The organism is Streptomyces sp. NPDC086835 (genome assembly GCF_044745705.1).
Taxonomy (GTDB): domain Bacteria; phylum Actinomycetota; class Actinomycetes; order Streptomycetales; family Streptomycetaceae; genus Streptomyces.
Genome location: NZ_JBIVAU010000008.1, coordinates 1 through 110,765 on the forward strand (window position 1 = coordinate 1; position 110,765 = coordinate 110,765).

At 71.6% G+C, this 110,765-nt stretch carries 106 protein-coding genes and 3 pseudogenes (1 of these 109 running past the window's edge); 58 read left to right on the plus strand and 51 right to left on the minus strand.

Features of this window, described 5'->3' with window-relative positions; translation table 11 throughout:
* Positions 1–385: 385 nt before the first annotated feature.
* Positions 386–1,537: a YihY/virulence factor BrkB family protein gene (locus tag ACIPJI_RS24245; protein ID WP_356622065.1), complete on the minus strand. Its 1,152-nt coding sequence runs from the start codon at positions 1,535–1,537 to the stop codon at positions 386–388.
* A gap of 17 nt (positions 1,538–1,554) precedes the next feature.
* On the opposite strand from ACIPJI_RS24245, the gene ACIPJI_RS24250 reads away from it, so the two are divergent.
* The 14 genes from ACIPJI_RS24250 (at position 1,555) to ACIPJI_RS24315 (ending at position 14,897) form a co-directional block, all read left to right on the plus strand.
* On the plus strand, positions 1,555–3,204 hold the full coding sequence (locus tag ACIPJI_RS24250; protein ID WP_402248779.1) for an acyl-CoA dehydrogenase family protein: 1,650 nt from the start codon (positions 1,555–1,557) through the stop codon (positions 3,202–3,204).
* A 296-nt stretch (positions 3,205–3,500) separates the two neighbouring features.
* Entirely contained in the window at positions 3,501–4,781 is a 1,281-nt protein-coding gene (locus ACIPJI_RS24255; protein ID WP_402248781.1) for a GAF domain-containing protein, read from the plus strand.
* A gap of 13 nt (positions 4,782–4,794) precedes the next feature.
* The gene (locus ACIPJI_RS24260; RefSeq protein ID WP_402248783.1) at positions 4,795–5,364 is read left to right on the plus strand and encodes a GNAT family N-acetyltransferase; all 570 of its coding nucleotides are present in this window, start codon (positions 4,795–4,797) and stop codon (positions 5,362–5,364) included.
* A 139-nt stretch (positions 5,365–5,503) separates the two neighbouring features.
* Positions 5,504–5,587 (plus strand): putative leader peptide, encoded by an 84-nt coding sequence (locus ACIPJI_RS24265; RefSeq protein WP_310650533.1) that lies wholly within the window; start codon positions 5,504–5,506, stop codon positions 5,585–5,587.
* A gap of 114 nt (positions 5,588–5,701) precedes the next feature.
* Entirely contained in the window at positions 5,702–7,399 is a 1,698-nt protein-coding gene (locus ACIPJI_RS24270) for a nitrite/sulfite reductase (RefSeq protein ID WP_402248785.1), read from the plus strand.
* The gene (locus tag ACIPJI_RS24275) at positions 7,396–7,575 is read left to right on the plus strand and encodes a hypothetical protein (protein WP_307708988.1); all 180 of its coding nucleotides are present in this window, start codon (positions 7,396–7,398) and stop codon (positions 7,573–7,575) included. Before ACIPJI_RS24270 ends, ACIPJI_RS24275 begins: the two co-directional genes overlap by 4 nt.
* Positions 7,572–8,273, plus strand: coding sequence for a phosphoadenylyl-sulfate reductase (locus ACIPJI_RS24280; protein WP_189475023.1), 702 nt, complete (start codon positions 7,572–7,574; stop codon positions 8,271–8,273). Before ACIPJI_RS24275 ends, ACIPJI_RS24280 begins: the two co-directional genes overlap by 4 nt.
* Complete coding sequence (gene cysC / locus ACIPJI_RS24285) at positions 8,273–8,839, plus strand: adenylyl-sulfate kinase (protein ID WP_402248787.1); 567 nt, start codon at positions 8,273–8,275, stop codon at positions 8,837–8,839. Before ACIPJI_RS24280 ends, cysC begins: the two co-directional genes overlap by 1 nt.
* Positions 8,836–9,771 carry a sulfate adenylyltransferase subunit CysD gene (gene cysD, locus ACIPJI_RS24290; protein WP_356622071.1) on the plus strand — a complete coding sequence of 312 codons (936 nt, stop codon included), beginning with the start codon at positions 8,836–8,838 and terminating at the stop codon, positions 9,769–9,771. Before cysC ends, cysD begins: the two co-directional genes overlap by 4 nt.
* Before the next feature lie 2 nt (positions 9,772–9,773).
* Positions 9,774–11,102 (plus strand): sulfate adenylyltransferase subunit 1, encoded by a 1,329-nt coding sequence (locus ACIPJI_RS24295; protein WP_402248789.1) that lies wholly within the window; start codon positions 9,774–9,776, stop codon positions 11,100–11,102.
* Between the two features lie 218 nt (positions 11,103–11,320).
* Entirely contained in the window at positions 11,321–12,427 is a 1,107-nt protein-coding gene (locus ACIPJI_RS24300) for an aliphatic sulfonate ABC transporter substrate-binding protein (protein ID WP_356622073.1), read from the plus strand.
* Between the two features lie 37 nt (positions 12,428–12,464).
* Positions 12,465–13,259 (plus strand): ABC transporter ATP-binding protein, encoded by a 795-nt coding sequence (locus ACIPJI_RS24305; RefSeq protein ID WP_356622074.1) that lies wholly within the window; start codon positions 12,465–12,467, stop codon positions 13,257–13,259.
* Positions 13,246–14,154: an ABC transporter permease gene (locus tag ACIPJI_RS24310; protein WP_307708981.1), complete on the plus strand. Its 909-nt coding sequence runs from the start codon at positions 13,246–13,248 to the stop codon at positions 14,152–14,154. Before ACIPJI_RS24305 ends, ACIPJI_RS24310 begins: the two co-directional genes overlap by 14 nt.
* Positions 14,155–14,159: 5 nt before the next feature.
* The gene (locus tag ACIPJI_RS24315) at positions 14,160–14,897 is read left to right on the plus strand and encodes a sirohydrochlorin chelatase (protein ID WP_402248792.1); all 738 of its coding nucleotides are present in this window, start codon (positions 14,160–14,162) and stop codon (positions 14,895–14,897) included.
* 177 nt (positions 14,898–15,074) lie between these two features.
* Here the strand turns inward: ACIPJI_RS24315 and ACIPJI_RS24320 are convergent, their stop codons facing one another.
* Positions 15,075–15,623 carry a DUF1697 domain-containing protein gene (locus ACIPJI_RS24320; RefSeq protein ID WP_402248793.1) on the minus strand — a complete coding sequence of 183 codons (549 nt, stop codon included), beginning with the start codon at positions 15,621–15,623 and terminating at the stop codon, positions 15,075–15,077.
* A gap of 77 nt (positions 15,624–15,700) precedes the next feature.
* Positions 15,701–16,900, minus strand: a complete 1,200-nt coding sequence (locus tag ACIPJI_RS24325; RefSeq protein WP_307708978.1) for a S8 family peptidase — start codon at positions 16,898–16,900, stop codon at positions 15,701–15,703.
* A 463-nt stretch (positions 16,901–17,363) separates the two neighbouring features.
* On the opposite strand from ACIPJI_RS24325, the gene ACIPJI_RS24330 reads away from it, so the two are divergent.
* On the plus strand, positions 17,364–19,622 hold the full coding sequence (locus ACIPJI_RS24330; RefSeq protein ID WP_402248795.1) for an MMPL family transporter: 2,259 nt from the start codon (positions 17,364–17,366) through the stop codon (positions 19,620–19,622).
* A 77-nt stretch (positions 19,623–19,699) separates the two neighbouring features.
* On the opposite strand, the gene mgt is transcribed toward ACIPJI_RS24330, so the two are convergent.
* A complete protein-coding gene (gene mgt, locus ACIPJI_RS24335) occupies positions 19,700–20,902 on the minus strand; it encodes a macrolide-inactivating glycosyltransferase (RefSeq protein ID WP_402248797.1) in 1,203 nt (400 codons plus the stop codon).
* A gap of 378 nt (positions 20,903–21,280) precedes the next feature.
* On the opposite strand from mgt, the gene ACIPJI_RS24340 reads away from it, so the two are divergent.
* Positions 21,281–22,639 (plus strand): endo-1,4-beta-xylanase, encoded by a 1,359-nt coding sequence (locus tag ACIPJI_RS24340; RefSeq protein ID WP_402249153.1) that lies wholly within the window; start codon positions 21,281–21,283, stop codon positions 22,637–22,639.
* A 117-nt stretch (positions 22,640–22,756) separates the two neighbouring features.
* On the opposite strand, the gene ACIPJI_RS24345 is transcribed toward ACIPJI_RS24340, so the two are convergent.
* The 3 genes from ACIPJI_RS24345 to ACIPJI_RS24355 are packed head-to-tail and all read right to left on the minus strand — an operon-like array spanning position 22,757 to position 25,829.
* On the minus strand, positions 22,757–24,061 hold the full coding sequence (locus ACIPJI_RS24345; RefSeq protein WP_402248799.1) for an extracellular solute-binding protein: 1,305 nt from the start codon (positions 24,059–24,061) through the stop codon (positions 22,757–22,759).
* Positions 24,061–24,903 carry a carbohydrate ABC transporter permease gene (locus ACIPJI_RS24350; protein ID WP_356622080.1) on the minus strand — a complete coding sequence of 281 codons (843 nt, stop codon included), beginning with the start codon at positions 24,901–24,903 and terminating at the stop codon, positions 24,061–24,063. The genes ACIPJI_RS24345 and ACIPJI_RS24350 overlap by 1 nt, the downstream gene beginning before the upstream one ends.
* Positions 24,900–25,829, minus strand: a complete 930-nt coding sequence (locus tag ACIPJI_RS24355; protein ID WP_402248801.1) for a carbohydrate ABC transporter permease — start codon at positions 25,827–25,829, stop codon at positions 24,900–24,902. The genes ACIPJI_RS24350 and ACIPJI_RS24355 overlap by 4 nt, the downstream gene beginning before the upstream one ends.
* Positions 25,830–25,975: 146 nt before the next feature.
* Here ACIPJI_RS24355 and ACIPJI_RS24360 point away from each other — a divergent pair, with 146 nt between their 5' ends.
* Positions 25,976–26,827 (plus strand): phosphotransferase enzyme family protein, encoded by an 852-nt coding sequence (locus ACIPJI_RS24360; RefSeq protein ID WP_402248802.1) that lies wholly within the window; start codon positions 25,976–25,978, stop codon positions 26,825–26,827.
* On the opposite strand, the gene ACIPJI_RS24365 is transcribed toward ACIPJI_RS24360, so the two are convergent.
* From ACIPJI_RS24365 to ACIPJI_RS24375, 3 genes are all read right to left on the minus strand, one after another.
* Entirely contained in the window at positions 26,824–27,546 is a 723-nt protein-coding gene (locus ACIPJI_RS24365) for a 3'-5' exonuclease (RefSeq protein WP_307708971.1), read from the minus strand. The two genes, ACIPJI_RS24360 and ACIPJI_RS24365, sit on opposite strands and share 4 nt — an antisense overlap.
* A 91-nt stretch (positions 27,547–27,637) precedes the next feature.
* Positions 27,638–28,873, minus strand: coding sequence for an SAV2148 family HEPN domain-containing protein (locus ACIPJI_RS24370; RefSeq protein ID WP_307708970.1), 1,236 nt, complete (start codon positions 28,871–28,873; stop codon positions 27,638–27,640).
* A 190-nt stretch (positions 28,874–29,063) separates the two neighbouring features.
* Complete coding sequence (locus ACIPJI_RS24375; RefSeq protein ID WP_402248804.1) at positions 29,064–29,786, minus strand: transporter substrate-binding domain-containing protein; 723 nt, start codon at positions 29,784–29,786, stop codon at positions 29,064–29,066.
* Positions 29,787–29,972: 186 nt separating this feature from the next.
* On the opposite strand from ACIPJI_RS24375, the gene glgX reads away from it, so the two are divergent.
* Together glgX and treY are read left to right on the plus strand one after the other, a co-directional pair.
* Positions 29,973–32,093 (plus strand): glycogen debranching protein GlgX, encoded by a 2,121-nt coding sequence (gene glgX, locus ACIPJI_RS24380; RefSeq protein ID WP_402248806.1) that lies wholly within the window; start codon positions 29,973–29,975, stop codon positions 32,091–32,093.
* A gap of 217 nt (positions 32,094–32,310) precedes the next feature.
* Positions 32,311–34,668, plus strand: coding sequence for a malto-oligosyltrehalose synthase (treY, locus tag ACIPJI_RS24385; RefSeq protein ID WP_402248808.1), 2,358 nt, complete (start codon positions 32,311–32,313; stop codon positions 34,666–34,668).
* Here treY and ACIPJI_RS24390 read toward each other — a convergent pair.
* The gene (locus ACIPJI_RS24390) at positions 34,619–35,572 is read right to left on the minus strand and encodes a LysR substrate-binding domain-containing protein (protein WP_402248810.1); all 954 of its coding nucleotides are present in this window, start codon (positions 35,570–35,572) and stop codon (positions 34,619–34,621) included. The genes treY and ACIPJI_RS24390 overlap by 50 nt on opposite strands.
* Before the next feature lie 129 nt (positions 35,573–35,701).
* Here ACIPJI_RS24390 and lpdA point away from each other — a divergent pair, with 129 nt between their 5' ends.
* The gene (gene lpdA, locus ACIPJI_RS24395; protein WP_307708965.1) at positions 35,702–37,111 is read left to right on the plus strand and encodes a dihydrolipoyl dehydrogenase; all 1,410 of its coding nucleotides are present in this window, start codon (positions 35,702–35,704) and stop codon (positions 37,109–37,111) included.
* A gap of 10 nt (positions 37,112–37,121) precedes the next feature.
* On the opposite strand, the gene ACIPJI_RS24400 is transcribed toward lpdA, so the two are convergent.
* Entirely contained in the window at positions 37,122–37,670 is a 549-nt protein-coding gene (locus tag ACIPJI_RS24400) for a DUF1707 and FHA domain-containing protein (protein WP_307708964.1), read from the minus strand.
* A 297-nt stretch (positions 37,671–37,967) separates the two neighbouring features.
* Here ACIPJI_RS24400 and ACIPJI_RS24405 point away from each other — a divergent pair, with 297 nt between their 5' ends.
* On the plus strand, positions 37,968–38,864 hold the full coding sequence (locus ACIPJI_RS24405) for a GNAT family N-acetyltransferase (RefSeq protein ID WP_307708963.1): 897 nt from the start codon (positions 37,968–37,970) through the stop codon (positions 38,862–38,864).
* Between the two features lie 48 nt (positions 38,865–38,912).
* Here ACIPJI_RS24405 and ACIPJI_RS24410 read toward each other — a convergent pair whose 3' ends face one another.
* Complete coding sequence (locus tag ACIPJI_RS24410) at positions 38,913–40,283, minus strand: GH1 family beta-glucosidase (RefSeq protein ID WP_402249155.1); 1,371 nt, start codon at positions 40,281–40,283, stop codon at positions 38,913–38,915.
* Positions 40,284–40,397: 114 nt separating this feature from the next.
* Between ACIPJI_RS24410 and treZ the strand changes: the two genes are divergently transcribed.
* Positions 40,398–42,143 carry a malto-oligosyltrehalose trehalohydrolase gene (treZ, locus tag ACIPJI_RS24415; protein WP_356622172.1) on the plus strand — a complete coding sequence of 582 codons (1,746 nt, stop codon included), beginning with the start codon at positions 40,398–40,400 and terminating at the stop codon, positions 42,141–42,143.
* Positions 42,144–42,205: 62 nt separating this feature from the next.
* On the opposite strand, the gene ACIPJI_RS24420 is transcribed toward treZ, so the two are convergent.
* From ACIPJI_RS24420 to ACIPJI_RS24430, 3 genes are all read right to left on the minus strand, one after another.
* Complete coding sequence (locus ACIPJI_RS24420) at positions 42,206–42,718, minus strand: hypothetical protein (RefSeq protein ID WP_402248812.1); 513 nt, start codon at positions 42,716–42,718, stop codon at positions 42,206–42,208.
* A 95-nt stretch (positions 42,719–42,813) separates the two neighbouring features.
* On the minus strand, positions 42,814–43,785 hold the full coding sequence (locus tag ACIPJI_RS24425; RefSeq protein ID WP_356622173.1) for a hypothetical protein: 972 nt from the start codon (positions 43,783–43,785) through the stop codon (positions 42,814–42,816).
* Positions 43,786–43,861: 76 nt separating this feature from the next.
* The gene (locus ACIPJI_RS24430) at positions 43,862–44,494 is read right to left on the minus strand and encodes a nucleoside/nucleotide kinase family protein (protein ID WP_356622174.1); all 633 of its coding nucleotides are present in this window, start codon (positions 44,492–44,494) and stop codon (positions 43,862–43,864) included.
* A 30-nt stretch (positions 44,495–44,524) separates the two neighbouring features.
* On the opposite strand from ACIPJI_RS24430, the gene ACIPJI_RS24435 reads away from it, so the two are divergent.
* On the plus strand, positions 44,525–44,914 hold the full coding sequence (locus tag ACIPJI_RS24435) for a VOC family protein (protein WP_307708960.1): 390 nt from the start codon (positions 44,525–44,527) through the stop codon (positions 44,912–44,914).
* A 65-nt stretch (positions 44,915–44,979) separates the two neighbouring features.
* Here ACIPJI_RS24435 and ACIPJI_RS24440 read toward each other — a convergent pair whose 3' ends face one another.
* Genes ACIPJI_RS24440 through ACIPJI_RS24450 form a run of 3 tightly spaced genes read right to left on the minus strand, consistent with a single transcriptional unit; the run spans position 44,980 to position 48,026 of the window.
* Positions 44,980–46,203 (minus strand): lactonase family protein, encoded by a 1,224-nt coding sequence (locus ACIPJI_RS24440; RefSeq protein ID WP_402248814.1) that lies wholly within the window; start codon positions 46,201–46,203, stop codon positions 44,980–44,982.
* 40 nt (positions 46,204–46,243) lie between these two features.
* On the minus strand, positions 46,244–47,374 hold the full coding sequence (locus ACIPJI_RS24445; protein WP_402248816.1) for an SRPBCC family protein: 1,131 nt from the start codon (positions 47,372–47,374) through the stop codon (positions 46,244–46,246).
* A 4-nt stretch (positions 47,375–47,378) separates the two neighbouring features.
* The gene (locus tag ACIPJI_RS24450) at positions 47,379–48,026 is read right to left on the minus strand and encodes a histone protein (RefSeq protein ID WP_402248818.1); all 648 of its coding nucleotides are present in this window, start codon (positions 48,024–48,026) and stop codon (positions 47,379–47,381) included.
* Positions 48,027–48,226: 200 nt separating this feature from the next.
* On the opposite strand from ACIPJI_RS24450, the gene ACIPJI_RS24455 reads away from it, so the two are divergent.
* From ACIPJI_RS24455 to ACIPJI_RS24490, 8 genes are all read left to right on the plus strand, one after another.
* A complete protein-coding gene (locus tag ACIPJI_RS24455; protein ID WP_356622093.1) occupies positions 48,227–48,520 on the plus strand; it encodes a gas vesicle protein in 294 nt (97 codons plus the stop codon).
* A gap of 46 nt (positions 48,521–48,566) precedes the next feature.
* Complete coding sequence (locus tag ACIPJI_RS24460; protein WP_402248820.1) at positions 48,567–49,049, plus strand: gas vesicle structural protein GvpA; 483 nt, start codon at positions 48,567–48,569, stop codon at positions 49,047–49,049.
* A 35-nt stretch (positions 49,050–49,084) separates the two neighbouring features.
* Entirely contained in the window at positions 49,085–49,798 is a 714-nt protein-coding gene (locus ACIPJI_RS24465; RefSeq protein ID WP_402248821.1) for a GvpL/GvpF family gas vesicle protein, read from the plus strand.
* Positions 49,799–49,812: 14 nt separating this feature from the next.
* Positions 49,813–50,064 (plus strand): gas vesicle protein GvpG, encoded by a 252-nt coding sequence (locus ACIPJI_RS24470; RefSeq protein WP_159685338.1) that lies wholly within the window; start codon positions 49,813–49,815, stop codon positions 50,062–50,064.
* A gap of 109 nt (positions 50,065–50,173) precedes the next feature.
* On the plus strand, positions 50,174–50,812 hold the full coding sequence (locus tag ACIPJI_RS24475) for a gas vesicle protein (protein WP_402248823.1): 639 nt from the start codon (positions 50,174–50,176) through the stop codon (positions 50,810–50,812).
* On the plus strand, positions 50,802–51,755 hold the full coding sequence (locus tag ACIPJI_RS24480) for a GvpL/GvpF family gas vesicle protein (protein ID WP_402248825.1): 954 nt from the start codon (positions 50,802–50,804) through the stop codon (positions 51,753–51,755). The genes ACIPJI_RS24475 and ACIPJI_RS24480 overlap by 11 nt, the downstream gene beginning before the upstream one ends.
* Complete coding sequence (locus tag ACIPJI_RS24485) at positions 51,752–51,994, plus strand: gas vesicle protein (RefSeq protein ID WP_307708952.1); 243 nt, start codon at positions 51,752–51,754, stop codon at positions 51,992–51,994. The genes ACIPJI_RS24480 and ACIPJI_RS24485 overlap by 4 nt, the downstream gene beginning before the upstream one ends.
* The gene (locus tag ACIPJI_RS24490; RefSeq protein ID WP_402248827.1) at positions 51,984–52,514 is read left to right on the plus strand and encodes a gas vesicle protein K; all 531 of its coding nucleotides are present in this window, start codon (positions 51,984–51,986) and stop codon (positions 52,512–52,514) included. Before ACIPJI_RS24485 ends, ACIPJI_RS24490 begins: the two co-directional genes overlap by 11 nt.
* A gap of 28 nt (positions 52,515–52,542) precedes the next feature.
* On the opposite strand, the gene ACIPJI_RS24495 is transcribed toward ACIPJI_RS24490, so the two are convergent.
* On the minus strand, positions 52,543–52,995 hold the full coding sequence (locus ACIPJI_RS24495; protein WP_402248829.1) for an ATP-binding protein: 453 nt from the start codon (positions 52,993–52,995) through the stop codon (positions 52,543–52,545).
* A 164-nt stretch (positions 52,996–53,159) separates the two neighbouring features.
* Here ACIPJI_RS24495 and ACIPJI_RS24500 point away from each other — a divergent pair.
* From ACIPJI_RS24500 to ACIPJI_RS24510, 3 genes and pseudogenes are all read left to right on the plus strand, one after another.
* Positions 53,160–54,013, plus strand: a pseudogene (locus ACIPJI_RS24500) (Scr1 family TA system antitoxin-like transcriptional regulator).
* Positions 54,010–54,255, plus strand: a complete 246-nt coding sequence (locus tag ACIPJI_RS24505) for a DUF397 domain-containing protein (protein WP_402248831.1) — start codon at positions 54,010–54,012, stop codon at positions 54,253–54,255. Before ACIPJI_RS24500 ends, ACIPJI_RS24505 begins: the two are co-directional and overlap by 4 nt.
* Before the next feature lie 70 nt (positions 54,256–54,325).
* A complete protein-coding gene (locus tag ACIPJI_RS24510) occupies positions 54,326–55,570 on the plus strand; it encodes an SUKH-4 family immunity protein (RefSeq protein WP_402248833.1) in 1,245 nt (414 codons plus the stop codon).
* Positions 55,571–55,623: 53 nt separating this feature from the next.
* Here ACIPJI_RS24510 and ACIPJI_RS24515 read toward each other — a convergent pair whose 3' ends face one another.
* The 3 genes from ACIPJI_RS24515 to ACIPJI_RS24525 all read right to left on the minus strand — a co-directional run bounded on the left by ACIPJI_RS24515 (position 55,624) and on the right by ACIPJI_RS24525 (position 59,028).
* A complete protein-coding gene (locus tag ACIPJI_RS24515) occupies positions 55,624–56,025 on the minus strand; it encodes an ASCH domain-containing protein (protein ID WP_402248835.1) in 402 nt (133 codons plus the stop codon).
* A 118-nt stretch (positions 56,026–56,143) separates the two neighbouring features.
* On the minus strand, positions 56,144–57,970 hold the full coding sequence (locus ACIPJI_RS24520; RefSeq protein ID WP_402248836.1) for a hypothetical protein: 1,827 nt from the start codon (positions 57,968–57,970) through the stop codon (positions 56,144–56,146).
* A complete protein-coding gene (locus ACIPJI_RS24525) occupies positions 57,967–59,028 on the minus strand; it encodes a MoxR family ATPase (protein ID WP_356622103.1) in 1,062 nt (353 codons plus the stop codon). The genes ACIPJI_RS24520 and ACIPJI_RS24525 overlap by 4 nt, the downstream gene beginning before the upstream one ends.
* Before the next feature lie 161 nt (positions 59,029–59,189).
* Between ACIPJI_RS24525 and ACIPJI_RS24530 the strand changes: the two genes are divergently transcribed.
* On the plus strand, positions 59,190–60,314 hold the full coding sequence (locus ACIPJI_RS24530) for an NADAR family protein (protein WP_402248838.1): 1,125 nt from the start codon (positions 59,190–59,192) through the stop codon (positions 60,312–60,314).
* Positions 60,315–60,349: 35 nt separating this feature from the next.
* Here the strand turns inward: ACIPJI_RS24530 and ACIPJI_RS24535 are convergent, their stop codons facing one another.
* Together ACIPJI_RS24535 and ACIPJI_RS24540 are read right to left on the minus strand one after the other, a co-directional pair.
* A complete protein-coding gene (locus ACIPJI_RS24535; RefSeq protein ID WP_402248840.1) occupies positions 60,350–61,609 on the minus strand; it encodes an MFS transporter in 1,260 nt (419 codons plus the stop codon).
* Positions 61,610–61,703: 94 nt separating this feature from the next.
* Positions 61,704–62,049: pseudogene (locus ACIPJI_RS24540) on the minus strand (nuclear transport factor 2 family protein).
* 126 nt (positions 62,050–62,175) lie between these two features.
* Between ACIPJI_RS24540 and ACIPJI_RS24545 the strand changes: the two are divergent.
* Genes ACIPJI_RS24545 through ACIPJI_RS24555 form a run of 3 tightly spaced genes read left to right on the plus strand, consistent with a single transcriptional unit; the run spans position 62,176 to position 65,623 of the window.
* Positions 62,176–62,619: a hypothetical protein gene (locus ACIPJI_RS24545; protein WP_402248842.1), complete on the plus strand. Its 444-nt coding sequence runs from the start codon at positions 62,176–62,178 to the stop codon at positions 62,617–62,619.
* Positions 62,620–62,663: 44 nt separating this feature from the next.
* Positions 62,664–64,946 carry a hypothetical protein gene (locus ACIPJI_RS24550; protein WP_402248844.1) on the plus strand — a complete coding sequence of 761 codons (2,283 nt, stop codon included), beginning with the start codon at positions 62,664–62,666 and terminating at the stop codon, positions 64,944–64,946.
* Positions 64,947–64,948: 2 nt separating this feature from the next.
* The gene (locus ACIPJI_RS24555; RefSeq protein ID WP_402248846.1) at positions 64,949–65,623 is read left to right on the plus strand and encodes a hypothetical protein; all 675 of its coding nucleotides are present in this window, start codon (positions 64,949–64,951) and stop codon (positions 65,621–65,623) included.
* A 93-nt stretch (positions 65,624–65,716) separates the two neighbouring features.
* Here the strand turns inward: ACIPJI_RS24555 and ACIPJI_RS24560 are convergent, their stop codons facing one another.
* Both ACIPJI_RS24560 and ACIPJI_RS24565 read right to left on the minus strand, forming a co-directional pair.
* Complete coding sequence (locus ACIPJI_RS24560) at positions 65,717–66,553, minus strand: ABC transporter permease (RefSeq protein WP_402248848.1); 837 nt, start codon at positions 66,551–66,553, stop codon at positions 65,717–65,719.
* Positions 66,550–67,458 carry an ABC transporter ATP-binding protein gene (locus ACIPJI_RS24565; RefSeq protein ID WP_402248850.1) on the minus strand — a complete coding sequence of 303 codons (909 nt, stop codon included), beginning with the start codon at positions 67,456–67,458 and terminating at the stop codon, positions 66,550–66,552. Before ACIPJI_RS24565 ends, ACIPJI_RS24560 begins: the two co-directional genes overlap by 4 nt.
* 134 nt (positions 67,459–67,592) lie before the next feature.
* Between ACIPJI_RS24565 and ACIPJI_RS24570 the strand changes: the two genes are divergently transcribed.
* The 3 genes from ACIPJI_RS24570 (at position 67,593) to ACIPJI_RS24580 (ending at position 70,039) form a co-directional block, all read left to right on the plus strand.
* On the plus strand, positions 67,593–68,825 hold the full coding sequence (locus ACIPJI_RS24570) for a sensor histidine kinase (protein WP_402248852.1): 1,233 nt from the start codon (positions 67,593–67,595) through the stop codon (positions 68,823–68,825).
* The gene (locus ACIPJI_RS24575) at positions 68,822–69,478 is read left to right on the plus strand and encodes a response regulator (protein ID WP_402248853.1); all 657 of its coding nucleotides are present in this window, start codon (positions 68,822–68,824) and stop codon (positions 69,476–69,478) included. The genes ACIPJI_RS24570 and ACIPJI_RS24575 overlap by 4 nt, the downstream gene beginning before the upstream one ends.
* A gap of 63 nt (positions 69,479–69,541) precedes the next feature.
* On the plus strand, positions 69,542–70,039 hold the full coding sequence (locus ACIPJI_RS24580; protein WP_402248855.1) for a peptidylprolyl isomerase: 498 nt from the start codon (positions 69,542–69,544) through the stop codon (positions 70,037–70,039).
* 60 nt (positions 70,040–70,099) lie between these two features.
* Here ACIPJI_RS24580 and msrB read toward each other — a convergent pair whose 3' ends face one another.
* The 4 genes from msrB to ACIPJI_RS24600 form a co-directional block, all read right to left on the minus strand.
* Positions 70,100–70,507 (minus strand): peptide-methionine (R)-S-oxide reductase MsrB, encoded by a 408-nt coding sequence (gene msrB, locus ACIPJI_RS24585; protein ID WP_402248856.1) that lies wholly within the window; start codon positions 70,505–70,507, stop codon positions 70,100–70,102.
* Positions 70,508–70,520: 13 nt separating this feature from the next.
* On the minus strand, positions 70,521–71,915 hold the full coding sequence (murC, locus tag ACIPJI_RS24590; protein ID WP_402248858.1) for a UDP-N-acetylmuramate--L-alanine ligase: 1,395 nt from the start codon (positions 71,913–71,915) through the stop codon (positions 70,521–70,523).
* Positions 71,916–71,998: 83 nt separating this feature from the next.
* On the minus strand, positions 71,999–72,469 hold the full coding sequence (locus tag ACIPJI_RS24595) for an indole-3-glycerol phosphate synthase (protein WP_307708935.1): 471 nt from the start codon (positions 72,467–72,469) through the stop codon (positions 71,999–72,001).
* Between the two features lie 152 nt (positions 72,470–72,621).
* Positions 72,622–73,461 (minus strand): pyrimidine reductase family protein, encoded by an 840-nt coding sequence (locus ACIPJI_RS24600; RefSeq protein WP_402248860.1) that lies wholly within the window; start codon positions 73,459–73,461, stop codon positions 72,622–72,624.
* A gap of 82 nt (positions 73,462–73,543) precedes the next feature.
* Here ACIPJI_RS24600 and zapE point away from each other — a divergent pair, with 82 nt between their 5' ends.
* The 3 genes from zapE (at position 73,544) to ACIPJI_RS24615 (ending at position 76,580) form a co-directional block, all read left to right on the plus strand.
* Positions 73,544–74,626: a cell division protein ZapE gene (gene zapE, locus ACIPJI_RS24605; protein ID WP_402248862.1), complete on the plus strand. Its 1,083-nt coding sequence runs from the start codon at positions 73,544–73,546 to the stop codon at positions 74,624–74,626.
* Between the two features lie 35 nt (positions 74,627–74,661).
* The gene (locus tag ACIPJI_RS24610; RefSeq protein WP_307708932.1) at positions 74,662–75,090 is read left to right on the plus strand and encodes an OsmC family protein; all 429 of its coding nucleotides are present in this window, start codon (positions 74,662–74,664) and stop codon (positions 75,088–75,090) included.
* 101 nt (positions 75,091–75,191) lie between these two features.
* Positions 75,192–76,580 (plus strand): alkaline phosphatase PhoX, encoded by a 1,389-nt coding sequence (locus ACIPJI_RS24615; protein WP_402248864.1) that lies wholly within the window; start codon positions 75,192–75,194, stop codon positions 76,578–76,580.
* Positions 76,581–76,624: 44 nt separating this feature from the next.
* On the opposite strand, the gene ACIPJI_RS24620 is transcribed toward ACIPJI_RS24615, so the two are convergent.
* Together ACIPJI_RS24620 and ACIPJI_RS24625 are read right to left on the minus strand one after the other, a co-directional pair.
* Positions 76,625–78,709: a SpoIIE family protein phosphatase gene (locus ACIPJI_RS24620; protein WP_402248866.1), complete on the minus strand. Its 2,085-nt coding sequence runs from the start codon at positions 78,707–78,709 to the stop codon at positions 76,625–76,627.
* Between the two features lie 205 nt (positions 78,710–78,914).
* Entirely contained in the window at positions 78,915–79,328 is a 414-nt protein-coding gene (locus ACIPJI_RS24625; protein WP_307708929.1) for an organic hydroperoxide resistance protein, read from the minus strand.
* Positions 79,329–79,433: 105 nt separating this feature from the next.
* Here ACIPJI_RS24625 and ACIPJI_RS24630 point away from each other — a divergent pair, with 105 nt between their 5' ends.
* Positions 79,434–79,901 carry a MarR family winged helix-turn-helix transcriptional regulator gene (locus ACIPJI_RS24630; protein ID WP_307708928.1) on the plus strand — a complete coding sequence of 156 codons (468 nt, stop codon included), beginning with the start codon at positions 79,434–79,436 and terminating at the stop codon, positions 79,899–79,901.
* 389 nt (positions 79,902–80,290) lie between these two features.
* On the opposite strand, the gene ACIPJI_RS24635 is transcribed toward ACIPJI_RS24630, so the two are convergent.
* The 5 genes from ACIPJI_RS24635 to ACIPJI_RS24655 all read right to left on the minus strand — a co-directional run bounded on the left by ACIPJI_RS24635 (position 80,291) and on the right by ACIPJI_RS24655 (position 87,128).
* Positions 80,291–81,223 (minus strand): carbohydrate ABC transporter permease, encoded by a 933-nt coding sequence (locus ACIPJI_RS24635; protein WP_307708927.1) that lies wholly within the window; start codon positions 81,221–81,223, stop codon positions 80,291–80,293.
* Positions 81,220–82,578, minus strand: a complete 1,359-nt coding sequence (locus ACIPJI_RS24640) for an ABC transporter permease subunit (RefSeq protein ID WP_402248869.1) — start codon at positions 82,576–82,578, stop codon at positions 81,220–81,222. The genes ACIPJI_RS24635 and ACIPJI_RS24640 overlap by 4 nt, the downstream gene beginning before the upstream one ends.
* A gap of 10 nt (positions 82,579–82,588) precedes the next feature.
* Positions 82,589–83,923 carry an ABC transporter substrate-binding protein gene (locus ACIPJI_RS24645; RefSeq protein ID WP_402248871.1) on the minus strand — a complete coding sequence of 445 codons (1,335 nt, stop codon included), beginning with the start codon at positions 83,921–83,923 and terminating at the stop codon, positions 82,589–82,591.
* A 26-nt stretch (positions 83,924–83,949) separates the two neighbouring features.
* A complete protein-coding gene (locus ACIPJI_RS24650) occupies positions 83,950–85,632 on the minus strand; it encodes a glycoside hydrolase family 13 protein (protein ID WP_307708924.1) in 1,683 nt (560 codons plus the stop codon).
* Positions 85,633–85,856: 224 nt separating this feature from the next.
* The gene (locus tag ACIPJI_RS24655; protein ID WP_402248873.1) at positions 85,857–87,128 is read right to left on the minus strand and encodes an ABC transporter substrate-binding protein; all 1,272 of its coding nucleotides are present in this window, start codon (positions 87,126–87,128) and stop codon (positions 85,857–85,859) included.
* Between the two features lie 168 nt (positions 87,129–87,296).
* Between ACIPJI_RS24655 and ACIPJI_RS24660 the strand changes: the two genes are divergently transcribed.
* From ACIPJI_RS24660 to ACIPJI_RS24670, 3 genes are read left to right on the plus strand one after another with little or no spacing between them, the layout of a single operon-like run.
* Positions 87,297–87,803 (plus strand): PadR family transcriptional regulator, encoded by a 507-nt coding sequence (locus ACIPJI_RS24660; RefSeq protein WP_005310452.1) that lies wholly within the window; start codon positions 87,297–87,299, stop codon positions 87,801–87,803.
* Positions 87,800–88,639: an ABC transporter ATP-binding protein gene (locus ACIPJI_RS24665; protein ID WP_307708921.1), complete on the plus strand. Its 840-nt coding sequence runs from the start codon at positions 87,800–87,802 to the stop codon at positions 88,637–88,639. The genes ACIPJI_RS24660 and ACIPJI_RS24665 overlap by 4 nt, the downstream gene beginning before the upstream one ends.
* Before the next feature lie 2 nt (positions 88,640–88,641).
* Positions 88,642–90,963, plus strand: coding sequence for an FtsX-like permease family protein (locus ACIPJI_RS24670; protein WP_402248876.1), 2,322 nt, complete (start codon positions 88,642–88,644; stop codon positions 90,961–90,963).
* A 104-nt stretch (positions 90,964–91,067) separates the two neighbouring features.
* Here the strand turns inward: ACIPJI_RS24670 and ACIPJI_RS24675 are convergent, their stop codons facing one another.
* Together ACIPJI_RS24675 and ACIPJI_RS24680 are read right to left on the minus strand one after the other, a co-directional pair.
* Positions 91,068–92,399, minus strand: coding sequence for a S1 family peptidase (locus ACIPJI_RS24675; RefSeq protein WP_402248877.1), 1,332 nt, complete (start codon positions 92,397–92,399; stop codon positions 91,068–91,070).
* A gap of 151 nt (positions 92,400–92,550) precedes the next feature.
* Positions 92,551–93,081, minus strand: a complete 531-nt coding sequence (locus ACIPJI_RS24680; RefSeq protein ID WP_402248879.1) for a hypothetical protein — start codon at positions 93,079–93,081, stop codon at positions 92,551–92,553.
* A 173-nt stretch (positions 93,082–93,254) separates the two neighbouring features.
* On the opposite strand from ACIPJI_RS24680, the gene ACIPJI_RS24685 reads away from it, so the two are divergent.
* Both ACIPJI_RS24685 and ACIPJI_RS24690 read left to right on the plus strand, forming a co-directional pair.
* A complete protein-coding gene (locus ACIPJI_RS24685) occupies positions 93,255–94,097 on the plus strand; it encodes a polysaccharide deacetylase family protein (protein WP_356622124.1) in 843 nt (280 codons plus the stop codon).
* A 69-nt stretch (positions 94,098–94,166) separates the two neighbouring features.
* Positions 94,167–95,057: a DMT family transporter gene (locus ACIPJI_RS24690; RefSeq protein ID WP_402249157.1), complete on the plus strand. Its 891-nt coding sequence runs from the start codon at positions 94,167–94,169 to the stop codon at positions 95,055–95,057.
* Between the two features lie 7 nt (positions 95,058–95,064).
* Here ACIPJI_RS24690 and ACIPJI_RS24695 read toward each other — a convergent pair whose 3' ends face one another.
* The 5 genes from ACIPJI_RS24695 to ACIPJI_RS24715 form a co-directional block, all read right to left on the minus strand.
* Entirely contained in the window at positions 95,065–96,180 is a 1,116-nt protein-coding gene (locus ACIPJI_RS24695) for an AI-2E family transporter (RefSeq protein ID WP_356622126.1), read from the minus strand.
* 127 nt (positions 96,181–96,307) lie between these two features.
* Positions 96,308–96,505 (minus strand): hypothetical protein, encoded by a 198-nt coding sequence (locus ACIPJI_RS24700; RefSeq protein ID WP_356622127.1) that lies wholly within the window; start codon positions 96,503–96,505, stop codon positions 96,308–96,310.
* Positions 96,506–96,515: 10 nt separating this feature from the next.
* A complete protein-coding gene (locus tag ACIPJI_RS24705; RefSeq protein WP_402248883.1) occupies positions 96,516–97,208 on the minus strand; it encodes an ABC transporter in 693 nt (230 codons plus the stop codon).
* Entirely contained in the window at positions 97,205–98,122 is a 918-nt protein-coding gene (locus ACIPJI_RS24710) for an ATP-binding cassette domain-containing protein (protein ID WP_402248885.1), read from the minus strand. Before ACIPJI_RS24710 ends, ACIPJI_RS24705 begins: the two co-directional genes overlap by 4 nt.
* A gap of 11 nt (positions 98,123–98,133) precedes the next feature.
* Entirely contained in the window at positions 98,134–98,811 is a 678-nt protein-coding gene (locus ACIPJI_RS24715) for an AIM24 family protein (RefSeq protein WP_005310477.1), read from the minus strand.
* Positions 98,812–98,882: 71 nt separating this feature from the next.
* On the opposite strand from ACIPJI_RS24715, the gene ACIPJI_RS24720 reads away from it, so the two are divergent.
* Together ACIPJI_RS24720 and ACIPJI_RS24725 are read left to right on the plus strand one after the other, a co-directional pair.
* The gene (locus ACIPJI_RS24720; RefSeq protein WP_402248887.1) at positions 98,883–99,758 is read left to right on the plus strand and encodes an aminoacyl-tRNA hydrolase; all 876 of its coding nucleotides are present in this window, start codon (positions 98,883–98,885) and stop codon (positions 99,756–99,758) included.
* Positions 99,759–99,808: 50 nt separating this feature from the next.
* Complete coding sequence (locus ACIPJI_RS24725; protein WP_356622130.1) at positions 99,809–100,243, plus strand: DUF6892 domain-containing protein; 435 nt, start codon at positions 99,809–99,811, stop codon at positions 100,241–100,243.
* A gap of 32 nt (positions 100,244–100,275) precedes the next feature.
* Here ACIPJI_RS24725 and ACIPJI_RS24730 read toward each other — a convergent pair whose 3' ends face one another.
* Genes ACIPJI_RS24730 through ACIPJI_RS24745 form a run of 4 tightly spaced genes read right to left on the minus strand, consistent with a single transcriptional unit; the run spans position 100,276 to position 101,598 of the window.
* A complete protein-coding gene (locus tag ACIPJI_RS24730) occupies positions 100,276–100,701 on the minus strand; it encodes a DUF6010 family protein (protein WP_356622131.1) in 426 nt (141 codons plus the stop codon).
* Entirely contained in the window at positions 100,698–101,045 is a 348-nt protein-coding gene (locus tag ACIPJI_RS24735) for a hypothetical protein (RefSeq protein WP_402249159.1), read from the minus strand. The genes ACIPJI_RS24730 and ACIPJI_RS24735 overlap by 4 nt, the downstream gene beginning before the upstream one ends.
* Complete coding sequence (locus ACIPJI_RS24740) at positions 100,988–101,449, minus strand: hypothetical protein (RefSeq protein ID WP_402248890.1); 462 nt, start codon at positions 101,447–101,449, stop codon at positions 100,988–100,990. Before ACIPJI_RS24740 ends, ACIPJI_RS24735 begins: the two co-directional genes overlap by 58 nt.
* Complete coding sequence (locus tag ACIPJI_RS24745) at positions 101,446–101,598, minus strand: hypothetical protein (RefSeq protein ID WP_356622133.1); 153 nt, start codon at positions 101,596–101,598, stop codon at positions 101,446–101,448. The genes ACIPJI_RS24740 and ACIPJI_RS24745 overlap by 4 nt, the downstream gene beginning before the upstream one ends.
* Positions 101,599–101,795: 197 nt before the next feature.
* Here ACIPJI_RS24745 and ACIPJI_RS24750 point away from each other — a divergent pair.
* From ACIPJI_RS24750 to ACIPJI_RS24775, 6 genes and pseudogenes are all read left to right on the plus strand, one after another.
* A pseudogene (locus tag ACIPJI_RS24750) lies at positions 101,796–102,731 on the plus strand (GlxA family transcriptional regulator); the annotation flags it as partial.
* A 146-nt stretch (positions 102,732–102,877) separates the two neighbouring features.
* A complete protein-coding gene (locus tag ACIPJI_RS24755) occupies positions 102,878–103,354 on the plus strand; it encodes an excalibur calcium-binding domain-containing protein (protein WP_307708906.1) in 477 nt (158 codons plus the stop codon).
* 346 nt (positions 103,355–103,700) lie between these two features.
* On the plus strand, positions 103,701–104,489 hold the full coding sequence (locus ACIPJI_RS24760) for a DUF4142 domain-containing protein (RefSeq protein ID WP_307708905.1): 789 nt from the start codon (positions 103,701–103,703) through the stop codon (positions 104,487–104,489).
* Positions 104,490–104,637: 148 nt separating this feature from the next.
* Positions 104,638–106,146 (plus strand): DUF692 domain-containing protein, encoded by a 1,509-nt coding sequence (locus ACIPJI_RS24765; RefSeq protein WP_402248893.1) that lies wholly within the window; start codon positions 104,638–104,640, stop codon positions 106,144–106,146.
* A gap of 5 nt (positions 106,147–106,151) precedes the next feature.
* Positions 106,152–107,120 (plus strand): TIGR04222 domain-containing membrane protein, encoded by a 969-nt coding sequence (locus ACIPJI_RS24770; protein WP_402248894.1) that lies wholly within the window; start codon positions 106,152–106,154, stop codon positions 107,118–107,120.
* A gap of 127 nt (positions 107,121–107,247) precedes the next feature.
* The gene (locus ACIPJI_RS24775; protein ID WP_402248896.1) at positions 107,248–108,849 is read left to right on the plus strand and encodes an alpha/beta hydrolase; all 1,602 of its coding nucleotides are present in this window, start codon (positions 107,248–107,250) and stop codon (positions 108,847–108,849) included.
* 79 nt (positions 108,850–108,928) lie between these two features.
* On the opposite strand, the gene hemQ is transcribed toward ACIPJI_RS24775, so the two are convergent.
* Entirely contained in the window at positions 108,929–109,642 is a 714-nt protein-coding gene (gene hemQ, locus ACIPJI_RS24780) for a hydrogen peroxide-dependent heme synthase (protein ID WP_189471656.1), read from the minus strand.
* A gap of 4 nt (positions 109,643–109,646) precedes the next feature.
* A protein-coding gene (gene hemG / locus ACIPJI_RS24785) for a protoporphyrinogen oxidase (RefSeq protein ID WP_356622137.1) crosses the window boundary here: on the minus strand, positions 109,647–110,765 show its 3' portion. 309 nt of this gene lie beyond the right edge of the window; only the last 1,119 of its 1,428 coding nucleotides appear in the window; its start codon lies beyond the right edge, outside the window; it ends in the stop codon at positions 109,647–109,649.

The window sequence follows — 110,765 nt, forward strand, 5'->3', positions numbered from 1 at the left end:
GGTGTCCGGAAGTAAAGCGTCGCAACTCGCGCGAAGCGCGGTGAGGACAGCCATTCCGGACACCCCCCTCCGGAGGCCCCGCCCCCCGCACCCACAACCGGCGCAGCCACGCCCCGCAGGGGCAACACGCACCAGGACCAGGCCCGCCCCGTCAGGGGCACAACGCCACCGGGGCCAGGCCGCGCCCCGCCAGGGGCGACACTCAACGAAACCGGGCCGAGCCACGCCCGCAGGGGCACAACACCACCGGACCGGGCCACGCCCGGGACCGCCGCGCCCTCGGGGCCGGACCGGGCCCCGTCCACCATGGGCCACACACCCCGGGAGCGCCGCGCCCCGCCGGGCCGGACCGGGCCACGCCCGGACGCGCAGCGTCCGGAAGAAACTACTCGCGGCCCTCCCGCCCGTTCTCCTTCGTCGAGTGCAGTCGCGCCCGCACGTCGTCCACCGGCAGGAACTTCGACCAGCGCTCCGGGAATTCGGACGGCATGTCCCCGCCGCCCTCCTCGTCGTCCCCGTCGTCCTCCACGTCGCCGTACATCTCCGCGGCGCGCGCCCGCGCCAGCAGCTGCGCGGCGTCGGCGGCGCGGGCCCGCTCGTTCGCGGCGCGGGCCGCGGCCGTCGCGACCGACGGCCAGACCCGGTCGATCGCGGCGTTGACGGCCGCGCCGACAAGGACGGCGAACGCGGAGACCCCTATCCACAGCAGGAAGGCGATCGGCGCGGCGAGTGAGCCGTAGATCGTGGGGCCTTCGACCGTGCTCGTGAGATAGATCCGCAGCAGGAAGCTGCCGAGGACCCACATGCCGAGGGCCACGAGCGCGCCGGGGATGTCCTCGACCCACGGGGACCGTACGGGCACGGACACGTGGTACAGCGTGGTCAGGAAGGCGATGGAGAGCAGGATGACGACGGGCCAGTACAGGATCCGGACGACTTCGGTACCCCAGGGCATGAATTCGACGACCCGGTCGGGGCCGACGACGGCGAGCGGCAGTACGACCGCGCCGATCAGCAGGGCGACGATGTACAGCAGGAACGCCAGCAGCCGGGTGGCGACGATGCCGCGGTGGCCGTCGAGCCCGTACATGACGGTGATGGTGTCGATGAAGACGTTGACGGCCCGCGACCCGGACCACAGGGCGATGGCGAAGCCGATGGAGATGAGGTCGGGCCGGCCTCCCTGGGTGACGTCCTCGAGGAGGGGTTTGGCGATGTCGTTGACGCCGCGGTCGGACAGGACGGTGCCGACGGCGGTGAGGATGTTCTCCTCGATGGAGGCGACGGTGGTGGTGTTGGTCCAGTTGTCGATGTAGCCGAGGAGGCCGATCAGTCCGAGCATCAGCGGCGGGACGGACAGCAGTGTGAAGAACGCCGCCTCGGCCGCCAGGCCGAGGATGCGGTACTCGATGCACGAATTGACGGTGTCTTTCAGCAGCAGCCATGCCATCTTCCGCTTCGAGACGTTGCGGTAGAGGACTCGGGCCCGGTGGAGCCGGCCCGACGGCCGCTCGGGTGTTTCGTTTGCTGCCTGCACCTCCTTACCGTATCGGCATGGCAGCCAGCACCCACACAGTGACCAACCAGCCTCCGCCCCTGGTGGGGCACGACGTGTTCGCCGCCGACCGTGCCCTCGTGGAGGCGGTCGACCGGCATGTGGCGGCGGAGGCCGGTGACGCGGCGCGCGAGGAGCTCTCGGTGCTCGGCCGGGCGGCGGGCTCGGCGAAGGCCCAGGAGTGGGGGGCGCAGGCGGACGGGTATCCGCCGAGGCTGCGGACCCACGACCGGTACGGGCACCGGATCGACGAGGTCGAGTTCCATCCGGCCTGGCACCGGCTGCTGGACCGTGCCGTCTCCGCGGGTCTGGTGAGTGCCTGGGACAGGCCGGGCGGGCATGTCCGCCGGGCGGCCGGCTTCCTGGTGTGGACGCAGGTCGAGGCGGGCCACTGCTGCCCGGTGTCGATGACGCACGCCGCGGTGCCGGCGCTGCGTACCGATCCGGTGCTGGCCGCCGAGTGGGAGCCGCGGCTGACGTCGACCGTGTACGAGGAGGGTCTGCGTCCGGCGTCGCTGAAGCGCGGGGTCCTGTTCGGGATGGGCATGACGGAGAAGCAGGGCGGCAGCGACGTGCGGACGAACACGACGCGTGCCGAGCCGCTGGCGCAGGACGGCGAGTACCTGCTGACGGGGCACAAGTGGTTCTGTTCGGCTCCGATGAGCGACGGTTTCCTGGTGCTGGCGCAGGTGGCCCCGGCCGCGGGGCGGGGCGGGTTGACCTGTTTCCTGGTGCCCCGGGTGCTGGAGGACGGCAGCCGGAACGTCTTCCGTATCCAGCGGCTGAAGGACAAGCTCGGCAACCGGTCCAACGCCTCGGCCGAGGTCGAGTTCGAGGGGACGTGGGCGCGGCGGGTCGGCGAGGAGGGGCGGGGGGTGCGCACGATCATCGGGATGGTGGCGGCGACCCGTCTGGACTGTGTCCTCGGTTCGGCCGCGTTGATGCGGCAGGCGGTGGCGCAGGCGATCCATCACACGGCGTACCGGAGCGCGTTCGGCGGGCTGCTGATCGACAAGCCGCTGATGCGCAATGTGCTGGCCGATCTGGCTCTGGAGTCGGAGGCGGCGACCACGCTGGGGATGCGGCTGGCGGCGGCGTACGACGCGGACACGGAGCAGGAGCGGGCGTTCCTGCGGCTGGCGGTCCCCGCGGCGAAGTTCTGGGTGGCGAAGCGGTGCACGCCGGTGGTCGCGGAGGCGCTGGAGTGTCTGGGCGGCAACGGCTACGTGGAGGAGTCGGGCATGCCGCGGCTGCTGCGCGAGTCGCCGCTGAACTCGATCTGGGAAGGGTCGGGCAATGTGCAGGCGCTCGATGTGCTGCGGGTGCTGCAGAGGGAGCCGTCGGCGCTGAACGCGTTCCTCCAGGAGGTGGGCAAGGCGCGTGGCGCGGACCACCGGCTGGACGGGGCGATCAAGGGCCTGCTGACGGAGCTGGCGGATCTGGACGGCATCGAGGCGCGGGCGCGCCGGCTGGTGGAGCGGATGGCGTTGGTGCTGCAGGGTTCGCTGCTGGTGCGGTGGGCCCCGCCGGAGGTGTCGGACGCGTTCTGCGCGTCGCGTCTGGGCGGCGACGGCGGGTCGGTGTTCGGCACGCTTCCGCACACTCTGGACCTGGCCTCGATCGTGGAGCGGGCCCGCGTGGTGGTGTGAGCCCTGGGCGGACCCCGCGGGCGGGGCGGCCGCCGGTCGTGAGACACCGAACGGGTGCGGGCCGCTGTGAGACGGCCCGCACCCGTGACGGTTGACGGGTGGTGCTGCGCCGACACGGCACCACCCACACCGGCGAACCGGTGTTCCGTCACCTTCGTACACGCGCACGCCCCTTCGCGACGGTTGCAAAGGGTTGCATCCTTGTGTGGCATAACGCGGCGCACGGCGGCCGGGCGGGTGGAGGATTGTGGCGGCCACCCCCGCACACCGGACGCCGGCGTCGCCGAGGAGGACCCGTGAAGAATGCATCGCTCGACCTGGCCGGACTTGCGGCCATGGACACCGCTGAGGCCTTGCGGCTGCTGAAGGGTGTGCGGGACGCCGCCCTGTCCGGCCGCCGGCCGAAGGTCGGGCCCCGCGCGGACATCGACGAGTCGTGGCAGCGGATGCTGCGCCGCGGCCTGGACCCGGAGCGGGACCGCAGGGCCGGGCTGCTTCCGCTGGAGGAGCTGGAGCGGCGCAGGCTCGCCTCGCCGTTGCTGGAGGTGCTGCCGGTGCTGCGCGAGGGGCTGGTCTCCATGGCGGAGGGCGCGCAGCACATCATGGTCGTCGCGGACGCCGAGGGCCGGCTGCTGTGGCGGGAGGGCAGCGCGGCGGTCCTCCGCAAGGGCGATGCGCACGGTTTCGTGGTGGGCGCCGACTGGAAGGAGGAGCTGGTCGGCACGAACGGTGTCGGTACTCCTCTGGTGTCCCGGCGTCCTGTGCAGGTGCACTCCGCCGAGCATTTCGTCTCCACGCACCACACGTGGACCTGCGCGGGGGCGCCGATCACCGACCCGCGGGACGGCACGCTGATCGGTGTCGTCGACATCAGCGGTCCGCTGTCGACGATGCATCCGGCGACGCTGGCGCTGGTCACGTCGGTGGCCCGTCTCGCAGAAGCCGAGCTGCGCAATCGCCACCATGAGGCGCTCGACCGGCTGCGCAGTGTCGCCTCGCCGCTGCTGGGGCGGTTGGGCGGCCGGGCGGTGGCGGTGGACGCGAACGGCTGGCCGGCGGCGGTGACGGGCATGGCGCCGCCGGGCCGGCTGCCGCTGCCGAGGTCGGTCAGGGCCGGCCGGCTGTGGTTGCCGTCGCTCGGTCAGTGCATGCTCGAGCCGCTGCCGGGCGGCTGGCTGGTACGTCTCGACGAGGCATCTCCGGAGGCTGCCGAGCCGGGCCGGGTGGTGCTGGACCTGAGCAGGCCGCGGCGGCCCAGTGTCACCGTCGTGGGCGACTCGGGGAGCTGGTCGCACGAGCTCAGCCCTCGTCATGCCGAGCTGCTGTACGTCCTGGCGCGGTACCGCGACGGGCGGTCGGCGGCACAGCTGGCGCAGGACCTCTTCGAGGATCCGTCGCGGACGGTGACCGTGCGGGCGGAGATGTCCCGGCTGCGGCGGCATCTCGCGCAGGTCCTGGCCCACCGGCCGTACCGCTTCGCGGAGGAGGTGGAGGTGGAGCTGGTGCTGCCCGAGCGGCCGGCGGACCTGCTGCCGCACTCGAGCGCCCCGGCCGTGCGCCGGGGGCGGGTGCCGTGATTCCCTGTCGCGCATGAGCACCGTCACCGTGACCACCTGGTCCCTCGAGCAGACCTCCCCCGACGACCAGCGGCCGTCGGCCGCCCCGGGGGAGGACATACGTGTCGTCCGCGCCGAGATCGCTTCGCCGGAGTTCAGCCGCTTCCTCTACACGGCGGTCGGCGGGGACGTCCGGTGGACGGACCGGCTGGGCATGACGTACGCCGAGTGGCAGAAGCTGCTGGACCGCCCGGGGGTCGAGACCTGGGTCGCGTACGAGAAGGGGACGCCGGCCGGTTACGTGGAGCTCGAGGCCCAGGACGACGGCGTGGTGGAGATCGTCTACTTCGGGCTGATCCCGGCCTTCCGCGGACGCCGGATCGGCGGTCATCTCCTCTCGGCCGGGGTGGCCCGCGCCTGGGACCTGGCGGAGCGGTGGCCCGGGATCGCGCCGACGAAGCGGGTGTGGCTGCACACCTGCTCCCTGGACGGTCCGCACGCGATGGACAACTACCTGCGGCGCGGGTTCCGTGTGTTCGACGAGAAGGTCACGGAGGAGGCCGAGGTCTCCGCTCCGGGCCCCTGGCCGGGCGCCGGGGTCTGAGCCGTCGAACGGCCCCGTCCGGAGGCACGGTGTACGTCCTCACGTGACCCATGACACACTGTCTCGCGATGCGGGACAGTGTTGTCCACATTTTGGATGAAGGTGGACTGGGTCCAAAGTCCCATGACACGCTTCCGTCATGTCCAGCACTGGAATTGCCTTGGTGAGTCGGCGGCACGTCGACCTCGGCCGCATGTCCAGCGCCATCTGTCCGGCCTGCTGAGAGCTCAGCACCGCCGCACTTCCGACTTTCTTCATCCTGCCCTGCGCACCGTCGCGCTTCCCCGCGAGTGTGCAGCTCAGAGCCGCCCTCCTGCAGTCTCGAAGGACTATCACCATGGCCGCCAGCCCTGAAAAGCCCGACTCCGTCACGCCCCGCCGCAAGGCCGGACGCCACCGTGGCGAGGGCCAGTGGGCCATGGGGCACCACACGCCTCTCAACGGCAACGAGCAGACCAAGAAGGACGACGACGGTCTCAATGTGCGGACACGCATTGAGACGATCTATGCACACCGGGGCTTCGACTCGATCGACGGCGCCGATCTGCGCGGACGCATGCGCTGGTGGGGCCTCTACACCCAGCGCAAGCCCGGGATCGACGGCGGCAAGACCGCGATCCTGGAGCCGGAGGAGCTGGACGACGAGTTCTTCATGCTGCGCGTGCGTATCGACGGCGGGCGGCTGACGACCGAGCAGCTGCGGGTCATCGGCGAGATCTCGCAGGAGTTCGCCCGCGGCACCGCCGACCTCACCGACCGGCAGAACGTGCAGTACCACTGGATCCGGATCGAGGACGTCCCGGAGATCTGGCGGCGGCTCGAGGCCGTGGGTCTGTCGACGACCGAGGCCTGCGGTGACACGCCCCGCACCATCCTCGGCTCGCCGGTCGCCGGGATCGCCCAGGACGAGATCATCGACGGCACGCCGGCCATCGAGGAGATCCACCGCCGGTTCATCGGCAACAAGGAATTCTCCAACCTGCCCCGCAAGTTCAAGACCGCGATCTCCGGATCGCCGCTGCTCGACGTGGCGCACGAGATCAACGACGTCGCCTTCGTCGGCGTCGAGCACCCCGAGCACGGCCCCGGCTTCGACCTCTGGGTCGGCGGCGGACTGTCCACGAACCCCAAGCTCGGCGTCCGCCTCGGCGCCTGGGTCCCGCTGGACGAGGTCCCGGACGCCTGGGAGGGCGTGGTCTCGATCTTCCGCGACTACGGCTACCGCCGGCTGCGCAACCGCGCCCGGCTGAAGTTCCTGGTCGCCGACTGGGGCCCCGAGAAGTTCCGCCAGGTCCTCGAGGACGAGTACCTGAAGCGCAAGCTCATCGACGGTCCGGCCCCCGAGCAGCCCGCGCAGCAGTGGCGTGACCACATCGGCGTCCACCGCCAGCAGGACGGCCGCTTCTACGTCGGCTTCGCACCGCGCGTCGGCCGCGTCGACGGGGCGACCCTCAACAAGATCGCCGAGTTGGCGGAGACCCACGGCTCCGGCCGGGTGCGCACCACGGTCGAGCAGAAGATGATCGTGCTGGACGTGACGGAGGACCAGGTCGACTCGCTGGTCTCCGGCCTGGAGGCGCTGGACCTGCGTGTCACACCCTCGCCGTTCCGGCGGGGCACGATGGCCTGCACCGGCATCGAGTTCTGCAAGCTGGCCATCGTCGAGACCAAGGGCCGCGGCTCCGCCCTCATCGACGAACTCGAGCGGCGACTGCCCGAGTTCGAGGAGCCGCTCACCATCAACCTCAACGGTTGCCCCAACGCCTGCGCCCGGATCCAGACCGCGGACATCGGTCTCAAGGGCCAGCTCATGCTGGACGACGAGGGCAACCAGGTCGAGGGCTACCAGGTCCACCTCGGCGGCGCGCTGGGTCTCGACCCGGCGTTCGGCCGCAAGGTGCGCGGCCTGAAGGTCACCTCGGCCGAGCTTCCGGACTACGTGGAGCGGGTCCTCAAGCGCTTCGAGGCGGAGCGCGCGGACGGCGAGCGCTTCGCCACCTGGGCGGCCAGGGCCTCCGAGGAGGCCCTCTCATGAGCGAGCGCGCAGCGCCGTTCTACTGCCCCTACTGCGGCGACGAGGATCTGCGTCCCAGCGAAGAAGGTCACGGCGCCTGGGAATGCGGGGCGTGCAACCGGGCCTTCCAGTTGAAGTTCCTCGGTCTGCTGACGCGAGGACTTCAGCGCAACGACGGTGGAGGGGAAGAGATATGACGACGGTTCAGGCCGAGCGGGATCTCAAGACGCTGGCCGAGCAGGCGGGCCGGGACCTCGAGGAGGCCTCCGCCCTGGAGATCCTCGAGTGGGCCACGAAGACCTTCGGCCCGCGGTTCTGTGTCACCTCCTCGATGGAGGACGCGGTGGTCGCCCACCTCGCCTCCCGGGTGCTGCCCGGCGTGGATGTCGTCTTCCTCGACACCGGCTACCACTTCGAGGAGACCATCGGCACCCGCGACGCCGTGGACGCGGTGATGGACGTCAACGTCATCACGCTCACGCCCCGCCGGACGGTGGCCGAGCAGGACGCCGAGTACGGCCCGAAGCTGCACGACCGCGACCCCGACCTGTGCTGCGCGCTGCGCAAGGTCAAGCCGCTCGAGGAGGGCCTGACCGCCTACGACGCGTGGGCCACGGGCCTGCGTCGCGACGAGTCCCCCACCCGGGCGAACACCCCGGTCGTCGGCTGGGACGAGAAGCGGCGGAAGGTCAAGGTCTCCCCGATCGCCCGCTGGACGCAGGACGACGTGGACGCCTACGTCGCCGAGCACGGCGTGCTCACCAACCCGCTGCTGACGGACGGCTACGCCTCCGTCGGCTGCGCGCCCTGCACCCGCCGGGTGCTCGAGGGCGAGGACGCGCGCGCCGGCCGCTGGGCCGGGCGGGGCAAGACCGAGTGCGGGCTGCACGGCTGATGACCTACACACCGGAGATTCAGGAGAAGGAAGTGACCGGAGCCACCATCTGGCTCACGGGTCTGCCGAGCGCCGGCAAGACCACCATCGCGTACGAGCTGGCGGGCCGGCTGCGCGCGGAGGGCCATCTTGTCGAGCTCCTCGACGGTGACGAGATCCGGGAGTTCCTCTCCGCGGGCCTCGGCTTCACCCGTGAGGACCGGCACACGAATGTGCAGCGGATCGGTTTCGTCGCCGAACTGCTGGCGTCCAACGGTGTGAAGGTCCTGGTGCCGGTCATCGCCCCGTACGCGGACAGCCGGGACGCGGTGCGCAAGCGGCACCAGAGCGAGGGCACGCCGTACCTCGAGGTGCACGTCGCGACCCCGGTCGAGGTGTGCTCCGAGCGCGATGTGAAGGGGCTGTACGCCAAGCAGGCCGCGGGCGAGATCCGCGGGCTGACCGGCGTGGACGACCCCTACGAGGAGCCCGAGACGCCCGATCTGCGGATCGAGTCCCAGAACCAGACCGTGCAGGAGTCCGCCGCGGCGGTCCACGCGCTGCTCACCGAGAGGGGCCTGGCATGACGACCGCCGCCACTGTGCACGAGGGCATCGACAGCCCGTACGCACTCTCCCACCTGGACGCCCTCGAGTCGGAGGCCGTGCACATCTTCCGCGAGGTGGCCGGCGAGTTCGAGCGGCCGGTGATCCTCTTCTCCGGCGGCAAGGACTCGATCGTCATGCTGCACCTGGCGCTGAAGGCGTTCGCGCCGGCGCCGGTGCCGTTCTCGCTGCTGCACGTGGACACCGGTCACAACTTCCCCGAGGTGCTCGAGTACCGGGACCGCACCGTCGCCCGGCACGGGCTTCGGCTGCACGTCGCCTCGGTGCAGGAGTACATCGACGCCGGCAAGCTGCGCGAGCGCCCCGACGGCACCCGTAACCCGCTGCAGACCGTGCCGCTGACCGAGGCCATCCAGCAGCACCGTTTCGACGCGGTGTTCGGCGGCGGCCGGCGCGACGAGGAGAAGGCGCGCGCCAAGGAGCGGGTGTTCTCGCTGCGCGACGAGTTCTCGCAGTGGGACCCGCGCCGTCAGCGCCCCGAGCTGTGGCAGCTCTACAACGGCCGCCACGCGCCCGGCGAGCATGTACGGGTCTTCCCGCTGTCCAACTGGACCGAGCTGGACGTGTGGCAGTACATCCAGCGCGAGAAGATCGAACTCCCCCAGATCTACTTCGCGCACGAGCGTGAGGTGTTCAAGCGCTCCGGCATGTGGCTGACCGCCGGTGAGTGGGGCGGCCCCAAGGACACCGAGACGCCTGAGAAGCGGCTGGTCCGCTACCGCACCGTCGGCGACATGTCCTGCACCGGCGCCGTCGACTCCGACGCCACCACGCTGGACGCCGTGATCGCCGAGATCGCCGCCTCCCGTCTCACCGAGCGGGGCGCGACCCGCGCCGACGACAAGCTGTCAGAGGCCGCGATGGAAGACCGCAAGCGCGAAGGGTACTTCTAAAGATGACCAGCCCCACCGAGCAGCTCTCCGCCACCACCCTGCTGCGCTTCGCCACCGCCGGGTCCGTCGACGACGGCAAGTCCACCCTGGTCGGGCGGCTGCTGCACGACTCCAAGTCGGTCCTGGCCGACCAGCTGGAGGCCGTGGAGCACGCTTCCCGCAGCCGCGGTCAGGAGACCCCCGACCTGGCGCTGCTCACCGACGGCCTGCGGGCCGAGCGCGAGCAGGGCATCACCATCGACGTGGCGTACCGCTACTTCGCCACCCCGCGGCGGCGGTTCATCCTCGCCGACACCCCGGGCCATGTGCAGTACACCCGCAACATGGTCACCGGCGCCTCGACGGCGGAGCTCGCGGTCGTGCTGGTCGACGCCCGTAACGGCGTCGTCGAGCAGACCCGCCGCCACGCCGCGGTCGCCGCGCTGCTGCGCGTTCCGCATGTGGTGCTCGCCGTCAACAAGATGGACCTCGTGGACTACGCGGAGCCCGTCTTCGCGAAGATCGCCGAGGAGTTCACCGCGTACGCCGCCTCGCTGGGCGTCCCGGAGATCACCGCCATCCCGATCTCCGCGCTGGCCGGCGACAACGTGGTGGACCCGTCCGCGAACATGGACTGGTACGGCGGCCCGACCGTGCTCGAGCACCTCGAGACCGTCCCCGTCAGCCACGACCTGACGACCTGCCACGCCCGGCTGCCCGTGCAGTACGTGATCCGCCCGCAGACCGCCGAGCACCCCGACTACCGCGGCTACGCGGGGCAGATCGCCGCCGGCACCTTCCGCGTCGGCGAGTCGGTGACCGTCCTGCCCTCCGGCCGCACGTCCAAGGTCTCCGGGATCGACCTGCTGGGCCGGTCCGTGGACGTGGCCTGGACGCCGCAGTCCGTCACGCTGCTGCTGGAGGACGACATCGACGTCTCCCGCGGCGATCTCATCGTCCCGAGCGACGACGCGCCCGCCACCACGCAGGACGTCGAGGCGACCGTCTGCCACGTCGCGGACGAGCCGCTCACCGTCGGCCAGCGGGTGCTGCTCAAGCACACCACCCGCACGGTCAAGGCGATCGTCAAGGAGATCCCCTCCCGGCTCACCCTCGACGACCTCTCCCAGCACCCCGAGCCCGGCCGGCTCGTCGCCAACGACATCGGCCGCGTCAAGGTCCGCACCGCGGAGCCGCTGGCCCTCGACTCGTACGCGCACTCCCGCCGCACCGGCTCGTTCCTGCTGATCGACCCGGCCGACGGCACCACGCTCGCCGCCGGCATGGCCGGGGACGCGTTCGCCGCCGAGGACAAGGCTCCCGCCGTGGACGACGAGGGCTGGGACTTCTGACGATGACCGACATCTACTCGACCTTCGCCAAGGAGGGCGGCCGCGTCGGCAGCGGGGCGCTCGGCGCGGGCACGGGCGGGGTGGCGCGATGTGCGCGATGACGTACGCGCACCGCATGCGCGCCCGCGCCCCGCACCGCCGAAGACCCCGCCTGTCCGCCGACGACCCGGCAGCGTCGCACTTGACGTGAGACCGGGCCTACGAGAGGAAATCCTCCCGTGCCAGCCACCCGTACGTTCTTGAGGCGCGGCTTCGCCGCCGCCGCCGTGCCGCTCCTCGCCGTCGTCCTGACGGCCTGCGGCTACGGCTCCCAGGCGAAGGACGACTCGATCGCTCCCGCCGCCAAGGGCAAGAAGACCGGCGGTCTCGACACCGTGAAGATCGGGTACTTCCCGAACCTCACCCACGCCACTGCCCTGGTCGGTGACCAGCGGGGCATCATCCAGAAGGAACTGGGCGGCACCAAGGTGTCGGCCTCGACCTTCAACGCCGGCCCCTCCGAGATCGAGGCCCTCAACGCCGGGTCCATCGACATCGGCTTCATCGGCCCCTCGCCGGCAATCAACGGCTATGTGAAGTCCAAGGGCGAGAACCTGCGGATCATCGGCGGCTCCGCCTCCGGCGGGGTGAAGCTGGTGGTGAACCCGAAGAAGATCGGACACGTCGGGGACCTCAAGGGCAAGCGGATCGCCACCCCGCAGCTCGGCAACACCCAGGACGTCGCGTTCCTCAACTGGATCGCGGAGCAGGGCTGGAAGGTCGACGCTCAGACCGGCAAGGGTGACGTCTTTGTGGTCCGCACCGAGAACAAGGTCACCCCCAACGCCTATCTGTCCGGTTCGGTCGACGGCGCCTGGGTGCCGGAGCCGACCGCGTCGAAGCTGGTGAGCGACGGCGCGAAGGTGCTGCTGGACGAGTCGGACCTGTGGCCGGACAAGAAGTTCGTGATCACGAACATCATCGTGTCGCAGACGTTCCTCGCCGAGCACCCGGAGGTCGTCGAGGCGGTGCTGCGCGGCACGGTGAAGACGAACGCCTGGATCAACGCCAACCCCGAAGAGGCGAAGGAAGCGGCGAACGCGAAGCTCCAGGAGCTGACCGGCAAGCCGCTGCCGCCCGAGGTCATCGACCCGGCGTGGAAGTCGATCCGCTTCACCGACGACCCGCTGGCCGCCACCCTCGACGCGCAGGCGGACCACGCGGTGCGAACGGGCCTGCTCCAGCAGCCCGACCTCGCCGGGATCTACGACCTGAAGCCGCTGAACAAGGTCCTCGCGGCCGAGGGCCGGCCCGAGGTCGCCGACGCCGGGCTCGGCGTCAAGTAACCCGTAACAGCAGCCGAGTTCCCAGGAGGTGACGACCATGGCCACTGCCATCGCCAAGGCCGAGGACCGCGTCGGTGTCGAGCACGAGTACGCGGCTCGCATCGGACATGTCTCCAAGTCCTTCAACGGGCCCACCGGGCCGCAGCTCGTCCTCGACGACATCACGCTCGATGTCGCGCCGGGCGAGTTCGTCACCCTCCTGGGTGCCTCGGGCTGCGGCAAGTCGACGCTGCTGAATCTGGTCGCCGGGCTCGACCGGCCGACCGCGGGGTCCATCGAGACACCCGGCGGGCGGCCCGCCCTGATGTTCCAGGAGCACGCGCTGTTCCCGTGGCTGACCGCGGGCAAGAACATCGAGCTCGCGCTGCGGCTGCGCGGTGTTCCGAAGGGCGCCCGGCGTCAGGAGGCGGAGCGGCTGCTGGAGCTGGTGCGGCTCGGCGGCGCGTACGGCAAGCGGGTGCACGAGCTGTCCGGCGGTATGCGGCAGCGCGTCGCGATGGCGCGCGCCCTGGCGCAGGACAGCCGGCTGCTGCTGATGGACGAGCCGTTCGCGGCGCTCGACGCCATCACCCGCGATGTGCTGCACGACGAGCTCACCCGTATCTGGCGGGAGACGAACGTCTCGGTCCTGTTCGTCACGCACAACGTCCGCGAGGCGGTGCGTCTCGCGCAGCGGGTGGTGCTGCTGTCGTCGCGGCCGGGACGGGTGGCGCGCGAGTGGACCGTGGACATCGACCAGCCGCGACGTATCGAGGACCCCGCCGTTGCGGAGCTGTCCGTCGAGATCACCGAAGAACTGCGTGGGGAGATCCGCCGACATGGCCAGCACTGACACGACCGGGACGGCCACCGGGAAGGGCGTGGCGAGGTCCGACGATCTGGCGGGCCTCGAGGCGGGCCTCGACGCGCTCGACGCGGTGCAGGTGAACCGCACGCCGGTGCGCGAGGTGCTGCTGAAGAAGGTGCTGCCGCCGATCACCGCCGTGGCGCTGGTGCTGGTGGCCTGGCAGGTGCTCGTGTGGGCGGAGGTCACGCCGGACTACAAGCTGCCCGCCCCGTCCACGGTGTGGGACGGCCTGTCCGACATGTGGCTCCAGGGGACCTTGTTCGAGGTCATCTGGACCAGCGTCTCCCGCGGCCTGCTGGGCTTCCTGCTGGCCCTCGCCATCGGCACACCACTCGGTCTGCTGGTGTCACGGGTGAAGTTCGTGCGCGCCGCGATCGGTCCGATCCTGTCCGGGCTGCAGTCGCTGCCGTCGGTCGCCTGGGTGCCCCCGGCCGTGATCTGGCTCGGTCTGAACGACTCGATGATGTTCGCCGTCATCCTGCTGGGCGCGGTCCCCTCGATCGCCAACGGCCTGGTCTCCGGCGTGGACCAGGTGCCGCCGCTGTTCCTGCGGGCGGGCCGTACGCTCGGCGCGACGGGGCTGCGGGGCACCTGGCACATCGTGATGCCGGCGGCGCTGCCGGGCTATGTGGCGGGGCTGAAGCAGGGCTGGGCGTTCTCCTGGCGGTCGCTGATGGCCGCGGAGATCATCGCCTCCTCGCCCGACCTGGGACTCGGGCTCGGCCAGTTGCTGGAGAACGGCCGCAACAACGCCGACATGCCGGGCGTGTTCCTCGCCATCCTCCTGATCCTGATCGTCGGTATCGCGATCGATCTGCTGGTCTTCAGTCCGCTGGAGCGGTGGATCCTGCGCAGCCGCGGTCTTCTCGTCAGGAGCTGAGCGCCATGCACAGCTCCGTCCTCCTTGTCGTGGCGCACGGCAGCCGTGACCCGCGGCACGCGGCGACCGTCCACGCCCTGACCCGGCGGGTGTCCTCGCTGCGGCCGGGACTGCGGGTGGAGACGGCGTTCCTCGACTTCAACGCCCCGGCGGTGCCGCAGGTCCTCGGCCGGCTGGCGGCCGAGGGGGTCCGGGACGTGGTGGCGCTGCCGTTGCTGCTGACCCGCGCCTTCCACGCCAAGGCCGACATCCCGGCGGTGCTGCGCCAGGCACCTCCGGCGCTGCGGATCCGCCAGGCGGAGGTCCTCGGGCCGTCGCCGCTGCTGCTGGCCTCCGTCCAGCGGCGGCTGTACGAGGTGGGCCTGACGCCGGCGGACATGAGCTCGACGGGCCTGGTGCTGGCCGCCGCGGGCTCCACAGACCCGGAGGCGATCGCAGTGATCGCTCAGACAGCGCGGGAGCTGCGGCACACCGGTTGGTGCGCCGTGCGGCCTGCGTTCGCCTCCGCATCCCTTCCCCGTACCGAGGACGCGGTCCGGGCGCTGCGGGCGGACGGCTGCGCGCGCGTGGCCGTGGCCCCGTACGTGATCGCTCCCGGCCGGCTGCCCGACCGCATCGCGGCGGGCGCCGGGGACGCGGACGTGGTGGCGGACGTGCTGGGCGACTCGCCGGAGCTGGCGCGCCTGCTGTTGCGCCGCTACGACGAGGCGACGGCGGAGCGCCTGCTGGCGGCCACCGCCTGACGGGCCCTGACGCCGGGCCGGTCGCCGCTCCGGGAGCGCGACAGCACTGCGCCGCGGCCGCGGCGACCCGCACGGGCCCGATCGACTTGTCGACCATTCACGCCCCGTTCGTCCGGGCCGATTCCGCTGCGAGGCCGCCGGCCGGCCTGTGGTCCGTCCGGCGGCTCGGGCCCGGGGTCAGGCGCGGGTCATCTCCACCAGTTTGACGACGGTGTTCCAGTTGCGGCTGGTGGCGACGACGCCCTTGAGCAGACCCGGCCTGGAGAGCGCCGCCGCGAGCTTGGAGCGGCCGAGGCCGTCCGGCGCGTACAGATAAAGGGCGCGGTCGCCCATCCGGAACTCCTCCGGCAGGTAGGCCGCGGCGTCGACGGACGCGAGCCGGTCGGGGGTGACCTGCTCGGAGAAGTACGTGACGTGCAGCTGCTTGCCCTGGAGCGAGGCCGCGGGGAACGGGCAGGCGTCGGCGACCGCCCTCAGATACTCCCCGTCGCGCACCAGGACGTCGACATGGAAGCCGAACGTCTCCTCGATCGCCTGCTCGAGACCGGCGGCGAGCGCGTCCTGGTCCTGCTGCTCGCTGCTGAAGACCGCGTTGCCGCTCTGGAGATAGGTCGCGACATCGCCGTGGCCCAACTCGCTGATGAGCCCGCGGAGTCGCGCCATGGGGACCTGCTTGCCCGCGCCCACGTTGATCCCGCGCAGGAGTGCCGCGTACCTCGTCGTCATGCTCGAACAATAAGGCGGTCGCCGTGCCCCGTGGGGGAGGGCACGGCGACCGCCGGTTCAGCGACGTGGGCCGTCGGTCACTCGACGACCTTCAGCAGCTTGTTGGCCGTGCCCGCGCTCGGGTTGGTGATCTTGTCCGCCGTGGCGCCCTCGGTGAGAGCCGTGGCGACCTGCTCCGGGGTCGCGTCCTGGTGGCCCGCGAGGTAGACCGCCGCGGCACCGATGACGTGCGGGGTCGCCATCGACGTGCCGGAGATGGTCTTGGTGCCCTCGTCGCTGTCGTTCCACGACGAGGTGATGTCGGAGCCGGGGGCGTAGATGTCCACGACCTCACCGAAGTTGGAGAAGTCCGACTGGGTGTCCTCCTTGGTGGAGGAGGCGACCGTGATGGCCTCCTTCACCCGCGACGGCGAGCCCTGGCCCGCGTCGGAGGACTCGTTGCCGGCCGCGACGCCGAAGGTTACACCGGCCGCGATGGCCTTGCGGACCGCCTCGTCGAGGGCCTCGTCGGCGCCGCCGCCGAGACTCATGTTGGCGACGGACGGGCCCTGGTGGTTCTGGGTGACCCAGTCGATGCCCGCGACGACCTGCTCGGTGGTGCCGGAGCCGTTGTCGTCGAGCACCCGGACGGCGACGATCTTCGCCTTCTTGGCGACACCGTGCGCCGCGCCGGCGATGGTGCCCGCCACGTGCGTGCCGTGGCCGTTGCCGTCGTCGGCGGAGTCGTCGTTGTCCACGGCGTCGAAGCCGTGGGTGGCGCGGCCCTCGAAGTCCTTGTGGGAGATCCGGACCCCGGTGTCGATGACGTACGCGGTCACGCCTTCACCGGCGCTGTCCGGGTAGTTGAACTTGCTGTCCCCGGCCGTGTCGGCCTGGTCGACCCGGTCGAGACCCCAGGACGGCGGGTTGTCCTGGGTGGCGTTGATGGTGAACTTCTTGTTCTGGACGACCTTGGCGACGGCCGGGTCGGCGGCGAGGCGCTTGGCCTCCGTCTCGGTCAGACCGCTGGCGGAGAAGCCGTTGATGGCGGAGCTGTAGTTGCGCTGCAGCTTGCCGCCGTACTCCTTGGCCAGGCCCTTCTTGTCGGCCTTCTCGTCCAGCATGACGATGTAGCTGCCGGCGACGGCGCCTTCGGCGTTCGCACCGTAGATCTTGCCTTCGGCCGGAGCGGCCGCCCCGGCGAAGGACGTGTTGAGAAGCGTGACGCCTGCTGCGGCGGCCACGGCGGTTATGGCGGCGGTGAGCTTGATCCTGCTCGCGCGCTTGTGAGTTGCCATGAAGAGGGGTCTCCTCGTCATCATTTTTGTGGGGGGATCGCCCCGCGGACGGAAGATCTCCGGGGGCTGGCTCGAAACCCTGACCGATTGACGCGCCCAGATCAAGGCCTTCATGCAGCTGTGACTCAGTCAACAAGGTTTCGTAATAAGAAATCGGCCATGCCCTCTCAAGTCGGACCGGGCCTTCAAAGAGCCTTAGTTGTAAGGGGCTTCCATCGTTCTCGTCAGGGATGCGCACCGTCCCGGAGGAGGAGAAGGCACCCGCCCCAACTCACCGTCCGGCAGGACGAGACGACCTGAAGACGCCCATAGCTTCGAGTTGGGCGCCGGGCCTTTGCGCAGATTCCGCACACACCCGCCTCACGCGCAGATCACGGATATGGGCATTCCCGCACGCCATTTACACATTCGCTCACACATTCACCGGACGAACGCACTCGCACAACGAGGGGACTTGCCTGTCATGGGGAGAGCAGGAAGTGGTCCGCGCGGTATCGCCGCGCGGGCGGGCGGCTGGAGCGCCCGGCACCGCTGGGCCGCCGTGGGGATCTGGGTACTGTTCGTGCTGCTCGCCATGGTGGCGGGCTCAGCCGCGGGCACCGTCGAACTCAAGGACAGCGAGCAACTGTCCGGCGAGACCACACAGGCCGCACGCATCACCGAGCAGGCCGGCATCGAGGAGCCCGCCTCGGAGAGCGTGCTCGTCCAGGCCAGGAACGGGTCGGCCAAGGCGGACGACCCTGCGTTCCGCAAGGCCGTCGACGACGTCGTACGGGCCGTCGAGGGAACGCGTGAGGTCACGGCCGTGACGTCGCCCTACGAGACGAAGAGCATCTCGAGGGACGGCCGCAGCGCCCTGGTGCAGTTCGACGTGCGCGGCGACCCCGAGACCGCGAGCGAGCGGATCGACCCCGTACTGAAGGCCGTCGCGGACGTCCAGGACCGGCACCCGGACCTGCGGGTCGAGGAACTCGGCAGCGCCAGCATGGGCAAGACGTTCGACGAGGCGTTCGGCGACGACTTCCGACGGGCCGAGTTCTCCGCCGTGCCCGTCGCGCTGGGCATCCTTCTGATCGCCTTCGGGGCGCTGGTCGCCGCACTGCTGCCGGTGCTGCTCGCCATCACCGCGATCATGGCGACGATGGGCCTGATGGGCGTCGTCAGCCATGTGATGCCGATGAGCGAGACGGCCAACTCCGTGATGCTGCTCGTCGGTCTCGCCGTCGGCGTCGACTACTGCCTGTTCTACCTGCGGCGCGAACGCGAGGAGCGGGCCGCCGGCCGCGACGGCCGCACCGCCATCATGATCGCGGCGGCCACCAGCGGCCGGGCCGTCGTCGTGTCGGGTGTGACGGTGTGCGTGGCCATGGCGGGCATGCTCTTCACCGGCATCGGGGAGTTCGAGTCGATGGGACTCGCCTCGCTGATCGTGGTGGCGGTGGCGATGATCGGCTCGGTCACCGTGCTGCCCGCGCTGCTCTCCCTGCTGGGCGAGCGGGTGGAGAAGGGGCGGCTGCCCTTCCTCAACCGCCGCAAGCGGGCCGCCGGCGCGCACAGCGGTGAGAGCCGGGTGTGGAGCCGGGTGCTCGGCGGAGTGCTCGAGCGGCCGCTGGTGTCCCTGATCGTCGCCGCCGGCGCGCTGGTGGCGATCGCGCTCCCCGCCCTCGGCATGAAGACCCAGAACTTCACCCTGGACCAGGAGTTCGGCGACTCGGTGCCCATCGTGGCGACGTACGAGCGGATCAACGAGGCGTTCCCGGGCGGCGCCGACCCGGCGCAGGTCGTCGTCAAGGCGGACGACATCGACTCCGTACAGGTACGGCAGGCCATCGCCGGCTTCCAGGAGCAGGCCGTCCGCTCCGGCGCGTCCGAGGGACCGGTGGAGGTCGTCACCCACAAGGCGCAGAACGTCGCCTTCGTGTCCGTCCCCCTGGTCGGCGGATCCGACCAGGACCGGGCGGAGAAGAGCCTTGAGAAGCTGCGGGACGAGGTGCGGCCCGCGACCCTCGGCAAGGTCGACGGCGTCGAGGCGCCGATCACCGGCCAGGTCGCCGGCTCGAAGGACTTCAACGACCAGCTGACCGGGGCGATCGCGCCCGTGTTCGCCTTCGTCGTCCTCTTCGCCTTCGTCCTGATGCTGCTGTCGTTCCGCTCCCTGACGATCGCGGTCACCTCGATCGTCCTCAACCTGCTGTCGGTGGGCGCGGCGTACGGCATCCTGACCGCCGTCTTCCAGCACGGCTGGGGCGCGTCGCTGGTCGGCGCGGAAGGCGTCGGCGCGATCATCGCGTGGCTGCCGCTGTTCCTGTTCGTGATCCTTTTCGGGCTCTCGATGGACTACCACGTCTTCGTGGTGTCACGGATCCGCGAGGCGAGGGCCAAGGGCCGCGACACCCGCGAGGCGATCGCGCACGGCGTGGTGACGACGGCGGGCGTGGTGACGAGCGCGGCGGTCATCATGGTCGCGGTCTTCGCGATCTTCGGAACGCTGTCCATGCAGTCGATGAAGCAGATGGGCGTCGGCCTCGCGGCGGCGGTGCTGATCGACGCGACGGTCATCCGCGGGGTGCTGCTGCCCGCGATCATGGCGCTGTTGGGCGAGCGGAACTGGTACTTCCCGAAGTGGCTCCGCCGGCTCCCGGACATGACCCACGACGAGCCGCCGACACCTGAAGGCGACCGGGCGGACGACGCGCGGGGGACGGACCCGGTCCACGTCTGAGGTGGGCGGGGGCGGGTCGCCTGCGGCGGGCTCGTCCCCGCCCCGGGGAAGGGAGAAGCTCCGCGCAGCCACCCCGGCTACCGCACCGCCCCGCGCAGCTCCGCCTCGATCAGGTCCGCCGCCCGTCGCGTGCCGCCCTCCCCCGCCATCTCCGCACGGATCGACGCGAGCCGCGCCGCGACGTCCGGGTCGGAGGTCAGCGACAGCACCGCCTCGCGCAATTCGGCCGCGGGCGCCTCGGTCGCGACGCGTCGCGCCACTCCCAGTCCCACCAGCATGTCGGCGTTGCCGAACTGGTCGACCGCCTGCGGCACCGCCACCATCGGGGTGCCGGTGGCCAGGCCCTCCTGGCTGCCGCCCGCGCCGGCGTGGGTGATGAACGCGTCCGCCTGCCGCAGGACCGACAACTGCGGTACCCAGGAGTGGACTTCCACGTTGCGGGGCAGCTCGCCGAGTTCGGACTCGTCCACGTACCGGCCGATCTGGAGCACCAGGTGCCAGCCGGGCAGGTCCCCGAAGGCCTTCACGCACTCGCGGTAGAAGGCGGGTTGATCGGTGAAGGACGAGCCGAGGGAGACGAGGAGGACCTTCTCCGCGTCCGCGGGGCGCTTCCACTCCCCCTCGCTCGCACGGTCGCCCTGGCACGCGCCCACGAAGGAGTACACCGACTCGTCCACCCGGTCGGCGTTCGGCTGGAGCGCCCGGGGGATGAGCACGATGCTGCGGCGCGGCCGGCCGACGAACCGGTCGGGGTGCGTGGTGATCCCGTTCTCCGCGAGCCAGCCGGTGAAGCGCGCGTAGTACGCCTTGCCGCGCTCGGACGCCCTGAGCTCCGCGGTCATCGGTTCGGCGACCTCCTCCTCGTATCCCTCCCAGGCGACGAGGTTGGGCGAGAGGGAGACGGCGGGCACGCCCCAGCGGTGGGCGAGGACGATCGCCGGGTAGGAGGTGATGTCGTGGAGGACGAGATCCGGCTCGTCACCCTCGAACGCCTCGGCAAGTTGCGGCAGTACCTGGACGGCGTCGTTCAGGAAGGGCTCGATGTTGTCGATCAGATCGGTGCCCCAGGCCTCGGGCTCCTCCTCGGTGGGGAGTGTGGAGCGGTAGACGACAGGCTTCGCCCCCGTCTCCGCGATCCGGTCGGCGTACGACTCGGGGATCGCGTAGCTGACGCGGTGGCCGCGGGCGACGAGTTCCCGGATCACTTCCAGGCTCGGGTTCACATGCCCGGGGGCCGCGATGGAGAACATGGCGATGTGAGCACGCTGGGGTTCGGTCATGCGGACACAGTAGGCGAGACGAGACGTCTCGTGCAACCTGGATTTGAATTCCGAAACATTCGAGCACTGAATCTCTAAGCCAGCCGGAATGCATACGATCCAGCCACCCTCACACACCCCCTTTTCCCTAATGGCCAGCATCAATGCACCTCATAGGGCACGCGAAGCCTTTTGAGCCAGTTGAATGTTTCGAGAAGTTTCGAGAAATTTTCTGTTGACGGCGAATCAGGACCCTCGCATACTCTCCAGCGATCGCACCTCCCGCCGAGGCGGAATCAGAGCCTCGAGGCGGACGCAAGGCACCACGACAGGTCCATCCACCTTGCCCGGGCGGCATTCCCGTTCACCGCCCGGTCTCTGGCAGAAGAGGTCGCAGTGATCAGCAGATCCGCACGCCGACGTGCCCGCACGGCACTTGTGATGGGAGCGGCGGCCGTCATGGCAGCCGCCGGCACCGTCGCCCTGGAAGGCACCGCGTACGCAGCGAGCACGCTCGGCGCCTCCGCGGCGGAGAAGGGCCGGTATTTCGGCACGGCCGTGGCCGCCAACCACCTGGGTGAGTCGCCCTACGTCTCCACCCTGAACACCGAGTTCAACTCGGTGACGCCGGAGAACGAAATGAAGTGGGACGCGCTGGAGAAGTCCCGCAACTCCTTCAGCTACGGCCCCGCCGACCAGATCGTCAGCCACGCCCAGAGCCGGAACATGAAGGTCCGCGGCCACACACTGGTCTGGCACTCCCAGCTGCCGAGCTGGGTGGGGTCGCTGAACGCGACCGAGCTGCGTTCCGCGATGAACAACCACATCACCCAGGTGATGCAGCACTACCGCGGCAAGATCCACTCCTGGGACGTGGTGAACGAGGCGTTCCAGGACGGCAGCAGCGGCGCCCGGCGCAGCTCGCCCTTCCAGGACAAGCTGGGCAACGGCTTCATCGAGGAGGCGTTCCGCACGGCCCGCGCCGCCGACCCCGCGGCGAAGCTCTGCTACAACGACTACAACACCGACGGCCAGAACGCGAAGAGCAATGCCGTCTACAACATGGTCAAGGACTTCAAGCAGCGCGGTGTCCCGATCGACTGCGTCGGCTTCCAGTCCCACTTCAACAGCGCCTCCCCGGTGCCCGGTGACTACCAGGCCAACCTCAAGCGCTTCGCCGACCTCGGCGTCGACGTGCAGATAACCGAGCTGGACATCGAGGGCTCCGGTTCCTCGCAGGCCGACAGCTACAGCCGCGCCGTCAACGCCTGTCTGGCCGTCACCCGCTGCACCGGCATCACGGTGTGGGGCATCACCGACAAGTACTCGTGGCGCGCGAGCGGCACCCCGCTGCTCTTCGACGGCAACTACACCAAGAAGCCGGCGTACCACTCGGTGCTGGCCGCGCTGGGCGGCTCCGGAGGCACTCCCGGTCCGGGCACTCCCGGTGGAGCCACCTGCTCGGTCTCCTACCAGCAGACAGCCGCCTGGGGTGACCGCTTCAACGGTCAGGTCACGGTGACGGCCGGGAGTTCGCCGATCACCAACTGGTCCGTGAACGTGACCGTCGCCTCCGCCCAGGACATCGTGACCACCTGGAACGGCACCCCGACCTGGGACAGCAGCGGCAACGTGATGACCATGAGGCCGAACGGCAACGGCAACCTGGCGGCCGGCAGCTCCACGAGCTTCGGCTTCACCGTCATGACCAACGGCAACTGGAACGCGCCCACCCTGGGCGCCTGCACCGCCTCCTGACCCTCCCGCACCGCCCCGACCGGCGCGGCGACCACCTACCGGTCGCCGCGCCGTCCGCCGCGACCGCGCCGAACGCCGGGCCGGAGCCGTGTTCCGAACCGCCGTGAGGCAACGGCCTCAGCGCTGGTACCGGGCCAGCACCAGGTTCCCGTCCTTCGCCAGCCGCTCCTTCAGCTCCTGCTCGTCGATCGCGCCGCTGTAGAACTCCTGGTACGCGGGCGTCGCCACCTTGTCCTTCCACTCCGGGTACCCGCGCACCGACTGGGCCGGGGCCGACCGCAGATGCCGGGCGAGATCCGCGCCGGTCGCCCAGCCGTCCTTCTCCGTGTGCAGGGCCGGGTCCTCAAGGGCCTGTGTGCCCGTCGGCAGCATCCAGTCGCCCTTGGCCAGCCGCACCATGTTCTGCGGGCGCAGCATGAAGTCGATGAACTGCGCCGCCTCCTTCTTGTGCGCGCTGTCCTGCGCGACGGAGAGCGTCTGCGGGCTGACTCCCTGGGCGGGCCCGCCCGGCCCGGCGGGCGCGGGCAGGACCGTCCACCTGAAGCCTTCCGGTGCCTGCTGGGCGATCTGCTGCCGGTACGAGAAGCCCAGCGGCACCATCGCGTACTTGCCGCCGAAGAAGCCGGGCAGGGTGTCCGACCCGCCCATGCCCAGCGTGCTGCGTGAGGCGCTCTTGTCGACGTTGACCTGGTCGTGGATCGTGCCGGGCACGATGCCGTCGCCGTCCCTGAAGTCGATGGTGACCTTGCCGTCCTGCCCCCGGTGGAACAGCCTGCCGCCCGCGGACAGTCCCAGGTTGAGCGTGACGGACACGGGCTCCTTGAGCGGCCAGGCGACGGCGTACTTCCCCTTGCCCATCTTCTTCGTCAGGTCCTTCGTGACCTGACGGAACTCCTCCCAGCTCCAGGGCTTGTCGGCCGTGGGGACCCGGACCCCGGACGATTCGAGGATCTCGGTGTTGGCGATCAGCACCCGCGGTTCCTGGAGGAACGGGACGCCGTACACGCCGTCGCCGAATGTCGTGGTCTCCCAGCTCTGCCGCGGGATGTCGGCCCTCAGGCGCTCGGGCAGCAGCTCGGTCAGGTCCGCGAGATAGCCCCCGTACGCGAAGTCGGCGAGGTCGTCGGAGGCGTCATGGATGATGTCGGGCGCCTCACCGCCCTCGAAGGAGGTCAGCAACTGGTCGTGGACGCTGTCCCAGCTGCCCTGGACGTACTCGATCTGGACGTCGGGGTGGGCGGCGTTCCACTCCTTCACCAGTTCCTTGTTGGCGTCGACGGACTCCTTCTGCCAGGCCAGCGACTGGAAGCGGAGTCTGATGGTGCCGTCGTCGCGGGCCGGGCCGTCCGAGCAGCCCGTCATCAGCAGGGTGAGTGCGGCGGCGGCCGCGAGCAGCCGGCCCCGTGGTTTCCGTGTGCTCATCAGCTCTTCACCGCCCCGGCCAGCATGCCGCCCGTGATCCGCTTCTGGATGATCGCGAAGATGACGAGCGAGGGGATCGTCGCGAGGAACGCGGCCGCGGCGAGCGGCCCGAGGTCGGCGACGCCCTCCGCGCCGAGGAAGTGGGTCAGCACCACCGGCAGGGTCTGCTTCTCCGGCGTCTTGAGCAGGACGAGCGCGAAGAAGAACTCGTTCCAGGCGGTGATGAACGCGAACAGCGCGGTGGCGACGATGCCCGGCGCCAGCAGCGGCGCGGTGACCGACACCAGCGTACGGAGCCGGCCAGCGCCGTCGACCGCCGCCGCCTCCTCCAACTCGCGTGGTACCGCCCGTACATAGCCGACGAGCATCCACAGCGCGAACGGCAGCGACCAGACGACGTACACCATGATCAGGCCGGACAGGGTGTTGATCAACTGGAGGTTCTTCAGGACCAGGAAGAGCGGAATGATCACCAGGACGAACGGGAAGGCCTGGCTGACCACGACCCAGCCTGTCGCCGCCGTCGTGAGCCTGCCGCGGTGGCGGGCCATCGTGTACGCCATGGGGGTCGCGATCACCACCGCGATCAGCGCGGCGGCGAGGGCCGCGACCAGGCTGTTGCCGGCGGCCTGGAGCAGCGGCTGCTCCTCGAAGGCCTGCCGGAAGTTCGCCAGGGTCGGGTTCACCGGGATCCACGTGGGGTGCAGCGACCCCAGCTCGCGCGGCGGCTTGAACGCCGTGGAGATCAGCCACAGGAACGGGAAGGCGAGGAAGACCAGATAGCCGAGGAGCGCGGCGTACTGTCCGGCGCGTCCCGCCCTGCCGGTACGCAGAGCCGTCATGCGTCCTCGCCTCCCTTGAGCCGTCCCACCAGGTAGAAGGCGAGCATCACCGAGATGAGCGCGACCATGACGCAGCCCATGGCCGCCGCGTACCCGAACTGGCCGTAGCGGAACGCCTGTTCGTAGGCGAACAGCATGGGCAGCCGGGTCCGGCCGCCGGGCCCGCCGCTCGTGAGCACGTACACCAGCGCGAAGGCGTTGAAGTTCCAGATGAAGTTCAGGGCGGTGACGGCGAGCGCGACCGGCCTGATCGCCGGCCAGGTGACGGTGCGGAACCGGCGCCAGGCGCCCGCGCCGTCGAGGGCGGCCGCCTCGTGCAGTTCGTGCGGGGTGTTCTGCAGTCCGGCGAGCAGGGCGACGGTGGTCTGCGGCATTCCGGCCCAGATCCCGACGACCACGACCGCCGGCAGGGCGGTGGCGAGGCCGGTGAGCCAGTCCTGTCCGCCGCCCAGGCCCAGGTCCCGGAGGGTCTCGTTGAGGATGCCCGCGTCCGGGTTGTAGACGAGCCGCCACATGATGCCGACCACGACCTCGGGCATCGCCCACGGGACGATCGCCAGCGCCCGGGCGAGCCAGCGCAGCCGCAGCCGCTGGTCGAGCAGCAGGGCGAGACCGAGCGCGAGCAGGAACTGCGGGACGGTCACCCCGACCGCCCACAGCAGGCCGATCCTGAACGACTCCCAGAAGAGTGTGTCGTGGAGCAGGTCCTGGAAGTTGAGCGTGCCGATCCACTCGGTGGGTTCGGTGCGCCCGGCCTGGGCGTCGGTGAAGGCCAGCGAGATGCCGTAGAGCAGCGGTCCCACGCTCAGCACCAGGATGGGGATCAGCGCGGGCAGGACGAGGAACCAGGCCCCGTGGTCCACCGCTCTCCCGGTGCTCCGGGCCGTCTTCCTCCCGGACCGCGCCGTTGCGGTCGCCGATATCACGTATTCGACTCCTTCGGGCGGCTGGTCATGGATTGTCCGGCCGCCCCGGCGGCCCTCGTCATCGTGCTGACGGGCCGTCGGTTCGTCAAGGCGACCTGCACGGATGCGAGACTTTGTCGGATTCACGACGGTGCTGGGAGAGGACGATGGACGAGACACGGGCACGCGAGGTGCTGACGGCAGCCGGTTTCCCGGCGGGCGCGGCCTTGCTGGCGCTCGGTGAGAACGCCGTGTTCGCGGCGGACCGGACCGTGGTGAAGGTCGGCCGGGACGCCGAGACGCTGCCGCGGGCCGAGCGGGAACTCGCGGTCGCCGGCTGGCTGGAGAGCGCCGGGGTGCCTGCGGTACGGGCCGCCGAGCCGGTGGCGAGGCTGGTCGACGGCCACCCGGTGACGGTGTGGCACCGCCTTCCCGACGCCGTACGGCCGGCGGGGCCGGCCGACCTCGCGGAACTGCTGCGCCTCTTCCACGCGCTCCCCGCCCCTTCCTTCGGCCTGCCCCGCCGGGAGCTCCTCGGCGGTGTCGAACGGTGGCTGCGGCTGGCGGGCGACGCGATCGATCCGGCCGACGCCGCCTATCTGCGGGAGCGCCGCGACGGTTTCGAAGCCGCCGCGGCCGGTCTCACCCCGCACCTCACGCCGGGTCCGATCCACGGCGACGCGCTCCCGCGCAACGTCCTTGTGGGCCCGGACGGCCCGGTCCTGGTCGACCTCGAGACCGTCTCGTCGGACCTGCGCGAACACGACCTGGTGGTCATGGCCCTGTCCCGCGACCGCTACGGCCTGCCCGCCGAGGCGTACGACGCGTTCACCGGCACCTACGGCTGGGACGTGCGGGAGTGGGACGGCTGCGCCGTCCTGCGCGGCGCCCGCGAGACGGCCAGCTGCGCCTGGGTGGCCCAGCACGCACCGGCCAACCCCAAGGCACTGGCCGAATTCCGCCGCCGGGTCGCCTCCCTGCGCGACAACGACCCCGAAGTGCGCTGGTACCCCTTCTAGCCGACGACCGGCGCCGGCTCCCGCATCGGCCAGGAGGTGTCGATCACCGCGTCGGCGGTGCCCTTGCGGCGCAGGAAGCTCTGGAAGTCGACCGCCCACTGCGCGTACCAGTCGACCTGCCGTTCGTGCAGCTCCGCCACGGTGAGCGAGGCCACCGTGGCGTGCCGCTCGGCTATCGCGCAGGCCACCAGGACCGCCGCGCGGGCATCGGCGTCGGCGTGGTGCGCGCTGCCGAGCACCACGCCGTATTCGACGCAGACCGCTTCGAGAGTGCGCTTGCCCTTGCGGTAGCGGTCGACCGCCCGGTCGATCGTGTACGGATCGATGACGGGGCCGATCGGGCGGCCGTCCAGCCGCTCACCGAGCGAGGGCAGGCCGTGCCGCCGCAACTCGGCGGCCAGCAGCGTCAGATCGAAGGCGGCGTTGTACGCGACGACCGGGACGCCCTGCCGCCAGTGGGCGGTCAGCGTGCCGGCGATCTCCTCGACCACCTCGCGCGCGGGCCGGCCCTCCGCGGCCGCCCGCTCGTTGCTGATGCCGTGGATCGCGGACGCCTGCGCCGGAATGCTTATCCCCGGGTCGGCCATCCAGCCGTGGCTCCGCACCGGCTCGCCGGCCCGCAGCTCGACGACGGCCGCGGTGACGATGCGCGCGTCGAGCGGATCGGTCCCCGTCGTCTCCAGATCGAAGCCGACGAGAAGCTCGCGGTGCCAGGACATGGGTGCCCCCTTCTGTGTGGTGCGGTGGTGCTTCCCCCAGTTGACGACCACTCTCGCACGGACCACTGACAGCCGGTTCGGACCGGGGCACTCAGGACACCGGGCGCGAATCGGTCCAGACCGACTCGAACTCCTCGCGATATATCTGGAAAAGCCCGGTCTCGGTGTCCTGTCCGGAGCGCACGACCGAACGCCCGCCGCCCCGCAGCACCAGCACGGGGGCCTCCATGCCGCGGGCCCGGCGGAGGTAGGACTGGACGACGGCGAGGCCGTCCGGCCCGTCGCCGTCGACGAGGTAGGCGGTGAAGCGGGGGGTCTCGTCGAAGACCTGGATCTCGAAGGCGCCCGGATCCCGCAGCCTGGACCGGACGCGCCGCATGTGGAGGATGTTCATCTCCACCGTGCGGCTCAGCTCGCCCTTCTTCAGGCCGAGTTCGCGCTCACGGCGCTTGACGGCGCTGCTCGCCGGGTTCAGGAAGAGCAGCCGGACCCGGCAGCCCGACTCGGCCAGGCGGACGAGCCTTCGGCCGGAGAAGTTCTGGACCAGCAGGTTCAGTCCTATGCCGATCGCGTCAAGGCGGCGCGCGCCGCCGAAGAGGTCCTCCGCGGGCAGCTGGCGCTGGAGCCTGACGCGGTCGGGATGGACGGAGACGACGTCCGCGTACCGGTCGCCGACCAGGTCCTCGACCGCGTCGACGCGGAGCCGCTCCGCGGAGGGGACCCCGGCGCCGTTGCCGAGTATCTCCAGCAGCCGGGACGAGGCGCGCTCGGCCTGGGCGAGCACGGCCTCGTTGAGCGCTCGGTTGCGGGAGACGACGTTCCTGGCGACCTCCAGCTCGTCGAGCGCCAGCTCGACATCGCGCCGGTCGTCGAAGTACGGCTCGAAGCAGGGCCAGTGCTGGACCATCAGCTCGCGCAGCTGCGGCAGCGTGAGGAAGGACAGGACGTTGTCGTCGGCCGGGTCCAGCAGATAGCCCTTGCGGCGGGAGACCTCCCGGACCGCGACGGCGCGCTGCACCCATTCCTGGCCGGCGGGGCCGGCCGCGGCGACGACCCAGTCGTCGCCGTGCACCGGCTCGTAGATGGGACGCAGCACGGCGGCCACCACCGCCCGCAGCCGCTGTTCGACCAGATTCAGCCAGATGTAGGCGCGCCCGGCCCGCTGGGCACGTGTGCGCACCTCACTCCAGGCGTCCGCGCCCCAGTCCAGTTCCGCCCCGATCTCCATCGGCCGCGCGAGCGAGACCGCTCCTGGCGGGACCTCGGCGGAGTCTCCCCCCTCGTGACCCGTGTCACCGGGGGGTAGCTCCAGCCCTCCCGAGCTCACCCACGCACCGCCTTCCCTGCCCCCTCGAACGATCAAGGAAGCCTACTCCGGCCGCGGGAGCCGGTGCAGCCGGATCCCTCGGGAGATTCGCCAACTCACGTAACAATGCGCCTGGTTCCCTTCCCAGCCGGTTTCCCGGAGTGAGGGGATTCATAGCATTGACGTTCACCGGCCCCTCACAGAGCCGTGTCTATCCGGGCGGAGCGACCAGGTCGTCGGACCGACCCGCGCGCCGCAGGGCCTCGGCGACGAAGCCGTCGGCCTTCAACTCCTCCACGACGTCCCGGAGGTAGGCGACGGTCTCCGGCCGGCGGGTCCTGGTGGTGCCGACCGCCTGCCCGATCTCCATGAACCTGCCGTCGACCAGCCGGAATCCAGGCTCGGCCGCCACGAATTCGGCCATGGGCTGCCTGATACCGGCGGCGGCCTCCAGGCCCTGGGCGCGGAACTCGTCGATCCCGTCCTTCCCGCGCACGACGCTCGCGTGCCGGAGGGTGCGGGAGAGGAAGAGGTCGTAGGCGGATCCTTCCTTCACCCCGATCCGCACGCCGGGCCGGTCGACATCGGCGGCCGTGGTGAGCTCCGAGTCGCCGGGCACCACAAACACACCTTCGATGAGTACATACGGCGTGGTGAAGGCGACCTCGGCCTCACGGGCGGGGTCGACGGCCAGGAAGCAGAGATCGGCGTGTCCCTCGGCCATCGCCTGGTACGACTTCCGGGCCGCGTCGAAGCAGAGCAGTTCCACCGGCACGCCGAGCCGGGCACCGATCTCGCGCGCGATGTCGACGGTGACGCCGGTCGGCTCGGCGGGCGTGCCCTGGGCCAGTACCGGGTTCCCCAGGTTGATGGAGGCCCGAAGCACGCCGCTCGGCGCGAGGTCCTGGACAACGGCAGCAGTCGCGGTCTTCATGGGCCGGAGTGTATTCCCGCCGCCGACGGGGCCCCCGATCGGCTCATCTCCCAGCCTTTTTCGGTCCTTGTTCCGAGCGGTCACCCGGTAGGAGGGTACGAAGTCCTAGGAGCTTGCCCCACTTTGCGGGAGGATCTTGTCCGAGTAGCTCCCATTACCCGGATCAGAAATGGAAGAGTCGAATCTATGCAGGTCTGGCCGGGACAGGCGTATCCCCTCGGCGCGACGTACGACGGCGCCGGCACGAACTTCGCGGTGCACTCGGAGGCCGCACACCGGATCGAGCTGTGTCTGCTGCACGACGACGGTTCGGAGACGGCCGTCGAGCTGCGGGAGACCGATGCCTTTGTGCGGCACGCGTATCTTCCGGGCATCATGCCCGGCCAGCGCTACGGCTTCCGGGTCCACGGCCCGTACGAGCCGGCGCGCGGGCAGCGCTGCAACTCCGCGAAACTACTGCTCGATCCGTACGCGCGTGCGATCAGCGGCTCCATCGAGTGGAACGAGTCGGTCTACGGCTATCACTTCGGCCGGCCGGACTCGCGCAACGACCTCGACTCCGCACCGCACACCATGACGTCGGTGGTGGTCAACCCGTACTTCGACTGGGGTGACGACCGGCTGCCGCGCACCGACTACCACCGGACGGTGATCTACGAGGCCCATGTGAAGGGCCTGACCATGCTCCACCCCGAACTGCCGCCCGAGCTCCGCGGCACCTACGCCGGGCTGGCGCACCCCGCCGTCATCTCCCACCTGACGGAACTCGGCGTCACCGCGCTCGAGTTGATGCCGGTGCACCAGTTCGTGAACGACCACCGGCTGGTCGACGCCGGGCTGAACAACTACTGGGGCTACAACACCATCGGCTTCTTCGCCCCCCACAACTCCTACGCATCCTGGGGCGACCGCGGCGAGCAGGTCCTCGAGTTCAAGCAGGCCGTGCGGGCCCTGCACCAGGCGGGCATCGAAGTCATCCTCGACGTGGTCTACAACCACACCGCGGAAGGCAACCACCTCGGCCCCACCCTCTCCTTCCGCGGCCTGGACAACGAGTCGTACTACCGGCTCACCGAGGACCGCCGCTACTACATGGACACCACCGGCACCGGGAACTCCCTGCTGATGCGCAGTCCCCATGTGCTCCAGCTGATCATGGACTCGCTGCGCTACTGGGTGACCGAGATGCACGTCGACGGATTCCGCTTCGACCTCGCCGCGACGCTCGCCCGCCAGTTCCACGAGGTGGACCGGCTGTCGTCGTTCTTCGACCTGGTACAGCAGGACCCGGTGGTCAGCCAGGTGAAGCTGATCGCGGAGCCGTGGGACGTGGGCGAGGGCGGCTACCAGGTGGGGAACTTCCCGCCGCTGTGGACCGAGTGGAACGGCAAGTACCGCGACTGCGTGCGCGACCTGTGGCGTGGTGAGCCGCGTACGCTCGCCGAGTTCGCGTCGCGGCTGACCGGCTCCTCCGACCTGTACCAGGACGACGGCCGCCGCCCGCTGGCCTCGATCAACTTCACCACCTGCCACGACGGCTTCACCCTGCACGACCTGGTCTCCTACAACGAAAAGCACAACGAGGCCAACGGCGAGAACAACCGCGACGGCGAGAGCCACAACCGGTCGTGGAACTGCGGCACGGAAGGCGAGACCGACGACGAGGGTGTGCTGGAGCTGCGCGAGCGGCAGATGCGCAACTTCATCGCGACGCTGATGCTGTCGCAGGGTGTGCCGATGCTCAGCCACGGCGACGAGTTCGGGCGCACCCAGGGCGGCAACAACAACGCCTACTGCCAGGACAACGAGATCGCCTGGGTCCACTGGCCGGAGCCGGGCGAGGACGAGGAGGGGTCGCTGCTGGCCTTCACCAAGACGATGGTGTGGCTGCGGCGCGACCACCCCGTCTTCCGGCGGCGGCGGTTCTTCCACGGCCGCCCGGTGGAGGGGACGCACGACGAGCTGACCGACATCGCCTGGTTCACCCCGCAGGGCGACGAGATGGTCGCCAGGGACTGGCAGGCCGCGCACGCCAAGGCGCTGTCCGTCTTCCTCAACGGCCACGCGATCTCCGAGCCGGGGCCGCGGGGCGAGCGGATCTCGGACGACTCCTTCCTGCTGATGTTCAACGCGAGCGCGCTGGATCTGGACTTCACGGTGCCCGTGAGCCACGGCGAGGAGTGGCAGGTGGTGGTCGACACGGCCAGCAAGGTGGGGATCCCCCCGGGCAACGGCCCGATGGTGTCGGCAGGCGACGAGCTGCGGTTGGTCGGCCGGAGCATGACGGTGCTGCGACGACCGGCCTAGGCAGGGGGTACGTCGGCGGGCGGGCACGGCGGTACGGCGGCGGGACGGGGCAAGAGCACGCCCGTGCCTCCGCCGGCGCACGCGCCCGCGGCGCCGAACACGCCGCACGAGCGCCGGCCAGGCGGCACGCCCGCACAGGTCCGCAGTTCACCCGATCGGCCGACACCGCCCCCAGGGCCGGGCGCAGGAAGCCCTCCGGCCGGGTACGTATGTTCGCATGACGCCCACCGCAACGTACCGGCTCCAGCTCCAGCCCGGTTTCCCGTTCTCGGCCGCCGCCGCTGCCGTGCCGCACATAGCCGCGCTCGGCGTCTCCCATCTGCATCTGTCGCCGGTGCTGGAGGCGGTGCCCGGTTCGACGCACGGCTACGACGTGGTCGACCACAGCCGGATCCGCGAGGAGCTGGGCGGCGAGGGGGGCCTGCGGGCGCTGTCCCGTACGGCACGGGAACACGGCCTCGGGCTCGTCCTCGACATCGTCCCCAACCACATGGCCGCGGTGCCGCGCCACAACCGGGCGCTCTGGGAGGTGCTGCGCGAAGGGCCGAGGTCGCCGTTCGCGCGCTGGTTCGACATCGACTGGGAGGCGGGGGACGGGAAGATCCTGCTCCCGGTGCTCGCGGGGCGCGTCGGCGACGAGATGGACAAGATGCACGTCGAGGGCGACGTGCTGCACTACGGCGAGCAGCGTTTCCCGCTGCGCGGTACGACCGGCCACCTGCCGCCGGCCGAGCTGCTCGACGCCCAGTGGTACCGCCTCTGCTGGTGGCGGCTGGCCCGCACCGAGCTCAACTACCGCCGGTTCTTCACCGTCTCCGAGCTGATGGGCGTCCGCGTGGAGGACCCGGAGGTGTTCGACGCGACGCACGCAAAGATCGTGGAGCTGGTGCGGGACGGTGTGGTCGACGGCCTGCGGGTCGACCACCCGGACGGGGTCGCGGACCCGGAGGGATATCTGCGCCGGCTCGACGAGGCGACCGGCGGCGACTGCTGGATCGTCGTGGAGAAGATCCTCACCGGCGACGAACCGCTGCCGCCCGGCTGGCCCGTGGCCGGGACGACCGGGTACGACGCCCTGCGGCAGATCGACGGCCTGTTCACCGATCCGGCCGGGGTGGCCGAACTGGCGGCGGACCACCAGCAGTTCACCGGGGCACCCGAGGAGCTCGGCGGCGGGTGGGAGGCGACGCAGCGGCACGCCGCCTACGAGGTGGTGACCCGTGAACTGGCCGCGGAGACGGCGATACTCGTCCGCCTCGCTGGGCTGGTGTGCGCGGCCGAGCCCCGGCTGCGCGATCACGCACCCTGGGCGCTGCGGAAGGCCGTCCGGGAGCTGCTCGTCCGCGTTCCCGTCTACCGCCCGTACGGGGTCGGGGACGAGGAGGCGCTGACAGAAGAGGCCGCGGCCGGCGCGAAGGAGACCTTCACCGTGCCGGAGGAGGCGGCGGCCGTGGACGTGGTCCGGGACCTGGCCCTCGGACGCCTCGGCGCGGGACCGGACCATGAGGCGTTCCGCACCCGCTTCGCCCAGACCGCGTCGGCGCTGCGGGCGAAGTCCGTCGAGGACAAGGCGTTCTACCGGTACGGGCCGCTGCTCTCCGCGAACGAGGTCGGCGGCGACCCCGGTGATCCGGCGGTCGCTCCCGAGGCCTTCCACGCCTACTGCGCGGGGCTGGCCCGCGACCGGCCCGCGACCGGCACCGTACTGACCACGCACGACACCAAGCGCAGCGCGGACGTCCGGGCGCGCATCGCGGTGCTCTCCGAATGCCCGGAGCGCTGGGCCGACTTCCTCGCGCAGATCACCGAGGAGGCGGAGGGCCTGCCCGGCGGCAGCGCGCCCGACCCGCAGGTGGCGTGGACGGTGTGGCAGACCGCGGTCGGTTTCACCGTGCCCGACGCCGGCCGCCTGGAGACGGCGCTGCTCAAGGCCGTGCGGGAGGCGGGGCTCCGGACCAGCTGGACGGAGCCGGACGCGGCGTACGAGAAGGCGGTCTCCGCGTTCGTCGACGCGGGACCGGCGGGGCAGGCGCAGCACTCGGTCGCCCGGTTCGTCCACGAGCTGGCCCCTTACGCGCGGGCGAACGTGCTCGGCGGGACGCTGCTGCATCTGACGATGCCGGGAGTGCCGGACGTCTACCAGGGCTCCGAGCGTGAGTACCTGGCGCTGGTCGACCCGGACAACCGCCGCCCGGTGGAGTTCGGCGGTCCGCCCCCCGACGGGCTCGACGCCGAGAAGGAGGCCCTCACCACGGCGGCTCTGCGGCTGCGCCGCGCCGCGCCCGAGGTGTTCGACGCGTCCGCGACGTACACCCCGCTCACCGCGGAGGGGCCGGCGGCGGACCACTGTGTGGCGTTCTGCCGCTCCGGCGAGGTGGTCACGGCGGTGACCCGCCTGTCGCTGCGGCTTGAACGGGAGGGCGGCTGGCGGGACACGGAACTGACGCTGCCCGCGGGCCGGTGGGCGGATGTCCTCTCCCCGGAGCGGGAGTTCACCGGCGGCCGTGTCCGCGTGTCCGACCTGTTCACGCGTCGGCCGGTGGCGCTGCTGGTGCGGGAAGGCGGCGTGCGGTAGGTGTCCGCCGCGCGGGCTCGTCCCCCGCGGCGCGCCCGCCCGTCAGCAGGCCCACGAACGCCTCCGCCGCACCCGTCGGTTCCACCCGTGAGAACACCGTCAGTGCCCGCCGCCACGGCGGATCCGCGGGGAGGACCACGCAGTCCTCCCCCACCGCCCCGCGCACGACGTGCAACGGCGCGGCCGCGACGCCCACACCGGCCGCCGCCATCCGTACCGCGGAGGACGTGTGCTGCGTCCACACCGCCGTACGGGGCCGGAAGCCGGCCTTTTCGCAGGCCCAGTCGAGGAACCGCAGGCCTTCCACCTCCGGCTCCATGGCGCAGCGCACCCATGTGTGGTCCGCCAGTTCCTCGAGACGGACGGAGGCACGGCCCGCGAGGCCGTCGTCGAAGGGGACGACGAGGACGATCTCCTCCTCGCCGAACGGGACGACCGGGCCCTGCCAGTGTCGTGGCGCCGGCCCCACCGCCAGGTCGGCGGTGCCGCGTTCGATCTGCTCCTCCAGCGCCTCGGTCGTGCCGTATTCGTGGAGGACGAGCGCCACGCCGGGGTGTTCACGCCGCCAGCGGGCGACCAGGTCGGGGAGCACGCCCACCGCGACCGCGTGGAGCGCCGCGATGTGCAGCTCGCCGCCCTCCGCCCCGGCCGCCGCCCTGGCCGCGCGCCGCGCCTGGGCCGCGCTGCGGACGGCGAGTTCGGCGTGCGGCAGGTAGGCCCTGCCCATCTGGGTCAGCCGAACTCCTCGTGGCAGCCGTTCCAGCAGCTCTCCGCCGACGGACCGCTCGAGCGCCTTGATCTGGTGCGACAGCGCGGGCTGCGTGACGTGCAGCAGTTCGGCGGCGCGGGTGAAGGAGGACTCCTCGACGACGGCGAGGAAGTACTCCATCTGCCGAAGGCTCACGCGGTCCTCCATGGACGCTGCGGGACGGGCGCCGCGCACAGCCGTCGCGATCTCCATAGACGCTGTGCATCGATGTCACAAGAACATTGCCTTGGACTCATGGCAAGGATGGAACGGACAGTGGGAGCCATGACACAGACCCGTGAGACCGACGTGATCGTGATCGGCGGAGGGACCGGCGGCTACTCGACCGCGCTGCGGGCGGCGGCCCTCGGGCTGGAGGTCGTGCTCGCGGAGCGCGACAAGGTGGGCGGCACCTGCCTGCACCGAGGCTGCATCCCCAGCAAGGCGATGCTGCATGCCGCCGAACTGGTCGACGGGATCGCGGAGGCCAGGGAACGCTGGGGCGTCAAGGCGAGTGTCGATTCCGTCGACTGGCAGGCTCTGGTGGCGACGAGGGACGACATCGTGTCCCGTAACCACCGGGGCGTGGCGGGCCATCTGGCACACGCCGGGGTCGAAGTGCTGTCCGGCGGCGCGCGGTTGACGGGCACACGAAGCGTGCGGGTGGAGGGGCACGGGGAGGTGACCGCGCGCCGCGGCGTCGTGCTCGCGACCGGCTCCCGGCCGCGTACCCTGCCCGGCCTCGCACCGGACGGGAGGCGCGTGGTCACCAGTGACGACGCCCTGTTCGCGCCGGGGCTGCCACGGTCGGTGCTGGTGCTCGGCGGCGGGGCGATCGGGGTCGAGTACGCGTCCTTCCACCGCTCCATGGGCGCGGCGGTGGTGCTCGTGGAGGCGGCGGAACGGCTGGTCCCGCTCGAGGACGCCGATGTGTCGCGCCATCTGACCCGTGGTCTGAAGAAGCGCGGCATCGATGTGCAGACCGGCGCCCGGCTGCTGGAGACGGCCGTGCTGGAGGACGGGGTACGGGCGACGGTACGGACCGCACGCGGCGAGACGCGCACGGTGGAGGCGGAGCGGCTGCTGGTCGCGGTGGGACGCGAGCCGGTGACGGACGGCCTCGGGCTCACCGCCGCCGGTCTGACGACGGACGCACGGGGCCATGTCGCCCCTGCCGACTTCTCACGCCTTCAGACCGCGGTCCCCGGGATCCATGTGGTGGGCGACCTGCTGCCGCCGCCGTCGCTCGGTCTCGCCCACGCGTCGTTCGCGGAGGGCATGTTGGTCGCGGAGGCGCTCGCAGGTCTCCCCACGCGGCCCGTGGACTACGCGGCCGTCCCCCGGGTCACGTACTCCTCGCCGCAGACCGCGTCCGTGGGGCTGGGCGAGGCGGAGGCCCGGGCCGGCGGCTTCGAGGTGGACGTCAACACGATGCCTCTGACGGCGGTCGCCAAGGGCATGGTGCACGGGCAGGGCGGGATGGTGAAGATCGTCGCCGAGCGGGGCGGCCGGGTGCTCGGCGTCCACCTCGTGGGCCCGCACGTCTCCGAGATGATCGCCGAGAGCCAGCTGATCGTCGGCTGGGACGCGGAACCCACCGACGTCGCCGCCCACATCCACCCGCATCCGACGCTGTCGGAGGCGGTCGGCGAGGCGTTCCTGACACTCGCGGGCCGCGGACTGCACCAGCGGTAGGGCCCGCCGGTCAGCGGGCGGTGAGGCGGTAGCTGACGCTGCCGAAGCCGACCATGTCCCCGTCGTTGACGACGATCGAGCCGGTCACCCGGCGGCCGTTGACCGTGGTGCCGTTCGTCGAGCCGAGGTCGCGCAGGACCCACATCGTGCCCTGGTGGCTCAGTTCGGCGTGCAGACGCGAGACGGTGTCGTGGCTGAGCCGCAGACCGTTGGCCGGGTCGCGGCCGATCCGCAGCGGATACGGGCCGGGCTCGGGCAGGAGCAGCGGCGGCAGCTTCTCCGCCTGCCAGGCGCGACGCAGCCGGACGGAGAACGCGGAGACCTTGCCGACCGCGCGGTAGAGCCGGCGCGACCAGCGCCCCTTGTCGACCAGGTCGGCGGTGAGGGCGTCCAGTTCCTCGGTGCGGCGTGCGGCGAAGGCCAGTTCCATGCGGTGCACGAACGTCTCGTGCGACAGCCTGCCCTGGGCCGCGCCCTCTCTGAGCACGTCGAGGACACGCTCACGCTCGGCATCGGAGAGCCGCGCGGGATACGTGTTGGACTCGAAGGAGGACGTCACGTTCCAGATTGTCGGCCCGAAGGCCCCGAGGTGTCCAGACGAAGCGGTTTCCGAGCCCGCCCTGACCTGCACGGAAGCATCAATTCCGGCGCAGCGGCGGCCCCGTGGACTCCCTGCGCGCCCCAGAAAAGCACTGGACGGGCCGTCGGCCGGCCTTCTAATGTGACCGTCACGCCACAGATCACGGAAGGGGGCGAGTGCCGTGTACATCACACCGTTCCCGCGCTCCCGCCCCGTCCGCCCGGCGTCCGCAGTCTGACCGGGAGCGCGCAAGCATCTCTTCCGGAGGACATCCTCATGACCGACACGGTCATCCGCGCGCTCGGTGAGAGCGACGCACATCTCTTCGACACCCTGCCCGACCCGCTCGGCGTGGGCCGAGCCCTCTCCCGTGCGACGCACCGCCCCGACTGGAAGCGGGTCGCGCTGCGCGACGGCAAAGTGGTCGCCAGGGCCGCCTGGTGGGGCGGCCCCGACGACGAATCGCCCGTCAACGTCAACTGGTTCGACATCGCGGAGGGCGAGGAGGAGGCGGGCGCCGAACTGCTGCGCACCTCCCCCTTCCAGGTCGAGTACGAATTGATCCTCCCCGCCGGCTGGCGTGACGACGCGGTCGCCCGCGCGGCCGGTGAGGCCCGCATGAGGGCGGCGAAGGCCGCCGGCATGGAGGTGCTGGTCGAGCGGTACCAGTACCGGTGGACGCCCGCTTGCGGGCTGCCGGAGCGGCCCGGGCGGCTGGTCTTCCGTCCGGAGCCGGACGACGCCGTGTTCTTCGACGCGCTGCGCCGCATCCACTCCGTGACGCTGGACGCCCACGCGCTGCGGGCGATCGCGGAAGGCGGCCTCGACAGGGCCGCGCAGGAGGAGCTGGACTTCTTCAACTGGTGTCCGTCGCCCCGTGAATGGTGGCAGCTCGCCCTCACCGGGGACGGCGACCTGGTGGGCATCCACATCCCGGCACGCAACCCGTCGGGGCCGTGCGTCGGCTTCATCGGCGTGGTACCGGAGCACCGCGGTCACGGCTACGCGTACGACCTGCTGGCGGAGTGCACGCACTTCCTCGCGGAGCAGGGCGCCGAATTCATCGCGGGCGCCACCGACCAGGGGAACTTCCCGATGGCCGCGAACTTCACCAAGGCCGGCCATCCGGTCGTCCAGGAACGGGTGCACTTCGTGCCCGCGCCCCAGCACTGACCACGCGCCGCAGGGATGTCCGCGACGCGGGCATCCCTGCGGGGCCGGTCAGTGGTCCGGGTCGCGCTTCTGTGCGGCGATCATGTCCCGGTACCAGTGGTAGGACGCCTTCGGCGTGCGCCGCAGCGTCTCGTAGTCGATGTGGACGAGACCGAAGCGCCGGGACGCGCCCTCGACCCACTCGATGTTGTCGGTGAGCGACCAGGTGAAGTAGCCGCGGACATCGGCCCCTTCGCCCATCGCCTGGTGCAGGGAGCGCAGATGGGCGTCGAGGAAGGCGATACGGCGCCCGTCGTCGAGGCCGTCGTACGAGCAGCCGTTCTCGGTGATGATCACGGGCGGCAGCCGGTCGCCGTAGCGTCCGCCGAGTGACACGAGCAGTTCCCGCAGTCCGTCGGGGACGACGGGCCAGCCGAAGTCGGTGCGTTCCTCGCAGTCGATGTCCCGCAGCCCGAAGGGGAGGCCGGCGGGCATGCCGACGCCCGCGAAGCCGTCGAGGGCGTCGTCGGCGGGGGCGCCGACGAGCATCGGGTGGTAGTAGTTCACACCGTAGAAGTCGAGCGGCTGGGCGATGACGGTGAGATCGTCGGCGACCGGACCGGGCATCAGCGCCGCGAGGTTCTCGTCGGGGTAGGCGCCGGTGAGCAGCGGGTCGGCGAACAGCCGGTTGGTGAGCGTGTCGTACAACTCGGCGGCGAAGCGGTCCTCCTCGCTGTCCCCCGCGGTCCACACCGGCGAGTGGGAGACGGCGAGCCCGACGCTCCGGGCCCCGGCGGCCCGCAGGGCCGTCACGGCGAGACCGTGGGCGAGCAGTTGGTGGTGGGCGGCCGGCAGCGCGTCGAAGAGCAGTTGCTTCCCGGGGGCGTGCTCGCCGAGCGCGTAACCGAGCAGGGTGACCTCGGCCGGTTCGTTGAGGGTCATCCACAACGGCACGCGGTCGGCGAGCCGCTGCGCGACGGCAAAGGCGTAGTCGGCGAACCGCAGGGCCGTGTCCCGTCGGAGCCAGCCGCCGGCCTCGTCGAGCGGGAGCGGGGTGTCCCAGTGGTAGAGGGTGGGCGCCGGGGTGATGCCGTGGGCGCACAGTTCGTCCACGAGCCGGTCGTAGAAGTCGAGGCCCCGAGCGTTGACCGGGCCGCTGCCGCCGGGCACGACACGCGGCCAGCTCACCGAGAAGCGGAACGCGTCCGCTCCCAGTCCGGCGAGCAGGGCGACGTCCTCGCGGTAGCGCTCGTGGAAGCCGGTGCCGCGGGCGGCGTCGGAGCCGTCCTTGATACGGCCCTGGGCGGCGAAGGCGTCCCAGCCGGACGGTCCCTTGCCGTCGGCGTCGGCCGCGCCCTCCGTCTGGAAGGCGGAAGCCGAGGCTCCCCACAGGAAGCCGGGCGGAAAGGCGGGCATCGGCTCCATCGGTTGCTGCGGCATCGACATGGTTCGTGACCTTAATGGCCCAAGCACACCGCCTGAAGACCTTCGTCTTGCCAGGATGTGGGGACAGAACATGGGTCGATGGCCATCGACGACGAGGGGACGCCAGTGCTGCTTTTCGAGGTGTGGGCGCCGAACGCCGAGGAGCGGGTCACTCTGTGGCTGGAGGGTGCCGAGCACCCGATGGAACGCGCGCAGGGCCGGGACGGATGGTGGGTCGCGGAGGCGCCGGCCGAGGACGGCGCACGGTACGGGTTCTCCCTGGACGGCGGCCCGGTCCGCCCGGACCCCCGCTCCCGCCGCCAGCCCGACGGCCCGGACGGCCCCAGCGCGGTCTTCGACCAGGACCGGTACAGCTGGCTGCGGGACTGGCCGGGACGCGGGCTGGAGGGCGCCGTCCTGTACGAGCTGCACATCGGCACGTACACCACCCAGGGAACGCTGGACGCCGCCGCGGACAGGCTGGGCGAACTGGCGGAGCTGGGCGTCACGCATGTGGAACTGATGCCGCTGTGCTCCTTCCCCGGTGTCCACGGGTGGGGTTACGACGGGGTGTCTCCCTGGGCGGTCCACGAGCCCTACGGGGGGCCAAAGGCGCTCAAGCGCTTCGTCGACGCCGCGCACGGGCACGGTCTCGGCGTGGTCCTGGACGTGGTGCACAACCATCTGGGTCCGTCGGGCAACCATCTGCCCGCGTTCGGCCCGTACTTCACCGACACCCACCACACTCCGTGGGGTTCCGCGGTCAATCTGGACGCGCCCGGCTCGGACGAGGTACGCGCCTATCTGCTCGGCAGCGCCCTGGCCTGGCTGCGCGACTACCGTCTCGACGGGCTGCGGCTGGACGCGGTGCACGCGCTGGCCGACGACCGGGCATTGACGTTCCTCGAGGAACTGTCGGCCGCCGTCGACGGGCTCGCCGGGGACCTGGGCCGCCCGCTGTTCCTGATCGCCGAGTCGGACCGGTGCGACCCGCGCACGACGACGCCGCGCACGCAGGGCGGCATCGGGCTGCACGCCCAGTGGAACGACGACTTCCACCACGCCCTGCACACGGCTCTGACGGGCGAGTCGCAGGGCTATTACGCGGACTTCGCCCGTGCGCCGATGGCCGCGCTGGCGAAGACGCTGACCCGCGGCTTCTTCCACGACGGCACGTACTCGGCCTTCCGCGGCCGGACGCACGGGCGGCCGGTCGACGTGGTCAACACGCCCGCGCACCGTTTCCTCGGTTACGCGCAGACGCACGACCAGATCGGCAACAGGGCTCTCGGCGACCGCCTTTCCGCCACCCTCTCCCCCGGTCTGCTGGCCTGCGCGGCGGTACTGGTGCTCACGGGCCCGTACACGCCCATGCTCTTCATGGGCGAGGAGTGGGGCGCCTCGACGCCCTGGCAGTACTTCACCGACCACACCGACCCCGAGCTGGCGGAGGCCGTACGGGCGGGCAGGCGGAGGGAGTTCGCGGCGCACGGCTGGTCGGCCGAGCAGGTGCCGGACCCGCAGGACCCGGCCACCCGGGAGCGTTCGTGCCTGGACCGGTCGGAGCGGGAGCGGGAGCCGCACGCCCGGCTCCTGGCGTGGTACCGCGAGCTGATCGCGATGCGACGCGCGCTGCCGGACCTGTCGGACCCGGACCTGGCGGCGGTGAAGGTGGCCTTCGACGAGCAGGCCCGCTGGCTGGCCTACCGGCGGGGCGATCTGCGGGTGGCGGTCAATCTCGCCGAGGAGAAGGCCGCGATCCCGTTGGGCGGCGGCGGCCGGATCGCGGCGGCGTGGGGCGACGTCGTCCCGCCGGAGGAGGACGGGGTGCTGCACCTGCCGCCGCAGAGCTGTGCGGTACTCGCCGACTCCTGAAGGCCGTTGCCCTCGACCGTGCCCGGCCGCCGGCGTCCGGTCCTTGCGGCAGTGGGACCCCGTCAGCGCCGGCCGGAGCCGTACGAGTCGCGGCACAGGGCGGTGACGTCGGAGTGCGTCACACCGTCCGAGGCCTCGCACAGGCTGCGCATGTCGTAGCTCGTACGGGGCTGCGGCGGCCCGGGGCGGGACGCGGGGCGCTGCGTCCGCCGCTCGGGTACGGCGGCGCGGCGCTCGGGCCGGACGGGGACGGTACGCGCGGGGCCCGCGGCGGGGCGCCGCGGCCGCACCCGCCGGCCGGGCTCCTCCGCCGCCTTCCTGCCCTCCCCCTGAGCCTTGGCACCGCCCCGCTCCTTCACTTTGTCCTTCGCCTTGTCCTGCGGACCGGTGGAGGCGAGCGTCTCGCGCGCCGACGGCTGGACGACGCGGCTCGGCACGACCCCCGCCGGCGACCGGTCGCCGGCGGGGGCGAGGCTCGGCGCCGGTGCGGGCCGTGGGGCCGTCGGAACGGCCACACAGCCGGTCGCACCGAGCAGGAGAAGAGCGACCGAGGCCAGGATCCGGGGAGTGCGCATCCGCCAACTCTGCCGGACGACACGCCTGTGACCTGCGCAGGCGCCCTTGGAGTCACCGACATGAGTGACCCGGTCGAGAGCGTGGGCGGCCGGGCTCAGTTCTCGTCGCCGGGGGGCCGTTCCTCCTTGGCGACGAGCCGCTCGAGCAGTTCCTGGAACTCCTCGCCGATCATGATCTGCAGACCTTCGCCGTCCTCGTCGCGGTCGCTCAGCTGGGTGAGCGTGCCGCCGTGCCACCAGTAGACGTAGGGGCTGATGGCGCCGGGCGTGTCCTCGTATCCCGTGGCGGCGAAGGCGGCCATCGCGTTGAGGGCGGGGAGCATGCCGGTGTCGTGGATGGCGTGGAAGGCGAGCTGGTGCCGGAAGGGCATGGCCACCAGGGCTCCGTCCGAGGTCAGCTCCTCGCCGGTGACCTGCCGTACCAGTGTCTCCAGTGCGAGGACCCGGCTCGCCGTGTAGAAGGAGTCGCCGAGCACGACCTCGAAGCGCATGCCCTCGGAGTCCTTGACGGTCTCGTGCGCCTCGACGGGCAGTCCGCGGAGGTTGTACAGCGCCTGGTCGCGCAGATAGGGCAGGTCGCCGAGGGGTTCGAGCGCCTCGTCGGTGAGCATCATGACGCTCTCTGGGAGGTCGAGCGCGAGGATCTCGTACAGGCCGGGGGCGACGGCGCGGGCGTACGCGAAGTTCTGCGGGTCCAGTCCCTCGGCGCCGACGACGCGGGGGTAGAGCTGGGCGCGGATCTGTTCGGCGGGCAGGGTCTCCAGCGCGGACGGCGCGTCCATGGTGCGCAGCACCATGCCGACATGCTGGTGGATCAGCTCGGGCCACACACGGGGTCCGCGTTCGTCGTTGTGGCACACGGCGGCGAGGTTGCCGAGGCCGAACTGCCGGCCGGCGCTGTCGGAGACCATGTCGGTGTAGACCGTCACCTCGAGGCCCTGTTCGGCGAACGCCTCGCGGACCTGGGCGCGGAACCTCGCCCCCTCGTCGGCGGAGAAGAAGGAGAACTCGGGGTCCCGGGGCGCATCGCGTCCGTCACGCTTCGGCCCTCGCCGGAACAACCCCACGTCAACCGCCCTCCGCTCGCCTGTCACTGATTCGAGCGTACCGACCCCGGGTGAACTGCGGGGCTCCGCCTTTCGATCAGTTCATCGGCACGACGAGATCGGCCCGGTCCCGGCCGTGGCCGATCAGCCGGGCGTTGGGTTCGTCGGAGTCGTGGACCCAGCGCTCGGCGTGCGGGCGTTGCTTCCCGAAGCGCACATGCCGCTCGACCAGGCGGCGCAGCCGCTCGTCCTGGTCGAGCTCGAGGAACCACACCTCGTCGAGGAGGGGCCGGACCCGTGCCCAGGGCCCTTCGTCGTGCAGCAGATAGTTGCCTTCGGTGACGACGAGCGGGACGGCCGGGGCCACGGGGATGCTCCCGGCCACCGGCTCCTCCAGTGTCCGGTCGAAGGCGGGGGCGTAGACGACGGCATCCGGATCGGGGTCGCGCAGCCTGCCGAGCAACGCGGCGTACCCGGCGGCGTCGAAGGTGTCGGGGGCGCCCTTGCGGTGTTCACGGCCGAGGCGCCGCAGTTCCCGCTGGGCCAGGTGGAAGCCGTCCATGGGGACGAGGACGGCGAGGCCGTCGAGCGCTTCGACGATCCGGCCGGCGAGGGTGGACTTCCCGGCGCCGGGCGCCCCGGCGATCCCGAGGAGGCGTCGGTGCTCCGGTGCGGCAAGGGACCGGGCGCGCTCGACGAGGTGGTGCGGCAGGGCGGGCATGCCGCCCATTGTCACGGGTCATACGTATAACCTTGAGGCATGCCGAACATCGCCCTGATCACGCTCGTCGTCCGCGACTACGACGAGGCCATCGCCTTCTACACCGACGCGCTGGGTTTCCACCTGGTCGAGGACACCGACCGGGGGGACGGAAGCCGCTGGGTGGTCGTCCGCCCGGCGGGTTCGGGGACCGGCACCGGTCTGCTGCTGGCCCGCGCCGGCGACGACGAGCAGCGCGCGAGCGTCGGCACGCAGACCGGCGGCCGGGTGGGCTTCTTCCTGCACACCGACGACTTCGCACGCGACCACGCCCGGATGACGGCGGCGGGTGTGCGCTTCCTCGAGGATCCGCGGCACGAGGTGTACGGCTCGGTGGCCGTCTTCGAGGACCTCTACGGCAACAAGTGGGACCTGCTCCAGCCGAAGTGACCGGGGCCGTCCCGGTCGGCAGAGCCCACCACGGCCCAGGGCCGTCCCGCCCTCCCCGTACGCCGCTACAGCGGCAGCGCGCACACCGCGACCGGCGACTCGAACGCCGGTCCTGCCGAGCTCAGTCCGCCCGTGCGCCGGTCGACATGAAAGACGGTCACCGTGCTCGAGCGCTGGTTCGCCGCGAACAGCAGCCCGCCCGACGGCGAGAGAGCGATGTGCCGGGGGAAGTCACCCCCGACGGGGACGGTGTCGAGCAGGCGCAGGCGCGACCCACCGGCCTCGACGGCGTACCGGGTCAGGCTGTTGTGCCCCCGGTTGGCGAGGTACGCGTACCCGCCGTCGCCGGTCACCACGAGCTGGGCCGGGTAACTGGTGCCGGACCCGGTGCCGGTGGGCTGCGGCGCGCCCGGCCGGAGCCTGCCGGTGCGCGGGTCGTAGGCGCAGGCCACGACGGTGTTGTCGAGCTCGTTCGCCACGTAGGCGTGCCGGCCGGACGGGTGGAAGGTGAGGTGCCGTGGACCCGCACCGGGCCGCAGCGTCGTCCGTGACACCTCGGTGAGCGTGCCCGCATCGGTGTCGAGGCGGTAGGTGTACACGGTGTCGTTGCCCAGGTCGACGGCGAGCACATGCCCGCCGTCGGGGCTGGTGACGATCTGGTGGGCGTGCGGCCCTTGTTGACCGGGACCGGGCGGCGGATCGGCGTGGGTGACCAGGTCCGTACGCTCACCGGGCGCGCCGGAGGCGGCGAGCGGGTGGACGGCGACGCTGCCGGAGCCGTAGTTGGCGCTGAGCAGCCACCGTCCGGACGGGTGCACGGACAGATGGCAGGGCGCGGGCCCGCCGGTGGAGCGGCTCGAGAGCACCTCGTGGGCGCCGCCCTCGTCGAGCCGCACGGCGGTCACGGCACCGGCATCGCGTTCGTTCACCGCGTACAGGGTGCGGCCTGTGGGGTGGACGGCGAGGTACGAGGGGTCGCCGACGCCTTCGACGAGCCCGGTCCCGCTGATCTTGCCGCTCGTCTCGTCGTACGTGGCCGTCGCGATCCCTGAGCCGCCTCCTTCGACGGAGGTGTACGTGCCGATGAGCAGGGGGCGCGCCTTGCGGGGCCGGGCCGTGGCAGTGGTGGCCGCCCGCGATCTGGCCCGCGGTGCGGACTCCTCGGCCTGCGAGCACCCCGCGAGCGCGCCGCCGGCGGCCAGCGCGCCCAAGCCGCCGAGGAAACGGCGCCGCCCTACCGCGGCGCCGTCGGTCCGGAAGTTCCTGCCCGTGCCGGTGCTGATGCCCATGACAGGCAGGGTAGGGGCCGCGACCGGTCCGGCGGCTGGTTCAGCGGCGCTGTCCGGACCGTGTTCCTGCCTTGGCCCGCTCCTTCTCCTCGTAGTCCTCGTCGTCCTCGTCGTCCTCGTCCTCGCGGTCCTCGTACGCCTCGTCCTCGTACTCGGCGTCGTCCTCGTACCGCCGGGGGCCGCCCTCCTCGTCGTCGTACTCGTCGTCCTCTTCCTCGTCCCCCTCCTCGGCTTCGCCCCGGTCCTCGGTTTCGCCCTGGTCCTCGGCTTCGCCCCGGTCCTCGGCTTCGTCCTCGTAGTCGTAGTCACGGTCGCTGTCGTCGCGTCCCTCGTCCTCGTCGCCCTCGTGCTCCTCGCGCTCCGCCTCTTCGCGCTCCATCGCCTCTTCGTGGCTGACGACGACCTCACCGTCCCGCACCTCGCCACGCCAGCCCTCTGCCTCTTCGTCCGTGAGGGTCACATGGCGCTGGAAGTTCTTGAAGTCGAGCCGCAGGCGCCGTCCTGCGGCCCGCCACAGATTGCCCGTCTTCTCGAAGAGCCCCGAGGGGTAGTACTCCACGACGAGCACGATGCGGGTCAGGGAGGGGGCCAGCTCGTGGAAGCTCACGCATCCGCGTGTGCTCCCCTTGGCGCCCTCCGACGTCCACACGATCCGGTCGTCCGGTATCTGCTCCTGGACCGTCGCCGACCAGCCGCGGGTGAACGGACCGACCTTGACCTTCCAGTCGGAGGTGAGCTCGTCCGTCTGGGAGACGTGGCGCACGCCCTTGGCGAAGCCGCTGAACGCCTCGTACTGGGTCCAGTGGTCGTACGCGGTGCGGACGGGCACGCCCACGTCGAGGGCCTCGACGATGTTCATGACCTTGGTGTCGCCGGACTTGCGTCCGCCGCCCCCTCCGCCGCCTCCGAGTGTGTCCTTCACCTTGCCCACGACGTTGTCCTTGGTGCTCTTGAGCTTGGCGCCGACCAGGGTTTTCATCACTCCGCCGACGGGGGGCGCGCCACCGTTCTCGGCGACGTCGAGAAGCTTGTCCGAGAGTCCGGTCAGCTTGTCACCGGCTGTGTCGGCCAGGCGTCCCGCGCGGGCGCCGACGTAACCGGCGAGCGCGTCGCGCAACTGGTCCAGGCCGGAACCGCCCTGACCTGTGGGTCGCTGATCCGTGCTGGTCATGGCCCTACCTCCGCCGTGTCCCGGACCCGGACGTCGCGTCCGTGCCAGAGGGAGCTCTCTTCGCGGGCGCCTTCCCGGTCGTGGCGGCCTTCTTCGCGGCGGCCCTGGCGGTGGCCTTCTTCGCGGTGGAGGTCCCGGCGGGGGCCTTCTTCGCCGTCTTTCCGGCAGCGGCCCGGCGGGACCTGAGCTCGCTCCGCGCTCCCTCCCGCTCCTTCTTCGACTTCTGGTCCTCCTGTTCCTTCTGGTCCTCCTCGGGCTCTTCCTTCTGGTCCTCCTCGGGCTCGTCGGCCCCGTCCGCCGCCTCCGTGTCCCGCTGATCCTTCTCGTCCGCCTCGCCACGCCCCTCCAGCCGCTGCGTGCGCTCGTGCAGCGCGTCGGCCAACCCGGCCATCTTGCGGTCGGCGGTCGCCGCCAGCGCCTGGCGCCCGGCGTCCATCAGCTCGCCCCGCACCTGGTCGCTCAGTCCCGCGAGCTGCGGGGCGTCCTTGAGCGTCTTCACGCCCTGGGCCATCAGCTTCTGCGGGGTGAGGCCGGTGCGCTGCCCGGCGAGATACGCGCCCACCGCGAGGGCCATGCGCCCCTTTTTCGTACGGCCCAGGACGTAGCCACCTGCCACGGCGGCCGCGAGAGCCGTTCGGTTGATGTCCTTCATGAGCTGCTCCCTGTGTGGCAGGTCCTGGCCGACTGCTCGCTCCCCTGCTCGTGCCTCTCAACATCTATGCCGGTGCGGGCCTGTTGGGGCCGGGGGAAGCCGGTAGGTCCACGAGTTCCACAGCGAACCCCATATATGCCTATATGCTGAAATTGTACGTTTCTGTACGACGAGCGGTCCTGCCGTGATGAGAAGGGGCGATGACTTCCTCAGATCCCGCCGGACGGCGTCCCAAGATCAAGGCGGCGAGCGTCATGCGCTCCGCGGCGGACCAGCTGGCGGAGCTGCTGGGCCGCCCACCCGAGTCGGTCTCGGCGCTCACACGGACCGAGGACGGCTGGGAGGCGGACGTGGAGGTGCTGGAGGTGGAGCGGATCCCCGACACCACGAGCGTGCTGGCCAGCTACCGAGTGACGCTGGACGAGGAGGGCGATCTGGTGGAGTACCGGCGCACCCGGCGCTACACCCGCGGTCAGATCGACCGACCGAACTGAACGACCTTCGAAGGCCCGCTGCGGCTTTGCGACGAAGGGAGACACCATGACCGTGGTACCGCAAGGCGGAGACGTTTCCAGGGGCGGCGGCGGTGGCTCCGGGACCCTCTACGACGTCCTCGATCTCATTCTCGACCGCGGACTGGTCATCGACGTCTTCGTACGCGTGTCCCTGGTCGGCATCGAGATCCTGAAGATCGACGCCCGTGTCGTCGTGGCCAGCGTCGACACGTACCTGCGATTCGCGGAGGCCTGCAACCGCCTCGACCTCGAGTCGGGCAGAAAGGCGCCCGCCCAGCTGACCGACGTCGTCGGCGACACCCTCGAGAGCGGAGCGAAGGGGAAGTCGAAGGGGGCGCTCGGTGGCGCGATGGAGGCCGTGGCCGATTCCCTGACGGGCGGCGGCAAGAAGCGGCAGGCCGATGACGACCGCGCCGAGCTCGAGGAGGGGAGGGACGCCGAGGAACGGGAACCCGTGGAAGAGCGCAGGCCCCCCCGGCGGGCCTCCCGGCGGGAACGGGAAAGGTAAGGCGGGCGGGAGTGATCCCGCAGTGAGGAGCGACCATGGCCGTGTACGTCTACTCGATCACCGCCGAGGATCATCCGGTCCGTCTCGACGGCGTCGAGGGAGTCGGAGAGCCGCCGGCCGACCTGCGAAGGGTGGTCGCCGGGTCGCTGTGCGCCGTCGTCAGCGACGCGCCGGACGGACTGCGTCCCAAGCGCCGCGACGTCATGGCGCACCAGGCCGTGCAGGAACGCCTCATGGCCGACGGTGCGGTGCTGCCCCTGCGCTTCGGGCTGACGGCACCCGACGACGACGCGGTGCGGGACGCGCTGGAGCAGGGATCGGCGCAGTACACGCAGCGCATCGAGGCGGTACGGGGGTGCGCCGAGTACAACCTGAAGGCGTCGCAGGACGAGGACGCGACCCTTCGCGAGATCCTGATCGAGTCGGAGACGGCCCGGGAGCTGAACGACCGGATCCGCAGGGGTGACGCGACGCCCGACATGCCCATGCAGCTGGGCGAGTTGGTGGCCGGGGAGGTGCAGGCGCGGCAGGAGGCGCTGGCCTCCGGCGTCATCGAGGCACTCCGTCCCCACAGCCGCGAGGTGAGCACCGCCCAGCCGACGGGCGAAGACTTCCTCAATGTGTCCTTCCTGGTGGCCGAGGACCAGGAGGAGCTGTTCCTCGCCACTCAACTCAGTGTCACCAACCAGTTGGGCGAGGGTTACACGTTCCGCCTCAGCGGACCGCTCCCTCCGTACAGCTTCGTCTGAAGGGCTGATGTGCCATGGGCCTGTTCACCCAGATCGTCACCCTGCCGCTGGCGCCGGTGCGGGGGGTCGTGTGGGTCGTGGACCGGGTGCGGGAGGCGGCGGAGGAGGAGTACTACGACCCCGCGCCCGTGCATCGCGCGCTGGCCGAGCTGGAGGCCCAGCTCACTTCGGGGGAGATCGACGAGGAGACGTTCGACCGGAGGGAGGACGAGCTGCTGGACCGCCTCGAAGAGATCATGGCGTACCGGGCCGACATCGGGCGGTGACGGCCGGCCGTGCCACCGGTCGGGCTCCTGACCGGGGTCTTGGCGGCCGGGCTCCTGGCCGGGACGACGCCGTGCATCCGCACGCACCGCGAAACGTGAGGTTCCGATCGTGACCGAACCACTCGCCAACCGGACCGGCTCCTACCCCTCCCGGGCCGCGCCGGCGTACGCCCAGGGCTCGTCCTCCTCGAATCTCGCCGACATCCTCGAACGGGTCCTCGACAAGGGCATCGTGATCGCCGGGGACATCCGGATCAACCTTCTCGACATCGAGCTGCTGACCATCAAACTGCGCCTGCTGGTCGCGTCCGTGGACAAGGCGAAGGAGATGGGGATCGACTGGTGGGAGCACGACCCCTCCCTGTCGTCCCGCGCGTCGCACGACGGCACGGAACGGTCCCTCGCCGCGGAGAACCGGCGCCTGCGCGAGGAGATCGAGACGCTGCGGCGCGAAAGCTCGCTGCCCGGCCGGGCCGAGGAGCCCTTGGAGGCGCCGCGGCCCGCCATGGAAGGCCGGGTGCTCGAGGAAAGCCACGCAAGCCCGGAGCCCGAGGAGCTCCGGGGAGACCGGGAAAGCGGCGAAGGCAAGCAAGCCAGGGACCGGGGCGAGGCCAAGGAACGCAGAGAACGCCGACAACGGCCGGAACGCTCGGAACGCGACGACCGCCCGGCCTCCCGCGCACGCCGGGAGACCCGCGAGCGCCCCGAACGCCCCGAACGCCGAGGAACTCGCGCCGATGACCGCTAAGGAAACGACTCCTGAGGAGACGACCGCCGCCGAGGGCCTCCCGCACGACGGCGACGCCGTCACCTACGTCTACGCCGTCGCCCGCGACTCGGCCGCACTGCGGGAGTCCGCGGCGGAGCTGACGGGCGTGGGCGGCGCCGCGGTGCGTGTCGTCGCGGAGACGGAGCGCGACGGCTCGGCCCACGACGGAACCGCCGAGCCCGCGCAGGTCGCCTTCGTCGCGAGCTCGGTGAGCGCGCGGGACTTCGATGAGGACGCCCTGCGGCGCCATCTCGAGGACCTCGAGTGGCTGGAGGCGGTCGCACGTGCCCACCACGTGGTGATCGAGACGCTCGCCGGGGCGACGACCGTGCTGCCGTTGCGGCTCGCGACGGTCTATCTCGACGACGACCGCGCCCGGGAGGCCCTGGGCGCCGGCCACGACGGATTCGTACAGCTGCTGGCGCGGCTCGAAGGACATGTCGAGTGGGGCGTCAAGATCTACGTGGACGCCCCCGCCGATTCCCCCGGAGCGGACACCGCTGCCGCCGCCCCGGCCCCGGGGACCGCCGACGCCGGAGTCGGTCCGGGGCGCTCGTACCTCCGCACCCGCAGGGCGCAGCGGAGCAGCCGTGAACGGGCGCACGAGGGGGCGCGGACGGCGGCGGATCGGATCGAGGCAGCGGGCCACGCGTACGCCACGGACCGGGCACGCCACCGGGTCCAGCAAGGCGAACTGGCCGGCTCGAGCGGCGAGAACGTCGTGAACGACGCCTACCTGCTGCGGGAGGACCGTTCGCAGGCGTTCCGGGCGGAGGTGGCGCGGGCGGCGGAGGACCTGCCCGGAGTGCGGGTCGAGATCACCGGCCCCTGGGTGCCCTACTCCTTCACCACGCCACCCGACGGCATGTCCGAGGCATCGGGCACGTCCGACGCGTCGCGCGCCGAGGGCCGGCCGTCGTGACCGGGCCCGTGACCCCCCGCTACGACGACCCGCTCCCGCAGCGGCAGGTCGCCCTGATCGATCTGCTGGACCGTCTGCTCAGCGGCGGGGTGGTGATCACCGGTGATGTGCTGCTCTCCATCGCCGACATCGACCTTGTGCGCGTCTCGCTGCGCGCGCTGATCGTGTCCGTCGACGCGGAGACCCGGCCGCTGTGGGCGGGGCCGGCACCGGAGGGCGGTCTTCCGGATGTCCGATGACGCCCGCCCCGACGGGGCGGACCGATCCGACCGGGCGGAACGATCCGACCGGGCGGACCGATCCGACCGGGCGGACCGATCCGATCGGGCCGAGCGCCGGGTCAGCCCTCCCCCGCCCGCCCGGCAGCGGCTCGACGAGGTCGCGGACGCGGCCTCCCGCGCCTTCCGGCTGCTCCCGGCCGCCCCGCAGGACGTCCCGGCGACCGCGAACAGGCCGTCCGCGCCGGCCCGGAGGATCCGTACCGACCCGGACACCGTCGAACGCGACCTGATGAAGCTCGTCCTCACCCTCGTCGAGCTGCTGCGTCAGCTCATGGAGCGGCAGGCACTGCACCGGGTCGACCAGGGCGATCTCACGGAGGAGGAGGAAGAACGGCTGGGGTCGACGCTGCTCCTGCTGCACGACCGGATGACCGGCCTGTGCGCCCAGTACGGGCTGACCATGGACGACCTCAACCTCGATCTCGGCCCCCTCGGAACGCTGCTGCCGCCCGGCGACTCCGCGCGGCCGCCCGACTGACCTGCCGGCACCGGATCGGCCGCCCGGGTCACGGGGCCGCCGCCTCTGGCAGGTCGAGCTCCACACGCACGGTCTTCCCCACCGGTACGCGGTCCAGCACCTGCCACCGGTCCGCGAGCGCCGCGACGAGCACGAGCCCGCGCCCCGAGTCGGCCAGATCCGGGGGCGAGGTGACCTGACGCGGAGGCCGGCGTTCACCGCGCGTGTCGGACACCTCGATACGCAGGGCGCCGGGGGTGCGCGTGAGCCTCAACTCGAAGTCCCGGCCCGGCACACGGCCGTGCGTCACGGCGTTCGCCGCCAGTTCCGCGACGACGAGCGCGGCCGCGTCGGACGCCTCCGAGCCGTGCGGGACGGCCCAGGCCTGAAGCTGGTGCAGGGCGAGGCGCCGGGCGAGCCGGGCGCCGAGCGGCGTGGAACTGAAGCGCTGGGTGAACACACGTACGGTGCCCGCCTGTTGAGGGGCGATAGGTGGCTGCATACGGCCAACTTCACGTCCACGGGCGGCGTTTCCCCAGATCAGACGCCCGTACGCTGAGTCAGCGTACGGGTACGCAGGGTAGACAGTACGGGTAACGGACCGTGACGATGGCCGCGTTGCGGAGTTGAACGAGCACGGCACACGTAGGCGGGAGGTGACCGCACATGACGGAGACGGCGGGCGGGGCGGGCGGATCGAACGGGTCCGCGGCGGAACCGGAGGTGTCCGACAGCCTGAAGGCGTTCGGTGAGGTGGTCAAGGCGTTCCGGAAGCGGGCGCGCCTGACGCAGGAGGAGTTCGCGCCACGGGTGCGGTACTCGCTCCCCACGGTGGCCTCCATCGAACAGGGCAGGCGCTTCCCGCCGGCGGACTTCGTGGACCGCGCGGAGGAGGTGCTCGACGCCTTCGGGACGCTGAGGGGCGCGGCACGGCACCTGTCGCGACGGCCGGGACTGGCGAGCTGGTTCCGGCAGTGGGCGGGGCTGGAGGCGGAGGCGGTGAGCCTCGATACCTACGAGTGCCGCCTCGTACCAGGCCCCGCCAGTCCGAGCTATACGCCCGGACGGTGTTCGCGCAAAGTGTGCCGCCGCTGACCGACGAACAGTTGGAGGCACAGGTCTGCGCGCGCACGAGCCGACAGCATCTGTTCCGCGAGAAGCCCAACGTGCCGTTCAGTTTCATCATCGAGGAAGCAGTGATCACCCGTGGTTTGGGCGGGAAAGAAGTGACCCGCAGCGTGCTCGAACACATGCTGGACCACGCCCGTCTGCGTAACGTCGAGATCCAAGTAATGCCTGCCCAGCAGCCCCAACACGCAGGACTCGACGGCCCGATGCAACTCCTCGAGACTCCAGACCACAGGTGGCTTGCCTACTCGGAGGGACAACAGTCGGGCCAGCTCATCGCAGACCCGAAACAGGTCAGCATCCTGCTTCAGCGGTATGCAAAACTGCGCTCGCAGGCTCTCACCCCCGCAGATTCCGTAGGCCTGCTGGAGCGAATGCGAGGAGCGGTATGAGCACCCCCGAACTGGCTTGGTTCAAGAGCAGCTACAGCAGCGGCGATGGCGACTCCTGCGTGGAAGTCACTCTGTCCTGGCACAAGTCCAGCTACAGCGGCACGCAGGGCGACTCCTGCGTCGAGGTCGCGGCCTGCCCCACCACCGTCCACGTCCGGGACTCCAAGGTCACCGACGGCCCCCGGCTCGCTCTCTCCCCCGGCTCCTGGACGGGCTTCGTCGCGTTCGCCGCCCAGGGCTGATCCCGCTGTCAGTGGTGCCTCCTATCGTGGTGGTCGTAGGGAGATCACGGCACAGCACCACGGGGGAACCATGTCCGCGACCACCAGCGTCAGCGTGCCCGCGCACGCGCTCCATCCGTCCGTCACGCACGAGGCGACCCGGCTCCGGCTGACCGGCCCCGGACTGCCCGCGGATCATGACCTGATGCGCTTCGCCCCGCTGGCCGCGGCGGGGGCGGTGCCCGTGCCGGATCTGCTGGCCGAAGGGGCGGACAGGGCCGAGCTCGATCCGTACGTCGCGGGCCTCGTGCTGATCGGCCACCTCCGGTCCGAGGACGACGACGCCCAGGAGATAGTCCTCGACGGCGCCACGGGCCGCGTCTTCACCATGTATCTCTTCGAGGACCACCCCCGTCTGATCGACGTGATCCCGCTCGCGCCGTCGGTCGACGCACTGGCTCGGTTCCTCGCCCACGTGGACGACTTCCGGGCGATGCGGGGCCGGTTCGCCGTTCTCACCGGCCGGACCGGGCCCGAAGTGGTGTCGGAGGCCGAGCGGTTGCTGACGGCCGCTCTCACCGAGGAGGACTGGGGCGACGGCGACTGGGGCAGCGCGGGACCGCGATCGGGCTGGGACCACGAGATCCCGGCGGTGTGGCGCATCGCCTCGACGATACGGCCGTTGCCCCTGGTCGCCCGGCCGGGACACGGCCTGCTGCTGGACCTGCCGGACGGGCTGCTGGACGAGGAGTTCGGGGCGGAGGAGATGGTCCGCGTCGATGCCGCCGAGCTGCCCGACGCCCTGACCCACGAGCCGACGCGCCGGTTCCTCACCGAGGTGGGGCTCCCGAAGGTGGAGCTCATGTTCGGTCTGTGGGGCGACGAGGACCTGCTGCGCCCATTGGCCCAGAGGGAGGCGGAGGCCGAGGGAGAGGCCCGGACCGGTACGGAACACACGTCGCCCGCCGACGACGCACGCTCCCGGCTGCCGGCCGACGCGGACAGGCTGATCACCCTGGGCAGTCTCGTCCATGACTTCGAGGTGGTGATCGACGGCCGCACCGGCCTGCTCTCGTACCACGAGTACGGCGCCGACACGACGACTCCCGTGAACGCCGACATATCGACGCTGGCGTTCACGGTGTGGATGTACAGCCGGGAGCAACGGCTCGACCAGGAGCACGACTTCACCCAGGACTTCTACCACCAGCTCGCCGACACCATGACCGAGGTCCTCGGATCGGTCGATCCGGTGGCCTGCCTGCCCGCGAAGGACGCCGACGACTACCGCTACTGGCCGGAGGTGTTCCACGACGAGGCGGGGGGCGTCCTTTGACCGCGCTGTGCGCCGGGACGTGTGAGCCGCGCGCTGCGCGCCGGCTGACCGGATCAGGCGGGCGCCGCGAGCGCGAAGCGCACGCAGACGATGGCCGTCCCGTCGTCGACGGCCTGGCCGACGCTCTCCCAGTAGGCGATGTGCCCGGCACGCCACTCCGCGACATCGGCGTCACCCTCGCCCTCCGCCCGGGCGAAGTCCCAGGGGACGGAGCCCAGCGGCATGATGTCCACGGATTGCACGACCACTTCGGTCACCCGCTGCCCGTCACTGCCGACCAGGACCAGCCGCTCCCCCACCGTTTCCGGCTCCTCGCCCTCGGCCCGGTAGTCGGCCTCCAGCAGCCCCGCCGTGGCCCGCTTCCGCCCCGCGAGCACCAACGCGTTGAGCCGGTCCCGCAGTTCACCGGGAACACCGAGGTCCAGCGTCCGCAGTCCGTCGATACGTGGCCACATGATCATGATGCTGGCGCCGCCTCCGCCGAGCCCGGCCGCCGGCGCCTGCTCCCGCACACGCACCGCGCGTCCGTTCCACCGCCGCCCCGGCGAACGTCCGTCACGCCGCCCGGATTCCTCACGTCAGGCGGAAGACCGGACCCCGGGGCGTGAACGGCAAGGACGCGCCCTGCGGGATCAGGAAGGCGTGCTCGCGCCGGATGCGCAGTGTGTCGCACCAGCCGTCGGTGATGACCAGGACCGGTGCGCCCGCCGGGAAGTCACCGGCCCGGTGGAGCAGGTCGATGCCCGGCTGAAGCACCGTCCCGCCGCGTCCCCGGACCCGTACCCGGCCGGCGATCTCCACCGGCGGCACGTATCCGGCGTCGTACGCCGCCGCGTCGCAGAAGACGACGCGGGCGGCGGGCACGTCGCGGGCCTCCGCGTACGAGGCGATGGCACCGAGCGCCTTGCCGAGCAGCGCGGTGTTCATCGAGCCGGAGGTGTCGAGGACGACGCCGAAGGTGCAGCGGGGGACCTCTTCCTGCGGGAAGTACCGCCCGGCGCGCGGGATGTCGGGGGTGGAGGCCTGCCGCCGGGCCGGGCGGGCGTAGGAGCGGACCGGCTCGGGGCGGGGCACGTACTCGTCGAACCAGCGGGCGAGCCGCGCGTCCCACGGCACGGGCGGATGGGCCAGCGCGCGGATCTCCTGGACCAGCCCGGCGGGCAGCAGACCGCGCTCCCCGTACTGGTGCAGGTCGAAGCCCTGGACGAGACCGCGCCGGTAGAAGTCGTCCAGGTCGGCGTAGGGACGGGAGGCCGCGTGCGGCAGCGGGTCGCCGAGGATGTCGCCCACGCCCTTGCCTCGCAGGGTCGCGAGCCTGCGGCGGCGGCGCAGGTCGGTGGCGATGCGGTCGTAGACCTCCTCCACCGACAGGTCCTTCAGCTCCGGGTCGTACAGCAGCCCCTCGGGCATCTCGCCGACGCGCATCTCCACCAGCCAGCCGTTGACGACGAAGTCGGCGGCGACGTTGAAGAGCAACGGGTCGCGCACGCCCCGGCGTTCCCCGTGGCGCAAGGCGGCGTGCAGCATCTCGTGGGCCAGGATGAACCGCCACTGCTCGTCGGTGAAGGTCCGCAGCGGATTGATGTAGATCTCGCCCGCGGCGGAGCTCACGGCGGCGACGGAGATGTCCTGCGCACGGGCGAGTTCGGCGTCCGCGACGACGGTGAGGCCGGCCGCGATCCCGCCGAGCAGTGGGTAGGAGGAGACGAACCAGTTCAGCGCACGGTCCCAGGGCCGCTGCGGCAGGCGCTCGCCGGTGACCCGGTCGCGCCGGCCGCCCGCCACGTCCATCGCGGCGGAGACGCTGCGGGTGAGCGCGTGCGCGAAGGCGGTCTCCCAGTCCGGCACCGCGGTGTTGTCCCATGCCCGCCAGGTGGTCAGGACCTGGTCGGGGTGCTCGCCCGCGGTGCCGCAGTGCCGGTAGGCGTCGGGGATGCCGTCGCGGCGCCAGCGTGCCGCGAGCAGTTCCTCGTCGCCGCCCGGGTACGTCTCGGGGACGTCGCCGGGAGGGCTGCCCACCGGGAAGGTGAGCAGGAAGCGGTTGACGACCGTGCAGCGGGCCGCCAGGTCGTACCGGTCGGGCTGCTCGCGCAGCCTGTCCTTGGCCGCCGGCACATGGCCGAAGCCCAGGTGCAGCAGACAGTGCGCGAGCGTCCAGGCCCACTCCTCGGGACGCGCCCGCTTGGTGGGATGGACGTGGACGACGCCGTTCGAGTCGACGGCCGCCAGCCCGCCGGCCGGGGTGGCGGCGCACTTGCCCTGCCGGCAGAAGTCGGCCTCGACGGCGGCGAATGCCGGGTTGCGCTTGACCATGGCGAGCCCCGCCGCGAACGCCTCGGTGGCGGGGTCGGGCTTGTCGCCCTTCTTCGCGGCGCCCTTCTGGCCGGCGGCGGCCTTCATCGCCGGGCCTCGACCAGCCGGGGCATGTCGCGTGCGGCCTCGACGAGGAACCAGGCGGGCAGCACCGGCTGCCCGTCGGCGTCGTCGGCGATGACGGTCTGGGCGACCTCGACGGAGATCTCCGCGAGCTGCACCAGCAGCGCCTTGGAGCGGTAGACGGTCTGCCGCAGCGAGGGCGACACGTGCTCCTTCTGCCGGGGGAGCTCCTTCACCAGCCGCCCGCGGAACGCCTCCGCCAGGTAGTAGAGCAGGTCCCGGTCCTCGAGCCGCGAGGGCCACGAGGCGTCTCCCTTGAGGATCGCCTCGATGCCGAAGGTGTGGCGCACGATCTTCGCGTAGCCGCAGAAGGAGACGGCGTGCGCGGGCGTGAGCGTGCCGTGGACGACGACCTTGAGGGTGTTCTCGTCGATGCCCGGTCCGAAGGAGTGCAGCGCGTCGGACAGCATGTGCCAGGAGCGGGGCGTGGAGAACGGCTCCTCCGTCTTCGGCGGAGCCGACCAGAGGTGGTCGGGCCGGTCGGTGAGATAGTCGGTCACCCACGGGTGGATGCCGTGCTCACCGGCCCACACCAGCCAGTCAGCCGCCGACGCCTGAAGATGGACGTGCGTGAGCCGGTTCACCAGCGCGGACGCGATCGGCCTCGCCAGCGCGTTGTCCGTGGCCCGGTTGCCGGCCCCGATGACGATCGAGCCCGCGGGCAGTTCGTACGACCCGATCCGGCGGTCCAGGATCAAGGAGTAGAAGGCCTTCTGGACATCGGGGCTCGCAGCGTTGAGCTCGTCGAGGAACAGGCAGTACGGCTCGTCCCGGGCGATGGCCTCCGGCGGGCAGAACACGGACCGCCCGTCGCGGATCTGCGGCACCCCGATCAGGTCCTCCGGAGCGAGCTGCGTCCCGAGCAGGCTCACGCACTCCAGCCCCAGCGAGTCGGCGAACCGCCGCACCAGCGACGACTTGCCGATCCCGGGCGCTCCCCACAGGAACACGGGCCGCACGGTGGCGAGCCCGAGCAGCAGTTCGGGTATCTGGGCGGGGGTGACGGTGACGGCTGCCTGCACGCGGAGGTGTTCCTTCGAGGATCGGGAGATCGGGCCCGCCCAGTGTGAGCGGCGCCCACGCCTCGCCGCAGCCCAATTTCGCCCGCGCGCCGACCCGTCCGTCCGTACGTCGCGGCGTTCCGACGGCTCGCGATGTCGGACCCCCACGACACAATGACGGGATGATCGGCGAACGGATCACCCATCGCACGGCGGACGGCGTCCGCATACCCGGCACCTGGCGGCACGCCTTCATCTGCAACGGTGGCCGGTTCTTCCTCACCGACCTGTTCGTCTTCGCGGACGGACTCGTCGACTGCTGGGGCCTGGTCACCCTCGACGAGTTCGAGGAGAAGCTCCGCAGCGGCTGGGTGGCGACGTCGTTCCCGGAAGGCGCCGACGCGTCGGCCCACGGCCTGGCCGACTGGAAGTTCGCGAGGCCGTACACCTGGGTGACCCCCGAGCTGCTGCTCGCCGAGGTGCGGGACACCGTCGACCAGTTGAACGGCCGCCCCGACTCGACGGCCCGCTGCCTGGCCGCCGTCGACGTCTTCCTCGCCGACAGGACCGAGGAGAACCGGGCCGCGGCCCGCGCCGCTTACCTCGCCATCCCAGAGACGCAGCGCCACTACGCGCTCGGGGACATGGACAGCAAGGACTGGCCGCTCCAGGCGCTGGTCGCCGGGCCGGGCGGCGAGCTCGAGAGCTGGTCCGACGAGCCGGTCACGCAGGAGGACTACGACGAAGCCCTCGCGTACTTCGAGGAGCGGGCCCGATCGATCGCCGAACGCCCTTCGCGTGTCCCGGCGGACGGGCCGGCCACCCCGTACGCACCGGCGATCCACCTGTACCAGACGCACCCGAGGGACCGGGAGAGCGACCCGGGCACGAAGGCCCTGCGCAACGACTACCCGGCGCCCGTCGAGGCCGGCGGGGTCACTTATCCTTCCGTGGCCCACGCCTACTGGGCCCTGTCGGTCGCCGACGACGACGCACGCGCCGCCGTCATGGCGGCCGGCAACCCGTACGCCGCCCAGCGGCTCGCCGCCGAAGCCACCCGCCGCGCGGGCTGGGAACACGCCCGCACGGCCGTCATGACCGGCCTGCTGCGAGCCAAGTACACCCAGCATCCGGACCTGGCCGAGATCCTCCTCGCCACCGGCGACGCGACCCTGATCTACGACGACGCGGCCTCCGGCTTCTGGGGCGACAACGGAGGCCGGGGCCGTAACTGGACGGGCCGCCTGCTGGAGCTCGTCCGCTCCGAACTCCAGGCACACCGGGCCGGCATCCCGCTGCCCGGCTAGGTGGACGTCGCCGGTGACCCTGCCGCCGGGGCGGCTCATGCCTGCCGTTCACCGACCGCGGCGGCCGGCTGTGCGGGGTCTGCCCCCGGGACGCGCCGTGGGAGCAGGAACGGGGTGGCCAGGGCGAGAAGACCGGCGATCGCGATGGCGGCGCGAGGGCTCGTGACGGCGGCCAGCAGGCCCCACAGTCCGGTCAGGGCCGCGATGGTGGCCTTGCTGGTGACCGACCACGCGGACAAGGTGCGCGCGACCCGGTCCGACGGGGTCCGTTCGAGCCGGCAGGTGGCGAACACCGGGTTGAAGACGCCCATACAGGCGATCAGGCCGAACTCGACGGTCATCACGAGCACGAGCCCCGCGACGCCCGGGCCGACGAAGGCCAGCCCGACCGACCAGCACGCTCGTAGCGTCCCGGCGGTGAGCAGGACCCTGTGCTGCCCGAACCGCGCGACGAGTCCATGGGCCAGCCGGGAGCCGATCAGGCCGCCGACGCAAGGCACCGCGAAGGCCAGGCCGTACTGCCACGGCGTGAAACCGAGACGGCCGACCATGAGGACGGCGAGCAGCGGTGAGGTCGCCATGATCAGGCCGTTGACGAGGGTGGTGTTGAGGAACAGCGGGCGCAGCACCGGGTCGGCAAGGATGTGACGCCATCCGGCGAACAGGTCGGCTCCACGGAGCCGTGGCGTTGCATCGGTGCGCGCGGGTCGCGGTTCGCCGCCGCCGATCGCACGGATGCCCAGTGCCGAGAGCAGGTAGCTGACGGCATTGGCCGCCAGGGACGCCACCGGGCCGAACAGGCCCATCACGGCCCCGCCGAGCGGCGGTCCGACGATGGTGGCGGTCCATGTCGTGGCTTCCAGCCGCCCGTTCGCGACGAGCAGGTCCCGCGGCTGTACCAGCGCCTTCAGACACGCGCCGGCGGCCGCGTTGAACGTGATGTCCGCCGCGGCGGCGATGACGGACACGACGAGGAGCTGGGCGAGGCTGAGCGCGCCGAGCACGTACGCGACGGGGATGCTCATCAGGGCCGTGAACCGGAGCAGGTCCATGGCGATCATCACCGGCCGTTTGCGGCGGAACTCCACCCACGGCCCGAGCGGCACCGCGACGGCCACGCCCACCGCCGACCCGGCGGCCGCCAGCAGCGACACCTGCGTGGGCCCGGCGTCCAGGGCCAGGATCGCGATCAGGGCGAACGCGTCGAACGCCAGCCACGTGCCGAACGTGCTGACCCCGTACGCCGCCCACAGCCATCCGAACCGCCTCCCCAGCGACTGCCGCCCGGCCCCCATGCCCCGCTCCCCCGCTCTCCGTCGCCGCGGCCAAGTCCCTGCCCGTCGGTCGCCCACGCGTCCAGGCCCCGCAGGCCGGCACCGAGTGGCCCGGTCAGCGTGAGGACACCAGACAGGCGTCGGCGATCTCCTTCGCGTCCCGGTAGAAGGGTCGGACTTCGCAGAGCCGTCCGTCCTCGCCCCTGACCTGCTGGAGGATCGGGAACTGCAGCTCCCGTCCGGTGGCACGGGCTCTCGCTCTCACCTGGGTGAGAACCGCCGCGGTCGAGAAAGAACCGCCCCAAGCCCTCGTGCCCGCGCCACGTTCCGCCGTGGGGCAGGGTACCCGCCTGATGCAAGGTGACATCGGGCGCGAAGAACGGCGCCAGCAGGTCGAACGAGGCCCTTCCCGGGCCTCCGGCCGCGAGGTACTCCGCCTCGGCCCGGGTCGATTGTGGGATCTTCGTGAATGTCTCCGCGGCGGCGCCGTCCGCCGGTCCCTTTGCACTCGGCAATTGACTACGGTGGGCCCTGTACGGTCATGCAACGACACAACAGATCATCAAGAGACACGGCGGGGGCCAACCATGGCATGGGACGAGTGGGAGCAGGCCAAAGCCGCTTCCCCTGCGTCGGGTTCGACGCAAACACGGCTCAATCAGCTGGCCTCGTCCGGCTCCGGTGGTACCGACCTGACCGTTTACGACGATGTGCTCGGCAAACTGGGTGACATGGCCCGCTCGCTGCACGGGCAGCTGGCGACCGACGGCGACCACGCCCGCGTAGCCACCTTCGAGGCGTCCAACGACCTCTTCAACAGCGGTCTCGACATGGGTGCCGGTCTTCTCGAGGTGCACGACGCCTGGAACACCAAGCTCCGCACCCTCAGGGAAGCCTGCGGCCACATCTCCAACCACCTCGACCACTCGCGCTCCACGCACGGGGCGGAGGAGAAGAAGATCGTGCTGGGGATGCAGGACGCCGGCGGCAAGACGATGACCGTGTCGCGCATCTACGACCAGTTCAAGTAGATCCGCAGCACACCACGAGGGCAACGGGGAATCGGGAACACGACATGGTGACGTGCCAGGAACTGCAGGACCTGAATTTCGGCAAGCTGAACACAGCGGTCACGCAGTGGAAGCAGATGCTGGACAAACTCGTCCTTCTCGCCGACGGGGGCGACGGCGGTATCAACGCGGCCGACTTCGAGCGCAAGGCCACCGCCGCGGACTGGAAGGGCGACAACGCCACCGTCACCAAGGAGTTCACCACCACGACGGCTCGCCAGTTCGACGACATGGTCACCGAGGCACGCAGCATCCACAAGATCCTTCAGGAAGCCGCCACGAACCTGAAGAAGAACCAGGACGACCTGAAGGCCGCCATCGACAAGTGGGCCAAGCAGTGGATCTACATCGACGCCAAGGGCGCCGCGATGTACTCCGGCCCGCCACGTGAGGTCGAGGGCGGGCCCAAGGAGCAGCCGAGCCAGGAAGTCGTCGACAGTGCGGCGGCCGAGATCGCGAAGATCCTGGAGGCGGCGAACGAGACCGACCGGATCGCCGCGCGGGCGCTGCGCAAGCACGCCGAGAGCAAGTACGACTTCGACGAGAAGGGCTACAGCGGGCTCAAGGACGCCGACCGCCGGCAGGGCATCGAGGACGCCGACGCCATGGTCAAGCTCGCGGGCAAGGGCGACCAGTTGACCGACGCGGAGCTGAAGCGGTTCAACGAGATCGCGAAGTACCATCGCGACAATCCGGCCTTCGCCGAGCGGTTCGCGACCAAGCTGGGCGCCGACGGCACACTCGAGTTCTGGCGCAGCATCGCCGACCCGGGCCAGGGACGCACGCCCGAACCGGGCAGCGACCGCGCGAAGATCCTCGCCAAGGTCCAGGACAACCTCGGCATCACCCTCGCCAACGCCAGCCGGTCCGATTCCCCTGAGATGCAGCAGTGGAAGGACCGGATGATCGAACTGGGCGACGACCACATCAAGTCCAGCAGCGGCATCCCCAGCGCACCGTACGGCTTCAAGGTCCTCGGCCCCCTGATGACCGAGGGAAAGTGGGACACCGACTTCCTCAACAAGTACGGCACCCGGCTGCTCGAGTTCGAGCGCAAGTCGGACGACCCCGTACTGGGCGGCCCGGACCAGCTCTGGAACAGCCACTTCGACCCGGCGCAGCTCTCCTACCCGCCCGGCGCCACGAAGCCGGAGAGCGACCCGGTCGCCGACTTGATGGAAGCACTCGGCCACAACCCCGAGGCGTCCTTGGAGTTCTTCAACGGATCGTCCGGCAAGGGCGACGACGCGATGAGCAACTGGGACTACCTCGTCGAGAAGGGCGGCGACGGCGCACGCGCGTGGCCGACCGACGAGGACGGCAGGACGACCGGGTTCAAGAACCTCGGCCACGCCCTGGAAGCGGGGACGCTCGGGTACGCGTACGACGACAAGACCCCGTCGATCCCGCCCCTCGACAGCGCGGACGCCATCGCCGCCCGCGAGGAGCGCACCCTCCTCATGGACCGGGTCGTGGACCACTACACGTCGGCCGACGTCATCGACAAGCAGGACGGCATCCGCGACAGCCTGGCCAACATGGCGGCCGGCCACATCGACAGCCTCAACTACTCCATGGCCGACTGGGGCGGCACCGGAGCAGCCTCGGGCAGGGACGGCCTGTACAACTCCGAGGAGCAGCGCCTGCGCGACTTCGGTGAGACGGGCAGCAAGAACTTCCTGCGGGCGCTGGCCTCCGACGAGGGCTCGTACGAGACGGTCGCCACCGCCCAGCAGGTCTACGGCACGAGTTCGATGGCCGCCCAGGGCAACCAGTCGGACGCGCTGGACGCCGGTGTGAACAGCGCGAGGATGCACGGTCTGCTGGACCAGGCCCGGGCCGAGGCGATCGGCAAGGAGTTCGCCGACGACAAGGACAAGCGCAACCTCGAACTGGAGAAGCAGGGCGAGTGGCGCAAGTTCGCGGCCGAGGCCGCGGTCGGCGTGGGCGTCGGCGCGGCCACCGCGCTGATCGTCCCCACCGGCCCGCTGGCGATGGTCGCCGTCCCGCTGGCCATCGAGACGGTCGGCGGGGCCATCAACACGCAGGTCTCCACGGACACCATGCAGTGGCTGAAGGACCACGAGTTCGACAACTTCGACGACTCGGTCGCGGGCATCGACAAGGCGAAGTACGACGGAAGCAGAAACGCCATGACACCGCTCCTGAACTACGCCGAGGCGCAGGGAATGAGTGACGACGACATCCGGAAACTGGCCGAGCGTGCCGAGGGGCGGTACAACGACGGCGGCCGGCTCGGCGGCACCGAAGCCGCGCGGGGGTGGTGACCGTGGGACGGCGGCTCACGGCGGTCGCCCTGGCCGTTGTTCTGCTCGGGGCGGGTGCCTGCACCGCCGGCGAGGACGGCGGCAAGGAGGACCCGCCCCCGGCCACCGCAGACGCTTCCGCCTGCGACGCGCTGCTGGGCGACGCCGGGACGGCGTGGCTGAAGGACCGCACGGGCGGCACGTCCCGTCCGGAGCCCGGCGACGATCTGGAGAAGGCACGCTCGCTGTTCCACCGGCAGGTGGGGAACTGGGGCCCCGCCGACGGCGGAGCCCGTACGTTCCTCAGGGCGGACCTCTGCCGGGCGACCGGCGGCGCCGGGCTGTTCGAGCTGCGGTACGGGCCCTCCTACTTCCCCTTCGACCAGCGCTTCGACAAGGCGTCGGACGTCAGCCCCGCGCAGACCGTGACCGAGGTCAACTCCGACGTCAGGCTGGTCCATGGGAAGGACGCCGACGGAGCGACGCGCTACCGCGTGTACGTGCGGTGCAAGATCGCCGGCACACCCGCGCAGCAGGAGAGCGAGGTCCCGATCGAGGGGCTGATGACGGACACGCTCACCGGTGACACCGACGCCCGGGCGCATCTGACTCATCTGCTGCACTCCGCCAAGGTCGTGGCGGACGCCTTCGACTGTGTGAACAAGCCGGTGGTGCCCGAGGAGCCGCCTGCCGCTTAGCGGAGCCCCACCCGCTCCTGTGACTGCCGGGTGGGCCCGGCCGCGGCCGGGCCGGCCCGCCGGGCGTCGGACGGTCAGGTCACGGCCTACGGCTCACTGGTCGCGGCGGTGCACCGTCGTCACCGCCACCGCGGCCGCCGCGAGCGCCCAGAGCGCGTACACGGTCCACGCCCCGACGGCTGTCCACGGGTACGGGACCGCGCCCGGGTCGTACGGGCTGTCGCCGAGGCGCATCCAGGCCACGTAGGGCATGGCGTGGGCGAGGACGGCCGACCAGTGGCGGTCCTCGCCGAGGACGAGGGGAAGCAGCAGCAGGAGCAGGACGCTGCCCACGACCGCGCCCGCGCCGTGCCGGATCAGCGTGCCGAGCGCGGCGCCGACGAGTGCGGCCACCGGGGCCAGCAGCGCCGAGGCGACGACCAGGCGCGGTGCGCCCGGGTGGTCGAGGGAGACGCCGGCGTCCTCGGTGGACAGGATCGCCTGGGTGGCGGCGAACGACACCGCGGTGACGATCGCGCCGAAAACGGTCATGACCGCCGCTACGACACAGACCTTGGCCGCCATCACCGACCGGCGGGCGGGGACGGCCGCGAACGTGGTGCGGATGAGCCCGGTGCTGTACTCGCCGGTGACCGCGAGCGCGCCGAACGCGCCGGTCGCGAGCATCATCACCGTGCTCGCGTCGGTGGTGAAGGCGTGCATCAGCGGGATGCCGTCGGCGATGAACTTCTCCGCGTACCCCGGCTCGTCCGGCCAGTACCGGACGTTGTCCCAGGCCTTGCCCACGTTGAACGCGAGGACCGTCAGCGCGGCGACCAGCAGACTCCAGCCGGTGGATCGCAGCGACCACAGTTTGAGCCACTCGGCGGCGGCGAGATCGAGGAAGCGGGCGCGGGGTTCCGCCGTGTGTGGTGCGAGGGCGGTGGTCATCGGGTCTCTCCTGCCGCGTACTCGACGCTGTCGGCGGTGAGTTCCATGAAGGCATCCTCCAGTGACGCGCTGCGGGTGGTGACCTCGTGCAGCAGGATCCGGTGGTCGAGGGCGAGTTCGCCGATGCGTGCCGCCGGCACCCCGGTGACGGTCAGCACGCCGCCGTCCACGCGGACGGTCGCTCCCTCGCCGGTGAGCAGTGCCGCCAGCCGGTCGCGGTCCGGGGTGCGGACGGTGACGCCGGAGCCGCTCCCCCGTGCGGCGAAGTCGGTGAGGCTCTCGGCGGCGATGAGCTCGCCCCGGCCGATGACGACGAGTTCGTCGGCGGTGTGCTCCATCTCGGACATCAGGTGGCTGGAGACGAACACCGTGCGTCCTTCGGCGGCGAGTTCCCGGAAGAGCCCGCGCACCCACTTCACGCCTTCCGGGTCGAGCCCGTTGAGCGGCTCGTCGAAGAGCAGCACCGGCGGATCGCCGAGCAACGCTCCGGCGATCCCGAGCCGTTGCCGCATCCCGAGGGAGTAGCCGCCGATCCGCCGCCGCGCGACGCCGGCGAGTCCGACCTGTTCCAGGACCGTCCCGACCCGTGCGCGCGGGATGCGGTTGGACCGGGCGAGCGCCGTCAGATGGGCGGCCGCGCTGCGCCCGCCGTGCACCTGGCCCGCCTCGAGCAGCGCCCCCACGTGCCGCAGTCCTCGCGGCCTGTCCCGGAAGGGCCGGCCGTCGACGGTGACCGTGCCGGTGGTGGGGGCGTGCAGGCCCAGCACCATCCGCAACGTGGTGCTCTTGCCGGAGCCGTTGGGGCCGAGGAACCCGGTGACCCGGCCCGGACGCACGGTGAACGTCAGGTCCTTCACGGCCGTCGTCCCGCCGTAACGCTTCGTCAGTTCGTTGACCTCGATCATGCGGCCAACGCTCCCTGGGCCGGACCGTGTCCGGCATCGGACCGGGGCGGGCATTCTCGGCGGCGCCGCGTCGACCGTGGTCGTACACCCACGGTCCGATTCCGGGCCGTAGGGCTTCCGTCTACGATCACGCCATGTCCGCGACACCGCGTTCCCCCTTGTCCGAGGGCACTTGGCCCCCGAAGCCGTGGTGGAACGCGCCGCCCGGTGTCTGGACGGCACTGGCCTGGTGCGCGGGCCTGGTCTTCACGTTCCTCGTCCGGCTCCGGCTGCCGGGCGAGGAGGAGCCCCTGGTACTGGCCGGAGTGGTCTTCTACCGCTGGGACGGCCTGACCTTCCTTGCGCTGGCGACTGCCCTGGCGCTGGACGGCAGCCGTCTGCTGAGCCGCCGGCCGCTCGCCGCGGTCGGCCGGCTGCTGGCCGCGGCGGTGCTGGGGACGATTCCGCTGAGCGTGGGCGAGATCCCGCTGGCCCAGTTCCTGGCCGTCGACGTCGCGTTGTACTTCGTCGCTGCCGCCCGGTCGCGCCGGACCAGCCGTATCGCCGTCACCATGGCGCTCGCAGTGCTGGCCGGCTTTCTGGCCACGCGGTGGCTGAGCGGCTGGAACACGGGCACCTCCGCCGAGCTGGCGGTGGCCCTGACGGCTGTCGTCGCCTGGCTCATGGGCACGTCCGCGCACGAGTCCCGGGCCCACGCGGAGCAACTGCGCGAGCGCAGCACCGCCCAGGCGGTCACCGACGAGCGACTGCGCATCGCACGGGAGTTGCACGACATGGTCGCGCACAGCATCGGCATCATCGCCCTCCAGGCGGGCGCGGCCCGGCGCGTCATCGACAGCCGGCCCGAGCGGGCCAGGGAGGCGCTGGGCGAGGTGGAGACCACCAGCCGGGAGACGCTGGCGGGCCTGCGGCGGATGCTCGGCGCGCTCCGCGAGGCGGAGCTCGTCGAGGGCGGCCGACAGGACGGGGCGGCCGGGACGCCGGGGCTCGCGGACCTGGAGGGGCTGGCGGCCGCGACCACAGCGGCGGGCGTCCGGGTCGAGGTGCGCCGGGTGGGCGATCAGCGGCCGTTGCCGCCGGAGGTCGACCTGTCGGCGTACCGCATCGTCCAGGAGTCGGTGACGAACGTGGTGCGCCATGCGGGCATCCGTTCCTGCCGGGTGACCGTCGAGCAGCGGGAGGACGAGCTGTCGATCGAGGTCGTCGACGACGGCCGGGGCCACGGCGCGACGGCGGACACCGGGTACGGCCTGGTCGGGATGCGGGAACGGGTGGGCCTGCTGCACGGCGACTTCTCCGCCGGCCCGCGCCCCGGCGGCGGGTTCCGGGTCGCCGCCCGGCTGCCCGTGCCCGCAGGTGTCCGATGAGCATCAGGGTCGTACTCGCCGACGACCAGCCTCTGGTCCGGGCGGCGCTGCGGATGGTGATCACCGAGGCCGAGGGCATGGAGGTGGTCGGCGAGGCCCGTGACGGCGCGGAGGCCGTCGCACTGGCCGCGGAGCTGCGCCCCGATGTGGTCGTCATGGACATCCGGATGCCCGGCACGGACGGCATCGAGGCGACACGTCAGATCGTCGAACGGCTCGACGGGACGCATGTGATCGTTCTGACGACGTTCGACGACGACGATTACGTGTACGGCGCGCTGCGCGCCGGGGCGGCCGGCTTCCTGGTCAAGGACATGGCTCTGGACGACATCCTCGCGGCGGTGCGGGTGGTGGCCGCCGGCGACGGTCTCATCGCCCCCGCCGTGACCCGCCGGCTGATCCGCGAGTTCGCCGGGCGCCCCGCCGGCAGCGGACAAAAGCGGGAGCTCACCGGCATCACCGACCGCGAACGGGAGGTGCTGACGCTGGTGGGGAGCGGCCTGTCCAACAGTGAGATCGCCGAGACCCTGTTCATCAGCGTCGCCACGGCCAAGACGTACGTGACCCGTCTGCTCTCCAAGCTCGACGCCAGGGACCGGGTGCGGCTGGTCATCATCGCGTACGAGACGGGTCTGGTGTCGGCGTCCGGATGAGCTCGGGCGCCGATCGGAGGGGCGGATGTGCATCAGGGTGGCCCCGGATGTCAGGATGAAATAATGGCCAACAACGTTTTCTTCGACATCACCATCAACGACCAGCCCGCGGGCCGGATCGTCTTCGAACTCTTCGACGACGTGGTCCCCCGGACCGCCAAGAACTTCCGTGAGCTCGCCACCGGCGAGCACGGCTACGGCTACGAGGGCTCCTCCTTCCACCGCGTCATCCCCGACTTCATGCTCCAGGGCGGCGACTTCACCGCCGGCAACGGCACGGGGGGCCGCAGCATCTACGGCGAGAAGTTCGCCGACGAGAACTTCCAGCTCAAGCACACCAAGCCCGGCCAGCTCTCCATGGCCAACGCGGGACCGAACACCAACGGCTCGCAGTTCTTCATCACGACCATCGTCACCGACTGGCTCGACAACAAGCACGTCGTCTTCGGCGAGGTCGTCGAGGGCATGGACGTCGTGAAGAAGATCGAGGGCCTGGGTTCGCGCTCCGGCACCCCCTCGGCCAAGATCACCATCGCCAAGTCGGGTGTCGTCGGGGGCTGACCCCTTCGCACACACAACAGGGCCCGTCGGCGTGTGCCGACGGGCCCTGTGCCGTTCACCTCACGACTCGTCCGGCTCCAGACGCAGCGAGATCGAGTTGATGCAGTACCGCTGGTCGGTCGGGGTCGGATAGCCCTCGCCCTCGAAGACGTGGCCCAGGTGCGATCCGCACCGCGCGCAGCGCACCTCGGTGCGGACCATGCCGTGGGAGCTGTCGGGGACCAGCTCGACCGCGTCCGTGTCCTTCGGGTCGTAGAACGACGGCCAGCCGCAGTGGGACTCGAACTTGGTGTCGGAGCGGAACAGCTCCGCACCGCACGCCCGGCACGAGTAGACGCCGGCCGTCCTGGTGTCCGTGTACTCGCCGACGAAGGCGGGCTCGGTCCCTGCCTGGCGCAGCACCGCGTACTCGCCCGGGGTCAGTTCCGCACGCCACTGCTCGTCCGGCTTCTCGACGTCGTACGCCATGAAACGCGCCTCCTCAGCTCGACAGGCGGGCCAGGATGTCCGGACCGAGGTCCGTGACGTCGCCCGCGCCCATGGTGAGAACGAGATCGCCGGGCTTCGCCATTCCCGCGATCACCTCGGGGACGGCCGCCTTGTCACTGACGGCCGTGACCTCCGCGCCGGCGGCGCGCGCCGCGTCGATGATCAGCTCGCTGGTGATGCCGGGGATCGGGTCCTCACGGGCCGGATAGATGTCGAGGACGACCGAGGCGTCCGCGAGGGCCAGCGCCTGTCCCATCTCGGTGCCCAGTTCCTGGGTGCGCGAGAACAGGTGGGGCTGGAAGACGACCAGCAGCCGGGATCCGGCCGCCGCGCCGCGCATGGCCTCGAGGTCCGCGGTCATCTCCGTCGGGTGGTGCGCGTACGAGTCGATGACCTGGACGCCCGCCGCCTCGCCCTTGAGCTGCAGGCGGCGCTTGACGCCGGTGTACGCGCCGATCGCGGAGGCCAGGTTGTGCGCCGGGATGCCGAGGGCGACACCGGCGGCGAGCGCCGCCACCGCGTTGAGCGCGTAGTGGCGGCCGGGGACGGAGACCGTGAAGGTGAGCAGGCGGCCGTCCAGCAGGACGGTGACCTCGCTGGTCAGCCCGCGCGGGGTGATCTTGTGGACGCGGACGTCCGCGGTCTCCGACTCGCCGTAGGTGACGATCTTCACCGAGGAGCGGTCGCGGACCTTGGCCGTGAGTTCGACCGCTCCGGCCTGGTCGGCGGAGATCACCAGCGTGCCGCCGGGGACGATCTTGCCGGCGAAGGTCTCGAAGGATTCGTAGATCTCGTCCATCGAGGCGTAGTTGGCGTGGTGGTCCAGCTCCACGTTGAGGACGATCGCGACCTCGGGGTCGTACTTCTGGAAGCTGCGGTCGCTCTCGTCCGCCTCCGCCACGAAGATGTCGCCGTCGCCGTGCCGCGCGTTGGTGCCGGGCCCGGCGAGGTCGCCGCCGATCGCGTACGAGGGGTCGAGACCCAGCTCGGTCAGGGCGACGGCGAGCATCGACGTCGTGGTCGTCTTGCCATGGGTGCCCGCGACGGCGATCGAGCGCAGGCCGGTCATCAGGGAGGCGAGCGCGTCGGAGCGGTGCACGACCGGCACGGACAGCTCGGCCGCGCGCACCAGCTCCGGGTTGTCGGCGCGGATGGCGCTGGAGACGACGACGCTGGTGGCGTCGTCGGCGAGGTGCTCCGCCGCGTGCCCGATGTGCACGGTGACACCGAGGGCGCGCAGGGCCTCGGCGGTCGCCGACTCCTTGGCGTCGCTGCCTGCGACCTTCGCGCCGCGCCGGGCGAGGATCTTGGCGATGCCCGACATGCCGGCTCCGCCGATGCCGATGAAGTGCGGGCGTTCCATCGCGCCAGGGACGGCGGGTGCCATGGTCTTCTCTCCCCAAGATGTACGACTACGTGCGGCTGCCCACCCTATTGCCTGCGGCCCTCCGCTCCGGACCCGCTCGCCGCTCACTCGCTGTGCGCGAAGAGCTTGAGCACCGGCACGCCCACCTTGTGCCGGGCTCTGGAGGCCCAGTCGCGGTGGAAGAACTCCTCCACGTAGTGCGGCTCGGTCAGGACGATCACCTCGTCGGCGTCCGCCTCGTCGACCACCGACTTCAGCTTGTCCAGCGGGCGGTCCTCCACCAGGTGGCCGACCGCCTCGCAGCCGGCCGCGCGCAGGGCGGCCAGCGAGTGTTCCAGTGCGCGCTGCGCGGGCGCCTTGGCCTCCGCGCCCTCGGGCTCCTCGCCCTCCCGTACCGCGTCCTTCAGATCACCGATCGCCACGTCGTCGATGGCGCGCAGCAGGACGTCGGCCTGATCACCACGCGGCTGCATCAGCACGATGAACGAGGCGCCTTCCTCCCCGTGCAGCGTGGTGACGAATTCCACGTCCTCCGAGGTCAGGGGCTTCTCGATCATCAATACGCTTGTGAACACCTCAGGAGCCCTTCTGCGGAAACTGCGGAAACCGTCCTTCCCCGTGCCCGCACGGGGTGCGCATTCAAGTGTGCCCGCCCGGGGCTAAGCGGAACGGAACATTCCGCTAATTGCCCGAAGTCGCCTTCGAAGCCACCTCGGACGCCACCGGCTCAAAGCCGCCGGTACCGCGTGAACAGGAAGCCCGCCTCCTCCAATACGGAATCCAGTGCGAACCGCGTGGGATCCGGCAGCACCGGTCCCCCGGCGATGCGCTGGGCGTCCCCCACCGTCATCGTCGGCGACACCGTCAGGCACAGCTCATCCAGTACCCCGGCGGCGGCGAACTGACCCAGCATCCTCGGGCCGCCCTCCGTCAGCAGCCGCACGAGGCCGCGCTCCGCGAGCGCGTGCACCGCCCTGGCCGGTTCCACACCCGGCCCGTCACCCGCGACGACGACCTCCGCTCCGGCCCGCTCCGCCGCCCGGACCCGCTCCGGGGAGGCCGCCGCTCCGGTCAGCAGCAGCGTCGGCACCAGCGGCTCGGTGAACAGCGGCAGCGAGAAGTCGAGATCCAGCGAGGCGCTGACCACCGCGATCGCCGGAGCGGGGCCCTGACCGGCGGCGGCCCTGCGCGCGGCGAAGGCGTCACGGGCACGGGCGGGCCGGTAGCCCTCCGTGCGCACCGTCTCCGCGCCCACCACCACGGCGTCGGCCAGGCCCCGCAGGGTTCCGAAGATCCGCATGTCGGCGTCGGAGGAGATCGGCTGCGAGCGGCCGTCGTGCTGGGCCGCGCCGTCGAGGGAGGAGACCATGTTCGCGCGCAGCCACACGCCGGCGCCGGCGCTGCGCGCCTCGGCCGCTCCCGGCCCGGCGCTGCCGTGGGCATCGCCCTCGCCGCCCGCGGCGGGGCCCCGCTCGGGGTACGCGTAGGCGTCGGCGAGGTCGTCCAGCGACCACTCCCGGTCGCCGGCTGCGGTTGTCTGGTCGGTCACAGGGAACAGGCGTCGCATACGGTGCAGTCTGGCACGCGGACCCCGCCCCGGCCGGGGCACCCGGGGCCCCGGCCAAGATCCGCGGAGCAGGCCCTTAGAGTTGGTTACTGTGCCGACCAGCCCGATAGCCGAAGCCGTTCCCCTGTCGCTGTGCGCCCGCGAGCCCCACGTCCCGGCCGACCGCCTGGTCGCCGAGATGGTGCCGCCGCCGCGCTTCGACTCGGTCCGCTTCGAGACGTACGTGCCCGACCCGAACCAGCCCAGCCAGACCGAGGCGGTCAAGGTGCTGGACGGCTTCGCCGCGGGCCTCGGCACGGCGCACCCCGCCGGCGGCGGGAAGCGGCGCTGGTTCGCCAGGAAGGCGGCGGCGGCTCCGGCCGGCCCCCGCGGTGTCTACCTCGACGGCGGGTACGGCGTCGGCAAGACGCACCTGCTCGCGTCACTGTGGCACGCCACCCCGGCGGACCCCTCGCTCAAGGCGTTCGGCACGTTCGTCGAGCTGACCAACCTCGTCGGGGCGCTCGGCTTCCAGCAGACCGTGCAGACCCTGAGCGGGCACCGGCTGCTGTGCATCGACGAATTCGAACTGGACGATCCGGGCGACACCGTCCTCGTCTCCACGCTGCTCGGCAGGCTGGTCGACGCCGGCGTGGCGCTGGCGGCGACCTCCAACACACTGCCGGGCAAGCTCGGCGAGGGACGCTTCGCGGCCGCCGACTTCCTGCGGGAGATCCAGGGCCTGTCCGCGCACTTCCGCCCGCTGCGGATCGACGGCGAGGACTACCGTCACCGCGGGCTTCCCGAGGCCCCTCCCCCGTACTCGGACGAGCAGGTCACCAAGGCCGCGTACGCCACGAAGGACGCGTCCCTCGACGACTTCCCGAATCTGCTGGAGCATCTCGCGAAGGTGCACCCCAGCCGCTACGGAGCGCTGACCGACGGGCTGCGGGCCGTGTGCCTCACCGACGTCCGGCCCGTGCCCGACCAGTCGACCGCACTGCGGCTGGTCGTGCTCGCCGACCGGCTCTACGACCGGGAGGTGCCGGTGCTCGCCTCCGGCCTGCCGTTCGACCAGCTCTTCAGTGACGAGATGCTGAACGGCGGCTACCGGAAGAAGTACTTCCGGGCGATCTCCCGGCTCACCGCGCTGGCACGCGACGCGAAGGCCTTGGTGGCGCAGTAGGTTTGGGGCCGTAACCCGATCTGAAGGGAACCATCATGGCCACCACGCGTCAGGCTCACAACGTCTGGGAAGGCAGTCTCCTCGAGGGCAAGGGTGTCGTCACCCTGGACTCGTCCGGCATCGGCGAGTACCCGGTCACCTGGGCCGCCCGGACCGAGCCCGCCGAGAGCGGCAGGACCAGCCCGGAGGAACTGATCGCGGCCGCGCACTCCAGCTGCTTCAACATGGCCTTCTCGCACGCCCTCGCCGGCGCCGGCAACCCGCCGGCCCGCCTGGAGACCAAGGCCGAGGTGACCTTCCAGCCGGGTGAGGGCATCACCGGCATCCACCTCACCGTCGAGGGCCAGGTACCCGGCCTCGACGAGGCCGCCTTCGTCAAGGCCGCCGAGGACGCCAAGGCGAACTGCCCGGTCAGCCAGGCCCTTACCGGCACGACGATCACCGTCTCGGCGTCGCTCGTCTAACACACCGACACCTCGAGGCACAGGGGCCCGCACGGTTACATGTCGGGTTTTCTGCGTGATACACACGTGCGGGTCACCTGTCCTCCCCCATCGCCTTCGGCATGGGGGTGCCCCCAGCAGGGAGTTGCCTCATGTCTGCAACACGACGTCAAGTCCTGGCCGGCACCGGTGCGGTCGGCGCCGGGATCCTCTTCAGCGGTGCGTTCTCCGAGCTCTTCGCCGGCACCGCGGCCGCCCGTGGACACGCCGGGTACGGCCCGCTCGTCCCCGACCCCGACGGTCTGCTCGATCTGCCCAGAGGCTTCAGCTACAAGGTCCTGTCCCGTGAGGGCGAACCACTGCTCTCCGGCGAGGGACGCGTCCCCGGCAACCACGACGGTATGGCCGCGTTCGCCGGCCGCCGCGGACGGATCCACCTCGTCCGCAACCACGAGAACCGGCACACCGGCAGGATCGGCGTGCCCACCGTCCAGGGCCTGACCTACGACCCGGCCGCCAAGGGCGGTTGCACCGTGCTCGAACTGGACAGCCGGGGCGACGTCCGCTCCGAGCGGGTCGCCATCGCCGGCACCGCCGTCAACTGCGCCGGTGGGCCCACACCTTGGAACACCTGGCTGACCTGCGAGGAGAACGAGGACCGGGCCGGCACCAACGGCTACACCAAGGACCACGGCTTCATCTTCGAGGTCGACGGCGCCGATCCGCACCGCACCGGCGCCGTGCCGCTCACCGCGATGGGCCGCTTCCAGCACGAGGCGATCGCCGTCGACCCGCGGACCGGGATCGTCTACGAGACGGAGGACGCCTTCCAGCGCCCCTTCGGCCTCTTCTACCGGTTCCTGCCGAACAAGCCGCTGGGCGGCACCGGTTCGCTCCGCGCGGGCGGCGCACTCGAGGCGATGCGGGTGCCCGGCGTGCCGGACCTGTCGCGGATCCAGGAGACCGGCGCGTCGTTCGACGGGGTCGAATGGGTGCCCGTGCCGGACAGCCAGGCGAAGCAAACGCCCATCAGGCTCCAGGACTTCGGGCCGAAGGGCATCACCCACGCGCAGAAGCTGGAGGGCTGCTACTGGGGCGGGAGGTCGGTGTACTTCGTGTCCAGCTACGCCCGCAGTTCGGAGGGGTCCGCCGGAGACCACTTCGGTCAGGTGTGGAAGTACGAACCGCACCGGCGGCGCCTCACCCTGGTCATCGTCTTCGGCCCCGACACGGACGTCCAACTGCCCGGCGAGTCCCCCGACAACATCTGCCTGGCGCCCAGCGGCGGCCTGATGGTGTGCGAGGACGGCGGCGGCGAGCAGTACGTGTACGGCGTCACCCGGCGCGGCAAGGTCTACCCGGCGGCCAGGAACGCGCAGAACATCGGAACGCCGGAGGACCCCGAGTACGGCGAGTTCGCCGGCGTCGCGTTCTCGCCGGACGGGGAGACGATGTATGTGAACTGCTACACGCCCGGCACGACGTTCGCGGTCACCGGACCGTGGTCCTGAACGGCACGGTCCCCGGCCCCGCGCGGGGCTGAGGCCCGCCGGAGTCAGTCCGGTGGCGGCAAGGGCTGTTCGGTCCACAGGACCTTGCCGCCGCCGGCGTAGCGGGTGCCCCAGTTCGCGGCGAGTTCCGAGACGATGAACAGTCCCCGCCCGCCCTCGTCGACCGTGCGGGCGTGGCGCAGGTGCGGGGAGACCGAACTGGCGTCGTGCACCTCGCAGGTGAGCGTGTCGCCGCGGATGATCCGCAGCCGCAGCGGCGGCGTGCCGTAGCGCACGGCGTTGGTCACCAGTTCGCTGACGATCAGCTCGGTGCCGAAGGTCGTCCCGTCGTCGATGCCCCAGGCGCCGAGGAGATCACGGGCGAAGGTCCTCGCGAGGGCCGGTGCCGTCGGCTCGTGCGGCAGTTCCAGCTCGGCCACATGGTCCGCGACGACACTGCCCGTACGCGCGAGGAGCAGTGCGACCCCTTCCGGGCCCGCGTCCGCCGGCAGGGTGTAGGCGACGGCGTCGCAGAGTTCCGCGAGCTCGTGGTCCGGGTGGGCGAGGGCCTTCCTGGCGGGCCTCGCGAGGGTCCCGTCCTGCTCGAGCCCGCCGGTGAAGAAGGCGAGCAGGCTGCCCTCTTCGAGGGTGACGGTGGTGACCGCGCACGGCGCGGTGTCGAAGGAGCCGAGCTGCGGCCCCTCGGCCACGTCGGGTGTCGAGGCGCTGCCGTCCGGACGGACGACGAGCGGAGCCGGGTGTCCGGCGCGCGCGACGGCGCAGACGCGGGTGAACGGGTCGTACACGGCGTAGGTGCAGGTGGCCGTCAGCGGCTGCCGGTGCAGCGGGTCCCCCGGCGGCAGCGCCGCGCGTTCCCGGGCCAGCCGGTTGGCGGTGTCGTTGAGCCTGGCCAGCAGTTCGTCGGGCTCGAGGTCCAGGGCGGCGAGCGCGTTGATGACCATGCGCAACTGGCCCATCGCCGCTGCGGCCTCGATGCCCTCCCCACTGACGTTGCCCACGACCAGCGCCGTCCGGGCCCCGGAGAGGCCGATCGTGTCGAACCAGCAGCCGCTCCTGGTCCCGGACAGATACAGGTGCGCGGTCTCGACGGCCGGTCCCGCGGCGGTCCTCGGCGGCAGCAGGCGGCGCTGGACGGTGGAGGCGACGGTGTGGTCGTACTCGTACCTGCGGGCGTTGTCGATGCTGAGCGCGGTGTGGGCGGCCAGGCTGAGCACCAGCGTCCGGTCCGCCTCCTCGAAAGGCTCGGCGTCCTCGCACCGGTAGAGGGTGACCAGCCCGAGCGGGGCGCCCCGCACCGACAGCGGCGCCACGACCATGGAACGGGCGCCGGACGCGCGGATCGCCCGGGCGAGGCCGGGGTCCGCCCTCAGCCAGGGCGCGTCCCGGTCCAGGGCGACGAGCCGCGGCTGGAAGTCGGCGAGCACCCTGCCGTACGGCGTGAGGTCGGGCAGACCCCGCACGTCGCCCACCGGCCGCGCCGGCACCGCGGCCTCGTCGCAACTGCGGAAGGCGGCACGCCGGAGCGGCACGTCCCGCTCCGGCGGGCCGGCGAGGGGGACGGTGCCGCGCAGTACGTCGTCCAGCACGTCGACCACGGCGATGTCGGCGTACGCCGGTACGACGGCGGAGGCGAACGCCTCCGCCGTCGCCGTCACGTCCAGGGTCCGGCCCACGGCCTCCCGCACCGCGGCGAGGGCGGCCTTGCGCCGGCGGGCCTTCTCACGCTGGGTGACGTCGGCCATGCAGGCCAGCACCCGCCCGAGTGAACGGCCGCGGGAGTCGTCGAGGCGGTAGGCCTGCATGAGGAAGCGGCGCGCGGGGCCCTCGTCGTCGACGCGGCGCCCGCTGAACACCTGTTCCGTCGCCGGCCTGCCGCTGATGAGGACTTCCCGGAGCAGGCTCTCCGCCGTGTGCGGCTCGTCGAGCCGGTAGACCTCGGTGAACGGCCGGCCCAGGAAGGCGCCCGCGACGTCCGCCGCCGCGTCCGGGCCGTCGGCCCGGACCACGGTCAGCTGGTCGTCGAGCACATGGAGGGCACCCGACGACCTGGCGAACAGCACCTCCAGAAGGGCCGCGGCAAGGGTGTCCTGCGCGGGTGGGGCGTGGTTCGGGGCGTCGGCATCCGACACGGTTTCACCACCTTCGGACGCTGCTCACGACAGCGCGGCCTGCTATGCGGGTCCGGACCACGCCAAGCTAAGCGCAATCCCCGGGCCGAGCACCTTTTCCTCTGCCTCCTCCAGCACGCGCCGTGGCCGCGGGAGCGGTCACGGCGCCGCGGGGACGCCGGGGGGGGCCGGCCAGGGGTGATCACACAGGGCGACCGGCCGGTGATTACTCGACGACGATCTCGACCGGCAGGTTTCCGCGGGTGGCCTTCGAGTAGGGGCAGTACGCGTGGGTCTTCTTCAGCAGTTCCTGGCCGACCTCGCCCTGGAGGTGGTCGGGAAGCTCGACACGCATGATCACGGACAGGCCGAAACCGCCGTCGGTGTCCTTGCCGATGCTGACCTCCGCGGTCACGGAGGCGTCCTTGACGTCGAGCTTCTCCTGGCGGCCTATGGCGCCCATCGCGCTGGCGAAACAGGCGGCGTACCCGGCGGCGAAGAGCTGCTCGGGGTTGGTGCCCTGCCCGTTGCCGCCGAGGGCCGCGGGGAAGGCGAGCGGGAGGTCGATCTGGCCGTCGGAGCTGACGGCACGGCCCTCGCGGCCGTTGGCGGTGGCGACAGCGGTGTAGATGGCGTCCATGGGGGTGCATCCCTCTTCGTCGTGGTCGGGAACCGATGACCCAAATCAAAGCACACAATTAAATTGAGCACAACTTAATTGGTCGCGGCTTGGTAGGGTGGGGGCATGGAGAAGAAGACACTGGCGGACGTCCCGGACGAGGACTTCCTCCGCCTCGAACACCAGATCTGCTTCTCGCTGCATGCCGCGTCCCGGGCGTTCAACGGCGTGTACCGCACCGTCCTGAAGGACCTCGGCCTCACGTACCCGCAGTACCTGGTGATGCTCGTCCTCTGGGAGCACGGCGAACTGCCCGTCAAGGAGATCGGCGAACACCTGCGCCTGGACTCCGGCACGCTGTCCCCCCTGCTGAAACGCCTCGAATCAACGGGCTACGTGGAACGTCGGCGCAGCACGGAGGACGAACGCTCGGTGACGGCCCGGCCGACGGAGGCGGGGCGCGCGCTGCGCGAGAAGGCGCTCGGCATGCCGCGGCGGATCGCGGAGGCGACGGGCCTGACGCCGGCACGGATCCGTGCCCTGCGTGAGGAGCTGGACGCACTGACACGAACGCTGGACGCGGCGCCGCACTGACGAGGGCGGCGGCATGGCTCTCCCCACCCCGCCCCTTCCCGTAACCGGGGCTCCGCCCCGGACCCCCTACCGCGCTCCGCGCGGTGTTTCGGGGGCTCCTGCCACTACGCCTGGCGGCGTGGACCCCCACCGGACCCCGGCGCCGCAAATTCCTCCTACGCCCTGGCGGGCGGAGGAGGAACCCGCAGCGAGGCGTGAATGCCGCCGTCGGGCGAAGCTGGTTCCGCGGCGCGAAATCCAGCCCCCTGGGGGCACCTCCCACGGCCGCCAGGCCGTAGGGGGAGTTCGAGGACACCGCGCGCAGCGCGGTACGGGTCCGGGCGGAGCCCGGTTCCGGGAAGGGGCGGGGTGGGGAACAGGCCCCGCGCAGCGGGACCCCACCCGCAGCCCTACTTCACCGAACCCGCCATGACCCCCTGCACAAAGTGCCTCTGGAACGCGAAGAAGACGACCAGCGGTACCACCAGCGACAGGAACGCCCCCGGCGCCAGCACGCCGATGTTGCTGCCGAACTGCCGCATCTGGGACTGCAGCGCCACCGTCAGCGGCTGCGACTCGCTGTCCGCGAAGAGCAGCGCGACGAGCATGTCGTTCCAGACCCAGAGGAACTGGAAGATCGCCAGGCTCGCGATGGCCGGGCGGCCCAGCGGCAGGACCAGGCGGGAGAAGATCCGCCACTCCCCGCCGCCGTCCATCCGCGCCGCCTCCAGCATCTCCCGCGGGATCTCCGCGAAGTAGTTGCGCAACAGGAAGATGGCGAACGGCAGCCCGTACGCGACGTGGAAGAGGATGACGCCCGCGACCGTGCCGAACAGGCCGACCGCGCCGAAGAGTTTGGCCACCGGCAGCAGACCGATCTGCACGGGCACGACCAGCAGGCCGACGACCACGAGGAAGACCGCGTCACGGCCGGGGAAGTCCAGCCAGGCGAAGGCGTATCCGGCGAGCGCCGCGATACCGACGACCAGCAGGGTGGCGGGGACCGAGATCAGAACGGTGTTCCAGAAGGCGCCGGCGATGCCGGAGTCCTCGAAGAGCGCGGTGTAGTTGTCGAGGGACAGCTGCGAGGGGTCGGTGAGCGCCGTCCACCAGCCGTCGGACGCGTTGTCGCGTTCCGACCGCATGGAGGAGAGGAACAGTCCCGCCAGCGGGGTGATCCAGATGAGTGCGACGACGATCAGCAGGGCCTGGACGGCTCCGCTGCCCAGCCATTTCGCGAGCCGGCCCCGGCGGCGGGGGCGTCCGGGCGGGGAGGGCCGGACCGGCCGGGTCGCGGCGGCCCGCTGCGTGGGCGGCCGCTCGACGGTGGTGCGGGCGCTCATGATCGGCTCCTTCTGAAGCGCCGGACGTTGAAGATCATGGCCGGTACGACCAGCAGGAGCAGCAGGACGCTCAGGGCGCTGCCGAGCCCCTGGTCGTTGCCGCCGCCGAAGGACACCAGCCACATCCGGGTGGCCAGTACATTGGCCTCTTCCTGGACCGGTCCGGGCGCGATGATGTAGACGAGGTCGAAGACCTTCATCACGTTGATGACCAGCGTCACGAAGACGACCGTGAGCACGGGCGCCAGCAGCGGCACGGTGATCCTGCGGAAGATCTGGCCTTCGGTGGCGCCGTCCATCCGGGCCGCCTCCAGCGCGTCCCTCGGGATGGCGGCGAGGCCGGCGCCGATGAGCACCATCGCGAAGCCGGTCCACACCCACAGGTAGGCGCCGATGATGGCCGGGGTGACGAGCGCCGGGCCGAGCCAGTTGACGCCCTGGTAGGGCGCGGCGAAGTTCGAGGCGGGCAGCCGGACGGTGTACTCGCCCTCGGCCAGGCCGTCGAAGCGGAAGGATCCGTCGGCGGCGGTGGTGGCCGTGGCGGCGACCTCGCCGTCGTGGACGGCTTCGACGGTCATGCCGGGCAGGCCCTTCTCCGCCGGATCGACCTTGCCCTGTGTGCCGCCGCCGCCCGGGACGAAGTCGAGGTAGGCGACGCCGCCGATCCCGTCACCGCCGGCCGGTGCCTTGGCGGGCCGTGCGTCCGCGGGAACCGCGTCGGGTGCGACGCCGACGAAGCCGAGGCTGACCGGACTGCCGGGGCGGACGGTGTCCTCGGTGGTGTACGGGCCGCCGGCCTTTCCGGTGAGACCGGACTGCTCGCGGACGCGGGCGGTCGGGTAGGCCGCCGGGTCCTCGAACGCGTCGTGGGCGGCGACGACCACCGCGTTGAGGACGCCGCGGTCCGGGTTCTGCTCGTAGGCGAGCCGGAAGATGATGCCCGCGGCGAGGAACGACACGGCCATGGGCAGGAAGAGCACCAGCTTGAAGGCGGTCGCCCAGCGGACCTTCTCGGTGAGGACGGCCAGCATCAGGCCGAGGCCGGTCAGCAGGACCGGTGCCACCACGACCCAGATGGTGCTGTTGCGGATGGCTTTGAGGGTCGCGGGGTCCTGGAAGATCTCCGTGTAGTTCGCCGCGCCGACGAACTGCTCACCGCTCGCGTCGAACAGGCTCCGTCCGACGGAGAAGAGGACGGGGTAGACGACCAGCGCACCGAGCAGCAGCACGGCCGGCAGGACGAACAGGACCGCGAGGCGGCGTTTTCTGCGCTGGGCCCGGCGCCGCGCGTCGAGCGCGGCGCCGGCCTTGGGAGCGCGGGCCCGGGGAGCCCGCCCCTTGAGTGTGTCGGCCATGGCGGCTGCCTCAGTTCCCGTACGCCTTGGCGGCCGCGGCCTCGAGCTTCGCCGCGGTGGCCTTCGGGTTCGACGGGTCGCGCAGGAAGTCCTGGAGGAGCTTCCACTCGCCCGCGCCCTTGGTGCCGCCGAACGCGGCGGGCGCCTGGTCGGACATGTCGAAGCGGACCGAGTCGCCCGCCCCGACGAGGGATTCGGCGGTGGAGCGGGTGGTCTCGTCGCCGTAGGCGTCGAGGCTGACGTCCTTGTTGGGCGACAGGAATCCGCCGGCGCCGGCCCAGATCTCGGCCGCCTCCGGGGTGGCGAGGAACTCCAGGAGCTTCATGCCGGCCTTGCTGTTCTTGCCGTCCTTGAGGACCACGGCGGCGTCACCGCCGCTGACGACCGGGGCCTCGCCCCCGCCGACGGCGGGGAACGGGAAGAAGGCGGCGTCCTCGCCGAGCTTGCGGCCGAACTCGTCCTTGGCTATGCCGCCGACGAAGTCCCCTTCGTAGACCATGCCCGCCTTGGGTTCGGGGCCGAAGACCTGCTCGACGGAGGACGGGAAGTCGGTCTGCAGCGCCGCCTTCGCGCCGCCCGCGACGAGCTGGTCGTCCTTGAACAGTTCACCGAGCGTGGTCAGTGCCTTGACGACGCTCTCGTCGGTCCACTTGAGCTCGTGCCGTGCCAGCTGGTCGTACTTCTCGGGTCCGGCCTGGGAGAGGTAGATGTTCTCGAACCAGTCGGTCAGCGTCCAGCCGTCCTCACCGGCGACGGAGAAGGCGGGCCGGCCGGAGTCGGCGAGTGTGCGGCCGGTCTTGAGGAGGTCCTCGTAGGTCTTGGGGGCGCTGACGCCGGCCTGGGTGAACGCCTCGGGGCTGTACCAGACGGTGGACTTGTGGGCGGCCTTGAAGTAGAGGCCGTAGTACGTCTTGTCGACGGTGCCGTAGTTCTTCCACACCGGGGCGAGGCCCGCGGTGGCCGTCTTCGCGGTCTTGTCGGACAGCGGCTCGAGCCAGCCTTCCTTCGCGAACTGCTGGAGGACGCCGACCTGGGGCACCATCACGACGTCCGGTGCGTTGCCGCCCTCGATCTTGCTGCCGACGAAGGTGGAGACGTTGTCGCCGGAGGGCACGAAGACGGTCTTGGCGCCGGTCTTCTCGCTGAAGGCGTCCAGCACCTTCTTGAAGTTCTTCTGTTCGCTGCCGGTCCAGACGCCGGCCACGGTGACGGTCTGGCCGCTGAGCTCGCCGCCGCTCGTGGCTTTGGTGGTGCCGCCGCAGGCGGTGGCGCCGAGGGCGAGGCCGAGCACCGCAGAGGCGGCGGCCGTCGTACGCCGGGTGGTGGTGCTGCCGATTCGTCGCATGGTGAGTCCTTCCGAGGGAACGGGGATCAGGAAGCGGGGTGGTCGCCGGTCCACCAGGCGGCGGTCGCTCCGGGGAGCACACCGTCCGGGCAGGGACCGCTGGAGAGCAGGGGTGTTCCGGTCACGGGCGCGGGGACCGGCTCGGTGCCGAAGTTGACCGCGCAGATCAGCCCGTCGCCGCGGGCCATGGCGAGGACCTGCGGGGGCGCGTCCAGCCAGCGCAGCGTGCCCTCGCCCAACTGCGGGAGGCTGCGGCGCAGCTGCAGGCCGTCGCGGTACAGGTGCCAGAAGGAGCGGGTGTCGGCCAGGGCCCGGTCGGTGGCGTGTTCCGCGAACCACTCGGGCTGCGGGAGCCACGGCCGGGCCCCGGCCGCGCCCTGGCTGAAGCCGAACGGGGAAGCGTGGCCGGACCAGGGCAGCGGGACGCGGCAGCCGTCGCGGATGCGCTTGCGGCTGCCGGTGCGGTGGAAGATCGGGTCGGTGAGCACCTCGTCGGGCAGGTCGAGCACCTCGGGCAGGCCGAGCTCCTCGCCCTGGTAGACGTAGGCGGCGCCGGGCAGCGCGAGCATCAGCAGGGCGGCGGCGCGGGCGCGGGCGGCGCCGAGTCCGCTGCCCTCGACGCCGGGCTCGCCGGCGTAGCGGGTGACGGTGCGGACCTGGTCGTGGTTGTTGAGGACCCAGGTGACGGTCGAGCCGGTGCCCGCGATGTCGCGTATCGCCTCGTCGATCGTCGAGCGGAAGGCGTCGGCGTCCCAGGGGGCGGACAGCAGGTCGAAGAAGAAGGCCTGGTGCAGTTCGTCGGGGCGGACGTACTCGGCGTGTTCACGGGCGGTGGGTACGGAGACCTCGCCGACGAGCAGCCGGTCGTGGCCGTCACGGGCGGCGTACTCCTCACACACCGACCGCCAGCGGCGCCACACGTCGTGGACCTCGGGCTGGTTCCAGGCCAGCGGGTTGACCGAGTCGCGGGCGCGCTCGTCGGCGAACGGGTCGTCGGAGTCGGGGAGCGCGGGGTGCTTGAACAGTCCGGCGGCGACGTCGATACGGAAGCCGTCGACGCCGCGGTCCAGCCAGAAGCGCAGCACCTTCTCGAAGTCGTCACCGACGGCCGGGTCGCGCCAGTTGAGGTCGGGCTGCTCGGGGGTGAAGAGGTGGAGGTACCACTCCCCCGGCGTGCCGTCGGGCTCGGTGACGCGGCTCCAGGCGGGGCCGCCGAACATGGCGCGCCAGTTGTTGGGCGGCTCGGCCCCGTCGGGGCCGCGGCCGGGCGCGAAGTGGAAGCGGGAGCGGGCGGCGCCGCCGGGGCCGGCGGCGAGCGCCTCACGGAACCACGGGTGCTCGCTGGAGCAGTGGTTGGGGACGATGTCGAGCAGCAGTTTCAGTCCGAGGCGGCGGGCGTCGGCCACCAGCCGGTCGAACTCGGCGAGGTCGCCGTACACGGGGTCGACGCCCTGGTAGTCGGCTACGTCGTAGCCGTGGTCGTGCTGCGGCGACGGGTAGAAGGGGCTGAGCCAGATGCCGTCCACGCCCAGCTTCCTGAGGTAGGGAAGCCCGGCCCGGACGCCGGCCAGGTCGCCGATGCCGTCCCCGGTGCTGTCGAGGAAGCTGCGGACGTAGACCTGGTAGATCACCGCGTCGCGCCACCACGGGTCAGGTGTGGAGGCAGGGCGGGAGGGCCGGCCGATGCCGGCCGGAAGCGTGCTGAGCATCTCGCGTCGACCTGTTTCTGCTGAATGCGAGAGCGCCCCGGACCGGGTGCGCTGTTATGCATGCATGTTAAGTAGCGGTGACTGGAAGGTGTCAACGATGCTTCCTAAAACCATCGAAAGCTGGGGGGATTTGTACGGTAATGCCCAGGTGGCAAAGAGAGAGCCTCTACTTAACATGTAAGTAGAGGCTTTCTTGAACGGACGGGAGGTGGGGCGTGAGCGGGTCAGCCCCTGCGGGAGATCGCCCCCAGCTCGCGCGCGAGCCGCGCGACGGCCTCGGCAGGCGTCTGCCGCAGCGCCATGACGTCCTGCGCCACCGCCTGCACCGCCAGACTGACCTGGTCGTAGCGCGGACTCTTGGGGCGCGGCACCGCCGACAGCACACTCTGGCGCAGCGTCGACAGATAGGGATGGGCCTTGATCAGCTCCGGGTCCTCGTACAGCGCGGCGCGTACCGGAGGCAGCGACCCCTCGGTGAGCACCTGCCGCTGCACCCGCTCACTGGTGAGGTAGGCGATCAGGTCCGCGGCGGACGCCGGGTGCCGCGAGTGAGCGCTGACGGCGAGGTTGGAGCCGCCAAGCACACTGGTGCCCGGCCCGTCCGGCCCGGGAAGCGGCACCGCACCGAACTTCCCCGCCACCTTCGAGCCCTCGGCGCCGGCGTCCGCGTACACATAGGGCCAGTTCCGCAGGAAGAGCAGCCGGCCGTCCTGGAACGCCTGCCGCGACTCCTCCTCCTTGTAGCCGAGAGCCTCCCGGGGGATCCACCCCTGGCGCACCCCGTCCGCGAGGAACGTCAGCCCGGCCCTCGCCGCGGCGGAGTCCACGGTGACCCGCTCACCGTCGTCCCGCAGGATCGACCCGCCCGCGGAGTGCACGGCTTCCGCGACGTTGACGGTGAGCCCCTCGTAGGGCAGGAACTGGCCGGCGTAACCGTCCAGGCCGTACTTCGGGGCGATCGTACGGGCCTGCCGGGCCAGCTCGGCCCAGGTGCGCGGGGGCCGGGCACCCTCCCGTTCGAGGATGTCCTTGCGGTAGTAGAGCAGCCCGGCGTTGGTGACGTACGGGACCGCGAACAGCCGTCCCTCGAAGGTGGCCGTGTCGACGACGGGCCGCAGGAAGCTGTCCAGCGGGAACCGGTCGCGTTCCAGCGGGGAGATCCACCCCGCCGCGGCGAACTCGGAGGTCCACGCCACGTCGATGTTCAGTACGTCGAAGCGGTCGCTGCCGGAGCGCAGTTCGCTGGTCATCTGCGCCCGGGTCTCGTCCGCCGAGTCGGGCAGTTCGACCAGGGTGACCCGCTCGTCGGGATGGGCGCGGTTCCAGTCGTCGAGGAGCGGCGAGAGATAGTCGGTGAGATCGCCCGCCGTCGCCAGTGTCATCGGCCCGCGGCCCTGAGGGTCCACGCCGCCGGCCCGGGCGCCGAAACCGGCATACCCCGCCAGCAGCACCGCCACGACCAGGAGAGCTCTACCCGCGGCACGCATCCACCGCATAGGTTCCTCCCGGTGCACGATCCGGCTGCGTCGCCGACCATCGGGCCCTATATATACCCGTTAGGCATGGGCGATACTAGACGTCCAGGCGGACCGGACAGGTGCCATGGGCCACACGCCCGCCGCCTGGCCAACAAGAAACCACGTCAGCGGGAGAGAGGGGGGAGCGTGCGGCTGCCGCTCCTGGCACTGCTCACCCGTGGCCCGGCGCATGGATACGAGCTGAAGCAGGACCTTGAGAAGCTCCTGGGCGCCGCGTACCCTCAGCCGAACGTCGGCCAGATCTACGTCACCCTCGGCCGCCTGGAGAAGAGCGGGCTGATCGACGGCGAGGACGTCGAGCAGTCGGGCCGGCCCAACAAGCGCACGTACCGGCTGACCGACGCCGGGCGTGAGGCGGTGCAGGCCTGGTTCGAGGAGACCACCGACGAGCCGCGCGTGCGGGACGAGTTCTTCATGAAGCTCGCCCTGGCGCCCGAGTCGGGGCTCGCCGACCCGGTCGCCCTGATCAACAAACAGCGGCGGCAGTACCTCAACACCATGCGGGACCTGTCGAAGCTGGCCGCCGCCGAGGACCGGGACAACCGGATCTCCCAACTGCTGATCGAGGGCGCGATGCTGCATCTGCAGGCCGACCTGGACTGGCTGGAGCGCTGTCAGGAGGAGCTGGAATGAGCCACGACGCGGCTTCCGGCGACCGCCGCGGGCACGAAACGGCGCCCGTACCCGGGCCGGACACGGCCGCGGGGACGGCGGACGACGGGCGCGGGAGCGCGCCGATCGTGCGCGCGGAGGGTCTGACCAAGACGCACCACGGTGAAGGCGCTCCGGTCCACGCGGTCCGGGGCGTGGACCTGACCGTCCGGCCGGGGGAGTTCGTCGCCGTCACCGGGCCCTCCGGCGCCGGGAAGTCGACACTGCTGCATCTGATCGGCGGTCTCCAGCGGCCCGACAGCGGAAAACTCTGGCTCGGCGGTCAGCGCGTCGACGAGTACCGCGAGGCCCGCTGGGCGGTCCTGCGGCGGCGCAGCATCGGCGTCGTCTTCCAGTTCTTCAACCTGGTCTCCAACCTGACCGTCGCCGACAACGTCGAACTTCCGGCGCTGCTCGCCGGCGCCTCGCCCAGGGCCGCCCGCGAGTCCCGGGCCGAACTGCTCGCCGAGCTCGGTCTCGAAGGCAGGGAGAAGTCCATGCCCGGCGAGCTCTCCGGCGGTGAACAGCAGCGCGTCGCGCTGGCCCGCGCCCTGGTCAACCACCCCGCCCTGCTCCTCGCCGACGAACCGGCCGGCAGCCTCGACAGCAAGGGCACACGCGAGGTGCTGCGGCTGCTGTCCCGTTTCCACCAGCGAGGACAGACGATCCTGATGGTCACCCACGACGCCCGTATGGCCAGCGCCGCCGACCGCGTCATCAGCTTCTTCGACGGACGGATCGTCGACGACGCTCAGCTCGGCGGCGGCCACCGCGGCCCGGCCGGCGGAGTGTCCGGCGTGCTCGAACTGAAGGAATGAGCATGCGGGCCACTCTGCGCTGGGCTCACGCCGACTTCCGCGCACACCGCGGCGAGGCCCTCTTCGTCGTCCTGGCCAGCGCCGGGATCATCGCCTCCCTGCTGCTGGCCGGCGCACTGTTCAGCTACGCCGCCAACCCCTGGCAGCGGATCTTCAACCAGTCCCAGGGTGCCCACATCTGGCTGCAGACCCGGCCGGGCGCCGACCCGGCCGCGCTGTCCCGGCTCGAGGGCGTCGAAGCCCTCTCCGGCCCCTACCGGACCGCCACCACCACCGTCGAGTCACGCGGCGCGCGGGCGGCGGTCGCGCTGCGGGCGACCGGCGTCCGGCCGCCCGGGACCGGACGGCCGCTGGTCACCTCGGGCAGCTGGCTCGCCCCGCAGGACGGCGGCGCGGCCCGCGCCGTCGTGCTGGAGAGCTCGGTCGCCCGCTCGCTGTGGGCAGAGCCCGGCGACACGGTACGGGTCACCGGGCAGGACGGGGCCGTGCGCACCCTGCGGGTGACCGGCGTCGCCGAGGCCGCGGAACCGCCCTACCGGGCGGGCGGCGGGCCAGGGATCGGCTGGGTCCTCCCGGAAACCCTCGACGGGATCGCCCCGGGCGACACCGGCCAGAGCGTGGGTCTGCGGCTCGCGGACTCCGGTGACACCGACTTCATGGTCCAGCGGGCGGTGACCCTGCTGGGCGCCGACCGGGTCGCGCAGGTCACCAAGTGGCAGCAGGCGAGGGCGGAGGCCGGCGGCGACGACCGGCTCCTCGGCCAGCTGTTCGCCGTGTTCGGGCTCGGGGCGCTGCTGGCGGCCGCGCTCGCCGCGTCCGGGGCGATCGGCGCCCGGGTGCGCGGCCAGCTGCGGGACATCGCCGTCCTCAAGGCGGTGGGATTCACACCGGGGCAGGTCGTACGCGGCTTCCTCGTGCAGCACCTGGCGTTCGCCCTGCTCGGGGTGGCCCTGGGCACGGCGGCCATCGCGTTCCTCGGCGCGCGGATTCCGGGCCGGATCGGCGACGCGGCCGCCCTGTGGCAGGGCCTGCCCGGATACACGGCGCTCATGATCGGTGTGCCGTGCGGGGCGGTCCTGCTGATCGCGGCGGCGACCGGGCTCGCGGCCTGGCGCGCCGGGCGGGTGCCGCCGGTCCCGGTGGCCCGGGCGGCGCAGCCGTCCGCGGCGCCGATGACCGCGCTGGGCCGCAGGGCACTCGGCCTGCGGATGCCGCCGGCGCTGGTGCTGGGCTGGCGCTCGGCCTTCCCGCGCCGGGGCCGCACGGCCGTCGCCGTGGGGCGGCTCGCACTGCCGCTCGTACTGATCACCGTCGCGCTGGTGGCCTGGTCGACGCTCGACCAGTTCCGCGGCCGGCCCGCGCAGATGGGGCTGCCCGCGGCCCTGACCGTACGGGCCGAGCAACCGGGCGGGCCGTCGGAGGAGGAGCTGCGGCGGATCCTCGCCGACGTCCCGGAGGTCGCCGCCGCCCACCCCGGTGCCGAGATGGCGGCCCTCGTGCCCGGGCAGACCGGGACCATCACCCTGCGCGGGCTCGGCACCGCGGAGGACCCCTATCCGTCGGCCGTGGCAGAGGGGCGGGCGGCCCGCGGACCGGACGAGGCGGTGGCCGGACAGGGACTCCTCGACCTGCTGGGCGTACGCGTCGGCGACTGGGTGCGGATGACGGTCGAGGGCCGGCCGCAGATCCTGCACATCGTGGGACGCAGCATCGAGCCCGAGTCCGGCGGACGGATCATCTCCACGACGGTCGACGCCCTCCAGGAACGCGACCCGGGACTGCGGCCGGACTTCCACGCGCTGGTGCTCACCGACGGAGCGGACCCGCGGGCGGTGAGCTCCGCGCTCGACGGGGCGGCGGGCGGCACGCTGGAGATCCGTGAGACGCCCAACCCCGCGGACCGGCTGGAACCGGCGCGCGGCGTGATCGCGGCCCTGATCGCGGTACTGGCCCTGATCGGTCTCACCGAGCTGCTGACACTGATCGGCACCGGGGTCCGCGACCGCGGCCGGGACCTGCTCGCGCTGAAGGCGATCGGGCTGACGCCCCGGCAGATCGGCTCCGTCATCGTGACCGCCGCCGGGCTGACCGCTCTGGTGGCGGCGGTGGCGGGAACGGCGCTCGGCGCGCTCTTCGGCATGTGGCTGGTGGACGCCCAGGGAACCTCGAGCGGGATGGGGGCGGGGATCGCACATCTGCCTCCGTGGCCGGTGCTGGTGTCGGTCGTGGCCGGCGCGGTCGTCGGGGCGGTGGCCGCGGCCTCCCTGCCCGCGACGCGGACCGCCCGCCGACGGCTCGCGGACTCGCTGAGCGAGACGCTCTGAACCGCGGCCGGGGGGGGGGGGGGGCCCCCCCCCCCCCGCCCGGTGGGGGGGGAAGGGCCCGCCGGCGGGGGGAGGGAGGACCACCGGCGGGCAGTGACTACGGGTCAGTTGCCGTCGAAGCCTCCCTGCTGGTCCTGGCCGTCCTGATCCTGGCCGTCCTGGTCCTGGCCGTCCTGCTGCTGGTCCTGGCCGCCCTGATCCTGACCGTCCTGCTGCTGGTCCTGACCGCCCTGATCCTGACCGTCCTGCTGCTGGTCCTGACCGCCCTGGCCCTGGCCGCCCTGGCCCTGGCCTTGGCCGCCCGCGCCGCCGCCGTCGCCCGTGGTGATCTCCGCGCCGACCGCCGCGAGCGCCGTCGTCACCGGCTGGAAGAACGTCTCGCCGCCCGACGTGCAGTCACCGCTGCCGCCCGAGGTCAGGCCGATCGCGGCACCGTCGCGGGTGAACAGGGCGCCGCCGCTGTCACCCGGCTCCGCGCACACGTTCGTCTGGATGAGGCCGGTGACCGTGCCCTCCGGGTAGTTCACGGTGGCGTTCAGACCGGTCACCTGACCGCTGTTCAGGCCCGTGGTGCTGCCCATGCGGAACACTTCCTGGCCGACCGCCGCGTCGTCGGCGCCCACGATGTCCAGGGTCTGACCGTTGCCGAGGTCGACCGTGCCGGGGGCGTCGGTGGCGGGGTCGTCGTACGTGACGAGCGCGAAGTCGCCTTCGCCGGGGAACGTCGCCGCCTGCACCGTACCGATGGGTGCGCCGTTCGGGTCCTCGGACCACTGGTCGTCGGCGACGCCGCAGTGTCCCGCGGTGAGGAAGCCGGGCTGCCCGTCACCCGTGGTCACGTTGAAGCCGAGGGAGCAGCGCGACCCGCCACCGAAGATGGCGTCGCCACCCTCGAGGAAGGGCTTGAACTCGCCCGCGGACTTCTTGATCCGGGCCATGCCGGAGCCGAGCGATTTCACGGTCGACTCCAGACGGTTCCAGCCGTCGCCCGCGACCGTGCGGTCGGCCGTGACCAGGAGCTGGTTGGTCCTGGGATCGACGGCCCAGGCCGTGCCCGGGACCGCGGCCTTACGGGCCAGGGTGTCCGCCGCCGCTTTCAGCTGCCCCATGCTGTTCTCGACGGGCCGCGCGACGGCGCCGGCCTCGTTGACCTGGACGATGACGCTGTTGCTGTCACCGACGACGTTGACGACGAGCTGCTGTTTCTGCGCGTCGTAGTACGCACCTGCATACGCGTCACCGAGCTGGGGGCCCAGTTCCGAGACGAGATCCTGGGCAGCCGCTGCGCTCAGGGTTCTGGGGTCGGCCTCCGACCCGGAACCGGAGCCGGACTGCGATGCGTTGGCGTGCGGCAGCAGCACGGCGGCCGCGGCGATGCCCACCGCCCCGGCTCCTGCAAGCACGGCCTTTCGCTTGGGTATTCGCCTGTGACTCAACTCGCCGCCTCCTGCGGGGATACGGAATCCGGTTGTCGACGACAGACCGGGGGACGCGTCCGACCGTTGATACGGATGAGGCGGGAGTTGTACTCATCGCAATCGCGAAATCGCTGACCGACTTCTCGTCAGAAGGTGCCGGAAGCACGGCTCATGAGGGCAGCCGGGCGCCGCACCTGCTGCAGTAGCGCGCGCCGGGATCCTCAGCAGGACGGTCGCACTCGGGGCAGATGCGGCCGAGCATGCAGGCCGGTTCTCCACCAGGTGTCTCGCGGGCGGCGACCGCACCGGCACCGCCGGCCGCCTCACGGTTCGCGGTCACGTTGCCGATGGCCAGGCCCGGCCGGCGCCGGTGCGCCGTGACGTAGACGAGGCCGTCCGGCCCGGCCGCGACGGAGCGTTCCATACCGTGCGGCAGCCAGGCCACACATCCCGGTTCGAGCTCCTGCCGCACGCCCTGGGTCACGAGCTCGCCGCTGCCGTGGACCACGCAGAGCAGCACGTCGAGGTCCGGCTCGACATGCCCGGGGCGCCGGGTGCCGGGCGGAAGCCGTACAAGGTTGGCGTCCAGCTGCCGGGCGGCCGGCGTCAGCCGCCATACGGCGCCGCCACGGTCGTCCGGCACGGCGAAGGCGTCCGCCGTCGTGGCGAGCACTCCGGCCGTACGAGGGTGCTCTGCCATGCCGTTCCTCCAGAGCACGCGGGCCAACAGTCGCTCGCATGATTGCACAGTGCAATCCAGGCCGTGGAACCGCGCCCGGCCGACCGGACCGAACGGGCGGCCTCCGCGCGACGCACCCGGACGCGGCGCCATGATGACCATGCACAGCGGCACCGATCACTTACTTTTCGTAAATGATAAGATCTGTACGAAAATTTACGGGTTTGACGGCCGCGAGTGCCGTACTCGTCGGCTGCGGCGCTTCCGGCAGCCCCGTCTCCGCACCCACGTCGTCGTCGCCCCGCCCTGCTGCCTCCGCCACCCGCGACGCCGCTCCGACCATGGCGCCCGGGCCCGGCGGCCACACCCCGGTGTTCAAGCGCGCGAAGGCGGCCAAGGGCGCCGCGGCGAAGACCGTCGCGCTCACCTTCGACGCCGACATGACCGCCGATCAGGGCCCGCGCGCCGAGCGCGGCGAACGGTTCGACAACCCCGCCCTGATCGAGGCCCTGCGCACCTTGAAGGTGCCCTCGACCGTCTTCATGACGGGCCGCTGGGCCGAGGAGTACCCCGCCCAGGCGAAGGCCATCGGCTCCGACCCCCTCTTCGAGATCGCGAACCACTCCTACAGCCACCACGCCTTCAGCTCCCCGTGCTACGGGCTCCCGGAGATCGGCGCGGAGGACATGCTCACCGACGTGCGGCGGGCCTTCGCCGCGTTCGAGAAGGCCGGAGCACGCAACGTCGTGCCCTACTTCCGCTTCCCCGGCGGCTGTTACGACGACTCTGCGCTACGGGCCCTCGCGCCGGCCGGGGTGACCGCGGTGCAGTGGGACGTCGTCAGCGGTGACGCCTTCGCCACCGACGCGGACGCCGTCGCCGAGCAGGTGCTCGGCGCGGTGGGTCCCGGCTCGCTCGTCGTCATGCACTGCACCCGGAGCGCCGCCCCGGTCACCGAGGAGGCGGTCCGCATGATCGTCCCCGAACTGCGCCGGCGCGGCTACCGGTTCGTCAAGGTCTCCGACCTGATGCGGTAGCCCCGGTCACCGGGCGACGGCCACTGATCCCCCGCCCAGACACCCATGCCCACCACGGAGGCCGATCACGTGCACACCCTGCTCCCGGTACTGTTCGCGCTCGGCGCGGCACTCAGCAACGCCTTCGCCACTGTGCTCCAGCGCAAGGCCGCTCTCGACGTCCCCCGCTCCGAGGGCCTGCGCGCCGGTCTCATGCTCGATCTGCTGCGCCGGCCGGTCTGGCTGCTCGGCATGCTCGCCGTCGTCGTCGCGGGCCTGTGCCAGGCGGTGGCGCTCGGGACCGGGCCGCTGACGATCGTTCAGCCGCTGTTCGTGCTCGAGCTGCCGCTCGCCCTGATCCTCGCGACCCTGATTCTGCACGGCAGCCTTCCGCGCGTCGGCTGGGTGGCGGTGGGGGCCGTGGTGACGGGTCTGGGCGTCGCCCTCGCCGCCGCGTCACCCTCCGGCGACCGCACCTCTGTGCCCCTGGACCGCTGGATCGTCGCACTCGCCGTGTGCGGCGCGGCCGTCCTCGCGCTCACCGCCGCAGCACTGCGTCGCCCCGAGGGCCGCGCCCGCGCGGCCTGCTTCGGCGCCGCAACCGCGATCAGCTACGCGCTCACCGCGGCCCTTATGAAGTCGGCGGTGCACACTCTGGACGACCACGGTATCGGCGCGTTCTTCACGGCCTGGCAGACGTACGCGTTCGCGGCGACCGGGGGGTGCGCGCTCTTCCTGCTCGAGAACGCGATGCAGGCCGGCCCGCTGGTCGCGTCGCAGCCCGCGCTCACCCTCGGCGACGCCGCGGTGAGCCTCAGCCTCGGCATGCTCCTGTACGAGGAGGACGTCCGCACCGGCTGGTGGCTGATCCCGCAGGCCCTCGGCGTGGCACTGGTGGTGGCGGGCGTCTTCGCTCTGGCCCGGGTGCCGCTCGCCCGTTCCCTGGTCGCGTCCGACGAGCCGGAACGTGTGGTGCCCTGACGGCCGGTCAGCCGTCCTCGGAAACGCGGTCCCCGACCGGCCTCAGCGCCTGCCGGACCGACCAGAGGACGGCCACCAGTGGCACGGCGGCGACAGCGCCCACCATCCCCGCGGCGACGGCACCGCCGACGACCGACAGCGCGACCACCACCGGATGCAGCCGGACGGCCCAGCTCATCACGAGGGGATGCAGCAGATGGCCCTCGATCTGCCCGATCACGACGATGAGCGCGACGACCACGGCCGCGGTCAGCGGGCCCTTGGCCGCGAGAGCCACCACCGCTGCCACCGCGAGAGCGACGGGGGAGCCGACGAGCGGGACGAACGCGGCGAAGAACTCCAGGAGGGCGAGCGGCAGGGCGAGCGGGACGCCGAGGGCGAAGAGGGCGATGCCGACGAGGATCGCGTTGGTGGCGGCCACCAGGAGGATGCCGTGCGTGTAGCCGGTGAAGGTCCGCCAGGCGGCCCGCCCCGCCACCGTGGCGCGCCGGCGGGCGGCCGGCGGCAGCTGACCGCAGAACCATCCCCACTGGCGGTCTCCGGAATGGATGAAGAAGACCGAGCAGAACAGAGCGAGGGCGAACACCGTCAGCACTTCGACCAGCCTGCGACCACCGCTCACCGCCTCACTGATGACGGCGGACCGGTGGCTGGAGAGCCACTGGCCGATACGGGACTGGATGTCGGTGAGCGCCTCGGGGTCGACGCGGAACGGAGGCCGCTCCAGCCAGTTCTCGATCCTTTCGATGCCGGTGCGGAACTCCCGCACCAGAGTCGTCCGCTCCCCCGCGACCGCCTCGCCGACCAGGGCGAGCACGCCCAGGACGAGTGCGATGGAGGCGAGCAGCGACAGGGCGACGGCGAGCGGGCGCGGCAGGACGCGGGCCACCAGGTCGGCCACCGGCCGGAGCACGGCGGTGACGACGAGGCCCAGGAAGACGGCCACGGCGATCTCATGGAACCGGCCGAGCACGGCGAAGACGCTGTAGACGGCGGCGGCCACGACGATGATCCGCCATGCGTACGCGGCGGCCGTCCGCAGGGCCTCGGGCACCCGCGGCGGGGCCGCGGGCACTTCCGGGGGACTCTGCTGGGGGTCGGACGGCCTTGGGGGCATGCACATCGGCGTACCACCGGAAGGGCCCGGTGCCCCGCTCCCGACGCCTTGTTCCCCCGAAGGCACCCCGGACCGCCCCGCCGCCAAGCGGGGCACTCGGCCCGGCGGTCATGGGCGTTCGCGGGTCACGCGGTCAGCCGGAGCAGGCCGTGCGCTCCGCCTCCCGCCACTCGCACACCGGACACAGCGTCGCGCCCTTGACCGTCTCCGGGTACTCGGTCGGCGCACGGCACAGGACGCATTCGGCGAATGGCCCTTCGGCCCGGGTCCGGGCCTCCTGCCCTGCCGCCTCCCTCTCCGGGGTCTCGCAGTACGGCTCATACTCGTCCATGCATTCGACTCTAGCTCGCGGCTCTGCCGCCGTCCGCACCCCGCAGCGGCGTCAGCACGGCCGCGACGCCGGCTGCCGCGGCGGCGATCAGCGCCGCCGCGAGGAGCGGCAGCAGCGGCAGTGTCACCACGCCGTTCCGTGAGCCGGTGACCAGGCCGGTGACGGCGTACCTCGCCGGAGATCCACTGCTGACCAGGGCCAGCAGCGCCAGCAGGACCGTCGCCGCCAGCGACCAGCCCCGCGCGTGCAGCAGCGGCCGGGTGCACAGCGCCCCGACCGCCAGTCCGAGCAGGACGCAGACCGCGCCGGCGACGAGCCCCGCACCGGCCGCTGCCGGCCGTGGGACCACCACCTGGTGAGCGGCGCCCGAAGGGGCACTGATCAACGCGACGACGATCACGGCGACGGTGCCCATGGCCGCCGCGCACAGGGCGGCGGCGAGCAGGGAGGCCAGGTGTGCCCGGGGCGCCCCGGCTGCCGCGGCCGTGACGCTCCTCGCGGCCGGCGGCTCCTGTGCGGCGCAGATCCGCACGAGCCACGCGGTGACCGGGAGCAGCGCGGCGGCCGTGTAGCCGAGGGAGTCCAGGACCGGTCCGCCGCCCTGGACGCCGACGGCCAGGAAGGCGCCGTAGAGCAGTACGGGCGGCAGCCAGCGCTGGGATCGCAGCAGAAGGGCGGTGTGGTAGCGCAGAAGTGCCGTCATGCCGTCGTGCCGGTTCCTGTCGGGTGCGCGGTCGGGTGCGCGGTCGCCGCTGTCGTCGCCGCTGCCGCGGAGGCGTTCGCGGCCGGTTCCTCCGCCCCTTCCAGATGCCGGATGTGCCACGGCGGCCGGGCGGTGAGCAGCGCACGCAACAAACCGTCGGAGTGCCCGGCCGGGACGGTGAACACGGTGCCGCCGTCCTCGCCCGCGATGTGCTCCGGATCTCCCGGCAGCGCGTCGGGCGGCGGTGCGCCGGGGGGTCCGACCGCCACGATCCGCGCCCACCGGACCGGCTCCCGCCCGTCGCACGACGGGCCTTCGGCCGGCAGTTCCTCGACCCGGCCGTCCCGTACGAGGAACACCGCGTCGGCCGCCCCCGCCGGCCGCCGGGGGTCGTGGTCGACGTGCACGACCGAAGCGCCCGCCGTGACCAGCTCGGCGACCGCGAGGTCGAGCTGCTCGCGCGCCGGGGTGTCCAGGCCGGTCCATGCCTCGTCGAGCACAAGCAGTTCCGGACCGGCGAGGAGTGCCTGGGCCACGGCTACCTTCTGACTGGTGCCCTTGGACAGCTCACCGAGCGGCGTACGGGCGTATGCCGCGGCCCCGAAGCGTTCCAGCCACTCGGCGGCCCCGGTGGCCGCCGCCCGCCGCCCCAGTCCGTGGATACGGCCCAGATGAGTCAGATAGCCGGCCGCGGTGAACGGCAGGGCGGCGGGGAAGCGTTCGGGGACGTAGGCCGTGCGGGACCGGCCGGTGATCCGGCCCTCGGAGGGCGAGTCGATGCCGGCGAGCAGCCTCAGCAGCGTCGACTTGCCGCTCCCGTTGGCGCCCTGGACCCGGACGAGGGTGCCCGGGCGCAGGTCGAGGTCGACCCCGCGCAGCACCCAGGGCCCGCCGAGGCCGTAACGACGGCCCACCTGCCGGAGCTTCAGTTCTGTGACGCCTTCTGCGGCGTGAGCTCGCTGGGCCGGACGATGACGAAACCCTCGCCCTCCAGCTTGAGTTGCACCGCTTCGCCCGAGCCGCCGCGGATCATCGAGCCGACGGACTGCGAGCGGTGCAGCGACGTGTGCAGCTGGGCGCTCCAGCCGACGACGGCGTCCGTGTCGACGAAGACCGGCTGCTGGTGGCTGACGGGGATGACGATCGGGCTGCCGTCGCAGATGACGCCCAGTTTCCCGTAGCCGGTGAAGAGGCTGTTGAAGAGGCCGCCGCCGGTCATGCCGGCGCCCTTGACCGTCTTGATCTCGTACGACAGCGTCGCGTCGAAGCAGAGCACGTTGCGGCCGTTTATGGTCAGCGCGTCGCCCTGCTCGATGTCGACGATGAAGCAGTTGGCCGCTTCGTGCGCGAACCACGCCTCGCCCTGGCCGCGCACGGCCATCAGCGGGAGGCCCTCGCCGGTGACGGCGCGCTTGAGCATGCCGCCGATCCCCTGGCCCTTGCGCTCGAACTGCAGATTGCCGCGGAAGGCGATCATCGAACCCTGCCGCGCGTGCATCTCGCCGTTGACCGCGTACTTGATCGACTTGGCGTTCTGCAGCGTCATTCCGGGCACGGTGGCCTGCTGTGCCATGTTCTCTGTGGAGAAAAGATCGCTCTTCATGGGGTGCATCGTCGCCCGGAGGGGCCCGTTCCGCCAACAACCCCCCGTCGGGCTGCTGGCAGACTGGCGTCGTGAGCAGCGAAGACCTCCGTGAAATCCGGTCCGACAGTCCCTTCAGGCACCGGGCCGAGTCCCGTGACGCGGCACCGCAGTTCGTCCTGCCGCTGGTGGTACGCATAGAGAAGTCGGGGCCACCGTCCCGTACCGACGCTCTGGAGACCGCCGCGCGGGCGGTCCTCGAGATCCTCGCCGACGAGCGCTCCACCGGGGAGGGCGAGTGGGCGCAGGCCGTGCGGGACTGGCAGGACGCCCGTATCCGCAAGGTCGTACGCCGGGCACGTGGCGCGGAGTGGCGCAAGGCCGGGACGCTCCCGGGCATCACGGTGACGGGCGCGGGCGGTCCGGCGGCCGGGTCCGGCGGGGCGACCGCGGCGGACCCCGCGACCGGAACGGCCCCGGCCACCGCGGCAGAGACCGCGGACGCGGCCACCGGACCCGCGCCGGCAGCGGCTCCGCCTCCGGCCGAGGTTCGGGTCTTCCCGCCGGTCCCGCTGGACGGCTGGCCGAAGGAACTGGCCAAGCTCCAGGTGTCCGGGACGGAGCTCGACGACCTCCGCCCGCCCGCCGCCCCCGACCGGACCCGTCCCGTCCTGTGGCTGAGCCCGGAGCTGGAGATGTCCGCGGGCAAGGCCATGGCCCAGGCCGGCCACGGAGCCCAACTCGCCTGGTGGGAACTGTCGGACGCGGACCGCGAGGCATGGCGGGAAGCGGGCTTCGCGCTCTCCGTGCGCACCGCGGACCCGGCAAAGTGGCCGGCCCTCACGAAGAGCGGGCTGCCCCTCGTGCGCGACGCGGGCTTCACGGAGATCGCCCCGGGCTCGTGCACCGTCGTGGCCGACCACCCCTCGCTGCGCGGCGCGGACCGCGCTCAGCTGAGCCCTTCCTGAACGGTTTCCGCGACGGCAAGGCTGTCGGCCCCCGCTGGTATACGTGAGCCATGACCGTCTTTCGTGACTTCAACTTCAAGCTCCTCGTCGTCGAGAAGCTCATGTACTGGGACGAGACGCTGTCCCCGGCGTTCAGCCTGGAGCAGCACATGCGGGCGCGCGGGGTCGAGGACCTCGCCGCCTACGTCGAGGAGAACGACCTGGAGTACACCGTCCTCGACGAGGCCCGCGCGTACTTCGAAGACCTGGACATACCGGCGGAGCTGCTCGCCACCGTGGACGAGCTGACGTTCGACGGCGGCCACCAGGTCTTCATGGAGTGCGCCCCGGTCTGGGACGGCGAGGACGATCTCTTCGACGTCCGCTCACTCGACGACCTGGATCTGCTGCCGAACCTCAAGCTCTTCACCGGGAAGCACGAATTGGAGCACATGCTCCCCGGCGCGCTGGAGCTTCTCGCGGCCCGGGGTATCGCCGCGCGCTGACGGCCGGGCCGGCCTCCGGGACCGGTGCCCGCCTACGAGGGCGGTGCGTGCTCCGCGGTGCGGGGGCGCGCCGTCCGGCGGCGGACGAGACCGATCAGTGAGGGACCACCCCTCAGACACCACAGGGCGATGACCGGGTCGCAGACCGCGCAGGCCAGGGACGAGTCGTGGGAGAAGGGCATGATCGGGTTGCCCTTGAAGTGATGGAGCAGGTCCCAGGCGGTGTGCAGCAGCCAGGCGATGCCGATGAACGTCCAGGATTCCAGGCCCCGGTACGCGACGTACGTGATGACGGCGGTGGCGAGGAACTCCCAGCCGCCGAGGCCGCCACCGCTCAGGTAGGCGGCACCCGCCCCCGCCACCATGATCGCGTTGAAGCGGCGTCGGTGCGGTTCGCGGATCAGGGACATCGCCAGGGCGTAGAGGACGCCGACGAGGATCGGCGAGAGGTAGGTCATGACCGGGTGACCTTCTCGAGGTTCGGACAGACGGTGCCGGGGCGGTCGAGCCGCCGCAGTGCGAGGAGGCCGCCGATGCCGGGGACGACGGCGGCGGCCTTGGTGAGGGTCGTGGCCCGCCGCAGGCGCCATGTCGCGACCACGACGAACAGGTAGGCGCAGCCGTGGGTGGGCCCCATCAGGGAGGAGACGGGCCCGAGATGGACGGTGGCGAGGTTGGCCGTCATGACGACCAGTGAGACGAGCTCGGCGTGGGCCGCGACACGCAGGGGCCGCAGAGTCACGGTCACGCTCCTGTGGTGGAGCCGGGGCGGATGATCATCAGGACGGTGACCGTCGCCCAGAGCAGGTTGAAGACGCCGGTGAGCATCGCGAGGCGACCCGGTGATCCCGGGTCGGAGCCGGAAGCCCGCACGGAGGCGAGGGCGCGCTCCTGGGCGGGCAGGATCAGCAGGGCGAGAAGGCCGGCGGCCGCGGCGGTCAGAAGGATCGAGGCGATCAGCCACGCACTGCCGAGGACGCCGAGGCTGCCGGCCGTGGCGAATCCGAAGACGGGAACCGCGATGCCGACAGCCGCGTAGACGCGGCAGATGCGGTGCAGCGTCCGCAGGGTCGTGAGGGCCTCCCCGTCACCGGCGCCGCTGTGCGCGTGGCGCAGCGCCTTGGGGAACATGCTCGCCGCGACGGTGACCGGACCGATGGCCACGACCGCGGCCAGCACATGCAGGATGAGGAAGAGTTTCGTCACCGTCGGGGCTCCGTGGCCGCTCGAACGACGCGGCGCGCCGTGCCGGAGACCGTGCCGCCCGGCGCCGTGCCGCCGGCGTACAGCACGTCGTAGAGGGCGGCGGCAGCAAGCGGATCGGAGCCGTCGGACACGTCGGTCTGGGCATGCATGGAGGGGTCCTTCGTGTGAGGGAGGTCCGGTCGTCCGCCGGAGACGCCACCGAAGTTATCCGGGTGCCACCACGACTCCCAGTGGCATCAGTGACACCTTTCAACGAGATAGCGCCAACTCCGGAAAGCGGCCTCGGAGCTGCGCCAAGACGGAGACGGGCCGGAACTGTCGCCCGGTGAAGAGGTACTTTCCCGCCATGCACACCATCGCCGTTCTCGCCCTGGACCAGGTGATCCCCTTCGACCTGTCCACCCCGATCGAGGTCTTCACCCGGACCCGGCTTCCGGACGGGCGCCCCGGCTACCAACTGCGCGTGTGCGCCGAACAGCCGGAGGTCGACGCCGGCACGTTCACCCTGCGCGCGCCGTGGGGACTGGAAGGGCTCAAGGGCGCGGACACGATCATCGTGCCCGGCACCGCCGCCCCCGCCGCCGCGCTCTCCCCCGCCGTCCGTGACGCGCTGCGGGCCGCCGCCGAGGACGGCACGCGCATCGCCTCCATCTGCTCGGGCGCGTTCCCGCTGGCCGCCACCGGGCTCCTCGACGGCCTGCGGGCCACCACCCACTGGGTCGCGGCGGACCTCCTGGCCGCCGCCCACCCGGACGTCGAGGTCGACGCGGACGTCCTGTACGTCGACAACGGCCAGATCCTCACCTCGGCGGGCGCGGCCGCGGGCCTGGACCTGTGCCTGCACATGATCCGCCGCGACTACGGCTCCGCCGTCGCCGCCGACGCCGCCCGCCTTTCCGTGATGCCCCTCGAACGCGAGGGCGGGCAGGCGCAGTTCATCGTCCACGACCACGCGCCCACCCCGCAGGGCTCCGCCCTGGAGCCCTTGCTGACCTGGCTCCAGGACAACCTGGGCCGCGACCTCACGCTCGCCGGCATCGCGGAGCACGCCGGGACCAGCACCCGCACCCTGATCCGGCGCTTCCGCGAACAGACCGGCACGACCCCGCTCCAGTGGCTCCACCGGGCCCGCATCCGCCGGGCCCAGCACCTGCTGGAGACCACCGACCACTCCGTCGAGCGCATCGCTGCCCAGGTCGGCTTCGGCTCCCCCACCGCCTTCCGCGACCGTTTCAAGCGCACCACCGGGGTCTCCCCCCGGACCTACCGCCGCACCTTCGGCCGACGCCCTGCGCAGCCCGGCAGCGGGAGCGCCCACTCTCGCCGGGACGGCGGCGCGCGAGCCGGAGTCAACTACTCCGATTTTCGTCCTTTTTGGAGTGCTGGACGCTACGGTGAGCCTTCACACAATCTGCACAAGGGGGGACCTTGAGCAATCCGTACACCACCACCCCGCCGCCGCCCGGCCCTGTCCCGGCCGGGACGCAACGGCCGCTGTGGAAGATGAAGCGCACCTACGCCGGCGCTCTGCTGATCATGGCGCTCGGCTTCGGTTGCGGTGGTGCCGCCGCATCCGAGGACACCGGACCGGCCGCGAAGCCGAGTCCTGGCCCGACCGTCACCGAGACGGTCACCGCGACGGCGACCACCACCGCGACGCCCGCCCCCAAGGCCACGGTCACCGAACCCGGTCCCACCGTGACCGTGACGGTGACCAGGACGGAGACCGCCGACGCCTACGACAGCGGCGACAGCGACTCCGGCAGCGGCGGTGACGCGGACGTGTACTACGAGAACTGCGCCGCCGCCCGGGCCGCGGGGGCCGCGCCCGTCCGCCGGGGCGAGCCCGGCTACGGCAGCCACCTCGACCGGGACAACGACGGCACCGGCTGCGACTGGGGCTGACGGACGAACGCCCGCCCGGACCGAACCCCGTGGCGGGCGCCGGTGGTCGGGCCACGCGCACGACAAAGTCCCGCGGCGGGCACTGTGGTCCGCCCTCGCGTGGACGGGAACCCATGGCGAGCGCCGGTCGTCGGCACCCTCCCCACTACCGGCCGCGTACCGCATGCGTCGGCCACCGGCACCGAACGGGCGGGCCGTTGAACAACCAGGGCCCCGGCTGCGTACTTCCGGGTACCGCCCAGTAGTTTGACCGGCTAAGTTCGACCGGCAGGCGGCCGGCGGGCTGACCGGCCATCAAGCAGGGCGGTTGGTTGCCGTGTAACGCATCGGCTCTGGAGGCACATTGTTGCGGCGCATCAACGGAACAGCACTCATCATCGCGGCCCTGGTCGTCACGGTCGGGGCGCTCGCGTTCCCCGTGTGGTCCTACGCCGACCGTTCCGGCACCGGGCAGGACAATCTCAACGCCTCGAGCGTGGCGACCCAGTGGGGGCCGCTGTCGGCCACCGACCGCGACTTCCTGGTCAAGGTACGGCTCGCCGGCCTGTGGGAACTGCCCGCCGGGCAGCAGGCGATAGAACGCGCGCCCACCGAAGCCGTCAAGGCGGCCGGTGACCACCTCGTCGTCGGCCACACCGACCTCGACAAGCGCGCGCGCAACGTGGCGGCGCAGCTGGGGGTCGAGCTGCCGAACCAGCCCACCGAGCAGCAGCAGGGCTGGCTGCGTGAGCTGTCCGCCGCGCAGGGCGAGGAGTACGAGCGCAAGTTCGCGCAGCTCCTGCGGAACGCGCACGGCAAGGTCTTCGCGCTGGTCGCCCAGGTCCGCCACACCACCCGCAACACGCTGATCCGCCAGCTCGCCACGGACGCCAACCAGACGGTGCTCGACCACATCACGATGCTCGAGCAGACCGGCCGGGTCGACTTCGACGCCATCGCCAACGAGGCGGCGGCGGGGGCCACGGCCAGCCCGAGCGGTCCGCCGCCGCCGGACGGCAATCTGCCGCCCGCGCCGCCCGCGGTCACCCCGACCGGGGACCAGTCGTTCACGTCCCGGCCTTCACCGCAGCCCGGTGCGCCGACCGCGGTCAACACCGACCGCCCGGCACCGCAGGACCCCGTCCCGGCAGGGTGACCGGACGGCCGTGAGCGTGGCAGGAGGTTCCGGTCCGGCCGGGCCGGAACCTCAAATCAACCTCTGAACGTCCCCTCCTTCGGATTCACCCGCTCGTGCGGGGGCCATGACCCTGGCACGTCACACGTCGGGCGTGGAGGAGGGGACCATGGAACTCGGCATCGGAATCGGCTGGCGGCCGGAGATCTCGGACACGGTGGAGCGGCTGCCGGACCTCGACTGGGTCGAGGTCGTCGCGGAGAACGTCTGCCCCGGCCACCTGCCGCCCGCCCTGCTGCGGCTGCGCTCGCGTGGCGTCCGCGTCGTCCCGCACGGCGTCTCGCTCGGACTCGGCGGCGCCGACCGGCCGTCAGAGCGGCGCCTGGCCGATCTGGCCGAGCGGGCGGAGGCGCTGGACGCGCCGCTGGTCACGGAGCACATCGCGTTCGTGCGGGCGGGCGGCGCGCTCACCGCCTCCTCGGTACTGGAAGCCGGTCACCTGCTGCCCGTCCCCCGCACCTGGGACGCACTCGCCGTGCTGTGCGAGAACGTGCGCATCGCGCAGGACTCGCTGCCGGTGCCGCTGGCACTGGAGAACATCGCGGCGATGTTCTCCTGGCCGGACGAGGAGCTCACCGAGGGCCAGTTCCTCGCGGAGCTCGTGGAACGCACGGGCGTACGGCTGCTGATCGACGTGGCCAACCTCCACACCAACCACGTCAACCGCGGCGAGGACCCGTCGGCCGCGCTCGACGAGCTGCCGGTGGAGTCGATCGCGTACGTCCATGTCGCGGGCGGCGTCGAACGCGACGGCATCTGGCACGACACGCACGCGCACCCGGTGACGCAGCCGGTCCTGGACATCCTGTCGGACCTGCGGGCCAGGGTGAACCCGCCGGGAGTGCTGCTGGAGCGCGACGACGACTTCCCCGCGAGTTCGGAGCTGGAGGGGGAACTGGCGGCGATCCGGGCGACGTTGGACGCGGCGGGTGGCCGGGGCACGGGCGCTGATTTCGCGGAGCGAAACCCGGCCCGCCCGGCGTTCGAGGGCACCGCGCGGAGCGCGGTACGGGGTCCGGGGCCTGCCCGCCACGCGGCGGAGCCGCATATCGGTACAGCGGGAAGGGGCGGGGCGGGGAACGGCTCCGCGCAGCGGCCCCGCCCGCACGGCCCCACGGCCACCGCCACCACCGCGGCCACGGTCCCCACCACCGCCACGTCCGTCGCCACCGCCACCACCACGGCCACGGCCACCACCGCGGCACCGCCCTCCGCCCGCCAGCACGTCGCGCTCACCCAGGCCGCGCTGCTGTCCGCGCTCGTCGCGGGCACGCCCGCGCCCGAGGGGTTCGACGCACGCCGCCTGCGCGTGCAGAGCCGCGCGCTCGCCGCCAAGCGCGCGGACGTCGTCGCGAAGGTCGCGCCCGAGCTGCCCGAGATCCTCGGGGCCGGCTACCGGTCCGCCTTCCTCGCGTACGCCAAGAACCGCCCCATGCACGCGGGTTACCGGCGCGACGCGCTCGACTTCGCCGAGCATCTGCTGGCCTCGAGGCGTCCGCAGGACGGCGCCGCCCGGCGCAGGCTGACCCTGTGGTGGCAGGAGCGCAGCGCCCCCCGTCCGCCGCGCGGGGCGACCCGTCTGGTCCGCGTGGCCCGTGCCGCGCTCGCGGCGAGGTGAGCGCCATGGGTCTCCTCGCGCTTGCCGTCCATCTCGCCGTCGGCCTGTCGTCCCTGTTCCTGATCCTCCGGGTGTCCGCGGCGCAGCCCGCCTCCGCGCGCGGCGGGGCGAATGTCCACGACGTGTACGAGGCGGCGTTCCTCGCGGGCGGCCCCGGCCGCGTCGTCGACGCCGCGCTCACCGCCCTGCACAGTGACGGGCGGATCGCCGTCGGCTGGCCCGGAGTTCTGTCCGCGATGCGGCCGGTCGCACGGGACCCGGTGGAGCGGGCCGTCTTCTCGGTGCTCCCCTTCGCCCCGAACGGCGCGCTGCACACCGTGCGCCTCCACACCATGCGCAGCCCCGCCGTGCAGGAACTCGGTGACGTGCTCGCGGCACGCGGCCTGATGGTGCCGCCCGGCCACGGCACGGGGCTCGCCCGGTGGGGCGTGGTCCAGAGCGCGGTCTGCTTCCTCGGCCTCCCGGTGGCGTTCGTCCTCACCGTCTCCGAATTCGTCGGCGACACGTCCGGCGGGTCGGGGTCGCCGTTCGTCTTCCTGCTCTTCCCGATGCTGATCGCGGGCGCGCTGATCGGCTCGTTCCAGGCGGGCCGCGCCCGGCGGCGTGTCACCCCGGCGGGGCGGAGCGCGCTGCGGGCGTACCGCCTGGCGCACTCCCGGACGCAGGATCCGGCCGGCCTGGTAGCCCTGCACGGGGTGCGCGGCGTGCCGGATTTCGCTCTGCGCAGGCAGTTGGGTGCGGCTGTCCGGGTCCGTGGTGCGGCGGGCGGCGCGGCGGGTGACCCGTCGTCGTACGCGCTCCCGTACGCGGGTGAGGCCGTGTGGTGCGCCGGTTCGTCTCCCGAATCGGGAGGCGGTTCCGGCTGCGGCGCGTCCGGCGGGTCGGGCTGCGGCGGAGGGGGTTCTTCCTCCGGCTCCTCCTGCGGCGGCTCCTCCGGCTCCAGCTGCGGCGGAAGCTCCGGCAGCAGCTCCTGACCGGACGGCATCGGGGTCATTGGCCCCGACACCGCCGGACGGTGCTTTACTTCACGAACCGCCCCTGCTCAAGATCCCTTTCGTCCCGTGGCCGCCGCCCGGCCGCTGCGCGCACGAAGGGAACGCGATGAGAACAGCCGCGAAGTACGGGGCCGTGGCGGGCCTCGGTTCCTTGCTCCTCACCTCGGTCGCCGTCGCCCCCGCCGGCGGTACGACGACCACCGACGCCGCCGCCCGCGGCACCGCCGTGGCCGCCGAGCGCGCCGCGGCGGCCGGCATCGACTTCGGCCGCTGCCCTGCCGCGGAGAAGCTGCCCGACACGGTCCGCTGCGGCACCGTCGAGGTCCCGCTCGACTACGCCGACCCGTCGGGCCGCCGGATCGAACTCACCGTCAGCCGGGTGCGGGCGAGCGGCGAGAAGTCGCAGCGGCAGGGCGCCTTCGTCTACAACCCGGGCGGTCCCGGCGCCTCCAGCATGTCCTTCCCGCTGGCGGCCGGGCTGCCCGAGTGGAAGCGGATCGCCGAGGCGTACGACATCGTCGGCTACGCGCCCCGCGGTGTCGGCAGGTCCGCCCCGCTGTCCTGCCAGGAGCCCGAGGAGTTCGTCAAGGCCCCCACCCAGGCGCCGACGCACCCCTCCCTCTCGTACAAGAAGGAGCGCATCGCGCAGGCGCAGGCCTACGCGAAGGGCTGCGCGGACAGGACCGGCGCGGCGCTGCGCCACTACACGTCGCTGAACAACGCCCGTGACCTGGACGTGCTGAGGGCGGCGCTCGGCGAGAAGAAGCTGACGTTCATGGGCGCCTCCTACGGCACCTACTTCGGCGCCCTGTACGCGACGATGTTCCCCTCCCATGTGCGCCGCATGGTCTTCGACTCGGCGGTCGACCCCGACCCCGAGCAGATCTGGTACCGCAACAACCTGGACCAGTCGGAGGCCTTCGAGAGCCGTTGGGCCGACTTCCGTGCCTGGGTGGCGAAGCACGACAGGACGTACGGCCTCGGCGCGACCCCCGACGCCGTGGCACGCAACTACGAAGAGGTGCGCACCCGTCTCGAGCGGGAGCCCGCGGGCGGCACGGTGGGTCCCGGCCAGCTGCACGCCGCGTTCCTGGGAGCCGGTTACTACGACGACTACTGGCCGCTGCGCGCCGGCGCGCTGTCGGAGTATCTGAAGGGCAACCCGGAGCCGCTGATCGAACAGGCCGCACCCGAGCCCGGTGAGGCGAAGGCGGCGGAGAACGGCAACGCCGTCTACACGGCGGTCGAGTGCAACGACGCCCCGTGGCCCACGGACTGGCTCACCTGGGACCTGGACAACTCGCTGCTGGCGAAGCGCGCGCCGTTCGAGACCTGGGACAACGTGTGGATGAACCTGCCGTGCGCCTTCTGGCAGGAGCCGCGGCAGCAGCCGCTGGACGTCCGCGCGGAGCCGGGGCAGCTGCCGCCGACGCTGATCCTGGCGGCGGAGCGGGACGCGGCAACCCCGTACACGGGAGCACTCGAGCTTCAGCGCCGGCTGGCGGGCTCGGTGCTGGTCACGGAGGAGGACGCGGGGACGCACGGCATCGGCGGCGGCAGCAACACCTGCGTCAACAAGCACCTGGAGGACTATCTGCTGCGGGGTGAGACGCCGGTGCGGCGCGCATCGTGCGCGCCGCACCCGGAGCCCGACCCGGTGTCGCTGGACCGGCGGGCGGAGCAGCGGAAGCTGCCGCACGCCGTCTGATCTTCCGGGCCATATGGACGGCTGGGTATCCGCTTCGCAGAAGCGGAAACCCGGCCGTCAGGTCGTTCGCCGACGGAGGTTACGCGAGACCCGCGACGAGGTCCGCCACGTCCTTGCGGCGCCCGGTGTAGAACGGGACCTCCTCGCGGACGTGCATCCGCGCCTCGGAAGCACGCAGGTGCCGCATCAGGTCGACGATGCGGTACAGCTCGTCCGCCTCGAAGGCGAGGATCCACTCGTAGTCGCCGAGCGAGAACGAGGCGACCGTGTTGGCGCGCACGTCCGGGTAGCCGCGGGCCATCTTGCCGTGGTCGGCGAGCATCCGGCGACGGTCCTCGTCGGGGAGCAGGTACCAGTCGTAGGAGCGCACGAAGGGGTAGACCGAGACGTAGTTGCGGGGGGTCTCGTCGGCCAGGAACGCCGGGATGTGCGACTTGTTGAACTCGGCGGGGCGGTGCAGCGCCATGTTCGACCACACCGGCTCGAGTGCGCGGCCCAGACGGGTGCGGCGGAAGCGGTTGTACGCGTCCTGGAGCTCGTCCGCGGTCTCGGCGTGCCACCAGATCATCACGTCGGCGTCGGCACGCAACCCGGACACGTCGTACGTGCCGCGCACGGTGACGTCCTTGGCGGCGAGCTGGTCGAACAGCTCCTGGACCTCCTCGGCGTAGCCGGAACGGTCCTCGGGCAGCACGTCGCGCAACTTGAAGACGGACCACAGCGTGTACCGGATGACCTCGTTGAGGTCCTTGGCCTTCTTGCCTGCGTTCGGGATCTTTTCTGGCGCACTCATACGGCTATTGTCCCGCCTCCCGATCGGTGCCCCGCGCCAGGGTCGGCGTGGCGAGGATCTCGTCCGCGGCGCGCTGTCCGCTCGCGATGCAGGCCGGGATCCCGACGCCTTCGTACACGGCGCCGCAGACCCGCAGGCCCGGCAGCTGGGCGACCTCGTCGCGGATGCGGGCGACACGGGCGAGGTGGCCCACGGGGTACTGCGGCAGGCCGCCGGTCCACCGGGTGACCTCGGTGGCGACGGGACGGGCCGTGAGCCCCACGGCCGCGCGGAGGTCCGTCAGCGAGACGTCGACGAGCTCCGCGTCCTCGCGTTCGAGGGCCTGCTCCTCGCCGTAGCGGCCGACGGAGGTCCGCAGCACGAACAGATCGCCGGCGCCGCGCGCGACCCAGCCCCACTTGTTGGAGGAGAACGTGGACGCCTTGATGGTCCGCCCGTCCACCGGCGGGACGAGGAATCCGCTGCCCTCCGGCATCCCCGCCACGTCGGCGCGCCGGAAGGCCATGGTGACCAGCGCCATGGAGGCGTACTCGACACGGCCGAGCTCGGCCGCGGCGGCCGGCGACTCGGACGCCAGCAGCGCGGACGCGGACCAGGCGGGCGTCGCGAGCACCACGGCGTCGGCGTCGAGCGTCCCGCGGTCGGTGCGGACCCGCCAGCCGTCCGCGGCGCGGGTCAGGCCGAGGACGGGCGTCTCGGTGCGGATGTCGCCGCCCTGGGCGCGTACGGCGTCGGCGACGGCGCCCGGCAGGGTGCCGATGCCGCCGTCGAGCCCCATGAAGACCGGCCCGCCCGTCTGCCGGCCGGCCGCCCGCGCCTGGATGTCCCGCACTCCCTCGAGCAGCGAGTCATGGGTCCTGGCCGCCTCGAAGAGCTGGGGAACGGCCGCACGCATCGAGATGCGGTAGGCGTCACCTGCGTAGACGCCGCCGAGCAGCGGCTCCACCAGCCGGTCGACGACCTCCCGTCCGAGGCGCTCGGCGACGTACGCGCCGACGGCCACGTCGTCGCCCACGGCGGTCGGCGCGAGGTCCTTCTCGTGCTCGATGCGGGCGAGGCCCTCCGCCGAGAGCAGCCCGGCGAGCGCCGACGCGTCGCCCGGGACGCCCATCACATGGCCCTT

Excerpts from the sequence above, each read along its gene's own strand:
- ACIPJI_RS24250 (WP_402248779.1), top strand. The coding sequence starts at position 1,555 with ATGGCAGCCAGCACCCACACAGTGACCAACCAGCCTCCGCCCCTGGTG.
- ACIPJI_RS24260 (WP_402248783.1), top strand. The coding sequence starts at position 4,795 with ATGAGCACCGTCACCGTGACCACCTGGTCCCTCGAGCAGACCTCCCCC.
- ACIPJI_RS24265 (WP_310650533.1), top strand. The coding sequence starts at position 5,504 with ATGTCCAGCACTGGAATTGCCTTGGTGAGTCGGCGGCACGTCGACCTC.
- ACIPJI_RS24270 (WP_402248785.1), top strand. The coding sequence starts at position 5,702 with ATGGCCGCCAGCCCTGAAAAGCCCGACTCCGTCACGCCCCGCCGCAAG.
- ACIPJI_RS24275 (WP_307708988.1), top strand. The coding sequence starts at position 7,396 with ATGAGCGAGCGCGCAGCGCCGTTCTACTGCCCCTACTGCGGCGACGAG.
- ACIPJI_RS24280 (WP_189475023.1), top strand. The coding sequence starts at position 7,572 with ATGACGACGGTTCAGGCCGAGCGGGATCTCAAGACGCTGGCCGAGCAG.
- cysC (WP_402248787.1), top strand. The coding sequence starts at position 8,273 with ATGACCTACACACCGGAGATTCAGGAGAAGGAAGTGACCGGAGCCACC.
- cysD (WP_356622071.1), top strand. The coding sequence starts at position 8,836 with ATGACGACCGCCGCCACTGTGCACGAGGGCATCGACAGCCCGTACGCA.
- ACIPJI_RS24295 (WP_402248789.1), top strand. The coding sequence starts at position 9,774 with ATGACCAGCCCCACCGAGCAGCTCTCCGCCACCACCCTGCTGCGCTTC.
- ACIPJI_RS24305 (WP_356622074.1), top strand. The coding sequence starts at position 12,465 with ATGGCCACTGCCATCGCCAAGGCCGAGGACCGCGTCGGTGTCGAGCAC.
- ACIPJI_RS24310 (WP_307708981.1), top strand. The coding sequence starts at position 13,246 with ATGGCCAGCACTGACACGACCGGGACGGCCACCGGGAAGGGCGTGGCG.
- ACIPJI_RS24315 (WP_402248792.1), top strand. The coding sequence starts at position 14,160 with ATGCACAGCTCCGTCCTCCTTGTCGTGGCGCACGGCAGCCGTGACCCG.
- ACIPJI_RS24320 (WP_402248793.1), bottom strand. The coding sequence starts at position 15,623 with ATGACGACGAGGTACGCGGCACTCCTGCGCGGGATCAACGTGGGCGCG.
- ACIPJI_RS24325 (WP_307708978.1), bottom strand. The coding sequence starts at position 16,900 with ATGGCAACTCACAAGCGCGCGAGCAGGATCAAGCTCACCGCCGCCATA.
- ACIPJI_RS24330 (WP_402248795.1), top strand. The coding sequence starts at position 17,364 with ATGGGGAGAGCAGGAAGTGGTCCGCGCGGTATCGCCGCGCGGGCGGGC.
- mgt (WP_402248797.1), bottom strand. The coding sequence starts at position 20,902 with ATGACCGAACCCCAGCGTGCTCACATCGCCATGTTCTCCATCGCGGCC.
- ACIPJI_RS24345 (WP_402248799.1), bottom strand. The coding sequence starts at position 24,061 with ATGAGCACACGGAAACCACGGGGCCGGCTGCTCGCGGCCGCCGCCGCA.
- ACIPJI_RS24350 (WP_356622080.1), bottom strand. The coding sequence starts at position 24,903 with ATGACGGCTCTGCGTACCGGCAGGGCGGGACGCGCCGGACAGTACGCC.
- ACIPJI_RS24360 (WP_402248802.1), top strand. The coding sequence starts at position 25,976 with ATGGACGAGACACGGGCACGCGAGGTGCTGACGGCAGCCGGTTTCCCG.
- ACIPJI_RS24365 (WP_307708971.1), bottom strand. The coding sequence starts at position 27,546 with ATGTCCTGGCACCGCGAGCTTCTCGTCGGCTTCGATCTGGAGACGACG.
- ACIPJI_RS24375 (WP_402248804.1), bottom strand. The coding sequence starts at position 29,786 with ATGAAGACCGCGACTGCTGCCGTTGTCCAGGACCTCGCGCCGAGCGGC.
- glgX (WP_402248806.1), top strand. The coding sequence starts at position 29,973 with ATGCAGGTCTGGCCGGGACAGGCGTATCCCCTCGGCGCGACGTACGAC.
- treY (WP_402248808.1), top strand. The coding sequence starts at position 32,311 with ATGACGCCCACCGCAACGTACCGGCTCCAGCTCCAGCCCGGTTTCCCG.
- lpdA (WP_307708965.1), top strand. The coding sequence starts at position 35,702 with ATGACACAGACCCGTGAGACCGACGTGATCGTGATCGGCGGAGGGACC.
- ACIPJI_RS24405 (WP_307708963.1), top strand. The coding sequence starts at position 37,968 with ATGACCGACACGGTCATCCGCGCGCTCGGTGAGAGCGACGCACATCTC.
- ACIPJI_RS24410 (WP_402249155.1), bottom strand. The coding sequence starts at position 40,283 with ATGCCGCAGCAACCGATGGAGCCGATGCCCGCCTTTCCGCCCGGCTTC.
- ACIPJI_RS24420 (WP_402248812.1), bottom strand. The coding sequence starts at position 42,718 with ATGCGCACTCCCCGGATCCTGGCCTCGGTCGCTCTTCTCCTGCTCGGT.
- ACIPJI_RS24430 (WP_356622174.1), bottom strand. The coding sequence starts at position 44,494 with ATGGGCGGCATGCCCGCCCTGCCGCACCACCTCGTCGAGCGCGCCCGG.
- ACIPJI_RS24435 (WP_307708960.1), top strand. The coding sequence starts at position 44,525 with ATGCCGAACATCGCCCTGATCACGCTCGTCGTCCGCGACTACGACGAG.
- ACIPJI_RS24440 (WP_402248814.1), bottom strand. The coding sequence starts at position 46,203 with ATGGGCATCAGCACCGGCACGGGCAGGAACTTCCGGACCGACGGCGCC.
- ACIPJI_RS24445 (WP_402248816.1), bottom strand. The coding sequence starts at position 47,374 with ATGACCAGCACGGATCAGCGACCCACAGGTCAGGGCGGTTCCGGCCTG.
- ACIPJI_RS24450 (WP_402248818.1), bottom strand. The coding sequence starts at position 48,026 with ATGAAGGACATCAACCGAACGGCTCTCGCGGCCGCCGTGGCAGGTGGC.
- ACIPJI_RS24455 (WP_356622093.1), top strand. The coding sequence starts at position 48,227 with ATGACTTCCTCAGATCCCGCCGGACGGCGTCCCAAGATCAAGGCGGCG.
- ACIPJI_RS24460 (WP_402248820.1), top strand. The coding sequence starts at position 48,567 with ATGACCGTGGTACCGCAAGGCGGAGACGTTTCCAGGGGCGGCGGCGGT.
- ACIPJI_RS24465 (WP_402248821.1), top strand. The coding sequence starts at position 49,085 with ATGGCCGTGTACGTCTACTCGATCACCGCCGAGGATCATCCGGTCCGT.
- ACIPJI_RS24470 (WP_159685338.1), top strand. The coding sequence starts at position 49,813 with ATGGGCCTGTTCACCCAGATCGTCACCCTGCCGCTGGCGCCGGTGCGG.
- ACIPJI_RS24480 (WP_402248825.1), top strand. The coding sequence starts at position 50,802 with ATGACCGCTAAGGAAACGACTCCTGAGGAGACGACCGCCGCCGAGGGC.
- ACIPJI_RS24490 (WP_402248827.1), top strand. The coding sequence starts at position 51,984 with ATGTCCGATGACGCCCGCCCCGACGGGGCGGACCGATCCGACCGGGCG.
- ACIPJI_RS24495 (WP_402248829.1), bottom strand. The coding sequence starts at position 52,995 with ATGCAGCCACCTATCGCCCCTCAACAGGCGGGCACCGTACGTGTGTTC.
- ACIPJI_RS24505 (WP_402248831.1), top strand. The coding sequence starts at position 54,010 with ATGAGCACCCCCGAACTGGCTTGGTTCAAGAGCAGCTACAGCAGCGGC.
- ACIPJI_RS24510 (WP_402248833.1), top strand. The coding sequence starts at position 54,326 with ATGTCCGCGACCACCAGCGTCAGCGTGCCCGCGCACGCGCTCCATCCG.
- ACIPJI_RS24515 (WP_402248835.1), bottom strand. The coding sequence starts at position 56,025 with ATGTGGCCACGTATCGACGGACTGCGGACGCTGGACCTCGGTGTTCCC.
- ACIPJI_RS24520 (WP_402248836.1), bottom strand. The coding sequence starts at position 57,970 with ATGAAGGCCGCCGCCGGCCAGAAGGGCGCCGCGAAGAAGGGCGACAAG.
- ACIPJI_RS24530 (WP_402248838.1), top strand. The coding sequence starts at position 59,190 with ATGATCGGCGAACGGATCACCCATCGCACGGCGGACGGCGTCCGCATA.
- ACIPJI_RS24535 (WP_402248840.1), bottom strand. The coding sequence starts at position 61,609 with ATGGGGGCCGGGCGGCAGTCGCTGGGGAGGCGGTTCGGATGGCTGTGG.
- ACIPJI_RS24545 (WP_402248842.1), top strand. The coding sequence starts at position 62,176 with ATGGCATGGGACGAGTGGGAGCAGGCCAAAGCCGCTTCCCCTGCGTCG.
- ACIPJI_RS24550 (WP_402248844.1), top strand. The coding sequence starts at position 62,664 with ATGGTGACGTGCCAGGAACTGCAGGACCTGAATTTCGGCAAGCTGAAC.
- ACIPJI_RS24560 (WP_402248848.1), bottom strand. The coding sequence starts at position 66,553 with ATGACCACCGCCCTCGCACCACACACGGCGGAACCCCGCGCCCGCTTC.
- ACIPJI_RS24565 (WP_402248850.1), bottom strand. The coding sequence starts at position 67,458 with ATGATCGAGGTCAACGAACTGACGAAGCGTTACGGCGGGACGACGGCC.
- ACIPJI_RS24570 (WP_402248852.1), top strand. The coding sequence starts at position 67,593 with ATGTCCGCGACACCGCGTTCCCCCTTGTCCGAGGGCACTTGGCCCCCG.
- ACIPJI_RS24575 (WP_402248853.1), top strand. The coding sequence starts at position 68,822 with ATGAGCATCAGGGTCGTACTCGCCGACGACCAGCCTCTGGTCCGGGCG.
- ACIPJI_RS24580 (WP_402248855.1), top strand. The coding sequence starts at position 69,542 with ATGGCCAACAACGTTTTCTTCGACATCACCATCAACGACCAGCCCGCG.
- msrB (WP_402248856.1), bottom strand. The coding sequence starts at position 70,507 with ATGGCGTACGACGTCGAGAAGCCGGACGAGCAGTGGCGTGCGGAACTG.
- murC (WP_402248858.1), bottom strand. The coding sequence starts at position 71,915 with ATGGCACCCGCCGTCCCTGGCGCGATGGAACGCCCGCACTTCATCGGC.
- ACIPJI_RS24600 (WP_402248860.1), bottom strand. The coding sequence starts at position 73,461 with ATGCGACGCCTGTTCCCTGTGACCGACCAGACAACCGCAGCCGGCGAC.
- ACIPJI_RS24610 (WP_307708932.1), top strand. The coding sequence starts at position 74,662 with ATGGCCACCACGCGTCAGGCTCACAACGTCTGGGAAGGCAGTCTCCTC.
- ACIPJI_RS24615 (WP_402248864.1), top strand. The coding sequence starts at position 75,192 with ATGGGGGTGCCCCCAGCAGGGAGTTGCCTCATGTCTGCAACACGACGT.
- ACIPJI_RS24625 (WP_307708929.1), bottom strand. The coding sequence starts at position 79,328 with ATGGACGCCATCTACACCGCTGTCGCCACCGCCAACGGCCGCGAGGGC.
- ACIPJI_RS24630 (WP_307708928.1), top strand. The coding sequence starts at position 79,434 with ATGGAGAAGAAGACACTGGCGGACGTCCCGGACGAGGACTTCCTCCGC.
- ACIPJI_RS24635 (WP_307708927.1), bottom strand. The coding sequence starts at position 81,223 with ATGAGCGCCCGCACCACCGTCGAGCGGCCGCCCACGCAGCGGGCCGCC.
- ACIPJI_RS24640 (WP_402248869.1), bottom strand. The coding sequence starts at position 82,578 with ATGGCCGACACACTCAAGGGGCGGGCTCCCCGGGCCCGCGCTCCCAAG.
- ACIPJI_RS24645 (WP_402248871.1), bottom strand. The coding sequence starts at position 83,923 with ATGCGACGAATCGGCAGCACCACCACCCGGCGTACGACGGCCGCCGCC.
- ACIPJI_RS24650 (WP_307708924.1), bottom strand. The coding sequence starts at position 85,632 with ATGCTCAGCACGCTTCCGGCCGGCATCGGCCGGCCCTCCCGCCCTGCC.
- ACIPJI_RS24655 (WP_402248873.1), bottom strand. The coding sequence starts at position 87,128 with ATGCGGTGGATGCGTGCCGCGGGTAGAGCTCTCCTGGTCGTGGCGGTG.
- ACIPJI_RS24665 (WP_307708921.1), top strand. The coding sequence starts at position 87,800 with ATGAGCCACGACGCGGCTTCCGGCGACCGCCGCGGGCACGAAACGGCG.
- ACIPJI_RS24670 (WP_402248876.1), top strand. The coding sequence starts at position 88,642 with ATGCGGGCCACTCTGCGCTGGGCTCACGCCGACTTCCGCGCACACCGC.
- ACIPJI_RS24680 (WP_402248879.1), bottom strand. The coding sequence starts at position 93,081 with ATGGCAGAGCACCCTCGTACGGCCGGAGTGCTCGCCACGACGGCGGAC.
- ACIPJI_RS24685 (WP_356622124.1), top strand. The coding sequence starts at position 93,255 with ATGATAAGATCTGTACGAAAATTTACGGGTTTGACGGCCGCGAGTGCC.
- ACIPJI_RS24695 (WP_356622126.1), bottom strand. The coding sequence starts at position 96,180 with ATGTGCATGCCCCCAAGGCCGTCCGACCCCCAGCAGAGTCCCCCGGAA.
- ACIPJI_RS24700 (WP_356622127.1), bottom strand. The coding sequence starts at position 96,505 with ATGGACGAGTATGAGCCGTACTGCGAGACCCCGGAGAGGGAGGCGGCA.
- ACIPJI_RS24705 (WP_402248883.1), bottom strand. The coding sequence starts at position 97,208 with ATGACGGCACTTCTGCGCTACCACACCGCCCTTCTGCTGCGATCCCAG.
- ACIPJI_RS24715 (WP_005310477.1), bottom strand. The coding sequence starts at position 98,811 with ATGAAGAGCGATCTTTTCTCCACAGAGAACATGGCACAGCAGGCCACC.
- ACIPJI_RS24725 (WP_356622130.1), top strand. The coding sequence starts at position 99,809 with ATGACCGTCTTTCGTGACTTCAACTTCAAGCTCCTCGTCGTCGAGAAG.
- ACIPJI_RS24730 (WP_356622131.1), bottom strand. The coding sequence starts at position 100,701 with ATGACCTACCTCTCGCCGATCCTCGTCGGCGTCCTCTACGCCCTGGCG.
- ACIPJI_RS24745 (WP_356622133.1), bottom strand. The coding sequence starts at position 101,598 with ATGCATGCCCAGACCGACGTGTCCGACGGCTCCGATCCGCTTGCTGCC.
- ACIPJI_RS24765 (WP_402248893.1), top strand. The coding sequence starts at position 104,638 with ATGGAACTCGGCATCGGAATCGGCTGGCGGCCGGAGATCTCGGACACG.
- ACIPJI_RS24770 (WP_402248894.1), top strand. The coding sequence starts at position 106,152 with ATGGGTCTCCTCGCGCTTGCCGTCCATCTCGCCGTCGGCCTGTCGTCC.
- ACIPJI_RS24775 (WP_402248896.1), top strand. The coding sequence starts at position 107,248 with ATGAGAACAGCCGCGAAGTACGGGGCCGTGGCGGGCCTCGGTTCCTTG.
- hemQ (WP_189471656.1), bottom strand. The coding sequence starts at position 109,642 with ATGAGTGCGCCAGAAAAGATCCCGAACGCAGGCAAGAAGGCCAAGGAC.